Annotated in this window: 115 protein-coding genes, 14 pseudogenes, 1 riboswitch and 1 other annotated feature (2 of these 131 running past the window's edge); of the genes and pseudogenes, 92 read left to right on the forward strand and 37 right to left on the reverse strand. The window is 34.9% G+C overall.

Features of this window, described 5'->3' with window-relative positions; genetic code table 11:
* Positions 1-2,235: the 3' portion of a VaFE repeat-containing surface-anchored protein gene (locus ACFVQC_RS07770; RefSeq protein WP_377897966.1), read on the forward strand. Its footprint begins 1,047 nt before the window's first position; only the last 2,235 of its 3,282 coding nucleotides appear in the window; its start codon lies off the left edge, out of view; its stop codon occupies positions 2,233-2,235.
* Between the two features lie 586 nt (positions 2,236-2,821).
* Complete coding sequence (locus tag ACFVQC_RS07775; RefSeq protein ID WP_377897968.1) at positions 2,822-3,454, forward strand: hypothetical protein; 633 nt, start codon at positions 2,822-2,824, stop codon at positions 3,452-3,454.
* A gap of 176 nt (positions 3,455-3,630) precedes the next feature.
* On the opposite strand, the gene ACFVQC_RS07780 is transcribed toward ACFVQC_RS07775, so the two are convergent.
* Positions 3,631-3,885, reverse strand: a complete 255-nt coding sequence (locus ACFVQC_RS07780; protein ID WP_002146502.1) for a SunI/YnzG family protein — start codon at positions 3,883-3,885, stop codon at positions 3,631-3,633.
* Positions 3,886-4,129: 244 nt separating this feature from the next.
* Here ACFVQC_RS07780 and ACFVQC_RS07785 point away from each other — a divergent pair, with 244 nt between their 5' ends.
* Positions 4,130-4,873 (forward strand): M15 family metallopeptidase, encoded by a 744-nt coding sequence (locus tag ACFVQC_RS07785; protein WP_377897969.1) that lies wholly within the window; start codon positions 4,130-4,132, stop codon positions 4,871-4,873.
* Positions 4,874-6,272: 1,399 nt separating this feature from the next.
* Here the strand turns inward: ACFVQC_RS07785 and ACFVQC_RS07790 are convergent.
* Positions 6,273-6,569 carry a hypothetical protein gene (locus tag ACFVQC_RS07790; RefSeq protein ID WP_377897971.1) on the reverse strand — a complete coding sequence of 99 codons (297 nt, stop codon included), beginning with the start codon at positions 6,567-6,569 and terminating at the stop codon, positions 6,273-6,275.
* Between the two features lie 129 nt (positions 6,570-6,698).
* Here ACFVQC_RS07790 and ACFVQC_RS07795 point away from each other — a divergent pair, with 129 nt between their 5' ends.
* The 3 genes from ACFVQC_RS07795 to ACFVQC_RS07805 all read left to right on the forward strand — a co-directional run bounded on the left by ACFVQC_RS07795 (position 6,699) and on the right by ACFVQC_RS07805 (position 8,648).
* Positions 6,699-7,328, forward strand: coding sequence for a Holliday junction resolvase RecU (locus ACFVQC_RS07795; RefSeq protein WP_377897973.1), 630 nt, complete (start codon positions 6,699-6,701; stop codon positions 7,326-7,328).
* Positions 7,329-7,464: 136 nt separating this feature from the next.
* Positions 7,465-7,848: an ArpU family phage packaging/lysis transcriptional regulator gene (locus tag ACFVQC_RS07800; RefSeq protein ID WP_377897974.1), complete on the forward strand. Its 384-nt coding sequence runs from the start codon at positions 7,465-7,467 to the stop codon at positions 7,846-7,848.
* A gap of 149 nt (positions 7,849-7,997) precedes the next feature.
* Positions 7,998-8,648, forward strand: coding sequence for an RpiB/LacA/LacB family sugar-phosphate isomerase (locus tag ACFVQC_RS07805; RefSeq protein WP_044440141.1), 651 nt, complete (start codon positions 7,998-8,000; stop codon positions 8,646-8,648).
* Here the strand turns inward: ACFVQC_RS07805 and ACFVQC_RS07810 are convergent.
* Positions 8,636-8,845 (reverse strand): annotated as a pseudogene (locus tag ACFVQC_RS07810) (IS256 family transposase); the annotation flags it as partial. The gene ACFVQC_RS07805 and the pseudogene ACFVQC_RS07810 overlap by 13 nt on opposite strands.
* 34 nt (positions 8,846-8,879) lie before the next feature.
* On the opposite strand from ACFVQC_RS07810, the pseudogene ACFVQC_RS07815 reads away from it, so the two are divergent.
* The 5 genes and pseudogenes from ACFVQC_RS07815 to ACFVQC_RS07835 all read left to right on the forward strand — a co-directional run bounded on the left by ACFVQC_RS07815 (position 8,880) and on the right by ACFVQC_RS07835 (position 11,438).
* A pseudogene (locus ACFVQC_RS07815) lies at positions 8,880-9,159 on the forward strand (hypothetical protein).
* 353 nt (positions 9,160-9,512) lie between these two features.
* On the forward strand, positions 9,513-9,698 hold the full coding sequence (locus tag ACFVQC_RS07820) for a hypothetical protein (RefSeq protein ID WP_377897976.1): 186 nt from the start codon (positions 9,513-9,515) through the stop codon (positions 9,696-9,698).
* Between the two features lie 297 nt (positions 9,699-9,995).
* Entirely contained in the window at positions 9,996-10,124 is a 129-nt protein-coding gene (locus ACFVQC_RS07825) for a hypothetical protein (protein WP_274378583.1), read from the forward strand.
* 297 nt (positions 10,125-10,421) lie between these two features.
* Positions 10,422-11,006, forward strand: coding sequence for a recombinase family protein (locus ACFVQC_RS07830; protein WP_377897978.1), 585 nt, complete (start codon positions 10,422-10,424; stop codon positions 11,004-11,006).
* Between the two features lie 105 nt (positions 11,007-11,111).
* Positions 11,112-11,438 carry a hypothetical protein gene (locus tag ACFVQC_RS07835; protein ID WP_377897980.1) on the forward strand — a complete coding sequence of 109 codons (327 nt, stop codon included), beginning with the start codon at positions 11,112-11,114 and terminating at the stop codon, positions 11,436-11,438.
* A 68-nt stretch (positions 11,439-11,506) separates the two neighbouring features.
* Here ACFVQC_RS07835 and ACFVQC_RS07840 read toward each other — a convergent pair whose 3' ends face one another.
* Positions 11,507-11,713: a hypothetical protein gene (locus ACFVQC_RS07840; RefSeq protein ID WP_377897982.1), complete on the reverse strand. Its 207-nt coding sequence runs from the start codon at positions 11,711-11,713 to the stop codon at positions 11,507-11,509.
* A 215-nt stretch (positions 11,714-11,928) separates the two neighbouring features.
* On the opposite strand from ACFVQC_RS07840, the gene ACFVQC_RS07845 reads away from it, so the two are divergent.
* From ACFVQC_RS07845 to ACFVQC_RS07860, 4 genes and pseudogenes are all read left to right on the forward strand, one after another.
* Positions 11,929-12,195 (forward strand): hypothetical protein, encoded by a 267-nt coding sequence (locus tag ACFVQC_RS07845; RefSeq protein ID WP_377897983.1) that lies wholly within the window; start codon positions 11,929-11,931, stop codon positions 12,193-12,195.
* Positions 12,196-12,221: 26 nt separating this feature from the next.
* Positions 12,222-12,944, forward strand: a complete 723-nt coding sequence (gene sigI, locus ACFVQC_RS07850) for an RNA polymerase sigma factor SigI (RefSeq protein WP_002161054.1) — start codon at positions 12,222-12,224, stop codon at positions 12,942-12,944.
* Positions 12,937-14,166: pseudogene (locus tag ACFVQC_RS07855) on the forward strand (anti-sigma factor domain-containing protein); the annotation flags it as partial. The gene sigI and the pseudogene ACFVQC_RS07855, both read left to right, overlap by 8 nt.
* Before the next feature lie 296 nt (positions 14,167-14,462).
* Positions 14,463-14,738 (forward strand): ArsR/SmtB family transcription factor, encoded by a 276-nt coding sequence (locus tag ACFVQC_RS07860; RefSeq protein WP_002146515.1) that lies wholly within the window; start codon positions 14,463-14,465, stop codon positions 14,736-14,738.
* A 261-nt stretch (positions 14,739-14,999) separates the two neighbouring features.
* On the opposite strand, the gene ACFVQC_RS07865 is transcribed toward ACFVQC_RS07860, so the two are convergent.
* A complete protein-coding gene (locus ACFVQC_RS07865) occupies positions 15,000-15,323 on the reverse strand; it encodes a winged helix-turn-helix transcriptional regulator (protein ID WP_377897987.1) in 324 nt (107 codons plus the stop codon).
* Positions 15,324-15,447: 124 nt separating this feature from the next.
* Here ACFVQC_RS07865 and ACFVQC_RS07870 point away from each other — a divergent pair, with 124 nt between their 5' ends.
* The 6 genes and pseudogenes from ACFVQC_RS07870 (at position 15,448) to ACFVQC_RS07895 (ending at position 20,764) form a co-directional block, all read left to right on the forward strand.
* Positions 15,448-15,981: an NAD(P)H-dependent oxidoreductase gene (locus ACFVQC_RS07870; protein WP_377897989.1), complete on the forward strand. Its 534-nt coding sequence runs from the start codon at positions 15,448-15,450 to the stop codon at positions 15,979-15,981.
* Positions 15,982-16,116: 135 nt separating this feature from the next.
* On the forward strand, positions 16,117-17,619 hold the full coding sequence (locus ACFVQC_RS07875; RefSeq protein ID WP_377897991.1) for a class I adenylate-forming enzyme family protein: 1,503 nt from the start codon (positions 16,117-16,119) through the stop codon (positions 17,617-17,619).
* Positions 17,620-17,784: 165 nt separating this feature from the next.
* Positions 17,785-18,333: a GNAT family N-acetyltransferase gene (locus ACFVQC_RS07880; protein ID WP_377897993.1), complete on the forward strand. Its 549-nt coding sequence runs from the start codon at positions 17,785-17,787 to the stop codon at positions 18,331-18,333.
* Positions 18,334-18,516: 183 nt separating this feature from the next.
* Positions 18,517-19,088 (forward strand): annotated as a pseudogene (locus ACFVQC_RS07885) (GNAT family N-acetyltransferase).
* The gene (locus ACFVQC_RS07890; RefSeq protein ID WP_377897995.1) at positions 19,085-19,789 is read left to right on the forward strand and encodes an SDR family NAD(P)-dependent oxidoreductase; all 705 of its coding nucleotides are present in this window, start codon (positions 19,085-19,087) and stop codon (positions 19,787-19,789) included. Before ACFVQC_RS07885 ends, ACFVQC_RS07890 begins: the two are co-directional and overlap by 4 nt.
* Before the next feature lie 75 nt (positions 19,790-19,864).
* Positions 19,865-20,764, forward strand: coding sequence for a PhzF family phenazine biosynthesis isomerase (locus ACFVQC_RS07895; protein WP_377897997.1), 900 nt, complete (start codon positions 19,865-19,867; stop codon positions 20,762-20,764).
* A gap of 186 nt (positions 20,765-20,950) precedes the next feature.
* Here the strand turns inward: ACFVQC_RS07895 and ACFVQC_RS07900 are convergent, their stop codons facing one another.
* Positions 20,951-21,160, reverse strand: coding sequence for a hypothetical protein (locus tag ACFVQC_RS07900; protein WP_219919405.1), 210 nt, complete (start codon positions 21,158-21,160; stop codon positions 20,951-20,953).
* An 83-nt stretch (positions 21,161-21,243) separates the two neighbouring features.
* Between ACFVQC_RS07900 and ACFVQC_RS07905 the strand changes: the two genes are divergently transcribed.
* The 5 genes from ACFVQC_RS07905 (at position 21,244) to ACFVQC_RS07925 (ending at position 24,887) form a co-directional block, all read left to right on the forward strand.
* Positions 21,244-21,993, forward strand: a complete 750-nt coding sequence (locus tag ACFVQC_RS07905; RefSeq protein WP_377897999.1) for a Nif3-like dinuclear metal center hexameric protein — start codon at positions 21,244-21,246, stop codon at positions 21,991-21,993.
* A 5-nt stretch (positions 21,994-21,998) separates the two neighbouring features.
* Entirely contained in the window at positions 21,999-22,490 is a 492-nt protein-coding gene (locus tag ACFVQC_RS07910) for an NUDIX hydrolase (protein ID WP_377898000.1), read from the forward strand.
* Between the two features lie 92 nt (positions 22,491-22,582).
* On the forward strand, positions 22,583-23,449 hold the full coding sequence (locus tag ACFVQC_RS07915; RefSeq protein WP_377898002.1) for a phosphotransferase: 867 nt from the start codon (positions 22,583-22,585) through the stop codon (positions 23,447-23,449).
* 26 nt (positions 23,450-23,475) lie between these two features.
* Positions 23,476-24,033, forward strand: coding sequence for a DUF7010 family protein (locus ACFVQC_RS07920; protein ID WP_377898003.1), 558 nt, complete (start codon positions 23,476-23,478; stop codon positions 24,031-24,033).
* Positions 24,034-24,062: 29 nt separating this feature from the next.
* Positions 24,063-24,887: an MBL fold metallo-hydrolase gene (locus ACFVQC_RS07925; protein WP_377898005.1), complete on the forward strand. Its 825-nt coding sequence runs from the start codon at positions 24,063-24,065 to the stop codon at positions 24,885-24,887.
* Positions 24,888-24,947: 60 nt separating this feature from the next.
* Here the strand turns inward: ACFVQC_RS07925 and ACFVQC_RS07930 are convergent, their stop codons facing one another.
* Positions 24,948-25,364 (reverse strand): SRPBCC family protein, encoded by a 417-nt coding sequence (locus ACFVQC_RS07930; protein ID WP_377898007.1) that lies wholly within the window; start codon positions 25,362-25,364, stop codon positions 24,948-24,950.
* Positions 25,365-25,442: 78 nt separating this feature from the next.
* Entirely contained in the window at positions 25,443-26,453 is a 1,011-nt protein-coding gene (locus ACFVQC_RS07935; protein ID WP_377898009.1) for an aldo/keto reductase, read from the reverse strand.
* 445 nt (positions 26,454-26,898) lie between these two features.
* On the opposite strand from ACFVQC_RS07935, the pseudogene ACFVQC_RS07940 reads away from it, so the two are divergent.
* The 3 genes and pseudogenes from ACFVQC_RS07940 to ACFVQC_RS07950 all read left to right on the forward strand — a co-directional run.
* A pseudogene (locus tag ACFVQC_RS07940) lies at positions 26,899-27,012 on the forward strand (winged helix-turn-helix transcriptional regulator); the annotation flags it as partial.
* 307 nt (positions 27,013-27,319) lie between these two features.
* Positions 27,320-28,381: an oxidoreductase gene (locus ACFVQC_RS07945; RefSeq protein ID WP_377898011.1), complete on the forward strand. Its 1,062-nt coding sequence runs from the start codon at positions 27,320-27,322 to the stop codon at positions 28,379-28,381.
* Positions 28,382-28,412: 31 nt separating this feature from the next.
* Entirely contained in the window at positions 28,413-29,150 is a 738-nt protein-coding gene (locus ACFVQC_RS07950) for a GntR family transcriptional regulator (RefSeq protein ID WP_377898012.1), read from the forward strand.
* Positions 29,151-29,227: 77 nt separating this feature from the next.
* Here ACFVQC_RS07950 and ACFVQC_RS07955 read toward each other — a convergent pair whose 3' ends face one another.
* Entirely contained in the window at positions 29,228-29,572 is a 345-nt protein-coding gene (locus ACFVQC_RS07955; protein ID WP_000860824.1) for a winged helix-turn-helix transcriptional regulator, read from the reverse strand.
* Between the two features lie 641 nt (positions 29,573-30,213).
* Here ACFVQC_RS07955 and spxA point away from each other — a divergent pair.
* The 4 genes from spxA (at position 30,214) to ACFVQC_RS07975 (ending at position 31,885) form a co-directional block, all read left to right on the forward strand.
* Positions 30,214-30,609: a transcriptional regulator SpxA gene (gene spxA / locus ACFVQC_RS07960; protein ID WP_377891551.1), complete on the forward strand. Its 396-nt coding sequence runs from the start codon at positions 30,214-30,216 to the stop codon at positions 30,607-30,609.
* A gap of 47 nt (positions 30,610-30,656) precedes the next feature.
* On the forward strand, positions 30,657-30,791 hold the full coding sequence (locus ACFVQC_RS07965; protein ID WP_002146538.1) for a BA3454 family stress response protein: 135 nt from the start codon (positions 30,657-30,659) through the stop codon (positions 30,789-30,791).
* Between the two features lie 189 nt (positions 30,792-30,980).
* The gene (saiR, locus tag ACFVQC_RS07970) at positions 30,981-31,394 is read left to right on the forward strand and encodes an Rrf2-family transcriptional regulator SaiR (RefSeq protein WP_002146539.1); all 414 of its coding nucleotides are present in this window, start codon (positions 30,981-30,983) and stop codon (positions 31,392-31,394) included.
* Positions 31,395-31,552: 158 nt separating this feature from the next.
* Positions 31,553-31,885: an IDEAL domain-containing protein gene (locus tag ACFVQC_RS07975; protein ID WP_219919393.1), complete on the forward strand. Its 333-nt coding sequence runs from the start codon at positions 31,553-31,555 to the stop codon at positions 31,883-31,885.
* 122 nt (positions 31,886-32,007) lie between these two features.
* Here ACFVQC_RS07975 and ACFVQC_RS07980 read toward each other — a convergent pair.
* Positions 32,008-32,489 (reverse strand): annotated as a pseudogene (locus tag ACFVQC_RS07980) (VOC family protein).
* Positions 32,490-33,134: 645 nt separating this feature from the next.
* Here ACFVQC_RS07980 and ACFVQC_RS07985 point away from each other — a divergent pair.
* Complete coding sequence (locus ACFVQC_RS07985) at positions 33,135-33,650, forward strand: heme-degrading domain-containing protein (protein WP_377898015.1); 516 nt, start codon at positions 33,135-33,137, stop codon at positions 33,648-33,650.
* 774 nt (positions 33,651-34,424) lie between these two features.
* A complete protein-coding gene (locus tag ACFVQC_RS07990; protein WP_377898016.1) occupies positions 34,425-34,958 on the forward strand; it encodes a GNAT family N-acetyltransferase in 534 nt (177 codons plus the stop codon).
* A gap of 261 nt (positions 34,959-35,219) precedes the next feature.
* On the opposite strand, the gene ACFVQC_RS07995 is transcribed toward ACFVQC_RS07990, so the two are convergent.
* Positions 35,220-36,218 (reverse strand): zinc-dependent alcohol dehydrogenase family protein, encoded by a 999-nt coding sequence (locus tag ACFVQC_RS07995; RefSeq protein ID WP_377898018.1) that lies wholly within the window; start codon positions 36,216-36,218, stop codon positions 35,220-35,222.
* Between the two features lie 372 nt (positions 36,219-36,590).
* On the opposite strand from ACFVQC_RS07995, the pseudogene ACFVQC_RS08000 reads away from it, so the two are divergent.
* The 7 genes and pseudogenes from ACFVQC_RS08000 to ACFVQC_RS08030 form a co-directional block, all read left to right on the forward strand.
* A pseudogene (locus ACFVQC_RS08000) lies at positions 36,591-36,749 on the forward strand (glucose-6-phosphate dehydrogenase); the annotation flags it as partial.
* Positions 36,750-37,156: 407 nt separating this feature from the next.
* Complete coding sequence (zwf, locus tag ACFVQC_RS08005) at positions 37,157-38,641, forward strand: glucose-6-phosphate dehydrogenase (RefSeq protein WP_377898020.1); 1,485 nt, start codon at positions 37,157-37,159, stop codon at positions 38,639-38,641.
* Between the two features lie 39 nt (positions 38,642-38,680).
* Positions 38,681-40,675, forward strand: a complete 1,995-nt coding sequence (gene tkt, locus ACFVQC_RS08010; protein ID WP_377898022.1) for a transketolase — start codon at positions 38,681-38,683, stop codon at positions 40,673-40,675.
* Between the two features lie 104 nt (positions 40,676-40,779).
* Positions 40,780-41,673 (forward strand): phosphogluconate dehydrogenase (NAD(+)-dependent, decarboxylating), encoded by an 894-nt coding sequence (gnd, locus tag ACFVQC_RS08015; RefSeq protein WP_016129964.1) that lies wholly within the window; start codon positions 40,780-40,782, stop codon positions 41,671-41,673.
* A 204-nt stretch (positions 41,674-41,877) separates the two neighbouring features.
* A complete protein-coding gene (fsa, locus tag ACFVQC_RS08020; RefSeq protein ID WP_000667688.1) occupies positions 41,878-42,546 on the forward strand; it encodes a fructose-6-phosphate aldolase in 669 nt (222 codons plus the stop codon).
* Between the two features lie 341 nt (positions 42,547-42,887).
* Positions 42,888-44,411: a gluconokinase gene (gene gntK / locus ACFVQC_RS08025; protein WP_377891693.1), complete on the forward strand. Its 1,524-nt coding sequence runs from the start codon at positions 42,888-42,890 to the stop codon at positions 44,409-44,411.
* Positions 44,412-44,541: 130 nt separating this feature from the next.
* Positions 44,542-45,609: a lactonase family protein gene (locus ACFVQC_RS08030; protein ID WP_483861776.1), complete on the forward strand. Its 1,068-nt coding sequence runs from the start codon at positions 44,542-44,544 to the stop codon at positions 45,607-45,609.
* A 241-nt stretch (positions 45,610-45,850) separates the two neighbouring features.
* On the opposite strand, the gene ACFVQC_RS08035 is transcribed toward ACFVQC_RS08030, so the two are convergent.
* Complete coding sequence (locus ACFVQC_RS08035; RefSeq protein WP_219919389.1) at positions 45,851-46,396, reverse strand: hypothetical protein; 546 nt, start codon at positions 46,394-46,396, stop codon at positions 45,851-45,853.
* 126 nt (positions 46,397-46,522) lie between these two features.
* Here ACFVQC_RS08035 and ACFVQC_RS08040 point away from each other — a divergent pair.
* Positions 46,523-46,681: pseudogene (locus ACFVQC_RS08040) on the forward strand (NADP-dependent glyceraldehyde-3-phosphate dehydrogenase); the annotation flags it as partial.
* Positions 46,682-46,703: 22 nt separating this feature from the next.
* Here the strand turns inward: ACFVQC_RS08040 and ACFVQC_RS08045 are convergent.
* A complete protein-coding gene (locus ACFVQC_RS08045; RefSeq protein WP_088059429.1) occupies positions 46,704-46,880 on the reverse strand; it encodes a DUF1272 domain-containing protein in 177 nt (58 codons plus the stop codon).
* Positions 46,881-47,075: 195 nt separating this feature from the next.
* Between ACFVQC_RS08045 and ACFVQC_RS08050 the strand changes: the two genes are divergently transcribed.
* Positions 47,076-47,897 (forward strand): pentapeptide repeat-containing protein, encoded by an 822-nt coding sequence (locus tag ACFVQC_RS08050; RefSeq protein WP_377898025.1) that lies wholly within the window; start codon positions 47,076-47,078, stop codon positions 47,895-47,897.
* Between the two features lie 249 nt (positions 47,898-48,146).
* Positions 48,147-48,950 carry a hypothetical protein gene (locus ACFVQC_RS08055; RefSeq protein WP_377898026.1) on the forward strand — a complete coding sequence of 268 codons (804 nt, stop codon included), beginning with the start codon at positions 48,147-48,149 and terminating at the stop codon, positions 48,948-48,950.
* A gap of 225 nt (positions 48,951-49,175) precedes the next feature.
* Here ACFVQC_RS08055 and ACFVQC_RS08060 read toward each other — a convergent pair whose 3' ends face one another.
* The gene (locus ACFVQC_RS08060) at positions 49,176-50,060 is read right to left on the reverse strand and encodes a DMT family transporter (RefSeq protein ID WP_377898028.1); all 885 of its coding nucleotides are present in this window, start codon (positions 50,058-50,060) and stop codon (positions 49,176-49,178) included.
* A 329-nt stretch (positions 50,061-50,389) separates the two neighbouring features.
* Here ACFVQC_RS08060 and ACFVQC_RS08065 point away from each other — a divergent pair, with 329 nt between their 5' ends.
* The gene (locus tag ACFVQC_RS08065) at positions 50,390-51,175 is read left to right on the forward strand and encodes a glycosyltransferase family 2 protein (protein ID WP_377898149.1); all 786 of its coding nucleotides are present in this window, start codon (positions 50,390-50,392) and stop codon (positions 51,173-51,175) included.
* Here ACFVQC_RS08065 and ACFVQC_RS08070 read toward each other — a convergent pair.
* Genes ACFVQC_RS08070 through rfbF form a run of 4 tightly spaced genes read right to left on the reverse strand, consistent with a single transcriptional unit; the run spans position 51,144 to position 55,124 of the window.
* Positions 51,144-52,067: an NAD-dependent epimerase/dehydratase family protein gene (locus ACFVQC_RS08070; protein ID WP_377898030.1), complete on the reverse strand. Its 924-nt coding sequence runs from the start codon at positions 52,065-52,067 to the stop codon at positions 51,144-51,146. The genes ACFVQC_RS08065 and ACFVQC_RS08070 overlap by 32 nt on opposite strands.
* Entirely contained in the window at positions 52,064-53,287 is a 1,224-nt protein-coding gene (locus ACFVQC_RS08075; RefSeq protein ID WP_377898032.1) for a methyltransferase domain-containing protein, read from the reverse strand. Before ACFVQC_RS08075 ends, ACFVQC_RS08070 begins: the two co-directional genes overlap by 4 nt.
* 12 nt (positions 53,288-53,299) lie before the next feature.
* Positions 53,300-54,355, reverse strand: coding sequence for a CDP-glucose 4,6-dehydratase (gene rfbG, locus ACFVQC_RS08080; protein WP_377898034.1), 1,056 nt, complete (start codon positions 54,353-54,355; stop codon positions 53,300-53,302).
* Between the two features lies 1 nt (position 54,356).
* Positions 54,357-55,124, reverse strand: a complete 768-nt coding sequence (rfbF, locus tag ACFVQC_RS08085) for a glucose-1-phosphate cytidylyltransferase (RefSeq protein ID WP_377898036.1) — start codon at positions 55,122-55,124, stop codon at positions 54,357-54,359.
* A gap of 267 nt (positions 55,125-55,391) precedes the next feature.
* Between rfbF and ACFVQC_RS08090 the strand changes: the two genes are divergently transcribed.
* The 5 genes and pseudogenes from ACFVQC_RS08090 to ACFVQC_RS08110 all read left to right on the forward strand — a co-directional run.
* Positions 55,392-55,799, forward strand: a complete 408-nt coding sequence (locus ACFVQC_RS08090; protein WP_025149265.1) for a MerR family transcriptional regulator — start codon at positions 55,392-55,394, stop codon at positions 55,797-55,799.
* Positions 55,800-55,918: 119 nt separating this feature from the next.
* The gene (locus ACFVQC_RS08095; protein ID WP_377891578.1) at positions 55,919-57,241 is read left to right on the forward strand and encodes a hemolysin family protein; all 1,323 of its coding nucleotides are present in this window, start codon (positions 55,919-55,921) and stop codon (positions 57,239-57,241) included.
* 53 nt (positions 57,242-57,294) lie between these two features.
* Complete coding sequence (locus ACFVQC_RS08100; protein WP_219919377.1) at positions 57,295-57,708, forward strand: ATP synthase subunit I; 414 nt, start codon at positions 57,295-57,297, stop codon at positions 57,706-57,708.
* Positions 57,709-57,928: 220 nt separating this feature from the next.
* Entirely contained in the window at positions 57,929-58,480 is a 552-nt protein-coding gene (locus ACFVQC_RS08105) for a DUF2179 domain-containing protein (RefSeq protein ID WP_002146565.1), read from the forward strand.
* Between the two features lie 326 nt (positions 58,481-58,806).
* Positions 58,807-59,190 (forward strand): annotated as a pseudogene (locus tag ACFVQC_RS08110) (hypothetical protein); the annotation flags it as partial.
* 82 nt (positions 59,191-59,272) lie between these two features.
* Here ACFVQC_RS08110 and ACFVQC_RS08115 read toward each other — a convergent pair.
* The gene (locus ACFVQC_RS08115) at positions 59,273-60,469 is read right to left on the reverse strand and encodes an MDR family MFS transporter (protein WP_377898038.1); all 1,197 of its coding nucleotides are present in this window, start codon (positions 60,467-60,469) and stop codon (positions 59,273-59,275) included.
* A 112-nt stretch (positions 60,470-60,581) separates the two neighbouring features.
* On the opposite strand from ACFVQC_RS08115, the gene ACFVQC_RS08120 reads away from it, so the two are divergent.
* The 3 genes and pseudogenes from ACFVQC_RS08120 to tsaA all read left to right on the forward strand — a co-directional run bounded on the left by ACFVQC_RS08120 (position 60,582) and on the right by tsaA (position 62,366).
* Positions 60,582-61,124 (forward strand): CGNR zinc finger domain-containing protein, encoded by a 543-nt coding sequence (locus tag ACFVQC_RS08120; RefSeq protein WP_063217606.1) that lies wholly within the window; start codon positions 60,582-60,584, stop codon positions 61,122-61,124.
* Between the two features lie 43 nt (positions 61,125-61,167).
* A complete protein-coding gene (locus tag ACFVQC_RS08125; RefSeq protein ID WP_264538807.1) occupies positions 61,168-61,923 on the forward strand; it encodes a class I SAM-dependent methyltransferase in 756 nt (251 codons plus the stop codon).
* A gap of 27 nt (positions 61,924-61,950) precedes the next feature.
* A pseudogene (gene tsaA / locus ACFVQC_RS08130) lies at positions 61,951-62,366 on the forward strand (tRNA (N6-threonylcarbamoyladenosine(37)-N6)-methyltransferase TrmO).
* Positions 62,367-62,437: 71 nt separating this feature from the next.
* Here the strand turns inward: tsaA and ACFVQC_RS08135 are convergent.
* Positions 62,438-62,581 (reverse strand): hypothetical protein, encoded by a 144-nt coding sequence (locus tag ACFVQC_RS08135; RefSeq protein ID WP_000945246.1) that lies wholly within the window; start codon positions 62,579-62,581, stop codon positions 62,438-62,440.
* A gap of 97 nt (positions 62,582-62,678) precedes the next feature.
* Positions 62,679-62,821: riboswitch (cyclic di-AMP (ydaO/yuaA leader) on the reverse strand.
* Positions 62,822-62,864: 43 nt separating this feature from the next.
* Positions 62,865-63,425 (reverse strand): GNAT family N-acetyltransferase, encoded by a 561-nt coding sequence (locus tag ACFVQC_RS08140; protein WP_377891584.1) that lies wholly within the window; start codon positions 63,423-63,425, stop codon positions 62,865-62,867.
* Positions 63,426-63,552: 127 nt separating this feature from the next.
* Here ACFVQC_RS08140 and ACFVQC_RS08145 point away from each other — a divergent pair, with 127 nt between their 5' ends.
* Together ACFVQC_RS08145 and ACFVQC_RS08150 are read left to right on the forward strand one after the other, a co-directional pair.
* Positions 63,553-63,801: a GlsB/YeaQ/YmgE family stress response membrane protein gene (locus ACFVQC_RS08145; protein ID WP_000539737.1), complete on the forward strand. Its 249-nt coding sequence runs from the start codon at positions 63,553-63,555 to the stop codon at positions 63,799-63,801.
* 63 nt (positions 63,802-63,864) lie between these two features.
* A complete protein-coding gene (locus tag ACFVQC_RS08150) occupies positions 63,865-64,986 on the forward strand; it encodes an AI-2E family transporter (protein ID WP_219919373.1) in 1,122 nt (373 codons plus the stop codon).
* 27 nt (positions 64,987-65,013) lie between these two features.
* On the opposite strand, the gene ACFVQC_RS08155 is transcribed toward ACFVQC_RS08150, so the two are convergent.
* Complete coding sequence (locus tag ACFVQC_RS08155; RefSeq protein ID WP_002146571.1) at positions 65,014-66,171, reverse strand: 1-deoxy-D-xylulose-5-phosphate reductoisomerase; 1,158 nt, start codon at positions 66,169-66,171, stop codon at positions 65,014-65,016.
* Between the two features lie 137 nt (positions 66,172-66,308).
* Positions 66,309-66,516: a binding site (T-box leader), on the forward strand.
* Positions 66,517-66,569: 53 nt separating this feature from the next.
* Between ACFVQC_RS08155 and ACFVQC_RS08160 the strand changes: the two genes are divergently transcribed.
* From ACFVQC_RS08160 to ACFVQC_RS08185, 6 genes are all read left to right on the forward strand, one after another.
* Positions 66,570-67,568: a tryptophan--tRNA ligase gene (locus tag ACFVQC_RS08160; protein WP_377891588.1), complete on the forward strand. Its 999-nt coding sequence runs from the start codon at positions 66,570-66,572 to the stop codon at positions 67,566-67,568.
* A gap of 221 nt (positions 67,569-67,789) precedes the next feature.
* A complete protein-coding gene (locus tag ACFVQC_RS08165) occupies positions 67,790-68,353 on the forward strand; it encodes a maltose acetyltransferase domain-containing protein (RefSeq protein WP_377891590.1) in 564 nt (187 codons plus the stop codon).
* 69 nt (positions 68,354-68,422) lie between these two features.
* Positions 68,423-69,616 (forward strand): MFS transporter, encoded by a 1,194-nt coding sequence (locus ACFVQC_RS08170; RefSeq protein WP_377898040.1) that lies wholly within the window; start codon positions 68,423-68,425, stop codon positions 69,614-69,616.
* A 122-nt stretch (positions 69,617-69,738) separates the two neighbouring features.
* Positions 69,739-70,779: an ROK family transcriptional regulator gene (locus tag ACFVQC_RS08175; RefSeq protein WP_377898042.1), complete on the forward strand. Its 1,041-nt coding sequence runs from the start codon at positions 69,739-69,741 to the stop codon at positions 70,777-70,779.
* 61 nt (positions 70,780-70,840) lie between these two features.
* Positions 70,841-71,221 (forward strand): VOC family protein, encoded by a 381-nt coding sequence (locus ACFVQC_RS08180; RefSeq protein WP_377898044.1) that lies wholly within the window; start codon positions 70,841-70,843, stop codon positions 71,219-71,221.
* Between the two features lie 110 nt (positions 71,222-71,331).
* On the forward strand, positions 71,332-71,586 hold the full coding sequence (locus ACFVQC_RS08185) for a YbeF family protein (RefSeq protein WP_377898046.1): 255 nt from the start codon (positions 71,332-71,334) through the stop codon (positions 71,584-71,586).
* Between the two features lie 173 nt (positions 71,587-71,759).
* Here the strand turns inward: ACFVQC_RS08185 and ACFVQC_RS08190 are convergent, their stop codons facing one another.
* Positions 71,760-72,209, reverse strand: a complete 450-nt coding sequence (locus ACFVQC_RS08190) for an NUDIX hydrolase (RefSeq protein ID WP_377898048.1) — start codon at positions 72,207-72,209, stop codon at positions 71,760-71,762.
* 17 nt (positions 72,210-72,226) lie between these two features.
* A complete protein-coding gene (locus ACFVQC_RS08195; RefSeq protein ID WP_377898049.1) occupies positions 72,227-73,066 on the reverse strand; it encodes a DUF2785 domain-containing protein in 840 nt (279 codons plus the stop codon).
* Between the two features lie 123 nt (positions 73,067-73,189).
* On the opposite strand from ACFVQC_RS08195, the gene ACFVQC_RS08200 reads away from it, so the two are divergent.
* The 5 genes and pseudogenes from ACFVQC_RS08200 to ACFVQC_RS08220 all read left to right on the forward strand — a co-directional run bounded on the left by ACFVQC_RS08200 (position 73,190) and on the right by ACFVQC_RS08220 (position 77,709).
* Complete coding sequence (locus ACFVQC_RS08200) at positions 73,190-73,912, forward strand: GNAT family protein (protein ID WP_377891602.1); 723 nt, start codon at positions 73,190-73,192, stop codon at positions 73,910-73,912.
* Positions 73,913-73,963: 51 nt separating this feature from the next.
* Positions 73,964-74,802: pseudogene (locus tag ACFVQC_RS08205) on the forward strand (hypothetical protein).
* Between the two features lie 90 nt (positions 74,803-74,892).
* Complete coding sequence (locus tag ACFVQC_RS08210) at positions 74,893-75,915, forward strand: tyrosine-protein phosphatase (RefSeq protein ID WP_377891606.1); 1,023 nt, start codon at positions 74,893-74,895, stop codon at positions 75,913-75,915.
* A gap of 120 nt (positions 75,916-76,035) precedes the next feature.
* Positions 76,036-76,950, forward strand: coding sequence for a phosphotransferase family protein (locus ACFVQC_RS08215; protein ID WP_377891608.1), 915 nt, complete (start codon positions 76,036-76,038; stop codon positions 76,948-76,950).
* 48 nt (positions 76,951-76,998) lie between these two features.
* Entirely contained in the window at positions 76,999-77,709 is a 711-nt protein-coding gene (locus ACFVQC_RS08220; RefSeq protein WP_377898051.1) for a YjjG family noncanonical pyrimidine nucleotidase, read from the forward strand.
* Between the two features lie 492 nt (positions 77,710-78,201).
* Here ACFVQC_RS08220 and ACFVQC_RS08225 read toward each other — a convergent pair whose 3' ends face one another.
* Positions 78,202-78,699 carry a DinB family protein gene (locus ACFVQC_RS08225; RefSeq protein WP_377898053.1) on the reverse strand — a complete coding sequence of 166 codons (498 nt, stop codon included), beginning with the start codon at positions 78,697-78,699 and terminating at the stop codon, positions 78,202-78,204.
* A 189-nt stretch (positions 78,700-78,888) separates the two neighbouring features.
* Positions 78,889-78,987: pseudogene (locus ACFVQC_RS08230) on the reverse strand (SDR family NAD(P)-dependent oxidoreductase); the annotation flags it as partial.
* 256 nt (positions 78,988-79,243) lie between these two features.
* On the opposite strand from ACFVQC_RS08230, the gene ACFVQC_RS08235 reads away from it, so the two are divergent.
* Positions 79,244-80,209, forward strand: a complete 966-nt coding sequence (locus tag ACFVQC_RS08235; RefSeq protein WP_377898055.1) for a tubby C-terminal domain-like protein — start codon at positions 79,244-79,246, stop codon at positions 80,207-80,209.
* 120 nt (positions 80,210-80,329) lie between these two features.
* Here the strand turns inward: ACFVQC_RS08235 and ACFVQC_RS08240 are convergent, their stop codons facing one another.
* Together ACFVQC_RS08240 and ACFVQC_RS08245 are read right to left on the reverse strand one after the other, a co-directional pair.
* Entirely contained in the window at positions 80,330-80,530 is a 201-nt protein-coding gene (locus ACFVQC_RS08240) for a helix-turn-helix transcriptional regulator (protein WP_377898057.1), read from the reverse strand.
* Positions 80,518-80,877, reverse strand: a complete 360-nt coding sequence (locus ACFVQC_RS08245; RefSeq protein ID WP_377891617.1) for a DUF3796 domain-containing protein — start codon at positions 80,875-80,877, stop codon at positions 80,518-80,520. The genes ACFVQC_RS08240 and ACFVQC_RS08245 overlap by 13 nt, the downstream gene beginning before the upstream one ends.
* A gap of 180 nt (positions 80,878-81,057) precedes the next feature.
* Here ACFVQC_RS08245 and ACFVQC_RS08250 point away from each other — a divergent pair, with 180 nt between their 5' ends.
* From ACFVQC_RS08250 to ACFVQC_RS08280, 7 genes are all read left to right on the forward strand, one after another.
* On the forward strand, positions 81,058-81,252 hold the full coding sequence (locus ACFVQC_RS08250) for a hypothetical protein (RefSeq protein WP_002142517.1): 195 nt from the start codon (positions 81,058-81,060) through the stop codon (positions 81,250-81,252).
* Positions 81,253-81,339: 87 nt separating this feature from the next.
* Entirely contained in the window at positions 81,340-82,065 is a 726-nt protein-coding gene (locus ACFVQC_RS08255) for an ABC transporter ATP-binding protein (RefSeq protein WP_002146599.1), read from the forward strand.
* Positions 82,058-83,722, forward strand: a complete 1,665-nt coding sequence (locus ACFVQC_RS08260) for a putative ABC transporter permease subunit (protein ID WP_377898059.1) — start codon at positions 82,058-82,060, stop codon at positions 83,720-83,722. Before ACFVQC_RS08255 ends, ACFVQC_RS08260 begins: the two co-directional genes overlap by 8 nt.
* A 56-nt stretch (positions 83,723-83,778) precedes the next feature.
* Positions 83,779-84,537: an SDR family oxidoreductase gene (locus ACFVQC_RS08265; protein ID WP_377898061.1), complete on the forward strand. Its 759-nt coding sequence runs from the start codon at positions 83,779-83,781 to the stop codon at positions 84,535-84,537.
* Between the two features lie 490 nt (positions 84,538-85,027).
* Positions 85,028-85,729, forward strand: coding sequence for a hypothetical protein (locus ACFVQC_RS08270; protein WP_377898063.1), 702 nt, complete (start codon positions 85,028-85,030; stop codon positions 85,727-85,729).
* Positions 85,730-85,912: 183 nt separating this feature from the next.
* On the forward strand, positions 85,913-86,128 hold the full coding sequence (locus tag ACFVQC_RS08275) for a hypothetical protein (protein ID WP_227493876.1): 216 nt from the start codon (positions 85,913-85,915) through the stop codon (positions 86,126-86,128).
* Between the two features lie 45 nt (positions 86,129-86,173).
* A complete protein-coding gene (locus ACFVQC_RS08280) occupies positions 86,174-86,413 on the forward strand; it encodes a hypothetical protein (RefSeq protein WP_377898065.1) in 240 nt (79 codons plus the stop codon).
* Positions 86,414-86,430: 17 nt separating this feature from the next.
* Here the strand turns inward: ACFVQC_RS08280 and ACFVQC_RS08285 are convergent.
* A pseudogene (locus tag ACFVQC_RS08285) lies at positions 86,431-86,487 on the reverse strand (exosporium leader peptide-containing protein); the annotation flags it as partial.
* Between the two features lie 577 nt (positions 86,488-87,064).
* Here ACFVQC_RS08285 and ACFVQC_RS08290 point away from each other — a divergent pair.
* Complete coding sequence (locus tag ACFVQC_RS08290; protein WP_377891626.1) at positions 87,065-87,292, forward strand: DUF3947 family protein; 228 nt, start codon at positions 87,065-87,067, stop codon at positions 87,290-87,292.
* Between the two features lie 171 nt (positions 87,293-87,463).
* On the opposite strand, the pseudogene ACFVQC_RS08295 reads toward ACFVQC_RS08290, so the two are convergent.
* Both ACFVQC_RS08295 and ACFVQC_RS08300 read right to left on the reverse strand, forming a co-directional pair.
* Positions 87,464-87,649, reverse strand: a pseudogene (locus ACFVQC_RS08295) (winged helix-turn-helix transcriptional regulator); the annotation flags it as partial.
* A gap of 9 nt (positions 87,650-87,658) precedes the next feature.
* Entirely contained in the window at positions 87,659-89,332 is a 1,674-nt protein-coding gene (locus ACFVQC_RS08300; protein WP_377898067.1) for an alkaline phosphatase, read from the reverse strand.
* 270 nt (positions 89,333-89,602) lie between these two features.
* Between ACFVQC_RS08300 and ACFVQC_RS08305 the strand changes: the two genes are divergently transcribed.
* Entirely contained in the window at positions 89,603-90,655 is a 1,053-nt protein-coding gene (locus tag ACFVQC_RS08305) for a pyruvate kinase (protein ID WP_377898069.1), read from the forward strand.
* A 359-nt stretch (positions 90,656-91,014) separates the two neighbouring features.
* Positions 91,015-91,290 (forward strand): DUF1292 domain-containing protein, encoded by a 276-nt coding sequence (locus ACFVQC_RS08310; protein ID WP_002110889.1) that lies wholly within the window; start codon positions 91,015-91,017, stop codon positions 91,288-91,290.
* A gap of 214 nt (positions 91,291-91,504) precedes the next feature.
* On the opposite strand, the gene ACFVQC_RS08315 is transcribed toward ACFVQC_RS08310, so the two are convergent.
* From ACFVQC_RS08315 to ACFVQC_RS08330, 4 genes are all read right to left on the reverse strand, one after another.
* Entirely contained in the window at positions 91,505-91,975 is a 471-nt protein-coding gene (locus ACFVQC_RS08315) for an NUDIX hydrolase (protein ID WP_377898071.1), read from the reverse strand.
* 174 nt (positions 91,976-92,149) lie between these two features.
* Positions 92,150-92,527, reverse strand: coding sequence for a hypothetical protein (locus ACFVQC_RS08320; RefSeq protein ID WP_377898073.1), 378 nt, complete (start codon positions 92,525-92,527; stop codon positions 92,150-92,152).
* 334 nt (positions 92,528-92,861) lie between these two features.
* Positions 92,862-94,157, reverse strand: coding sequence for a histidine--tRNA ligase (locus ACFVQC_RS08325; protein WP_377898075.1), 1,296 nt, complete (start codon positions 94,155-94,157; stop codon positions 92,862-92,864).
* 277 nt (positions 94,158-94,434) lie between these two features.
* Positions 94,435-96,228 carry a response regulator gene (locus ACFVQC_RS08330; protein ID WP_377898077.1) on the reverse strand — a complete coding sequence of 598 codons (1,794 nt, stop codon included), beginning with the start codon at positions 96,226-96,228 and terminating at the stop codon, positions 94,435-94,437.
* Between the two features lie 269 nt (positions 96,229-96,497).
* Between ACFVQC_RS08330 and ACFVQC_RS08335 the strand changes: the two genes are divergently transcribed.
* From ACFVQC_RS08335 to ACFVQC_RS08360, 6 genes are all read left to right on the forward strand, one after another.
* Positions 96,498-98,660 (forward strand): serine hydrolase domain-containing protein, encoded by a 2,163-nt coding sequence (locus ACFVQC_RS08335; RefSeq protein WP_377898078.1) that lies wholly within the window; start codon positions 96,498-96,500, stop codon positions 98,658-98,660.
* A gap of 225 nt (positions 98,661-98,885) precedes the next feature.
* Positions 98,886-99,362, forward strand: coding sequence for a Cys-tRNA(Pro) deacylase (ybaK, locus tag ACFVQC_RS08340; RefSeq protein ID WP_377898080.1), 477 nt, complete (start codon positions 98,886-98,888; stop codon positions 99,360-99,362).
* 648 nt (positions 99,363-100,010) lie between these two features.
* Positions 100,011-100,193 carry a hypothetical protein gene (locus tag ACFVQC_RS08345; protein WP_377898082.1) on the forward strand — a complete coding sequence of 61 codons (183 nt, stop codon included), beginning with the start codon at positions 100,011-100,013 and terminating at the stop codon, positions 100,191-100,193.
* Positions 100,194-100,380: 187 nt separating this feature from the next.
* The gene (locus ACFVQC_RS08350) at positions 100,381-101,247 is read left to right on the forward strand and encodes a PhzF family phenazine biosynthesis protein (protein WP_377898084.1); all 867 of its coding nucleotides are present in this window, start codon (positions 100,381-100,383) and stop codon (positions 101,245-101,247) included.
* Positions 101,248-101,589: 342 nt separating this feature from the next.
* Positions 101,590-102,714, forward strand: coding sequence for a helix-turn-helix domain-containing protein (locus ACFVQC_RS08355; protein WP_377898085.1), 1,125 nt, complete (start codon positions 101,590-101,592; stop codon positions 102,712-102,714).
* Positions 102,715-102,730: 16 nt separating this feature from the next.
* Complete coding sequence (locus ACFVQC_RS08360) at positions 102,731-103,756, forward strand: alpha/beta hydrolase family protein (RefSeq protein WP_377898087.1); 1,026 nt, start codon at positions 102,731-102,733, stop codon at positions 103,754-103,756.
* Between the two features lie 152 nt (positions 103,757-103,908).
* On the opposite strand, the gene ACFVQC_RS08365 is transcribed toward ACFVQC_RS08360, so the two are convergent.
* Entirely contained in the window at positions 103,909-104,814 is a 906-nt protein-coding gene (locus ACFVQC_RS08365; RefSeq protein WP_377898089.1) for a DMT family transporter, read from the reverse strand.
* 109 nt (positions 104,815-104,923) lie between these two features.
* Here ACFVQC_RS08365 and pdxR point away from each other — a divergent pair, with 109 nt between their 5' ends.
* Together pdxR and ACFVQC_RS08375 are read left to right on the forward strand one after the other, a co-directional pair.
* A complete protein-coding gene (pdxR, locus tag ACFVQC_RS08370) occupies positions 104,924-106,315 on the forward strand; it encodes a MocR-like pyridoxine biosynthesis transcription factor PdxR (RefSeq protein WP_377898091.1) in 1,392 nt (463 codons plus the stop codon).
* 62 nt (positions 106,316-106,377) lie between these two features.
* The gene (locus ACFVQC_RS08375) at positions 106,378-106,836 is read left to right on the forward strand and encodes a DUF2262 domain-containing protein (RefSeq protein ID WP_377898093.1); all 459 of its coding nucleotides are present in this window, start codon (positions 106,378-106,380) and stop codon (positions 106,834-106,836) included.
* Between the two features lie 102 nt (positions 106,837-106,938).
* On the opposite strand, the gene ACFVQC_RS08380 is transcribed toward ACFVQC_RS08375, so the two are convergent.
* Positions 106,939-108,369, reverse strand: a complete 1,431-nt coding sequence (locus ACFVQC_RS08380; protein WP_377898095.1) for a YfcC family protein — start codon at positions 108,367-108,369, stop codon at positions 106,939-106,941.
* A gap of 252 nt (positions 108,370-108,621) precedes the next feature.
* On the opposite strand from ACFVQC_RS08380, the gene rraA reads away from it, so the two are divergent.
* From rraA to ACFVQC_RS08410, 6 genes are all read left to right on the forward strand, one after another.
* On the forward strand, positions 108,622-109,107 hold the full coding sequence (rraA, locus tag ACFVQC_RS08385; protein ID WP_377898097.1) for a ribonuclease E activity regulator RraA: 486 nt from the start codon (positions 108,622-108,624) through the stop codon (positions 109,105-109,107).
* Between the two features lie 506 nt (positions 109,108-109,613).
* Positions 109,614-111,398, forward strand: coding sequence for a DUF4430 domain-containing protein (locus ACFVQC_RS08390; RefSeq protein ID WP_377898099.1), 1,785 nt, complete (start codon positions 109,614-109,616; stop codon positions 111,396-111,398).
* Between the two features lie 56 nt (positions 111,399-111,454).
* Positions 111,455-112,279, forward strand: coding sequence for a DUF4430 domain-containing protein (locus tag ACFVQC_RS08395; protein WP_377898100.1), 825 nt, complete (start codon positions 111,455-111,457; stop codon positions 112,277-112,279).
* A gap of 28 nt (positions 112,280-112,307) precedes the next feature.
* Entirely contained in the window at positions 112,308-113,186 is an 879-nt protein-coding gene (locus ACFVQC_RS08400; RefSeq protein ID WP_377898102.1) for an energy-coupling factor transporter transmembrane component T, read from the forward strand.
* The gene (locus ACFVQC_RS08405) at positions 113,159-114,820 is read left to right on the forward strand and encodes an ABC transporter ATP-binding protein (protein ID WP_002146634.1); all 1,662 of its coding nucleotides are present in this window, start codon (positions 113,159-113,161) and stop codon (positions 114,818-114,820) included. Before ACFVQC_RS08400 ends, ACFVQC_RS08405 begins: the two co-directional genes overlap by 28 nt.
* Positions 114,793-115,343, forward strand: partial view of an ECF transporter S component gene (locus ACFVQC_RS08410; protein ID WP_016095839.1) — the 5' portion only. The gene runs 151 nt beyond the window's last position; 551 of the gene's 702 nt are visible here — the first part of the coding sequence; the start codon lies at positions 114,793-114,795; its stop codon lies off the right edge, out of view. Before ACFVQC_RS08405 ends, ACFVQC_RS08410 begins: the two co-directional genes overlap by 28 nt.

The following is a 115,343-nucleotide window of genomic DNA, read 5'->3' on the forward strand; positions in this document are numbered from 1 at the left end:
GGTGACAAACCACAAACTATTGAAGTTAAGACAGAAGAAACAGGAGCTGTCCAAGTAGTAAACAACAAAGTAAAAGGTAACATCGAAATTAAAAAGCTTAGTGATTCTGGAAAGGTTTTACCTAATGTTGAATTCACGGTCTTCACTGAAGATGGAAAAGAAGTGAAAAAAGTAGTAACAAAAGAAAATGGAATTGCAAACGTTGAAGGTCTTACGTATGGTAAATATTATTTCTTAGAGACAAAAACACCTAATGGATATATTGGAAATAAAACAAAGTATCCTTTTGAAATTAAAGAGCACAATAAAACACTTACTTTTACAGTGGAAAATACCGAAGTGAAAGGTAGTGTAAAATTACTAAAAGTAGATAATGAAGATATCAGCAATAATTTAGAAGGTGCAGTATTCGAGCTAAAAGATGCAAGTGGGAAAGTAATTGGAGAATATAAGACAGATAAAAATGGTGAAGTTAACGTCAAAGATTTAGCGTATGGTAAATATTCATTTGTAGAAAAGGCCTCTCCAAATGGTTATGTTCTTATTACAGAACCAATTGTGTTCGAAATAAAGGAACACGGAAAAATTATTGAGCTATTGGCAGTCAATCATCTTATTAAAGGTGATCTAGAAATTACAAAAGTTGATGTAGCTGATGGAAACAACAAACTTCCAAATGCAGAGTTTACAATTTATAATGAAGCAGGGAAAGAAGTAGTAAAAGGAAAAACAGACGATAAAGGTATCGCGAAGTTTGAAAAGTTACCATTTGGAAAATACACATATAAGGAAACTGTTGCACCAAAAGGTTATGTATTGAATGAAGAAACGTTCTCTTTTGAGATCAAAGAGAATGGTCAAATCATTAAACATATTGTCAAAGATGAAAAGATTCCATCAGTAAAAACAACAGCTACTGATAAAACCGATGGTACAAAAGAAATGCACACCTCTAAGTCTGTAACAATCCAAGATAAAGTGGAATACAAAGACCTACAAGTAGGTAAAGAGTACACTTTAAAAGGTAAATTAATGGATAAAGAGACTAATAAACCATTAGTTGTAAATGGTAAAGAAGTAACTGCTGAAACTAAGTTTACACCAAAAGAAGCAAACGGTTCTATTACACTAGATTTCACTTTTGATGCAACTGGTTTAGAAGAAAAAGAAGTAGTAGTATTCGAAGAGTTACTGAAAGACGGAAAAGTTATTACTACACATGCTGATATCAATGATAAAGGTCAAACAGTTAAGTTCGTTAAGCCATCAGTAAAAACAACTGCTACAAACAAAGCTGATGGTGGAAAAGAGATTCATTCAAAGGATTCTATCACTATTCAAGATAAAGTAGAGTATACTAACTTAGTTGTTGGTAAAGAGTACACTGTAAAAGGTAAATTAATGAACAAAGCTATTAACAAACCATTATTAATTGATGGTAAAGAAATAACAGCAGAGACTAAGTTCATTGCAAAAGAAAAGAATGGTTTTGTAACATTAGACTTTACTTTCGTTGGTGCTGAACAGCAAGGAAGAGAAGTAGTTGTGTTTGAAGACTTATTGCATGAAGGTCAAGTAATTGCAACTCACACTGACATTAACGATGTAGGTCAAACAGTTCGATTTGTAGAGCCTTCTATTAAAACGACAGCTACAAACAAAGCTGATGGTTCTAAAGAGTTAGATGCTTCTAAATCTGTAACAATCCAAGATAAAGTGGAATACAAAGACTTAATCGTGGGTAAAGAGTACGTTGTAAAAGGCAAACTAATGGATAAAGCAACAAAAAAACCATTATTAGTTGATGATAAAGAAGTAACAGTAGAATCTAAGTTTACTGCAAAAGAAAAAAATGGTTCTATCACATTAGATTTCACATTTAATGCTTCTGCATTACAAGGTAAAGAAGTAGTAGTATTTGAAGAACTGTATCAAGATAATATCTTAGTAGCTATTCACGCTGAATTTGAAGATAAGGGACAAACAGTGAAATTCAAAGAGGTAAAACCGGAACAACCTAAACCAGAACAGCCGAATCAAGATAAAAATACTCCAACATCAGAGCAACCTAAAGAGCAAGTAAAAGAGCAACCACAACCTAAGAAAGAAATTCAATCTAAAATTGGATGGTTACCGCAAACAGGCGCTGACCTTACAAGTTGGATCTCTATGGCTGCAGGTGCATTATTGTTAATTGTTGGTGGAGTGATTTTCCTAAAACGTAAAAATGCATAAAAATTAAAAAATAAGCACATCTGTTTTTTTACAAGATGTGCTTATTTTTTATGTTAATAATTTAGTCCTATTTACAGTATTTTAATCTATTTGCTTATTTTTGAGTTGTTGTAATAATTCCCTGTTTTCTTTTCCTTAGCTTCCAAAGTGTCAGCTTCTAAATTCACTGTGAGACAAAATCCCTTAGCTATTTCAAAAGGTCTCATAGAGAACTGGGGGATATAATGCTCTTTTTTTACAAACTGTGTTTTTTCTGCCGTGATAAAGCAACAAATCCTTTCCTGTTATCTCAATGAAGATAATTTTACCAAAAAAAGAAAGTATTAGCCTTTTAATTTTTGTTTGCATTTTTGTGTTCTAACGAGGATTACATTATAAATAGTAGGTCTTTTAATTACCTTATCAAGTTATTTTTTGTTAGTTAGAAACAGGCATAAGAAAATTACATAGATATATTGCGAAAATGTAGTATGCAGGATTGCATGAATAAAATGGTTGCAATTTCGACCACCTGTAACTATAATGGTTACATGTTGGTCGATACCAATCAAACAAATACAATCATCATGAATGGAGATGTTATAGAATGGGTATGAAAAAATTAATTTTAGCAGGTGCTTTAGGGTTCGCAGCATTATCAGGAACGAATCTACCAGGATTAGAAGCAACAAAAGCGAGTGCAGCTTCTATTGAAACGAATTTCTCGACATTAGAAGGACACGTTGTAGAAGTGGATCATGGTGTGATTGTTGTGAAATCTAAACAATACGAAGAACCTGTTAGTGTGTATATAGAAAATCTTTCAAATGTGAAAGTAGGAGACGAAGTAAAAGCGACTGGATCTATGATGCGTAATTTTACGGAATATATGGTTGCAACAGAAGTTGAAAATACTACAAACAAATTAGGTATGCATTTGAAAGAAAATGGCTCACCTGATTATGTGATTGGTGAAGTATCAGAAGTAGGTAAGATGGAAGACAGTGCTACTAAATATGTCGTTGTTGAGTATCCATCACTAAATGGGGAGAAAGACATTATTGACGTGTTCTTAACAAAGGGACAAGTATTTAAAACAGGTGAGAAAGTTAAAATTGATATGAAGTATGTAGGTTGGGGCGGCATTTCTATTAATTACAACACAGTTGATCATATCGAAAAAGTGCATGAGGTAAACAATAACACTCAAAATAATGATGATGTGTGGATTTGGTCTTAATAAGATTAGTAATATTAGAATCAAAACAGTAAGACGTACTTATGTTGTAAAAGCTATACTGAAGTGAGTATGGATTATAAAATTTATTTCGATTAAACAAAGGAGAGGAGTCTATTCTATGACTTCTCTCCTTTGCTTTATTCGAACTTTGTTTGAGTCTATTTATATGACCATATTTAAGCAAGAATAGCTTTTAAAATCGACACTTTGTTTGTAGTAAATAATACATAATTTTGTTTTACAGTTCTAATTAATATACGATCAGTTGTCCCATATGCTGTTCCGATACGGATTGCAGTTGGTTCTTCAACTCCCGCATAGGTAGCATCTTCGGTAACATCAAGCACATCACGTAACGGAATCGTAATCTTCGCCAATTGCCATGAAATAATTAACTCTTCTTTTGTTTTTTTTACATCAATACCTAGCATCATACCAAGACCTTTCTATAATAGAATGCTACACTTCTCATCTCATTATACAAATTTTTAGATTATTTTTCTACATGTATGAATAGAACTGATATTTTAAGGCTGTCAAAAGAACGGGAAGATATACTATCAATCTATTAAGAAGTACGTTATGAAGAAAAGTTCACAGGGAATTAAAATGGATTTGACATGGTTGAAGTATGATGAATGAGTAACAGTAGGAGTTGTAGGAAGGAAATGAATAATGAGACTTAAATTAGTAGGAACCTTAACTTGTATAGTAGTAGTGTTAGGTATCTTTATAGTTTACACGAATATATCTATTGGTAAAGAACCATATAAGACAAACCATGAAACTAGTGAAAACTCCATAAATAATGAAAAAAATAGAAAGAAAAATGGGAATTCAAGTAAGATAGCAAGTTCTTTTGCTAGTATACAGGCTGTAGTAAATAAGGAATATGGTTTACCCGAAAACTATAAGCCAGAGGATTTAATTGTACCAAATGTACCGTTCTCATTTAGTGGAACCGTAGAAAAGAGTCATCTTCGTAAAGAGGCAGCGGAAGCGTTAGAAAAATTATTTCTTTTAGCTAAGCAAGATGGTATCCAGTTGAATGCTGTTTCAGGATTTCGTTCCTATGAGTATCAAAAAGGCTTGTATGCCAGCAATGTTAAAAAGAATGGGCAAGAGCATACAGATCGTTTCTCCGCAAAGCCAGGGCATAGTGAACATCAAACAGGCTTAACAATGGATGTTTCATCTGAAAGCGCTAACAATGAACTAGAGCTATCCTTTGCGAATACGAAGGAAGGAAAATGGCTGAAAGAAAACGCGCATCGTGCAGGGTTTATCATTCGTTATCCTAAGGGGAAGGAAAGTATTACGGGTTATGCATATGAACCTTGGCATATTCGCTATGTAGGAGATATTGCTGAAAATATATATAAGGAAAAACTGACTTTAGAAGAATATATGAATCTGTGAAAATAGAATTGAAGAGTTAAACTGTATTCATTGTTTATGAATGCTACTTTTTCTATTAAAAAGCCTAATTTCTCAATGTTTTGTAGAGAAATTAGGTTTTTTTCATCACTTCATTAGAGTTTTTTAGGCTGCGTTCGTTGGTATACTTCACACAATATTATAAAGGAAATAGAACTTACTGAAGATAACATATGAATGTTTTATAAATGTATCAAAAAAGTGAACAAAATCGTTATTTTGCACAACAAGGTAGTCAGCGTAATGAAATAACTGCTTGTAAAAAAAGAAGCCCTACAGGAAATATTACAGGGCTTCACCAAGTTGAGTTATGTCGTATTCACAAGGGATTTTAACATGATATTTGTGTTGAATAAACTGGTAAATGTGTCCAAGTAATTTGGAGCTATTTTATAAAAAAAGAGAAGCGCTTAATCAGGACGCTCCTCTTAATGCCAATACACAATAACTATCCCATTATACTGTATAAGCGTAAAATATTTAACAATTACCTTCATGGTAAATATTTTATTTTGTCTTAGTACCTTTAAATCACGAAAAAAGGTTCCGCTGTTTCCAACAGAACCTTTCCTAAAATGGCAAAGAGTAACTCTTACCTTACTCTTTGTTTATATACTATAAGATTGTTAACGAAAATCCAGAACTCCTTATATTGAGAAATAAAGAAGAATCATTATAAAAAATTTTATCTTTTTTCATAAATAAAAGAGCAGCTAGCAAAAACTAACTGCTCAATACAAGGAGATACAGAGAAAACTAAATGGATTTTGGCATACAGCCTATCAACATTATGGACATAATATTGATTTTTATTCGAAGGAATTCATGTTTTACAAATCAGATTATGATAGTCGATATTCTCCATATTGACCAGAAAAGAACCAAGAATTCTAGTGAAATTCCAAGTGTTCTTTTCCTAGTTTTTTGAAATTCTTTTACTAAATAGCCAACAGCGCTAATTGCTAGAAGAATGAAAAGAATAAGTTCTAGTGTAACTGGCATTTGATCTACTCCTAATCCATTAATTAATTTAGTATATAACGATTATAAGATATTTTTTTGTGGTTAATGGTGAAAAATTAAACAAAACTATCTCTATATGTAAAAAGGCCCCGTTGTCTTCATCAGGACCTTCCTAAAATGGCAAAGAGTAACTCTTACCTTACTCTTTGTTCATATACTACAGGAGTGTTAATGAAAATCCAAGGCTCCTTATATTGAAAAATAAAGAAGAATCATTCTAAAGAATCTTATCTTTGTTATAAATATAAGAGCAGTTAGCAAAAACTAACTGCTCATCTCCAAGGGGGAACAAGGAGAAAAAACTAATGTCATCTATATTATTGACGGAATATTGAGTTTTACTCATAAAAAACTACGTTTAACTTAATGCATTACCCACAATCAAAGTTAGTGTTAAAAACACTGATAATAACAATGTTAGTAAGACTGTTGCTACACTCCTAAGCATCGCAATCCAATTATTCATATTAGAAAATCCTATAATGCCAGCAAAAAAAGTTCCTATTGTTAAAACTAGTAATATAAATAAAGGGTGAATGTGTAATGAATCCGTGAAAAATTTGAATAATTCAAGTGGAATTTCAAAATATAAACGGAATAGTCCAACGCAAATCAAAGAGCATATAAAGGACCATAGATTGAGGTTATGCTTCATAGCTTTCTCCTATGTTATCAAAATAGTTTTACTCAATTTTAATGGGAAATAAAAGAAAAAGATAGAGGTTATGAATTAGAATTAATTTTTTAACAAAATAATCCTTTTAATAGAAAGCGAGGAATAACAATGGGACTCGGAAACCGTGGGATGGCATTTGAAATGCTTATCAATCTAGCGAATGAAATGTATCAAAGAGGGGGAGTGGTGCTTATAAACAAACGTCCGACTCCTGTGAAGGTGTTAAAGAGTAAAGGTGGCCGTGTGCTAAATGGATTCTATGAAGCTAAGAGTACAGTAGACTATGACGGCGTGTATAAAGGACGGGCTATAGCATTTGAAGCGAAGTCTACAGAAAATTCTACACGATTTGATTTAAAGAACATTGCGCAGCACCAATTGGATTACCTGGAGAAAGCGGAGAATATGGGAGCGATTTGTTTCTTTCTTATTGAGTTCAGTAAGGACAAGTCAGTATTTGTTGTACCACTATCAGTCATCCAATCTTACGTAAGGATGTCACAGCAGCCAAAAGGCAAGAAGTCGATACCAAGGGCAGCTTTTAATATTTACGGGTACTTAGTAGAACAGACGGAACGAGCGCCAGTGGATTACTTACAATATGTCGATGAAGCAGTAGCTCCAGTTATGTTTGATGGCATGATTCAATTTGATCAGGACCATCAAAAGGTAGCAAATAACATTGAAGCAGTAAAAGAGAAGATGGCCAGCAAGAAACGTAAATTATTAAAGGCTTAATGGATAGCGAAACCATGCAGAGTGGATGGTGGGGGCTACTCTCTATGCACGTTTCCTTTATTCAACAAAGAGATAGTAAAATTTCACGCGCCTGATGTGAATATAAAAACCAAAATTCGAAATAGGGGGATTACAGATGGAGCAATTATCATTCTTTCCAGAAATAAATAACGAGGAATATAAGTTAATACAAAAAGCAGTAGTGAAGGTATTGCGAGATTACAAGGATCTATCAGTCCGTATGATGAACCAAAGCGAATGTGAAAGGGAAAGTATTCAGTTATTCCCAGAATTACGTGATACGAAGAAGATTAATGATTACAAATACTTACAGATTAGAAGAGCAATAGAACATTCATTGGATATAGAGCAAAGGGAGATAATCGAGCGGAAATATCTAAAGAGTGGTGTAATGAGTGATAAGGCGATAAAGGCTCAAATGATATTAGCTAATGATTGGTATTATTACCAGAAAAAGAATGCAATTATGGCAATTGCAACAGCCTTACGGATTATTTAAAACAACAAGGAGGGATTGTCAAGAAATCTGTGTAAGTTTTTGAAACGAACACATAGAATAGCAAATATTAAGGTAAGGTCGCTTCTGTCTTTTTTATCTTCTTTTGACTTTCGGTTTGTGTGATAATTAAATCGAAAGGTCGTGGAAGAATGAAGATAGCCGTGATACAAGCAAGTACCCAAATTAGCAAAAATGAACTGATTTTTGAAGAGACAAAAAGGGCTGTGGCGAGGCATGGATATGAAGTACTCAATTTTGGTGTTACAGTTGAAGAATCCGAGTTAAGCTATATCCAAGTGTCCTTAGCTGTTGGTCTACTTCTAAATTCAGGTGCAGTTGATTTTGTCGTCACTGGATGTAGTAGTGGTGTTGGTATGTCGATTGCCTGTAATACACTTCCGAATGTCATTAGCGGTTATCTGCCAACTCCAACAGATGCGTTCCTATTTGGTAGGATAAATAACGGAAACTGTGCATCACTGCCACTTGGATTGAACTTCGGTTGGGCGGGCGAATTAAATCTTCGCTTCACGCTTGAGAAACTATTTGAAGAACCGTTCAATACTGGGTATCCTGAAGAATCCGCCGAACGAAAGAAACGTGATGCAGAACTTTTTAAAGCAATCAAGAGTTTTTCACATCATGGCATCGTTGAGATTCTAAGTCAGCTAGATGGAGCCGTTATTAATCCTGTTCTTCAAAAGCAAGATTTAGTGGAATTCCTCTTGCGAAATGGCACCAACACAGATATATCAAATTATCTTATCGAACAAACGAAGCATTTAAATTACGGTAGGTAAATACTATATTTTTCAATACGTTTGGCGAATTTATCGTTAACCATAAGTTGATTCAACACCATTGACCAATTACGGATATGACCGTCATTCCATTTGTTTTGGAGTTCTTTTACACGTAAATACAGAACCTTGAGTAAGGCGTTTTCGTTCGGGAAAGCGCCTTTTTTCGTTACCTTACGGAAACTTGAATTGATGTTAGTATATTAACTAGTTAAAAATGGGGAAAGAAAAATGAAGATTATATTTGATGTGATTAAAGATGAAAATTTTGATTTTACTTTATTAGAAACAAAATTGCTGAAAACTTTTAAAGAAGTGGATAATGTAGCAATAGTTGAAAAGGTTGAAGATAAAATTTTTGAAAAAAGATGATGTACCAACCCATTTGGCGGAGATTACTATTAATGTTACAGGAAAGAATATCGGATATAGATCAGTTTCAGCTAGTATATTTATTGTTCTAGAAAGTCTATCAATGAAGCTATTTAATATTAATATTAGTATACATTAAGCATCCAATATGGATGCTTTTTTCTTTGTTATATAGAAATTATACATTAAACATATATTTATAAGCGCTGTTACGACACGCTAAGGAAAGTAATAACAAGATGAGGCCAATGAAACCGTATAAAAACCAAAAGAATCCTAAGATGGGGAATATTTTATGAAAATTAAGCATGGTAAACCTCCTTGGGTATATAGAGGATTATAATATATCGTTGGTCTATTTAGAAGAAAAAACATAAATTAGTACACATTAAACGTGAATTTGAACAAAATGGACATTTGGTTTAAATGAGTATATAAATAGGAAGAATCTAATTATTTGGTTCACATTTTAATCCAAGGGGTACAAATTCGATGCGACGTGAAAAGGATTTGTTGAAACAATGGAAGGCGGATTTGCAAGCTATTCAAGAAGAAAAAAGGCTGAAGAAGAAGGCTAAGAATAAGAAATATAGTATTCCTGGTAATACAGCTGACTTCATGAATGGAAAGAATACTTATCGTAAAGAGAATGGGGTATGGAAGCAAAGAAATAAATAATGTGAGGATAAATGAGTTTGATTAAGTGTATAGCAATTTTCGTAGGCGCTGCCGTGATCTGGGTGGCGTCTTGTTTGCTGTTAAGGAAAGATAAGGGGTAAAATAGATTTGAAACTTAAAGATTAGATAATAACATTATTACTTTAAAATGCAGAAAGTAGACTAGTAAACAAGCTGTTTTTGTTTTTTAGCATAGAATATGATGAATCCTAGAGTTAAGAGGAGGTAATTATATTTATGGGATGTAATTGTAATTTCAGACGTTCCCGAGATTGTGATAGATTTTGGGATGATTTAATGTTCTGCAGACGCAGAGATTGTGATGACCGTCGTTGTAGACGTGACCGTGACTGTGATTGTGATGAATGTCGTCGTAAACGTAATCATGATCGTGACTGTGATTGTGATAAGCGTCGAGAATGGTAAATTCCTATTGGAGGGTGCTTTGAAGAAAAGCACTCTTTTTTGGTACATGGATTTTCTGGTCTGATTTCTTGTTAAGGAAAGATAACAAAACAAACGAACACAACGAACGAAAATAGAGGATAAAACGTCCGATATGGGTCTACTTATTTAGAATTTCATCCGTTCACAATTTAGACATATTCAAAATACTTATTTTACAACTCTCTTCATGTCCGGTTTACATGTACGGAAAATAAATGATGTTATTAAGCTATAGTTAATTTATGGACACTTAAACGGACAAAGGGGAGAAATAGAATGATGCTTGGATATGCTCGTGTATCGACACAAGATCAGAACTTAGCAAGGCAACTCAAACAATTGAGTGATTATGGATGTGATTATGTGTTTGAAGAAAAAGTTAGCGGGGCTACAACAGACAGACCTGAGTTATTACGTATGTTAGACAATCTGCGTGAATGTGATGTATTTGTAGTAACTGAATTAGCACGTATTACCAGAAGTACACAAGACTTATTTAAACTTATAGAAACAATTAAAGAAAAAGGCGCTTCTATTAAGTCGTTAAAAGACAATTGGCTTGATACTACAAGCGATAATCCATACAGCACTTTCCTACTCACTGTAATGGCTGGTGTTAATCAGTTAGAACGTGACCTAATTCGAATGCGGCAACGAGAAGGTATTGAACTAGCTAAAGAGCGTGGTGTTTATAAAGGGCGCCCTAAGAAGTACGATGATGATAATCCTAATATGGAACATGCTTTAGATCTGCTTGCAAACCGAAAGGAAAACAAGTTTACAGTAAAGAAGATATGTGAAGTTACAGGTGTAAGCCGCACGGTTCTTTATGAGAGAGCAAAAGAAAAGGGAGCTATGTAGATTTTAAAGTAGCGAATACGCTGCTTTTTTATTTTATCAAATAAATTGTTCTTGAGTAGAAATGAAAATAGGGGTTTGCCTTAAACATTTATTATTAATAAGAATATGAGTATAGAAACAGGTCTAAATTTTGTAATAGTGGAGGGGATTGTTGTGGACATAACTCAAAGTGTGGTAAGAATAGTGGTTAATGGGAAAGACCTTCCGTTCACTTCAGTTCAAACCTCTGCATGGAATCATGGACCTGTAAATGATTTAATCGTTTCGACGAATCAGAGAGTGAATGAGCTTTATCAATTCATGTGGTCACAAGTACCAGTTACGATCTCGGTGTATTTTCTTCAAGGGGCGGACTTAATGAGATTCGCTAGGATCGCTGGAATTAATGAACGTGTAACGGGAGAATATATATATCATTTCATTTGGGGATAAGAAGAATTCAAAGTAGCTTAACAGCTGCTTTTTTATTTTGCATAGAAAAAGGAACCATAATAGGCTCCTTAATTTGATTCAGAAGTTGTGTAGTTTTTCTTGATGATATCTTTTATGTTGATAATTAAGGATATAAGGAATCCAGCAGCTAGGATACCGTTTACCCAGTAATATGTATTCCCGGATGTAAATTTATTATAAAAGGAATCGATATTATAATACACTAAGCCTGCTGAAATGACGGTAGAGATTATTAACGTACCAAAACTTTTCATGACGCTGCCTTCCGATTCTGAAATTTTATACTTTAATACAATTATACATTTAAATAAAAAGGTTTACAAAGGAATTACCATAAGGAGGAGTTATAACGAGTTTCTTCCAATTGATGGTTTTTATTTTTGAAAAAATAACTATTTTATAAAAAATATTTTTTTGACCCCCATAAAATTATTTATTCCTTCGAATATATATAAGTAGAAGAAAATAAATGAAAGAAAAAGCTAAAATTACCAAAAATATAGCGAAGAGTTATTCAAAGATTGCAGCTAAAATAGAAAAGAGCAAGTGGTATTGCAAAAGAAAACAAGAAAGCAGTACAAAATACAGACTTCACTTTAGTACAAGTGGAAAAAATAGTTATATAAAAAAGTCGGCCTCGAAAAATATGAGCAACAGAAATAAGACAAGCCAAAAGAAAAGTACTAAGAAAATGTGCTTGAATGGTCACTTATTTAGTGACCATTTTGCTATTTAAAGCAGAAGGAGGCAGGGAGATTACTAGTGTTGAGTTTAGTAATGAAAATCTTAAAAAAAACGAAAATAGAAGATATCGTATTTAACATACAAAACAACGGAGGAGATAAGGAAGCTTTTATCGTACAGTATCAGCCGTTTATTAGAAAATCAATCTCGTCTGTCTGCCGCAGGTATATTACAGAACAGGATGATGAATATAGCATTGGATTGTTTGCGTTTAACGAGGCAATTGAACAGTATTCATATAAAAAAGGAAAATCTTTTCTAGCGTTTGCTGATCTTCTTATAAAAAGAGATGTAATTGACTATATACGCAAAGAGTCTAAGCATAATCTTGTCTTTTTAAAAGAAGATAAGCAAGAGGGAATATTAGAAATGCAAGTATCGCTTACGGAGTATATGAAAGAGATGGAAAATAGTAACCGTAAGGAGGAAATTCTTCATTTTCAAAGTGTGCTAGCTGAGTTTAAAATCACATTTTCAGAGCTTGCTAAGGAATCTCCTAAGCATCGTGATACGCGTGAGCACTTAAGAGAAATTGTAAAGATTATTATAAAAGACGAGAAAATGATGGAAGAGCTGTTCAGAAAGAAAAAGTTACCGCTGAAACATATTGAACCACGTGTTAGGGTAAGTCGTAAAACGTTGGAGCGACATAGAAAATACATTATAGCAATGTGTATTATCTTTGCAAACAACTATACATATATTCTTGATTATATAAGAGGGGGGAAGCATGATGAATAAAGGAATTGTGATGGATATAAAAAAACATAGCGTAGTTGTTTTAACTCCAAATGGAGAATTTCTTTCGTTTAAAAGAAAAGCGCACTCTTACATGATTGGAGAGGAAATCTCGTTTAAAGAACAAGAGCAAAGAGCACCGCGTTTTTCAATCCCTTCTTTCTTAAAGCCTGCATCATTACTTGTTACTTGTTTTCTATGTGTGTTGCTGTTTTTCTACAACCAACCGGAAGAAAAAGTATTTGCTTATGTCTCAGTGGATATAAATCCAAGTTTAGAGGTGAGCGTAACAAAGGATCTTCGTGTTATAGATTTACGAGCTTGTAATGATGATGGAAGGCGTATTTTAAAAGAAATAAAGCGATGGGAAAATAAACACCTGCAAGACGTAATACGTACTATTATAAAACACAGTCAAGAGGATAAGTACTTAACGAATGATAAGCAAGTTATGCTAACAGCTGTTACAAAGGACAAGTCGCTAGAACCACAGTTGGAAAAGGCTATGCAAAAATTAAAGAAAGAGTATGAGACAAAATATGTTACAGTCGTATATCAAAGCAGTACGATGCAAATGCGGGAGAATGCTAATAAAGCAGGAGTTGGCACAGGTGTTTATATAAAGCAAGAGAATGAGAAGCAGAAATCGCTTACTCCACCTGCGCCGCCGTCTAATCAAGAGGAGCGCGATGAGGAGATACATTCGCAACCAAAGTCATCTCCTGAAGTATCATCGGATTCGTCTCCTGTAAAAGAAGAAAGATACGAGAAGCAGGAGCATATAGAACAAAAGCAATCCAAGGAACAGCAACCGAAGCAAATAAAAGGAAATAATGGACACCAACAAGAAAACAACGGTAGAGGATCTCAGCAAGGAAATAATGGAAATCAGCAAGAAAACAACGGTAGAGGATCTCAGCAAGGAAATAATGGAAATCAGCAAGAAAACAACGGTAGAGGATCTCAGCAAGGAAATAATGGACACCAACAAGAAAACAACGGTAGAGGATCTCAGCAAGGAAATAATGGACACCAACAAGAAAACAACGGTAGAGGATCTCAGCAAGGAAATAATGGAAATCAGCAAGAAAACAACGGTAGAGGGTCTCAGCAAGGAAATAATGGACATCAGCAAGAAAACAACGGTAGAGGGTCTCAGCAAGGAAATAATGGACACCAACAAGAAAACAACGGTAGAGGATCTCAGCAAGGGAATAATGGACACTAGCAAGAAAACAACGATGGGGGATAAAAACAAGGAAATAAAGGTAATTCAAACGAAAATAACGGACCTAAAAATGAGGACAAAGACATTCCTACCACATAACATCAAGGGAATGAAAAGAAGAATCCATAGAATATTGAAGATGGGAATTCGTTTCATGTTAATAAATCTCTCTAGTTTCAAACTAAAGAAATTCTTATTATTTAAATTTTTTAAATGACGGACACAAAATCGTATATCCTTTCGAATTATATATATGGATATCATTAATATTTATATAAAAGGGGAGAAAAAATATGAAAAAAACAAAAGAAATGTATGAAGAAATCGCTGAAGTATTAAAGGTATTGGCACATCCTGTCCGTTTATCCTTAGTAAAAATAATGCTTGCAAAAGGCCCTACTAATGTAACAACAATGTATGGGGATTTACAAATGCCCCAAAGTACAATTAGTCAACATTTATCCAAACTAAAGGCTGCTAAAATCGTAACTGGTACTCGAAAAGGATTAGAAATTTATTATGAGGTAACGGACAATCGTACAAAAGCGATATTAGCAAGTTTAGTTTAAATGCTGACTTTCTAGACTTCAAAATTAAGAAGAGGATAGGAAAGTAATTCTGTGGCTATAATTTTTTAGAAATTTACATAAGAGCTATATTTATAAGAATATGTAATTTTCCTTCGCTACAGCTAATTCCTTTGAGAAATAAGCTTTTTTTCATTTTAGGGGTATTTTTTGTTAGCTTAATAATGATATGACGATACCCCTATTATAAAATTTCAGAAGAATTCTTGACATAGAAGATGTAACAAAGTTGATAGGGTTCTTTTAGTCATTTAATCTTTTTATTTGATGGTCTTTTCCCCATTCAAATAGTTCATCCATAATTTGCATTAAAGATTTTCCATGTGCGCTTATTGTGTACTCAACCTTTGGTGGTACTTCTTGATATACAGTACGATGGATAATTCCATTAGCTTCAAGTTGCCGAAGTTGTTGTGTGAGAACTTTTTGTGTAATGCTTGGAATTTCTCGTTTTATTTCATTTGTTCGCATTTTTCCATCCGCCAAAACACATAAAATATGAACTTTCCATTTTCCGCCGATTACTTCGAGTGTTGTTGCAATTGGGCAATCATCATTTTGATTCATATAACACCTCCAAAGGTACTTTAAGGTTCCTATAGCACTTTAAAGTACGTACTTTTCAATTATATGTGACTCATTCATACTAATACTAAAGCGTTTGAATTATTTATAAGGGGGAAGAAAATATATGAAAACACTTGTAATTGTAGCACATCCTGATATTGAAAAGTCTCGAATTAATAAAAGATGGGTAGAAGAACTTGAGAATTATTCAGATGAAATTACGGTGCATGAATTATATAAAGCGGCACCGAATTGGGAGTTTAATGTTGAAGAGGAACAAAAGCTGTTAGTAGAACATGACCGATATATATTTCAATTTCCGCTCTACTGGTATAGCTCACCACCATTATTAAAAAAATGGTTCGATGATGTATTAACATATGGATTTGCTTACGGATCTAAAGGGGATAAAGTGAAGGGAAAAGAGTTTGGTGTAGCTATTTCTATAGGTGGATTAGAAAAAGACTATGAAAATAGCCGGATCACAATGGCTGAGTTAACGAAACCTTTTCAAGCAACATGCTTATACACGGGAATGGAGTTTATTCCTTCCTTCTATTTATATGGTGCAGAATATGAAATCAGTGATGAAGAGATTGAAAAAAGTGCACCTGAATATGTGAAATATGTTATGAATAAGGAGTATTCTAATATATAAGGAAAAATAGCCATTTACTTGTTAAGTAGATGGCTATTTTTTCATGTGTTTTATATTCACTAAGTGTAATCTTTAGTAAATTAATAGTTAATCTGGTAAAATAAAAACCCTAACATATATAAAGGGGAGTTTTACTTGAGAACGATGCGACAATTATTACAAAAGAGAGCAATGCAATCACCAAATTTGGAAGCGCTTGTCGGGGGAGAGAAAAGGTATTCGTTTCAACAATATAATGAACGAGTAAACCAGCTTGCACATTATTTGTTACATAACGGTGTGCAAAGAGGGGATCGCATAGGAATACTATGCAAAAATAACCATCCGTTTCCAAGTATTATGATGGCAAGTTTGAAAATTGGAGCGGTATTTATTCCGCTAAATCATCAGCTTACAGCTTATGAATTAGAAACGATTGTAAAAGAAGCAAAGTTAAAAGTATTAGTTATTGATGAAGAATTTAGTGAAGTGTTATTAAAGGTTGATGCTGTTAAAGAAATTCCTTATGTAATTAAAACGACAGAAGAAGGCTTTGGTTCATTTGAATTAAAATTGCAAGAACAGCCAATTACAGAGCCGAACGTAGAAGTTCATGAAGATGATGATGCGATTTACTTATTTACTTCAGGAACGACTGGACAGGCAAAAGCATGCGTAATTGGTCATAAAAACTTACATCATTATTTTACTGAGATTGCGGGGCAAAGAGAAATTCCAGCAGGTGAACGCTTTTTATCAGTGCATCCATTGTTTCATATGAGTGGAGTGCTTTCTATTTTAAATTGCATTTATCATGGCATAACGATGATTTTCTTATCTGATTCAAATCCTGCTCTTATTTGGGATAAGATTGAAGAAGAGAAAATTACTACGATGCTTGCGTTTCCAGCGGTGTATAGTTATATGCTTGATGAACTAAATAAAAAAGAGCGTAACATTTCGACCTTTAAAGTAGCGCAAAGTGGTGGTACAAAAGTTCCAGAAACGCTCATTCAAAAATATATGGAAAAAGGAATATATATGGTGCAAGGGTATGGTAGTACAGAAGGTTGGGTAGTAACTTCATGGCATCCAAATATGGGAAAAGAAAAAATGTCTTCTGTAGGGAAAACACTTAAGCATGTAGAGTTGAAAATTGTCCATCCAGAAACAGGGGATGAACTAACAACAAATAAAATTGGAGAGATTCATGTAAGAAGTCCATACATGTTTAAAGGATATTGGAATAATGAAAAGGCGACAAAGAAGGTAGTAAAAGATAATTGGTTTAACATGGGCGATGCAGGTATGATAGATGACGATGGATTCCTACATATTATGGGAAGATATAAAGACGTTATCATACGCGGTGGTGACAACGTATATCCAGATCAAGTAGAAGATGTCATTCATGAAATATATGGTGTTCTAGAAGTTGCAGTAGTTGGAATTCCAGATGACTTTTGGGGTGAGGTTCCAAGAGCTTATCTTGTGAAGGACATTCAAACGTCTTTAACAGAAGAAGAGATTATTCAGCATTGTAAAGAAAAACTAGCAAGCTATAAAATACCAGAAGTTGTATTTATGGACGAATTACCGAAAAACGCTTTAGGGAAAGTGTTGAAGAGGGAATTAAGAGAAGATGTACTTGTAAAATAAAAAGCTATTAGATGATGAGGAATCCAGTTATGTATAAAGCATAACTGGATTTTTTGTTTATGGTTCTGTTATTTGATATTGTTAATATTTTAAACTTTTTGTGTTTTTTGGTGTAATATTGAAAATAAAGGGAGCTAATTAATTTCAGTACAAGGGGGAGAAAATATGGCTATAAAATTAGAAACTGAGCATTTACGTATAGAACTTTTTACCAATGATGATGTGTTTAGAATTAAAGAATTGGCTAATGACAAGGAATTAGCCAATATTCTTGGGCTTCCACACCCATATAAATTGGAGTTCGCGCAAGATTGGGTTGATATGCAACCAGAACTTATAAGGCAAGGAATTGAATATCCTTTAGGAGTTGTTTCTAAAGAATCAAGAGAAATTGTAGGTACAATTACACTAAGAATTGACAAAGGCAACAATAGAGGTGAGCTTGGTTATTGGATTGGTAAGAATTATTGGGGCAAGGGTTTTGCAACCGAGGCTGTAAACAGAATGATTCATTTTGGCTTTATCGAATTAGGTCTAAATAAAATTTGGGCATCTGCTATTTCTAGAAATAGATCATCGATTAAGGTGTTAGAGAAGTCGGGTTTACGTAAAGAAGGCACATTGAGACAGAATAGACTTTTATTAAATACATATGAAGATGTTGATGTTTATGGAATATTAAAGACAGAATACAACGTTTTAAATTACAGATAAGATTGGTAGTGTAGTGGCAAAAAGGAAACCCTTCAGAACAAGGTTTCCTTTTTGTATTTCTCAAAAATCAACATTGTAGTTTAACAGACCCTTGTTTATCAAAAACATAATAATTTACTAGATTTTGTATTTTGTGTAAGATAATAAAGAATATTCAATTAACAATTAAAGGAAGAGATATAAATGAAGCTGCCACTATTACAAGTAGAGACAGAGAGACTTATTATTCGTCCATTTCAAAAAGAGGATTATGAAAGTTGGTTAGATGGATTCAATAAGAGGTTACCATCTCAATATAAATACGATGATGGCTATCATGATATGTCGTCTTCAACAAAAGAATGGTTCACGGAATGGATAAGAGGATTTGATGAGGCGGCAAGACGGCAAGACGGGATGAAATGTACGTTCTAGGTATTTTTCAGAAAGAAGATGGCGCCAATATTGGAAAGCTAGAGCTTATAAAAATTTTACGTATGGACTATCAATGGGCAATGATGGGCTACTCTATTCATAATCAATATTGGAAAAATGGATACGGAGTAGAAAGTGTAATAGCTGCGCTGCCGTTATTTTTTAATGGCCTTCAATTTCATAGAATTGAATTACATATACATATCGATAATGAGCCATCCGTTCGTCTTGCGGAAAGAGCTGGTTTTTCATTTGAATGTACGAGAGAGGCATTTTCTATGGGGAATGGTAAGTGGGCAGATTTTCTTATTTATTATAAAAATAAGGAGATGGATATATGAGGGTACTTATTACAGGTGGAAATCGTGGATTAGGGTTACAGCTAGTGAAAGTGTTTCATGAAAATGGACATATTGTTTATCCGCTAGTTAGAAGTGAGGTTGCGGTAACGCAATTGAAGAAAATGTTTAGTTCTAGATGTTTTCCTATATTAGCAGATTTGACAGATGATGAGAGTACTGAGTGTATTAAGAAGCAAGTTGAGGAGTATACAGAGTATATTGATCTAGTTATTAATAACGCTGGAATTACTGGAAAGGAAACTGAAGTTTTATGTACAAATTCAGAAGAGTTAATGGAACTATTTAACCTTCATTGTTTAGGTGTTATTCGAGCAATAAAAGGTACGTATTCAGCTTTAACTAAATCAAATCAGCCGAGAATTATAAACGTATCATCTCGTTTAGGCTCTTTACATAAAATGGCCGAAAAAGAATTTCCACAAGGGCAGTTCTCATATTCATACCGGATCGCAAAAGCTGCACAAAATATGTTAACGCTCTGTTTACAACAAGAGTTTGCGGATAAAGGAATTCGTGTAACCGCAATTCACCCTGGAAAATTAAAGACTGACATTGGTGCTTTTGATGCGAATATGACTCCTACTGAAGGAGCTCAAAATATATATGATTGGGTAATGGATTCAAATGAGGATGTTTCGGGTAAGTTTATTGAGCCGGGTTTAGGGGAGTTGGAGTGGTAATGTACGATCTTACAACCATTCAAAATATATTTGGACCTTCAAAAAAATTTTAAAAGAGGATTAGGGGATATGAGAATGAAAAAAGTAAACGTAGTCCATTATGATGCATTTAGTAATAAACCGAACATGGGAAATCCAGCAGGCATTGTATTAGAAGCAGATGGATTAGGGGAAGAGGAAATGCAACTCATTGCTGAAAAGGTTGGATTTAACGAAACAGCTTTTGTTCTTTCTTCAGAAGTAGCAGATATAAGAATTCGCTATTTTACACCTGGTCATGAAAATGATTTATGTGGTCATGCGACAGTAGGGTCAATATATGCACTTCATGAAAGAGGAATATTGGGAGGGAAACATAAGTTAACGATTGAAACGAAGGCGGGAGTTTTACCAATACATATAGGTGCGAATGAAAATGGGGAAACTTTTATTAAAATGAGACAAGCAATACCTAAGTTTCAAAGTTTTGCAGGTTCCAAAGAGGCATTAGCTCACAGTATTGGTCTTGAAGTGAATGATTTAGATGGAAATTTACCGATTGTATATGGAAGTACTGGTATTTGGACTTTAATTGTACCTATTAAAAAAATTGATGCATGTGAAAGAATGAAACCTAATAATAATGAATTTCCATCGGTGCTAAAAGAAATGCCAAAGGTTGCGATCCATCCACTTTGCTTGGAAACATATGATGCAGAAGCAAAAATGCACGGTCGTCATTTCTCATCACCTTATTCTGGAACAATAGAAGATCCAGTGACAGGAACTGCTTCAGGTGTAATGGGAGCGTATTATGCGACGTATTTGGAGAAAGATTTTGACCATGAACTGGAGTTAATCGTTGAGCAAGGACAGGAAATAAATAAAGATGGTCGTGTAACGGTTTATGTAACGAAAGATGTAGAAAATGAGAAGTTACAAATACATATTGCGGGAACAGCGGTATATGTGAAAGAGTTTGAAATTTCAATATAAAAGAATAAAGCCCAGCATATAGCTAGGACTTCTCTTTATCCCGCTATTTGCCGGGAAGTAAGACCCACACCTCAAAATTCAGCGCAAGCAAAGAAGTTAGGTGTGGGATCAACTGCCCGTAAAAGCCCGATTGGTGAAGGCTAATAATCAGTGGGGGATGAACCCCCCACTGATTAAAGTTTCTCTTTATCTGTTCAACACTTCAATATACGAAGCATCCCCAGTTGTTCTTATAGTAGAGCGGAAATTGTTGTGTTCTAACGTTTCAGCAACTTGTTTTAATTGCTGTGCATCATCGTGATGAATGAGTAAACTATCTGCACCACTTTCTTCTATATGAATATGTTCGACGGTCCCAATTGCATCATGTATAGCTTTTAAAAATTCAGGTTTCATATTGTCCTCCTATATGTATGTAACGTTATTTTTAGTATTTCCTTATTTTTGAAATATAAAAGTGGATGAAAGGAGAAATGAAAATGAATATAACGCAGTTTAAAGAACATATTACATCACTTTTTGAAGAGCATCTTAATAAATACGGTGATGACGAGTATGGCTTCACTCATATTAGTAAAGAGGAATTTCACAAAATAGGATACACGACAAATTTGACGCTAGAAACAATTGAAGAAGCATATCGAAATGGGGTTGATATGATACTTACACATCATGCACCGTGGAGTTTTTTATTCGGTATGGAAGAGGCTTGTATTGAGAAATTAAAAGAATATGAAATGAATCATTTTTGGATTCATTTGCCGTTAGATTTTGTAAAGTTTGGCACGTGTACGTCGTTATTTAACGAAATTGGGATACATACAATACTGGAATATTCCACGTATGAGGAAGAAGAGCTACCGGGAATAGGAGAATATAAAGAAGTGATTCCCTTTTCAAACTTAGTTGGAAAACTTGAAGAGAGAATGGAAGAGGAAGTGAAGAGTTGGAAAAATCATGATAAGCCAGTAAAACGGATTGCGATATTAACAGGTGCAGGAAACAATACAAACCTTATTGAGCGTGCACTAGAAAAAGGTTGTGATACGTACATAACAGGAGAAAAAACATTATATACAGTGCAACATGCGAAATTTAAAGGCATTAACTTAATTGTAGGTAGTCACACATTTACAGAAGTGTTTGGTGTAGAAAGTTTGGCTCGTAAGTTAAAAGAAAGAGATAATTCAATAGAAATTACTAGATTAAATGAAGATCATTTGGAGTGAGGGAAATGGTAACTATATATGCAAATTATGGGGAATCAAAAGTGAAGTTAACGTGGAAAAAAGATTGTATATTGCCAGAATACGAAAGAATCACGAGTATTCACGGTTTTTGTTTTCATAATAATAAGGTTTTACTGATAGACCATGAGCAGCGTGGTTGGGACTTTCCTGGTGGGCATATAGAAGAAGGGGAACTACCAGAAGAATGTTTTAAAAGAGAAGCGTGGGAAGAAGGTTATGTAAAAGGGGAATGTACTTTATTTGGATATATTATCGTTGACCATAGTGATAATCCAGATTGGAATGAAAATAGTCCGTATCCAAAAGTAGGATATCAGCCGTTCTACCGGATGGGGATTAATGAAGTACATAAGTTTGACGGTGAGTATGAATCTGATAAAAGGATGTTTGTTAGAGTAGAAGAAATCGCATCGCAATATCATAAATGGAATGAATTATATGATGAAATCTTGAAAGAGGCAGTCTTAATAAATTAAAAATTAATTTCTGTTATATTAAGATATTGGAAGGAATTCTCTTGAAATTGTCAAATAATAGTAAAGTTGTCTTTTAAATTAAGGGTGGAGAAATGGACATTTCAATAATCGCTGAACAACTAGTTAATGAGAAGGTTATTTCACATTATCCGAAAAGCATGAAAGTGTTGAACGGAGGAACGACAAGTACAGTATATTTGTTGGACGCGAAATACATTGTAAAGCTGAATGAATCAGAAGTGATACGTGAAGAAGCTGATTTTCTTTCTTTTTATGAAGGGAATACTTTATTTTCAAAGCTTTTGTATAAGGAACCTTTAAATAGATATATTGTGTATTCCTTTCTCGATGGGGCTACTTCGTGCGAACTTGGGTATAAGAGGAGCACACTTTGTACAATTGTTAAAGAAGTAATTAATACGTATGAAATAGTTCCAGAGGTAGATGGATGGGGATGGAAAGATAGTCCGGTTCAATCTTGGACAGAGTTTTTATTAACAAATGTAATGGAAGCTCGTGAAAATTTGAAGCAGTGCATAAGTGATGAAGAACATCAGCTTGTTCTTACACTTGTAAATAGTCCACAAAGAGGTACTGGAATGGATAGGCCGTTTTTATTACATGGTGATCTTGGATTCCATAATTTTATATTTCAAAAGAATAAGTTAACCGGTGTGATAGATCCTTTACCAGTCTTAGGAGATCCTATATACGATTTAATTTACGCGTTCTGTTCAACACCAGAAGATTTAACGAAAGAAACTATTCAGTATGTGATGAAACAATGTGCATTTCGTAAAAGGGACCGAGATTTATATGAAGAAATAGTAATAGGTTTATATTTACGTATTGATACATGCTTAAGACACCACCCAAAAGATTTAGAAGATTACTTAGTAGCTTGGCGTTATTGGATGAATGAGATTATGTTCGATAACGAAAATAAGACGACATTATAGCACTTATATTTGGGGGAGATATAGAAATGAACATTTCAGAAGCAAAAAGAGATTTAGCACAAAAAACGAAGAAGGGATTTCCTGTTATAATAGCTGGTCTTTTATTTTGGATTGTAGCGAGCATAACTGGTGTTCTTCTTTTAGAAAAGCAAGTTGTGTGGGTATATTTAATTGGTATGGGCTGTGTGTTTCCTTTCGGCTTAATGATAGCTACTATATTAAAAATTGACATGTTTGCGAAAGGAAATCCGCTAGGGACTTTAGCTGGAGTAATTGGTGGGATAAATGTATTGAATATTCCGTTTGTATTACTTGCATATTTTCAATTTCCGGAGTGGTTACCTTTTGTAGTAGCGATGTTAATAGGTGTTCATTTTTTACCATATGTATGGATTTATGAAAGTAAAAGTTATGGTTTTTTATCAGTAGGAACTGTATTAGTAACGTCAGTATGTGGGATTCTTTTTGCAGAAAAAGGATTTATTGTAATTCCTATGGCGGTTACATTTGTCTACTTTGTTACTCTTATAAGCTTATCAATTGAAAATAAAAAAGCAGAAAACTATCAACAAATATCAGCTTAATAAAAAATTAAAGGAAGAGGAGAATAACTATGAATAATTTCGTTTGTACAACGTGTGGCGTTCAGTATGCAGCGAGTGTGGAAGAACCGGTAAGTTGTCTTATTTGTGATGAGGAGAGACAATATATTAATCCGAAAGGGCAGTCTTGGACGAGTTTAGAAAACTTGCAAACGAGTGATACATATAAAAATGAAATTATAGAAGAAGAAAATGGGCTTTATAGTATTACAACAAAACCAGAATTTGCGATCGGTCAAACGGCATTTGTAGTCAAAACAGAGTCATATCGTTTACTATGGGACTGTATTACTTATTTAGATGAAACGACAATTACGAAAATAAAAGAGCTTGGCGGATTAGATGCAATTGCATTATCTCACCCGCATTATTATTCGACGCAAGTAGAATGGGCAGAGACATTCGATGTACCAATTTATATACATGAAGATGATAAAGAGTGGGTGATGCGCCCGAGTAGTCGTATTATTTATTGGTCTGGTGAGTCTTTACAATTAGCAGATGGAGTAACAGTGCATCGTCTCGGAGGACATTTTAGTGGCGGTTCTGTATTACACTGGGAAGAAGGGAATGATGGAAAAGGTATTTTATTAACAGGTGATATCATTCAAGTTGTAGCGGATCAACAATGGGTGAGTTTCATGTACAGCTATCCAAACTTAATTCCATTACCAGCGAGAAAAGTGGAGGAAATGGCGAATCGAGTGAAGCCGTTACAGTTTAATCGTTTATATAATGCTTTTCACCGAGTAGTAAAAGAAAATGCAAATGAGGCAGTTGAACGTTCTGCGGAAAGATATATGAAAGCGATAGAAGGAAAGTTGTTTCATACGTAAAAAGGGATTTTATAAGCGGCAAAGCACTGGGTGCTTTGCTTTTCATTGTTTTTTAGTAGATCAATCTAGAAATGCTTGTTGCAATGCTTTCAGTCCATCGCTGTAGATGCCATGAAACAGATTAATTGCCTCTTCATCACTAACCCCTACAGGAGTGAAAGTACCAGACCACTCTACTAACGATGTGTTACTTTCAGTACCTTCTTTAATCTGGATTGTAGATAGATAATTAGTGACTGGGAATGGTGCATTCATTATTGAATACGTGTAGTAGCGTTCCTTATCATTGAATACTTCTAAGCGCTCTATAATCGTATCACCATCTGGATTAGCTAGATGACGTACGCGTCCACCTTCAGTTACTTTGCTGCTAGGTATATAAGGTAACCAGTCTGGAAGGGAGTTAAAACCTCCGATTAATTGCCATACTTGTTCAGGTGAAGCAAAAACTGTCATAGATGTAGTAGTATGTGCCATATTTATTACACTCCTTTTTATCTTGCTATTTGCAGGGAAATAATCAGTGGGGGATGGCCCCCTGATTAAAGTTTCACTTTATTTCACGTTGATTGGTAGTGGTGCATTAGGTGCTACTAGTTTTTGTTCGCGCATTTCTTCCCAGAATGCTGCTGGAATTACTGTGTTTAATGCAGTTTGGTCTTCTACAATTCGTTCAGGTTTACTTGCACCAGGAACAACGGCAGCAACTGCTGGGTTAGCTAGTGGAAATTGTAATGCAGCAGCCTTGATGCTGATTTCGTAACAATCTGCAAGAGCTTTGATTTTCTCAACTTTTGCAATAATTTCTGGTGATGCCTTTTGATATTCGAAGTGAGCACCTCCAGCAAGAATGCCTGAGCTATATGGGCCACCAACAACAATATCCATATTATGCTTTACAGCTGCAGGCATTGCTCGTTGCAAGGCACGCTCGTGGTCTAATAGTGAATAACGACCAGCTAACAAGGAGATATTTGGCTTCGCTTCTTCCAAATCAAGCATAAGTTCAATTGATTCTACTTTGTTTACTCCAAGTCCCCAACCTTTAATGACTCCTTCTTCACGTAAACGTGTTAGCGCACGGAATGCTCCTGTACGAGCCGTTTCAAATTGTGAAATCCACTCGTCGCCATAAAAGTCTTGTGCTAAATCATGAATGAAAACAAAGTCTAGACGATCTGTTTTTAAACGTTTCAAACTTTGCTCGATAGAACGAAGTGTTGCATCTGCGCTATAGTCATTGATCATTTTATTTTTACGACCAAATTTGAAAAGTCCGCCTTTTTCACCTAAATCACGTGCAGATGGATCTTCCAGTTCATCCGAAATAGTTCGACCTACTTTCGTACTTAAAAAGTAATCATCACGATTTCTTTTCGAAAGTGCTTCACCAAGACGAATCTCCGCTAATCCAGATCCATAAAGTGGAGCTGTATCAAAGTAACGAACGCCATTCTCCCAAGCAGCATCCACTGTAGCGATTGCTTCTTCTTCTGGGATATTACGGTACATATTTCCTAGTGGTGCTGTACCAAAACCAATTTTTTCTTTTAGTAAATTACTCATTAAAGATATCCTCCTAAAATGTATTTGAAAATTAATTAATCATTGTGAATGGATGTGAAAATCAATACATGTCATTTCATCGTCTGACAAAATGCATTATAAAAGTATTGAAACAGTTAAAAAGTAAGCACTTTAAAGTACGATGGGTATCTAAAAGGTAACAAAGGTAATTTCTACTACTGAATTACTTACTCAACTCTTACAAATGCTATTATGAAATGTATTTTACATAATGAAAAGTACGTACTTTAAAGTGATATAGATACTAAAAAGTAATACAGGTACTTTTGAGTGCCGTACTACTCATGTACTGTTTACGTATGCTATTATGAAACATGTTTAACACAATAAAAAGTACGTACTTTAAGGTGCTATAGATACTTAAAAGTAATATTTAAATGTTTTAGCTTAATTGCCTTATGAAATTATTAAAGGAGATCTTTAGATGAAGACATACAATATTCCTGTGGAGGCAACTTTAGAGGTTATCGGTGGGAAGTGGAAAGTAGTTATTCTTTGTCATTTAAAGAAAGACAAAAAGAGAACGTGCGAATTAAAATAATTAATGCTTGGTATTACACAAAAATAGTAAAAAGTCGGGATGAAAATCGAAATGATTTCTATCCCGGCTTTTTAATTTAATATTTTAGGTGTTTTCAGCATGCTGAAAATGTAAATTGCTTTTGCGATTTCTATAACTATAAGAGCTATGGAGAATAAAACTGAAAGAGTATGTAAAGAAATGAGCATGGCAAAAGGTATATTTATTTAATATATAACTTAAAAAACAAAACTATATACTTTTCGTAACGAAAATATATAATAAATATAGAAACGAAAATTTATGAGCAAGGAAGTTGAAGAACATGACATTGACAATGGGCCTTATTGGATTTGGAAAATCAGCTAACCGTTATCACCTACCTTATGTGAAAATACGTGAAAATATAAAAGTAAAAACGATTTTTGCCCGCAATATTAATGAAGAATTAGCAGCTCCATATCAGAAAAAAGGTGTTTACTTCACCACTGATTTGGACGAATTATTGAATGACAAAGAAATTCAAGTAGTGACGATCTGCACGCCAGCGCATACGCATTACGAATTGGCGAAAAAAGTTATACTTGCTGGGAAATCGGTTATCGTTGAAAAACCATTTTGCGATACAGTAGAACATGCTAAGGAATTATTATCTTTAGGACGAGAAAAAGGTGTAGTAGTTATGCCGTATCAAAACCGTCGTTTTGATGGTGATTTCTTAGCTGTGAAGCAAGTTGTTGAACAAGGATTCCTTGGTGATATTGTTGAGGTTGAATCGCACATTGATTACTTCCGTCCAGGCTCAATCACTCACGAAGGTCCAAAAGAAGAAGGTTCATTCTACAGTTTAGGTATTCATACGATGGACCGCATGATTTCACTATTCGGCCGTCTGGATATAGTGACATACGATATTCGTAATAATGAAGTGGAAGGTGCGGTGGATAACTATTTCGATGTTGGTCTACATTACGGAAATCAGCTGAAAATTAAACTGAAAACCAACCATGTTGTAGCGAAAGATTATCCACGCTTTATCGTTCATGGAACAAACGGATCATTTATTAAATACGGTGAAGATCAGCAGGAAAATGATCTGAAAGCGGGTGTTATGCCTGAGAGTGCGGGCTTTGGTGAAGATTCCCCGATGTACTATGGCGTTGCTAAATATCGCAACGCAAACGGTGACTGGATTGAAAAACAAATTAAAACGCCGCTTGGTGATTACGGTCGTTTCTATGATGCGGCTTATGAAACAATCGTAAATGGTGCACCAAAACTTGTGAAAGACGAAGAAGCGGTAACGAATATTGAAATCTTGGAAAATGGATTTGCTGCACCCTCACCTTCAGTTTACAAACTTGAAGCTTTAAATTTGAATGAATAGAAGGTAGTTAAGCATAAAAGGAGGTAGGGAAGTGGCAAGTGGATCAACTCAAGTAAAATACCTCGGCATTTATCAAAAAATTAAACAGCAAATTTTAGACGCTGAATATAAAATCAACGAAAAAATTCCGAGTAGCCCTATCCTTGCTGAAGAATTTGGCGTTTCAGTTCTTACTATTAAAAAGGCGTTGGACTTGTTAGTAAGAGACGGCTACATTATTCGCCGGCGCGGAAGTGGAACAGTGGTTCAAGATTGGCGTCAGCAGGAAAAGGCACGAATGATTCAAAACTTAACAGGTACGAAAGCAGTTTACGGCAGTGAGGTAGAAAGTAAAATTATCGAGTTTACAATTGTAGGTGCCGATGAAATAGTTGCTGAAAAATTGAGGATTTCCGTCGGTGATTTTGTCTATAAAATCATTCGCCTCCGTATCATTCACAGTATTCCGACGATTATGGAGCATACATGGATGCCAATTTCGGTCATCCCAGGTGTTGAAGCTTCAGTTTTAGAGGAGTCGATATACTCGCACATTCAAAATAAACTTGGGCTAGAAGTGGGAACATCCGTTGTCAGGGTCAAGGGAATTCGCCCAGATGATAGGGAAAAGCAATTTATGAACTTAACCAATCATGACTTTCTAATGCGGGTCGAACAAGTAGCCTACTTGACTGATGGACGAACCTTCGAATATTCTTACGCCGATCATCTGCCAGAAACCTTTGAATTTGAAACAGTCATTACCGCAAAAAATTATAAAGAGACATAAAAAAACGGTTGAGGCAAGTATTGTCTCGACCGTTTTTTATGTCTTCGATAGAATTTACACATATTGAGGAACAGCTATTATTCATCAGCTGTAATAAGCATAGAAGTGTTCCCATTCTTTTCGAGATGACCTTCTCCCCAAGCGCAAAGTGAATCTAGTATGGCTCCTAAAGACGAACCGTAATCAGTTAAAGAATACTCTACTTTCGGTGGTACTTGGTCATATACTTTTCTTTGGATTACATCGTCTTCTTCTAGTTCACGTAATTGCTGTGTTAGCATTTTTTGTGTAATACCAGGCATTAAACGTTTTAATTCGCTCGTTCTTTTTGTTCCTTTCTTTAAATGACAAAGGATAACAACTTTCCACTTTCCACCAATAACTTCTAAAGTCGCTTCTACAGGAATATTGTATGTCTTCATTAAAAAACCTCCTTTGATGAATTTAGATTTCAGTTTTGAGGCTACATACGTTTTCGTACTAAAATATTTCTTTTTAGTGCCTATAAAACTTTAAAGTGCGTACTATTTATTGTGCTAAATATATTTCATAATAACCGATGTAAGAGGGAAGTAAGTAGAACTGCACTAGAAAATTCATATGTTACTTTTTAGTACCTATAATACTTTAAAGTGCGTACTTTTTATTATGCTAAATATATTCCATAATTGCACATGTAAGCGAGAAATGAATAACATGTACTTTAAAATGCATTTAGAATTGGTTAGCGTAACACTATGGGAGCATTCACACAAAAGAAAACGATTTGTTACGTTAATAGAATTAATCCAAGACTTAACAGTTGATTAATAGAACTGTTAAGTTTAAAATTACAGTATGGTTTTTAGAAGTGAGTTGTCATCATTTGTAAAATGTAGATACATTCATTTTATTAAAGTATCATTTTAAAAGGAAACGGATAGTTAAGATAAATTAAACATTGCCGAATAAATAACATTACGTGAATTTGATTCTAAACTGTAATTTTTTTTAATACACTTTTATAACCCATATTTGAAATAAGTGTACAATTGATAAAAAGCAATAAAGGAGTGTGTAAAATATGGTGATTCTATATACAACAGCAAGCTGTGGTTCATGCCGAAAAGCAAAAGCGTGGCTTGAGGAGCATCAAATTGATTATATTGAAAAAAACATCGTATCAAATTCTATGACGGCTGATGAACTTAAATCGATTCTTCGTTTAACTGAAGAAGGGGCTACTGAAATTATTTCAACTAGATCCAAAACTTTTCAGGAATTAAATATAAATATCGAGGCGCTTTCGCTTAATGAATTTTATAAATTAATAATTGAGTATCCTCAAATGTTGCGCCGCCCAATTATGCTGGATGAGAAAAGATTACAGATTGGTTTTAATGAGGAAGAAATTCGTAAATTTTTACCACGTAGCGTTCGAACATTTTTGAACATCGAATTGCAAAAGTTGGCTAATTAATAAGTAATATTTCTTAAGGGAAATTTTTTGAAAGGAGGAAGTAGAAGATGATTGAAGTATGCGTTACAGTTAATTATAAAAATAGAAATTATCAAACAAATGTTATTGTGAGCAAAGATACGATCTGGACAAAAATTGAACAATTGGCAGAAGAACAAGTCAAGAAACAGTGGAATCTTTAAATTTATTTTACGCTTAAAGAGCTAAATGAAGTAATGGAACATAGATAAGCTCCGATAGAATACAAAGAAATTTATTTCTTCATGGTAAGAATTATTTATATATTTTAACGTTTGACAAACTTATCTGTAATATTTATGGTTACAGTATGTTGAAAAGTGATTAGTAATTTATATCGTAGGAGGAAGACTATGAACAGTGACTTTACCTTGGCCATTCACAGTTTAACTTATTTAGCTCTACAGCCAGACCGGATGTCAACAAGTAATGCTATTTCAGAAAGTGCTGGTGTTCACCCAGTACGCATCCGCAAAGTGCTAAGTTTGTTAAAAAAACATAAGTTTATACAATCAAAAGAGGGGATTGGTGGAGGATTTATTTTTGCTCGAGATTTAAGTGAAGTTAGTCTCTGGAATATTTATCAAATAACCTCAGAAGGTGCTTTGCAACCTAAATGTCCAGAATCGAATGACCAGTGTATTGTAGGTTCGAATATGCGAAAAGTCCTTTTTACTATTTTCTTAGGTGCTGAAGAACATCTAGGTGAATATTTAAAGAACTATACAATGAAAGAAGTTGTTGATCTTATTAATCAAGAAAGATGAGCGGTTTGATTGTTATATAGCCGTGAGGTTCTTAACGTTTAAATGTAATAAAAAACAGTACAGTTTGGTTTTTATATCTTGTTTGCCGTCACTAAAAAATGAGAAGTTATTCTATTTTATTAATACTAAAATCATTTGTAAGAAGGTGAAAAAGTATGATGTCAAATAATAATCCTGTTTTAGAAGTAGGAGATTGGGTTCGAGGGATATCAAGGGAGGGTGAATTAATAACTGGTTATATTGAATCATTTGATACCCTAGGAGAATTAGTGAAGGTAATGGTTATTAGATGTGACAACGAAGACACAATAAGCAAAACAATTTCAATTTTAAGTAAGCACGTTAAAAAACTTCCTGAATCAAAGGCAATAAACAAGGAGCAAATCCTTTTTCTGATAGATCTGGCATTAGTAACCGGAGATGAAGAATGGTTTATCGGGCTTTCTTCAAAATTAAACGCCATAAAAGAGCTAGTTAATTTTCCCGACTAGCGACAAAAAAGCCACCTTTCACATAAGGTGGCTTTTTCGGTACTCACATGAGCAAAACTTAGTATCTTTTCACAAGTTCATTGTAGCGCTGTAAAAAATATAAACACCTTAATATATTTTAACTAGTCACGTTTAAATAGACCTTTTGGAGCGATAAGCTCTAAATTAGTACCATCTGGATTACGGAAGTAGGCAACTCCTGTACCAAATCCAAATTTCAAGCCATCTTCTTCTTGAAAGACAATTGGCGCGCCATCTGGTTGTACCCCAATTGCTTTTAGACGTTCTACAGCGGCATCAATATCTTCTACTTCAAAACAAAGATGCATTGTACTAATTTGATCATTTGAGTAACATGCTTTATCTGATTTAGGGACAATATATTCTAAAGTATCGATATTCAAATTTTCTAAGTGAAGGTTGGCATATTTAATACGAGTATCTTCAAGTCCTTGGGTCTGCGCTATTCTCTTTCCGCCAATTTCATCGATGTTCGATACTTTTTTACCTGTTAATGCTTCATGAAAAATGATAGATTTTTCTAAATTACTTACAGTAATTCCACGTGATTTACTTGCGAGAAGCCTGCTGTTTTTTCACTCATCTTTGTTGCCTCCTGTTTTTTAGGTGGTGTAATTGTGAAACTTATAAAAATGGACCTTAAATGATAACATGATAAACAAGTTTTCTTTGAAAATTTATTCTTTCCATCAATGTTTTACTGTAATTAAAATGAGCCTTTAATAGAAGCTCTATTCTAGGTCTTTTGTAACAAGGCAGGAAAGAGTGTGTGCGTGAAATCGTAACTTATGTAAATGTATCGTGGAAGAGTGTCTTTATTATGAATAAAGACACGGGAAATATAAGAGTGTTTTTCGAACAGAAAAGAATTGAATACCGACTAGGTTCTTTTTGTTTCACTTGATAAAAAACTCCATAGATGAATTTGGATTGCGGTCATTGAGTGAAAAAGTTTAATATTTAAAATATTATTGTTTAGTACATACATTTTTAAAGTGTTAAATATATTTCATAATAGTCTCTGTAAGAGGGGGATAAGTAGGAAAGTACTTTAAAGTACCTATAGCACTTTAAAGTATGTACTTTTTATTGTGTTGAATTTAATTCATAATAACACCTGTAATAAGAAAACGAGCTTTATGATATTAGTTACTAACGATGTTACAGCAGTTTATTTAGATTCAGAATAATTGAAAGGTTGTACTATAGAACCTAATAATTCCTAAAAATGCCGGTGCGGCATAAAACAGTTATGGAGGTTAAGGATATGAGTACTTCAAATATGAGTGAAATAAGTAAACAAATTTTAATAGAGGAGGAAACTCTTCAATTTTCCTCTTTTACAAATGAAGATGCCTTGCAATTAGGTTTATTTATCGTCGAAACAGCAAAGCGAGAGGGAAAATTGATTGCTGTTGATATAACAAAAAATGGTGTGCAATTATTTCATTTCAAGATGACAGGGACAACTGAGGAAAATACGAAATGGATTGAGCGTAAAAAACGGGTCGTTTCCCTGCATAATCATAGCTCGTATTATATGCAGATACAAAGTGAAATAACTGGAATCTCATATAATGAAAAATATCTTTTAGATGCTTCAGAATACGCTGCGTTTGGGGGATGCTTTCCTATCCAAATAAAAAACGTAGGGGTTATTGGGATGATAACAGTCTCAGGATTACCACCAGAAGTAGATCATGAATTGGTTATAAGAGCAGTTAAAAACCATTTAAACCAGTAGTTGTAGTTAGTGAATAGATAATAAATTTTAGGGGGCAATACAGTTTGGAGGTACTAATGCAGGATTTCAGCTTGTAGCGGGATCACCTGGTGCAGCTTTACAAACGCTTCCTTATGTAACAGCTGGGTCTGGTAGTGTTGTTGGTTTTTCTGCTTCTATTAACGTAGTTAATTTATCCCCGGGCACATACTTATTACAAGTATATGATAATGTATTTAATAACGCAGTTGCACTGCTAGTTGGTCAAATCGTATCTACAATTACCTTTACTGTTACATCCAGTATTACTGGAACGATAGTATTTTCAATTAAACCTACTAATATTGGACCACAGCCTGTAAACGTATTTAACCCAAGTCCAGTAGTTGCACCTGCAACAGTTACATGGACTAGTACGATACCTGGTAATCCAGTTGCGATAACAGAATGCTATATCACTCTTTATTGTGCAAACGATTACGAAAAGTGCTGTATCTATATCTACAGCAATCTAGTGACAATTAATACTTTTCATGCACTTGATAAAAAGTATTCCTAAAAGGACATTTAGAATATGAGAAGGAGCCTGAATGGTATAGGGGCTCCTTTTTTCGTGCAAACAGGAATTGCAAGTATTTCGCATGACTTGTTGTTATGTATAAAACGTTTATTATTTGTTCTAGGCATATCATAGCGTTATAAGGTTCATGTAATATCGAAGTTAGATTCATGCATTTTAAATAATATATAAAAGAACAATTTGCTGGGGATATATGATGAAAGGAGAGAGTAAAGGTGAGGTTAGAGAGTGAGAGGATTTATTTAAGAACTCTTTGTGAGTTAGATGCACCCATTATATTAGAAAGCACAATGGATGAAGAAATACGTTATATGACTGGAACGAAGTCTAATTTTTCATTGGAGCAAATTCAGACACATATAGATAAGGTGAATAACGATTCAAGTCGCTATGATTTCGCTATTTGTTTAAAAGGAACTGATGAAATGATCGGAGAGTTATCAATTCTGGATATCGATGAGGGGAATCAAAGAGCAGGATTTAGAATATCGATGGCTTCTGTTGCATTCACAGGAAAAGGGTACGGGACTGAAGCAATCAAGATTGTTCTAAGTTTTGTTTTTGAACAACTCAAATTAAAACGTTTACAGTTAGAAGTATTTAGTCATAATTTACGTGGAATGAGAGCGTATGAAAAGGTTGGGTTTGTAAAAGAAGGAACCTTACGCCAATCCTTATATTATAATGATGCGTACTCGGATGAAATTATTATGGCAATCCTTAAAAGTGATTATAAAAATATGCAATAGTTTTTTGTGAATAAATGTAATTTTGGAGTGTTTTGGGTGTTCTTAGCAGGGAAAAGAGCGTTTATTAAACTGTCTACTAAGAAAATAAAATATGTGAAATGGATGGGCTCTTATCAATTTTGTATATTTTATTAGTAAATCGGTCCGTTCTGGAGATAGTGTGCTACTATCATTTTCCCAGAATGGACGGATTTTTTCATATATTCTTATAAATGCCGACTTTCCAGCACTAAGTAAGCATTGTTTTTTATCGAGTCATAGTTACCAAACGTTTTTCAATACTATTTTTCCTATTGCTTTATTCGATTCCAAATATTCATGTGCTTGAGCAATTTCCTCAAACGTAAAAGTTTTAGAATCTAGCAATGGGCGAAGTTTTTCTTCTTCTACTATTTGCGTTATTTTAGTTAAGATTTCTCCGCAATCATTACGCTTATCTGTATGTAATAGTTTTAAAGCCATAAAAGTAACGTGCAGAGAGAGTCCTTTTGTGTGTAAAGGAGAGAGGTCATGGGTTGAACGAGCTGCAATGGTTACGACAGTACCATTGACCGCAGCAGCTTCAAAAGAATTGTCGAGATTCTTGCCACCTACCGTATCAAATATAACTTCAAATCCGTTGCCATTCGTATGTTTTTGAACATATTTTTGAACAGGTTCTTCTTTATAATTAATAGTTATGTCCGCTCCTAGTCGATGAGCTATTTCAATTTTGTTCTGCTGAGAAGCTGTTGTAAAAACTTTAGCACCTGCCCATTTAGCTAGTTGAATGGCTACGTGTCCTACGCCACCAGTAGCTCCGTGAATGAGGATGTTTTGTCCTGATTTAATGTTTGCACGATCAAATAAAGATTCCCAAGCCGTAATTGCAACTAATGGCAGAGCAGCTGCTTCTTCCATTGTTAAATTTTTAGGTTTGTGAGCAATCAATCGTGCATCAGCAAGCATAAATTCTGCAAGTGCACCACGAGTAGTTCCTTTGAAACCTCCGGCACACCCGTATACTTCATCGCCAAGTTCGAATTTCGAAACACCTTCGCCGACTTCTATAACAATACCAGCTACATCTCCGTGTAATATAGCTGGGAACTCAGGAACGACTGATGAAACGGCACCACTACGCATTTTCGTATCGATTGGATTTACACTTGTTGCTTTTACATGGATTAGAACATGACCTGGTAAAAGTTTCGGTTTTGAAACTTCCTCTAATTGAAATACAGATGAATCCCCAAAAGAATGGATAATTTGTGCCTTCATTGTTTATGACCTCCTGTTCGTGGTTATAGCATAGCAAAGTATAAAAAATAAGTATAATATTATGAATTTGGCTAGTGAGAATTTCATATATTCTTGTATTGTATTAAAGGGCATTTGTGTTCTCTTTAGGTGATTAATGAAAAGTATTCGATCTATAATCTAATTGAACATACTGCCTATTATTATTCTCATTGCTTTTAGCTAGGGGAAGAAGGTTAATTTTTCGTAGCACCTGATTGTGCCTGTACTTAAATCTGTTTTCTTTGCAATATCTTATATTGTGAATATACCGTTCATTTATAATTACTATCCTTTCACCCCAAGTTAATCATTTTTTTGAGGAGTTTATATAAAGAAGAGGAGATTGCGTGAAATGTTAAGGAGAGTGGATTGTGGGCTACAAAAGAGTTGAATCGTCTTATTATGGAGAAGCCGTTTAGTCATAATTTCAAATCCACTTGCGAGTTAAATGCGAAGTTAAGTAAACCTTTTGACGAAGCTGATATTTATTGTATTGATCATTATCTTTGAAATTTAATGGATATATCCTTAACAGGAATACACAAAAATCGAAAAATATTACGAAATAAAAAGTCTTTAGTTCGAGACATTTTTCTTGACGATAATAATTTATGTAGTTAATATGCTAGATGTAAGGTTATTTAATAACTAAAAGTAATTAAATATATATTATTAAGTATAGTTCGATAAATAAGCAAGTTGTGGTAGAAATGCTTTGAATTGCCACTATTAATATTGGGGACAATTAGAAAGCGAAAGGTATAAAAGAATTGAAATTTGATAACTCTTTGTTTTTTATAAAAAGAAAAGAGTTAGAAGATAAGAAGAAGCGAGAATGAATCAACAAGAGTATGAGCTTCTGTACAATTCAGTTTTAATATAGTGACAATGATTATACACCATGAGGGGGACTGAAATTGGGATCAATGACCTTTGTTTTATTTGGAGCGACAGGGGACTTAGCGAAACGAAAAATTTACCCCGCACTATATAACTTATATAGAGATCAAAAGCTTCCAAAGCAAATATCCGTTATCGGGCTTGGAAGACGTCAAGTATCTCATGAAGATTTTCAAAAAAGAATAAAAGAATCAATAGAGACGTTTTCTCGTCAGAGGGAAGAAGGTACTCCAGAACTCGAAGGTTTTTTAGATAATTTTCGCTATTGCTCATTAGATGTGAGTAAGCCGGAAGACTATGAGAGATTATTACAAGTCGTTCGTGAAAGGGAAGAAGAACTACATATAAAAGGTAATAGAATGTTCTATCTTTCAGTTGCACCTGAATTTTTCGAGACAATCGCTTTAAATATTAAGGAAAGCGGACTTGATAAAACGGATGGATGGAAACGCCTAATGATTGAAAAACCATTTGGGCACGACCTTACATCTGCTCGTGAGCTTAATGATAAGCTTAGTCGAACGTTTGAAGAAGACGAGATATACCGTATTGATCATTATTTAGGTAAACCGATGATTCAAAACCTTGAAGCACTAGAATTTGCAAATCCTGTTCTCCAATCGATTTGGAACAAAGAACATATAGCAAATGTACAAATAACAGCTAGTGAAACGGTTGGGGTTGAAGAAAGAGCCGGATATTATGATCACGCAGGAACCATTCGTGATATGGTTCAAAATCATATGTTACAAATATTAATGATGACTGCTATGAATCTGCCGGAAAAGATTAACGCGTGTGAAATTCGAGAGGAAAAACGAAAGGTAATGGAGACGCTTCGTAAAGTGAAAAAAGAAGACGTTCAAAGCCATATCATTCGCGGTCAATACTCTTTGGGAGAGATAAAGGGACAACAAGTTATAGCGTATAAAGAGGAGCCAGGAGTAAATCCTTCTTCTAACATAGACACATTTGTTGCTGCACGCTTATGGATCGATAATCCGTTTTGGACTGGCGTTCCATTTTATATACGAACAGGCAAAAGAATGAAAGAAAAGTCTACTCGTATTGTAATTGAATTTAAAAATACGTTAAAACAGCAATATCAAGATAATAATCCAAATGCAGAACCTAACTTATTAATAATTGAAATTAGCCCAGGTGAGAATGTTTCATTACAGTTAAATAGTAAAAATCCATTGAAAAATGGAGAGATTGAACCAATTCGTATTAACTTTACTTGCGAGCAAGCGGATGTGGGAGTACCTGAAGCGTATGAAAGACTTATCCATGATGCTGTGAGTGGAGACGCTACATTCTTTGCACATTGGAGAGAAGTTGAATTGTCATGGGAATGGGTACAACCAATTCTCGAAGCATTCGAGGAAAACTTATTGCCACTTCATGAATATGAGTCTGGTTCATATGGTCCAGATGCGGCTAATGCACTGTTACAAGAAAGTGAATTTAAATGGTGGTTAGATCAAAAAACGGAAAAATAAGTACATTCTTTAATGAAGGTATTTAGGGGGGGAATTACTATGGCACAAAACATAAATCAATTAGCAGTGAATACACTTCGTACGTTATCGATTGATGCTATTAATGCGGCAAATTCAGGTCATCCAGGTCTTCCAATGGGAGCAGCACCGATGGCTTATGCATTATGGGCGAACCATTTAAATTACAATCCTAGTCACCCAGAATGGTTTAACCGTGATCGTTTCGTTTTATCGGCGGGACATGGATCTAGTCTATTATATAGCCTACTTCATTTAGCTGGATATGACGTTTCAATTGATGACTTGAAAAGTTTCAGAAAGTTAAATAGTAAAACACCAGGACATCCTGAATTTGGTCATACTCCTGGAGTTGAAGCGACTACAGGACCGTTAGGACAAGGGATTGCCAATGCTGTCGGAATGGCAATGGCAGAAGCTCATTTAGCAGCGAAGTTTAATAAGGATGGTCACTCTATTATAGATCACAATACGTACGCTTTAGTTGGAGATGGTGATTTAATGGAGGGTGTCTCTTATGAAGCGATGTCAATGGCAGGACATATGAAACTTGGTAAGTTAATTGTACTGTATGATTCAAATGAAATTTCACTTGATGGTGAATTAGGCATTGCTTTCTCTGAAGATATTCAGAAAAGGGCAGAATCTGTACATTGGCAATATGTAAGAGTTGAAGATGGAACCGATGTCGATGCTATTACAAAAGCCATTCAATTAGCGAAAGAAAATATGGATCAACCTACTCTTATAGAAATTAGAACAATTATAGGTTATGGAAGTCCAAAAGTTGCTGGAACAAATAAAGCGCATGGTAACCCGCTTGGAGTAGAAGAGGCGACAGCGACAAAACAAGTGTATGGTTGGCATTATGAGGAAGATTTCTTTGTACCTGAAGAAGTGAAAGCTCATTTTAATGAACTGAAACAAAAAGGTATTGAAAAAGATAACGACTGGAATGAGCAGTTTAACTTATACAGAGAAGTGAACCCTGCACTAGCGGATGAATTAGAAAAAGCGATTACAGGTGAGGTTTTAATCGAAGCGAATGATATTCTATCCTTTGATACTGAAAAAACAATTTCAACTCGTGTTGCAAGTGGGGAAGCTATTAATTATTATGTGAAATCGATTCCTTCTATTTTCGGTGGAAGTGCGGATCTTTCGCATTCTACTATGACAGATATGAAAGGTGAAGCAGTGTACGCAGTAGAATCGTTTGCTGGCCGAAATATATACTTCGGTGTACGTGAACATGCAATGGGAGCGGCAGCGAATGGGCTGGCACTTCATGGAGGAGTAAAACCTTTCGTGAGTACATTCTTTGTATTTAATGATTATCTTCGTCCATCAATTCGACTTGCTGCATTGCAAAAGTTACCTGTTACTTATGTATTTACACATGATTCGATTGCTGTAGGAGAAGATGGTCCAACTCATGAACCAATTGAACAATTGGCAGCTCTTCGGGCAATTCCTGGTCTAACAGTTATCCGCCCATCAGATGCAAATGAAACAGCGAGTGCTTGGGCCTATGCTTTACAGCAAACGGATGGCCCAGTCGTTTTAGTACTTAGCCGTCAAAATTTACCGGTGTTTGATGAAACGAAAGCGAATATAGAGAATCTTTCTAAAGGAGCTTATGTATTAACACAAACAAATGAAAATCCGGATGTGATTTTAATTGCGACAGGTTCTGAAGTATCATTGGCTGTTAGTGCGAAAGCAAAATTAGAAGAAGAACATGTTTCTGTTCGTATCGTTGCAATGCCGAGCTGGGAGTTATTTGATCGTCAATCGCAAGAATATAAAGAATCGGTTCTTCCGTCTTCTGTAACAAAACGAGTATCTCTTGAGATGGGTGTATCTCTCGGTTGGGAGCGTTATGTAGGCCAAGAAGGAAAAGTATTATCAATTGAAACATTTGGAGCTTCAGGAACTGGAGCTGAAGTCATGAATCTATTTGGATTTACGGCAGAAAATGTTGTTCACATTACACAAAATGTATTGAATTCTTAAGCTATGACTGTGAATACCTTTCTAGATTTATCGATACTGAAAGGTATTCAAAATCGTAGTGATATGGATTTTTAATAAAAGATAATCTGAGGAGGAATTATATTATGCAAGTAGGATTAATTGGTTTAGGTAAAATGGGATTAAACTTAGGGAAAAATTTAATTGATCATAAACATGAAGTAGCAGCATTTGATTTAAATACGAGCGCAGTAGAAGAAATGAAAGAGTATGGGGCTACAGGTACATCTAGTTTAAGTGAACTTGTTCAGTCATTAGAATCACCAAGAATTCTTTGGGTTATGGTTCCGCATGCTGTTGTTGATTCTGTTATTGATGAGGTTACACCATTGCTTTCAAAAGGAGATATTTTAATTGAAGCGGGTAATTCACATTATAAAGAGTCTATTCGCCGATATGAGCAATTAAAGAAAGATGGCATTCACTTTATGGATGCAGGAACTTCTGGCGGAATGGAAGGCGCTCGTAATGGTGCTTGTTACATGATCGGAGGAGATCAAGAAGCTTGGGAAATCGTTGAACCTATCTTCCGCGATACAGCTGTAGAAAATGGATTCTTATATGCTGGAAAAGCTGGTAGTGGTCACTTCTTAAAAATGGTTCACAATGGAATTGAATACGGTATGATGGCTGCTATTGGTGAAGGGTTTGAGATTCTAGAGAAAAGTGAATTTGATTACGATTATGAAAAGGTATCAAGAGTATGGAACAACGGTTCAGTAATTCGCTCTTGGTTAATGGAATTAACTGAAAATGCATTTTCTAAAGATGCAAAACTTGATGAAATTAAGGGCGTTATGCATTCTTCTGGTGAAGGGAAATGGACAGTAGAAACAGCATTAGACCTTCAAACAGCAACGCCTGTTATCGCAATGTCTCTATTAATGCGCTACCGCTCATTAGACAATGATACATTTACAGGGAAAGTTGTAGCAGCTCTGCGCAATGAATTTGGCGGACATGCAGTAGAAAAGAAGTAAAGTGAAACTTTAATCAGTGGGGGTTCTTTATCCACCACTGATTATTAGCCTTCACTAATCGGGCTTTTACGGAAAGCCCGACCCCAAATCTAACTTCTTTGCTTCGCTGAATTTTGAGGTGGGGGTCTTACTGCCCGGCAAATAGCGGGATAGGCATCCTAAACATGTAACTCATCAACGTTTAAAAACTGGAGGGAATTAATCATGAAGTTTTTTATTGATACTGCAAATCTTGAGGACATAAAAAAAGCATATAAACTTGGAGTTTTAGCTGGTGTTACAACGAATCCTTCTTTAGTAGCAAAAGAGGGCGTTAAGTTTGAAGACCGTATCGCAGAAATTTGTCAGGCAGTACCTAAAGTTGAGTCTGTTTCGGCAGAAGTAACGCCAGATGCTGTTACAGCTGAAGAAATGATTGCTCAAGCAGAAGAATTAATTAAAATTAACGGTGGCGATAAAAACGTCACGATAAAACTTCCGATGACGTTAGCAGGATTAGAAGCTTGTCGCTATCTTACTGAAAAAGGTGTGAAAACGAACGTTACACTTATTTTCACTGTGAACCAAGCTCTTTTAGCGGCCCGAGCAGGTGCAACGTACGTTTCTCCATTTTTAGGACGTTTAGATGATATTTCTGAAGATGGTGTACTATTAGTTGCTAAAATTGCTGAATTATTCGATATTCATCAATTAGATACACAAATTATTGCGGCTTCTGTCAGACACCCAGATCATGTAACTCGTGTAGCGATGGCAGGTGCTCACATTGCAACAATTCCTTATAAAGTAATTGAACAACTTGCTATGCACCCATTAACAGACCAAGGTATTGAAAAGTTTGCTGCGGATTGGGCAAAAGCGCCTAAATTATAATGAAGTGAAGTTTTCAATTGCTTTTTCACGAGAGGGCCACTCTCTATGTAACTTCATCCTTTAAAATTAATCTAGAGTTTGGCATCTTATTACGTGAAAACGGCAATATAATAAAGAAACGATTCATTTTCAAAATAGCACAATAGATAGGAAAAGGCCCCCCTTATGAGAGTAAAGTTTGTTAAAACGTAATTCTCATAAGGGCGAGTCTTTTTTCGTATAAATTATGGTGCTCTCAAGTATGTATATGTAAATATCCTTCTCACTTAAGGAAGAACTTTGTGGGTGCTCTTTTGTTATAGGAATATTTTGAAAGGGGTTACATAGTGAACTCGAAATATATGATTGGTGTAGATATTGGGACAACTAGTACAAAATCAGTTTTGTTTTCGATTGATGGGTCTGTTATTGCAAGCCACGGGATTGAATATCCTTTATATTCTCCAGCACCAGAAATAGCAGAACAAGATCCAGAAGAGATTTTTCAAGCAGTGATACATACGATTAAAGAAGCTATACAATCAAGTGATGTACAACCGATTGATATTCTTTGTGTTTCCTTTAGTTCGGCAATGCATAGCGTCATCGCTGTAGACGAAGAGGGGACTCCATTAACGAGATGTATCACTTGGGCAGATAATAGAAGCGCAAGCTGGGCGGAGAAAATAAAGAATGATATGAATGGTCATGAAATTTATTTGCGTACTGGCACACCAATTCATCCGATGTCACCACTTTCGAAATTAGTTTGGCTACAGAATGAGCAGGCAGAATTATTTGCAAAAAGTTATAAATTCATTTCGATCAAAGAATATGTTTTTTATAAGTTATATAAGGAATATGTAATTGATTATTCAATAGCATCGGCAACAGGAATGTTTAATTTGAAATCTTTAAAATGGGATGAAGAGGCTCTACATGTTGCAGGAATTACAGATGAAAAGCTTTCTAAGCTTGTTCCAACAACGCACAGCTTAATAGGATTAGATGAAGAACTTGCAAAAGAGATGAATGTACTTGTTTCTACGCCTTTTGTAGTAGGGGCGAGTGATGGAGTACTATCCAATTTAGGTGTAAATGCAATAGATCCTGGGGTTGTTGCGGTTACAATCGGTACAAGTGGTGCGATACGTGCTGTAACAAATCGTCCTGTAACAGATCCAAAAGGTAGAATTTTTTGTTATGCCCTAACTGAAGACCATTGGGTAATCGGTGGACCTGTTAATAACGGTGGCATGATTTTCAGATGGGCTCGTGACCAATTAGGCACTTCAGAGATTGAACTTGCAAAGCGCTTAGGAAAAGATCCATATGAAGTGCTTACTGAAATAGCAGGAAAAGTGAATCCGGGGTCCGATGGTTTATTATTTCATCCGTATTTAGCAGGGGAAAGAGCTCCTTTATGGAATGCAAATGCGCGAGGATCTTTCTTTGGACTTGGATTGCATCATAAGAAAGAACATCTTATCCGTGCTGTTTTAGAAGGGGTAATTTATAACTTATATACCGTTCTTCTCGCTTTAAAAGAGCTAATTGGCGAACCGAAAAAAATTCAAGCGACAGGTGGTTTTGCAAGGTCGGAACTTTGGAGACAGATGATGGCGGATATTTTTCATCAAGATGTATATGTTCCTGAAAGTTTCGAAAGCTCTTGCTTAGGAGCTGCTATCCTTGGTTTATATAGCTTAGGTGAAGTAAATACATTAGACGTAGTTGCTGAAATGGTAGGTGCAAATTTCTATCATGAGCCAAATATGGAAAGTGTGAAAAAATATAAAGATTTAACGCCGATTTATATTCGTTTGTCCCGTCATTTAGAAGAAGAATATGAAAGTATAGCAGCTTATCAAAAAAAATGGGTTTAAAGGCTATTTAGCAAGAAAATATGGTAACGTATAAAGAGGTACTCCGATTTTTTAGGATATTCTTTCAATATAAATAGTTTAAGGCTACTTAGTAAGAAGTATGATGAACAAAAACTATAGGGAGAGGGTTATGAAAATGAAGGATAACAAAGAGTTTATTGGATATGTTGGAACTTACACGAAAGAAAATAGTGAAGGAATATATAAGTTTACTTTAAACACAGAAGCGAAAAGAATTAGTAATGTAACACTTGCGGCCAAGCTGGATAACCCTACATATGTAACGATTAACCGAAATAATGAATATCTCTATTCCGTTGTTAAGGAAGGCGAATCTGGCGGTGTAGCTGCTTATTCCATTGATAGTCATACTGGAGAACTAAAAGCGAAAAATAGACAAGTAGTAGAAGGTGCTTCGCCTTGTCATATTAGTGTTGATAGTGGAAACCATACAGTAGTTACAGCGAATTACCATAAAGGAACGATTGAGTCTTTCGTAGTAAATGAAAAAAATGGAACTGTAAATCCTGCCTCATCTATTATGGCGCATGAAGGTTCAGGTCCGAATAAAGAAAGACAAGAAAAACCACATGCGCATTATGCGGGATATACTCCTGATGAAAAATATGTGGTCGGTGTTGATTTAGGAATTGATAAGTTAATTACGTATGAAATAAAAGATAGTACATTAATAGAAGTAAATAGCTTGTCTGGGAAACCAGGAAGTGGTCCAAGACATATTACTTTTCATCCAAATGGAAAATACGCTTATGTAATGACGGAGCTTAGTTCAGAGGTTATTGTGTTAACATATAATGCAGAAGAAGGGTCCTTTACAGAATTACAGTATATTTCTACCGTTCCAGAAGAGTTTGGTGAAAATAGTCAAGGAAGTGCGATTCATATTTCTTCTGACGGCCGTTTTGTATATGCAGGTAATCGCGGCCATAATAGTATCGCTGTCTTCAGTGTGGATCAAAATTCAGGTCAGCTTACATTTGTTGAACATACATCTACAGAAGGAAATTGGCCGAGAGACTTTGTATTAGATCCTACTGAAAAGTTTCTTGTTGCTACAAATGAAAAGTCACATAATCTTGTGCTATTTTCAAGAAATGAATCTACAGGAAAGTTAACACTTTTACAATCTGATGTTGTTGTGCCAGAGCCTGTTTGTGTTAAGTTTTTGAATGTTTAACTTGAGTTGTTTATTCATGTTCTTCGTATGGAAGAATTAGGATGCGGTCACTTATAACACCCTTTTCAAAAAAATAAGGTGAGGAATGCCTTTTCTTAGTGTACATAATAAATCGTTATGTGGTATATATGGAAACCGCAGGTATATTTGCAAAAAATAAAAGCACCCATTTTAGGGTGCTTTTACAACTTATAGACTATTCATCATGTCTCCAATTACTGTTATTTTTAAAAGTGTAATATCAGGATAATTTAATCAAATTAATTGATGCTGCAAGTTTTCGACCATCACAAGTGTCTATAACTTCATCTAATACATTTCTCAATTGAACAGTAGCATTAGCTGGGATGAACACAATAGCACCACCAGAAACAGTGGCACAAACATTGCGATCAGCTTCGTTATCAGTAACGCCAAATCGCGTTTGATTATTGGGAACTTCCACCCCGTTTATGAATATCCCCAAATCCCTGTCACCGCCAGGAACACCGGGATCATAATTCACACTTACATAATATTCAATATAATATGCCCCAGCTTGAACAACGTGGATAGTCACTCCATCAGGATCTAGATTTAATCCACCAGCTGTCTGCCCAGTAGCATTCCAAGGCATAGGCTGGTTGCTGACTAATGTGACAAAGTTAGTCTGATAAAAATTACCGAAAGCCGGTGAAAATACACTTGGTGGTCCCTCGATAACAACCTTCTGTACGCATGTTTTGCATTCTTTATGACATCTACAGTTACAGTGTCTATGTCCGCACTTCTTACAACGTTCAGACAAAAAAACATCTCCCATCTTATCAATTAGCTATTAGTATGAGCTATTAGTAATATATTAAGCTTTTTACAAATACGAAACGGATGCTTGTCCTAGGAGATTTGAATTATTTATAAAAAGCATCATATAATCGACACTGTTTCTGTTCAAACTAACGGACGTACAGAGAGCGGTCCTGACCACTTCCCATGCATTGGTGTAAAAGGTTCAGGTATGGGCATACAAGGTATTCACAAGAGCCTTGAGTCTATGACACGTGAAAAAGTAACTGTATTAAACTTAGTTTAATATTATAAGAAGAAGTGCTTTTTTATTGTTTCTTTTTCGGTCTACGTACTAACTCGCCGCCGCAGTTTGGACAAACGTTTTGTCTTTCTTCTGTACATGGTGCACAAAATGTACATTCATACACGCAAATGTATGCTTCAGAATCTTGCTCGAGAGATTGATCGCAAATTTGACAGTTTGTTTTCATTGCTAGTGCCATAGTAAGTCTCCTTTTAATTTGAATATTTATAATTTAATTATAATTCATTAGGTAGAAACTGTCTTTATCAATTGAAAGGGAATCAAATGATAAAGTTATGATTTGAAATGAAAGATGCTCTTTTATTTTAAAATTGATTATTTAGTGCAGTTGGAATATTATGAAATAGTCAAAAGACAACAGGGGGTATATATTTTGACTCATTATAACGATCATTTAAAAGCAAACTGCGAAGAATGCTTCGGTCTATGTTGCGTGGCGTTACCGTTCGCAGCATCGGTAGATTTTGCGGTGAATAAAGATGGTGGGAAGCCATGTTCTAACTTACAATCAGATTTTAAATGTAGTATACATAAAAATCTTAGAGGAAAAGGTTATAAAGGTTGTACAGTATTTGAATGTTTCGGCGCTGGACAGAAGATTTCGCAAGTTACATTTAACGGGATTGATTGGCGGAAAGATGCTAAGCATGCGAGAAAAATGTATGAAGCTTTTCCAGTTATGCATCAGCTTCATGAAATACTGTGGTATTTGAATGAAGCAATTCTTTTAAAGGCGACACAATCGATTCATAAAGAACTAAGTAAAGCGATTGAAGAGACGGAGCGCCTATCAAATTTAAATGCGGACGAGTTAATGAAAGTAAATATTCCATTACACCGTGCGGAAGTAAATGTGTTACTTTTAGAAACGAGTGAGCTAGTTTGGAAGGAAATGAATGCTGCGCGAAAGAAACGGATTATTCACCGCGGAGCAGATCTTATGGGAGCAAATCTGAAAAAGAAAAATTTACAAGGGGCGAATTTAAGAGGAGCGTACTTAATTGCGGCTAATTTAAATGGCGCAGACTTACGTGGAGCAGATCTCATCGGAGCAGATTTGCGAGATGCAGATATTCGTGGGGCCGATTTTACAAATAGTATTTTTCTGACGCAAGTTCAAGTTAATGCGGCGAGAGGGGACAAACATACGAAATTACCGAAATTATTGTCCCGTCCATCGCATTGGAGTGCGTAAAATGATTAGAATGAAAATGTTTTTTTGGGATTTTTCTGAATGGTTAATAGGCGGATTTTAGTAATATAAAGAAAATGTATGATGTTTTCTGGTTATGTGTCAGCTTAACATAGTGGATGTAATCTTGAGTAACTAAAAGAAATCCCGATATACACCAATTTTTAAAATTATATATTATAATATATAATGAAGGGTGTGAAATCATATATACATCCTTTAATATATAGTATTTAAAGGTGAGATGTAGAGATGCCATTGATTAAAGAGAAGTATGAATTAAAGTATCGAGATAATTTTGGAAAGGAACAAAAGGTAAAATTAGTGTCTAAGGATTTTCTAAATGCTGAGATAGAAGCATTGAAAATTTTAGAGGATAATCAAAAGAACGTAGTATTTAATAAAAAAAGGAATATTAAGTTAATCAAGTATAAAGGTAAACAGAGTTACATTTATGACTCAGTTTGGAAGAAATTTAGTCCGCTTTCTAATGCTACTTCTGCTGGAGGCTATATAGAAGGTTTTTCTAAACATTATTCTAAGAAGGCTAGGAAGAAAGCAGAGGAATATATTGAAAATAGTTCGAAAAAACAGTATAAAGGTTTAAAAATATATACAATAGTTTATTGGGCATTGTCACTATTGATAGTTGCAGATATGTTTTCTGGTTTTTTCATGAGTTGGGAGAATAAAAAAGAAATCTTAGATTATTTTGGGATAGGGAAAATTAGTATTAGTATTACTTTACAATCACTTTTTTTATTTATGCTTATAATCTCTGCAATCTTCCAACCTATAGCATATGAGAATTTTAGAGAAAATTCTCATAAATGGTCCGATGTAAAAAAACGGTTATATTTATATGAAATCCCTTCACTAGTTAGTACGGTATCAACTGCACTATCTTTAATATTTATTAAAGATAGTGTAATAATTTTTGGAGACCTTACTCTTTTCACTATTATTTTGCTACTTATTTTAAAGATTTTTATTACAATTGAATACGAAAGGAATGCTTTTTATCAGCAAATAAAAGATCAATTTCATAATAAATAACATAAGGTATGATGCTGATATTTTTAGTTAAATGGCACGTAAGAAAAAATGAAACTTAAAGACAAGGTATAAAAGAGATCATTTAGATAAAATACTGAAGTATACATAAAATTAAAAAAAGTTTAGTTCGTTAAAAAACACGAATCTGGTACAATACCAGATTCGTGTTTTTTAGTTTTTTTGTTATGGTGTTTAAAGTTCTTTTTATTTGTTTCTAATAATATGTTATTTCTTTTCAAAAGTAGTAATGAAAACACTACATATAATAAGAATACCACCAATAAAAAAGTTACTATTTAATGTCTCATTTAATACGAGCCAACCGAGCAACGATCCAACGATAGGTTGGAAGAAGAAAAATAACGAGCCGATGCTAGCGTCCATTAATTCTAATCCTTTATTCCAAAGGAAAAAGGCACCTGCCGTTGAGACGATTCCTAAATAAAGTACGCCTAATACTACATACATGTTCATATGTTCAATCGGGTTTGATTGAAATTCCCATATCATAAAAGGTGTAATGAAAAAGAGTGAAAAGAATATGGCGTACGTTGTAATCACTAAAGATGAAAATCGAGCTGAAGCAATCTTCACATAAATAGATAGTAAAGCCCACGTAATAGCGGCCCCGACTAATATGATTGTACCGATAAAATAGGAGCCAATTTCAATGTCCCATCCAATTACGATAATGACACCGATTGTCGCTATGATAGTAGATAGCAGTCTGCGAGCAGTTAGTTTTTCTTTTAAAATAATCGCTGCAAATATAACCATAAATGCAGGAGTGGCTGATGTTACTAACGAGCCTGTATGAGCGTCCGATAATTTTGTTCCGATAAATTGACAAGTGATCGAAATGAAATATCCGATAAATCCAATCCAGGCGAATAGGAGCCAATCTTTTTTGCGAATGGTTACTTTTTTCTTTTGCTTTTTCTCAGCTATTTTCAAAATGGAATATAAAACAACGAGAGCGATAATAAAGCGTATCCAAACGAGTGTCAATGGTGGGATAAAGTCGAGTACATATTTGCTAACAACATACATACCGCCCCATATACTTGCTGCTAGTGATAAACATATAGCTCCTAAAATTGTTTGTTTCATATATAAAGTACCTCCGTCTATTTTTAGGGTATTATGAGTTCCCTAAGACGAGGCATAGTGTGTTATATGAATGCCCGCCTTAGTTTATAGACGGCCTACAGGTTGATCGTTTTCGAATGAATTGTTGTAGTACATACGTGCATTCCTCCTTCATATTTTATAATGATATTATAACTTAATTTTCAGTTTATTGTGATGTTTCTTTAGAAAATGGAAATGGTGGTTGTCTAAGAAAGCATAGTATATGGTAGAAAAACATATTTTTAAAATAAAAGAAACCAATCACATAACTGATAAGTATAGTAAGAGTAGGATGAAAAAATAGATTAATAGAGAAAGAGGAGGAGATTGTTATAACTACAACCGTTATTTCTCATTTTTATAACGAAGAGTATTTATTGCCGTGGTGGCTTATGCATCATACGAAACTGTTTGATCATGGCATTTTAATTAATAAAGGTTCAACAGATCGTTCGGTTGAAATTTGTAAAAAATATGCACCGCATTGGGAAGTGCGAGATTCTGCATATCCGGAATTTGATGCATTAGCGACAGATCATGAAGTAATGATGATAGAGCAAGAAGTACAAGGGTGGAAAATGATTTTAAATACGACTGAGTTTCTTTGTGTGCAAGATAAAAATCAGTTTTGGAAATCACTAAATGAATTGGGAGGGAAGATGTATTGGCTAGAAGGGCTTATTATGGTTGATGATCTTAACTATAATTATCCGGACCTTAATTTTGGAATACCTTTAATGAAACAGCGATTTCACGGTTATTTACCAGAAGATTGGGCGTTATGGAGAAGAGGTAGATTTATTCATAATCATGAACACGGAAGTTATACGGTCGGAAGACATTTATCCGCGCATGAATCTATGATCTATCCGCCTCTTGCTTGTATTGCATGGTTTGGATTTAGTCCGTGGAACGATGCGATGAGAAAGCGCAAATTACAAATTGGTCCGACTCTTTCTGAAGCTAGTAAGCATGGTGGGATGGGGACACATCATATTATTACACCTGAAAAATTAGAAGAATGGTATAAGGATTTGGCGAGAGGAACGAAGGATTTACGTTTTAGTGGTGCGTATCGTTATGCTTTTTTATAAATGATTCCCACCATAAAATTGTTTCTTCGATTCCTGTATTTAGATCGTATGTTGGTTTCCAGTTTACTTCAGTTTTTAAACGTTCTACATTAACGCCGACGAATAAAGGTTCATCTTTAGAAAAAGGGATTGCACCTAGTTTAATTAAATGTTCTTTTCCTATCTTTTTAGCAATGATAGAAACTAATTCTTTAATTTGTACAGATTGACCAGAAGCGATATTGATTGTGCCTGTAACGTCGCGTTCTAATACTGTTACGAGAGCATCAGCGACGTCACTCACATGGAGGAAATCTCTTGATTGTTTTCCATGTGTACATAGTGCGTCCTCATTATTTAATAAGGACGTGATAATGTTAGAAACGAGTCGGTTACCTTGTTCGTGAGGGCCATACATATGAAAAATGCGGCCCCAACACATGCTGAGGCCTGTTTGCTCAGCGTATGATTGTAGCCAGGAGTGTAGAGCGTTTTTACATAATGAATACGGGGTTTTATAGGAAAGAAGCAGTGAATCTTCAAATAGTACGCCGTTAAACCATTCATATTCTGCACCAGTACCGGAAACAACGACTCGCTTTCCACCGCATGTTGTGAAGTGTTGAATCAATGAGATACTGGATGTAAGCCAATAGTAATTATGAATAGATACATAACACGCTGGCGGCACTGCTTCCCAAGCTAAATGAATGAGATGACTAGGTTTGATGTCGTAAATGAGTTTTTTTACTTCTTCATCGCAAAGTAAGTTTATTTTATGCCAATGGCAAGAAAGGTGAGAAGGCTTATTTGTATTGTAAGTGGCGTGCACTTCATAGCCCTTTTGTATAAGAGAATGTACAACATATTTACCAATCCATCCACTACCGCCTGTTACAAGGATTTTTTTCATGGCTCGATCACCTCAACTTCTGGAATCGTTACTAAAAATTTGCCGCCCCATTCACGAATGAAAGAGCATTCTTTCATAATTTCATCTTTCAAATTCCAAGGAAGTATGAGAATGTAATCTGGTTTTGTACGCTTAATTTCTTCTGGAGATTGTATTGGAATGCGGGTGCCTGGTAGAAGGAGATTTTGTTTGTGAGGGTTTTTATCTACTGTATAAGCTAGAAATTCTTTGCCTATCCCGCAATAATTTAAAAGGGTGTTTCCTTTAGCTGGAGCACCGTAACCGATAATTTGTTTGTTTAAAGCTTTTGCTTCGATAAAAAACTTTAAAATATTTATTTTCAATTGTTCGATGTGTTTAGAGAAAAGGAGATAGCAATCTAATGTATCTAGCCCGTGATCTACTTCTTTTTGGATTAAGTTTGTAACATTGGAATGGATAGTGGATGAGGCACTATAATGGTTTATAAAAATACGCAAGGAACCACCGTGTGTTGAAAGTTCTTCTACATCGACAATTTGTAAATGATGATGAGCTAAAACTTTTTGAAGGCATATAAGTGAAAAATAGGAGAAGTGCTCATGATAGATTGTGTCAAACTGTTTAAAGGATATGAGGTTTAATAAGTGCGGGAATTCAATTGTTATCGTGCCATCTTGCTTTAATAACGTTTTTAAACCGGCGACAAAATCATGCAAGTTTGGAACGTGTGCTAATACGTTATTTGCGACGATTAAATCTGCTTGCGGTAACTTTTTTGCTAAGTCATTGCTGAAAAAATTAACTTGAGTAGGAATTCCTTTTTGGATAGCGATTTCTGCTACATTCTTTGCTGGTTCAATTCCTAACGTTTCGATATGTTCTTTTTGAAAGTATTGTAATAAGTACCCGTCGTTACTCGCGATTTCAATCACTTTCGAATGGTTTGTTAAGTTAAAACGCTTCATAGCCATTTCTACATATTGCTTAGCGTGTAGTAGCCAGCTTGATGAGTAAGAACTGAAGTATAAATAGTCATGAAAAATATTGTGCGGAGATTCAAATTCATCTAATTGTACAAGTAAACAAGAGTTACAAACAAATGTGTGCAGCGGATAAAATGGTTCCATTTTATATGAGTGTTCAGGAGCTACAAATGAGTTAGCGAGAGGGGAAACTCCTAAATCTAAAAAAGTATTTGTTAGTAATGAGTGGCAAAAACGGCATTTTTTTTGTTCCATTTTATAGCCCCCTTATAAATTTTTGAATGCATCGATTTGTTGTCGCGTGAAAGATTCCATATTTTCACGAGATGCATATTTTTTGTACCAATCAACAGTCCAAGCGATAGAATGATCTGTTGATAATTTAGGAGTCCAACCGAGTTTATTTACTGCTTTTGTACTATCAAGTGTTAAAATAGGTGATTCATAAGGAGTGTTTGTATGAGGAGAAAGGATTGTTAGTGGTTGATTCCATAATTTCATTATAGATTGAATGACATCATGAACGGTTCTGTTAGGTTCATTTATCGGGCCGAAATTCCACGCTGCTGCATATTCGGCGTCTTTCCCAAGCTTCTCAGCTAAAAGAATATAGCCGTGTAAAGGATCTAATACGTGTTGCCACGGACGAATAGCGTTTTTGTTTCTAATAGTTAATGTATCATTTTGTAAATACGCTCGAATAATATCTGGAAATAATCGGTCTTCTGCCCAATCGCCACCACCGATGACGTTACCTGCTCTTACTGAGGCAAGTTTCTGAGTATGAGTGCGGAAGAATGATTTTTGATAGGATGTTGCAACTAGTTCAGCGCAAGCTTTACTAGCACTATAAGGATCGAAACCTCCTAGCCGGTCAGTTTCCACAAATGCCCGATTACCGCTCCCATCATTTTCATAACATTTATCACTTGTAACATTAATGATACCACGTATACTTTCTATATGTTTTGCGGCTTCTAATACGTGAACAGTACCTAAAACATTCGTTTTAAATGTTTCGATAGGATTTTTATATGAAGTGGTGACGATTGACTGGGCTGCTAAATGAAATAGTATGTCTGGGTTATGTTGTTTTAGGGCAAGGAATAAAGAATCGTAATCTGTAATATCGCCCTTAATTGTCATGCACTCTTTTGCTACGTTACTTTGTTCAAAAAGGTTAGGGGTGGATGGAGGCTGAGAAGAGTAGCCGATTACTTCTGCACCTAATGAAGTTAAAAAAAGGGTGAGCCACGAACCTTTAAAGCCGGTATGTCCCGTAATAAATACTTTTTTCTTATTCCAAAAAGATGATGAAGTCATATTACCAAACCTTCCACGGAGCTTTATTATTTTCCCATAGCTCGACTAATTTATTTTTATCGCGCAATGTATCCATTGGATGCCAAAAACCAGTATGCTGAAAGGCTGCTAATTCATTCTTATTTACTAACTGCACTAAAGTTTCTGTTTCAAAAACAGATTTATCCCCGCTAATATAATTGAAAATATTAGGATTTAAAACAAAAAAACCACCATTCACCCAACCACCATCACCTAGTGGCTTCTCTTGAAAGGATGTGACAGACTGTTTATCTAAGACGAGAGAACCGAATCTCCCAGGAGGTTGTACGGCTGTAACAGTAGCTAATTTCCCGTGATTTTTATGAAACGCAATAAGATCTTTTATATTTACATTGCTTAATCCGTCACCATAAGTGAGGCAAAAAGGTTCGTCTCCGACGTAATTTTGTATTTTTTTAACCCGTCCCCCCGTTTCAGTATTTAGACCGGTGTCAATTAGTGTAACTTTCCACGGTTCAATACGATGAGAATGGCTAGTAATTGTATTATCGCTTAAATGTATTGTGAAATCTGACATGTGTAAGTTGTAATTTAAAAAGAACTCTTTAATTGCATACCCTTTATAGCCTAAGCAAATAATAAACTCAGTAATGCCGTAATGACTATACAAACTCATAATGTGCCATAGAATAGGCTTTGTTCCAATTTCAATCATAGGTTTTGGTTTTAAATGCGTTTCTTCCCCAATCCGAGTCCCGTATCCACCAGCAAGAATAACAGCTTTCATTTTTTCCTCCTAAGTATAAAAGATTTTGATATCGATGTTGTTATGATATGTACTTAAAATTAGAAAGGAACGGGAAATTCTATGGTTATATTTCGTTAATTTTAATCTAAGTATTTCACTATATAATTAAATTAATAGATTAGATAATAAAAGATGAGACGATAAATTTTGTATAAATTATGAATAAGAAACCGTCACGTTTGACTGTACAGTTTATGTATTGTATGATGGTAGTAATATAAACAAGGGGGGAAGATCGTTGGGAAGGTGTATCGAATCGGACAGTTGGCTCTCATGGCTCACGTGTCGAAACGAACGATTGATTATTATACGAATCTAGGTATCTTAAAAGCGGAGCGATCTCAATCTAATTATCGCTATTACGACGAAACAGCATTTGAGACGTTACAATTTATTGAAAAGTGCAAAGAAATGCATATGCCGCTTTGTGAGATTAAAGAGAAAATCGAGGAGAAGAAGAAGCTGCTCGGTATCAATGAACACGTTTCGAAACAAGTGAATGAAGTGACAGACCATATTCATAGATTAGAAGCAGAGCTAACGGAGTTAAAGCCTCTTTTAGATGAATTGACTGATTCACAACGTGAAAAAATATCGAAATCTTTATCAGGTCAAACGACAGCTTTAATACAAACACTTGCTCTATTATTATAGAATAAGTGAAATCCGACCTCTTTAATTTTTGTATCGGGCTATGTTTTCTAACGAACAAATAAGAAAACATTATAGTATACAGGAGGTGGACACCTTAGTTTTTTAACTAAGGGGATTCATTGGAAATATTTAATTTAGTCATGGTTGCGATTTTAATCGCATTTACTGGATTTTTCGTAGCAGCAGAGTTTGCGATTGTAAAAGTACGTTCAAGTCGTATTGATCAGCTTGTTGCGGAAGGGAAACGCGGTGCTTTAGCAGCGAAAAAGGTAACAACAAATTTAGATGAATATTTATCTGCTTGTCAATTAGGTATTACAGTTACAGCGATGGGACTTGGTTGGTTAGGTGAACCGACGATAGAAAAGTTATTACATCCGTTATTTGAGAAATGGAACATAAATCCTTCTATCTCATCAGTATTAACGTTTGGCCTTGCTTTTATGCTAATGACGTATTTACACGTTGTCGTAGGGGAATTAGCTCCGAAAACGATGGCAATTCAAAAGGCTGAACAAGTAACGTTGTTATTGGCAGCTCCGTTAATGATGTTCTATAAAATCATGTATCCATTTATTTGGGTATTGAACGGTTCAGCTCGTGTTATAACTGGCTTATTCGGTTTAAAACCAGCTTCTGAACATGAAGTAGCTCATACAGAAGAAGAGTTACGTCTTATTCTTTCAGAGAGCTACGAAAGTGGAGAAATTAATCAAGCTGAATACAAGTATGTAAATAATATCTTTGAATTTGATAATCGCATTGCGAAAGAAATCATGGTACCGCGTACAGAAATCGTTGGTTTCTATCTTGAAGATTCAGTAGAAGAACACATGAAAGTAATCCAAAATGAACGATACACACGTTATCCGATTTTTGGAGAAGATAAAGATGATATTATCGGTATGGTCAATGTAAAAGATTTCTTTATTCGATATATGAACAACGATCAAGAAGATTTATCATCGATTCGCACGTATATGCGTCCGATTATTGAAGTGATGGAAACAACTCCAATTCATGATTTATTACTGCAAATGCAGAAGAAGCGAATTCCAATGGCTGTTTTATATGATGAGTACGGAGGAACAGCTGGAATTGTAACGCTTGAAGATATATTGGAGGAAATCGTCGGCGAAATTCGTGATGAATATGATGAAGATGAAGCACCACCAATTCAGCATGTGAACGAGTATCATAAAATTGTTGATGGGAAAGTGCTTATCACAGAAGTGAAAGATTTGTTTGGATTACACATTGAAGAAGACGATGTGGATACAATCGGTGGATGGATTATGATGCAAAATCATGAAATCGAAGAAGGACAATGCGTTGAAGCAGAAGGCTATGAATTTAAAGTGTTAGAAAAAGATGCTTATCAAATTAAACGTGTTGAAATTCAAAAAATGGAACAAGAACAAGAGAAAGCAGCAACTGTGTAAGTTGCTGCTTTTCTTCTAGCACATAATAAAATGTGAAATTAGGAGCGGATATTTTGATTCAAGTAGCCTTACGTGTATATCGAGTACAATTGTATACGATCTTTAGTGGTTTACTACTAATGTGGGCGGTTACTCCGTTTGGAAAACAAGTGACAGGATTCGGTATTGGATTAGCTGTAAGTGCATACTGTCTTTGGTTATTAGCTCGCAGAGTTGAGAAATTAGGAAGAAGTATTGTGATGAAAGAAAAGGCTCCTGGATTAGGAGTTTTAAACCGATTTGCGGCCGCAATATTAGGGGCTATCATTATGTTTGAAATTGAGCATGAAATGGAAATGTGGGCATTTGGTACTGGAATATTAGGTGGACACTTTTTAATGATTGCGAATTTAGCCTATGCAAATATGCAGCTAGTAAAAGAAGAAGAGAAACAAAGAGAACATGCTTCGAAAAACATAGAGTTATGAGGAAAGGGACCTAATCAGGTTCCTTTTTCGCGTTTAAAAATAAATGAGATAATACGAGTGATTTACTGGTATTTATCGGATTTACGCCAAACATAATACGCTTATTTTTGAGGCATTTCAATAGTATGAAAAAAATTAAAAAAAAATTTAAAAACCCATCGATTTCTAAAGCTTATGTATGTTATCATGACAAAAGAATTTACGAAAGAGGTGGATACCAATGTTACAAGCGTTACTTATTTTTGTGCTTCAAATTATTTATGTTCCAGTTTTAACAATCCGTACGATTTTGCTTGTAAAGAATCAAACAAGATCCGCTGCTGGTGTAGGATTGTTAGAAGGTGCTATTTACATTGTCAGTTTAGGGATTGTGTTTCAAGATTTATCAAATTGGATGAACATTGTCGCCTACGTCATTGGCTTTAGTGCGGGACTATTATTAGGCGGTTATATAGAGAATAAATTAGCAATTGGATATATTACGTATCAAGTTAGTTTACTAGACCGTTGTAATGAATTAGTAGATGAATTACGTCACTGTGGATTTGGCGTTACAGTATTTGAAGGTGAAGGAATTAATTCTATACGTTATCGCTTAGATATCGTTGCTAAGCGCTCTAGAGAGAAAGAACTTTTAGAAATTATTAATGAAATTGCACCAAAAGCATTTATGTCTTCTTATGAAATTCGTTCGTTTAAAGGCGGATACTTAACGAAAGCGATGAAGAAGAGAGCGCTGTTGAAGAAGAAGAAAGATGAACATGCATCATAACCGGTTTTGTTGACGGTGGGGAGATATTAAAAACAGATTAATTTGGGATACCAATTCACATATGAATTGGTATCCCTCTTTTGTTGTTATAGCAGAACTTTAATGGATTTACTGTACCAATTATAAATAAGGAAACATATTGGAGACAGCGCTTAATTTTATGTGGTGTTGTAAAAGCCTATGCTAAATTCATTACGAATTGGATATTCAAATTTATGATTAAATGTAGACAGGAGAAAGAACTTATTTTTTATGGAAATTACAATTTTTACATTTTAAAATTATAATATGGAATAGTTGAATTCATTTATTTCGGAGGTAGTTACTTGAACATTAACGAGAAGGCAATTGAATGGTTCGAAAAGGGATTCAAAGAATACTGGAAAAGTCCCAGTTGGATTGGCAGATTTGTTTATGCTCTATATAAAGCTAGTAATTTCTCCCGTATAAATGAAGTTATACGGGAATCTATTGAACAGAAGACAGCAGAAATAGAAGATGTTCAGAATGAAGAAGTAGAAGAAAACTGGACAGAAAATGATAAGAAAGAGTTAATTGAAGAATATATAGAAGAGAACAATTATTATAAAAAAATGATAGAACGTATCGAATCTGGATATGTTCCAGGGTTATACTCTGAAATTGATCATATAGGGGCTTGTTATTTATTTGGTTGTAAAAGACATAATCACCTTGAATATGAAAAATAAAAAGATTCGACTGTCAAACATGATGGTCGAATGTTTTTATTATAGGTCGCTTGTCTAAAGGTACCATCTCAATTGTAATATGTTAAAGATGTTTCGTATCATTAGATAGGAATATATCCCCTTTAGAGACCCCTTTTTTAATATTTAAAATATGTAGTGAAATAAAGCCAATAAGTCCTATTCCGCCGAAAATAAGCCATGGTGTATACATTCTGTTTAAGTTTGATGTAAACCATGTACCGGTATAATTACCAATGATAAAACCAATTGCGAGTGATAATTGATAAAATCCGAAGTAAGTAGCAGTGTACGATTCGTTACTGTAATTCGCAATAGTGATATCAGCGTTAGGTAATACAAGTGTTTCGCCAATTGTAAATAATATTACACAAATAAATAACCAATATGGATGTTGGAATAAAGGAATGAGTAAAAAGGAAATACCCATTAATAAAACACCGTATTTAATAATCGAAAGGGTGTTGTATTTGTGAAATAGTTTTCGGAATAATACCATAAATATGACGCCTGTTATTGCATTTATCGTAATAACTAGTGTAGCAAGTTGATTGCTATTACTAATGTTTTTCATATGAAGTGGAAGTGCGACAGTAAGCTGAGTAAACATAATATAGAAGAAAATCATGATAAATGAAAACAGAAGGAAAGATTTGTTTTGTAAAATTGCCTGTATTCCTAATGTAATAGACGTGTTTTCAGTAGAAACTTGGAAGTGGTTTTTAAGTAAGTAAAAGATTAAAGCGAATATCAGCATAAGAAATCCTGTTAGAGAGAAAGCATAAATCGGATCGAGTAAGAGTAAAAAACCTCCTGCGATTGGTCCGATTATTGCACCGCAATTAAAACTAAGGTTTAAATATGTAAATAAATTTTTTCTCATATGAGCTGGTTGTGAGCCAAATATAGCGCGAGCAGCAGGTTCGTAAAATGCAGTTCCAAAGCCAATAAGTGCGGAAGAAATAGAAATTGTATAGAAATCAGAGTATATTCCTAAAGCAATAAACCCAATTCCTCTTAAAAATAATCCAGCTATCATCATAATGATATAGCCTATTTTGTCCGCGATTAATCCTGAGAATAAAGGGATAACTCTTGATGTGATTGTCATAACCGTCAAAACTGTTCCGACTTGCATGGCTGAAAAGTGGAGAAAATTTAATAGATAAATAGCTAAAAATGCAAATACCGCAAAATAACCAAAAGACATAAAAAATGAAGAAATAAGCATGAAACGTATCGGTATTGAGAAATTTTTCATAGAACTCCTCCTAATTTTGTAACCAGTAAAATTAATTGATGGTTAACTATTTTATATTATAATTATACATAAAGTCAGAAAAAAGTAAATTTTAAGAAGAAGGTGAATGGAATTGAATCAGAATGCACCACATGAATTAGAATATATTCGGGAATTTTTAAATACATGGAAAATACCAAACGATACGAGAGAGCCAATTGATTTGCTACAAACAGAAGGTGATATAAAGCAATTTATGAAAAAATATTTTCATGAAGAGTTTTCATTTCATACAATAGATGAATTAAAAAGTTTTCGAGAAGACATTCGGTTAACAATTGAAGGCGAAGGATCGTTGCAAAAATGGTTAGAAAAATACCCATTTCATGTACATATAAAGGGAGATATGAAAAGTGTTACATATGAACCGGTGCAAGAAGAGAATGTGTATACAAAAGTATTGAGTATTGTTTTAATGGCGATTCAAGAAAAGTCGTGGGGAAGGTTAAAAGCCTGTCCAGATTGTCGCTGGGTATTTTATGATCATTCGCGTAATGGAAGTAAAAGATGGTGCGGTATGTATGCTGGGGAAGAAGGCGGAAGAGCGTGCGGTACAATTGCAAAAGTGAAAAATTACCGAGCGAAGAGAAAAGGAAGATCGGGTTATAACGTGTAATTATTATTGGGAGTGGAAAATAGAATAGAGGGGGATGCAAAGCATGGAACAAACAAAAATGTTACAAGTGAATAAAAAGTGCTGGGACGTAGTAGCACCTCATTTTTTTCAAGTAGATTGTTTGCCTAAATACGGACCGTATACAGCATCAGAAGAGGAAATTCATTTATTCGACTCCATTGAGAATAAAAGTATTCTTGATATCGGATGTGGTAGTGGACATTCTTTGCGATATATGGCGGAGTGCGGTGCGAAAGAGTTATGGGGACTCGATCTTTCAGAGACGCAAATTGAAACAGCAAATGAAACGTTAAAGTATTGGAATCCAAAGTTAATACGCGGGGCAATGGAAGAAGAAGTAAATATACCGACAGAGCATTTTGATATAGTGTATTCCATCTATGCATTAGGATGGACGTCTAATTTAAGAAAAACATTGGAACTGATTTATTCGTATTTAAAGCCAGGTGGAAGTTTTATTTTTAGCTGGGAGCATCCGGTATATTCAAACTTACAGTATGGTACAGAAGAAATTGTTTTAAAGTCTTCGTATCATGAAGAAACTCCTATTATGTTTGAAACATTTAAAGGGGAAGAAGTACAAGCGACATTATATAAGAGAAAAATGAGTACATACATAAATGAGTTAAATAGAGCCGGATTTACAATTGAGAGAATAGAAGAACCTGAACCATCTAGCGTATTTGATGGAGAAATAGCAGAGCCTTCTACGAAGTATTATTCTTTATATAAAGCTAGGATGGTGCCGACGACGTTCATTATTAAGGTAAGGAAGTAAATAATGCTGCATAAAGAAGGGGAAAAAATGAGTCATATTAATATGGTGAAAATTGGTGAAGTATTATTTCTAACATTAATATATATCCAGAGTATATTGGAGGATTAGCTGGCCTTGAGGATTACTATCATGCAATTGTTATTTTTTATATGAATGATTTCCAGGAAGAAAATAACGAGTCGTGGGCTAGAAAGCCAAGGGGACTAAGTGATTTAGATGAAAAAGGATGTTTTGCGCAACGGACAAAGTATCGTCCAAACCCTATTGGAATTACTACTGTTGAAATATTGTCCATTGAAAATAATGTTATGACTGTGCAAGGATTAGATGCTAATGATCAAACGGCTATTTTAGATATAAAACCATATATTGCTGCTTTTGATGCAAGGGAAAATGTTAGTGTTCCAGATTGGATGAATAAATTGATGCAAGATTATTTTTAATGCTAATACAAAAAGATTTGCAGTTCATAATTGCAAATCTTTTTGTGTTAAATATTGTATGCATGGTTTATTTATCTCTTCGGTTGAAAAATATGCTGAAAAAAGTATTTGTGATGTAAGTTATCTACAACTTTATTTGCTTGATATGTGCGATGTTGTTCGAGTCGAAGTCTTTGCTCCATCATTTTTATTGCGTGATCAGATAAACGTAACATAATACATCTCTCCTTTTCTATAAATATAGGTTTTTAATTGGTATCGTTCCCATATTTATAACTAAGGAGGTATACTGTGTAACATAGGCAAAAAGCACCTTCCTCTCCCATTACGCTTACGAGGTTAGCTGTCGGACTCGGGAAGTGAGAGTTTCCCTACTTAAATAAGATTCGCCCCAAGTAGCATGGCTACAAAAATGGTTCCCCCGCTCCAAAATTTGGACTCAGCAAAAGGTTTTATAAAGTAAAAGATAACATAAATAAATTAATGAGTCAAACTATTTTATGTTTTCTGTCTTTTTAGTTGTGTAAGAATCATACGATCGGTAATTGTTATATCGGTTACTTCAATGAAGCCGTGTTTTTTATATAATGCAATAGCAGGGGTATTTGCTTTACCTGTTTGTACAATGTATGCCATTGAAGAAGGGAACATGTTAAATATATAAAGTAGGAGTTTCGTTGCGATTCCTTTTTTAAAAAAATCAGGCGATACAACTAGTCGGTGAATATCAATTAGCTTTGCTTCTTGTATAAAAGAAATAAAGCCGACAAGTTTATCTTCAGAAAAATATCCATAGAATGTTTCAACGCAACTTTGAATATCGTTTACAGTATCATATAAACGGGGTATTGCAGTACTGTTTAAATAATCTGCTTCAACTTTATAAGCTGGAATTTGAATCTGAAAAATGGATGCTGCTACCTCAAAAGAACTGGAATGTAACTTATGAATCATAGATAATGAAGCCTCCTTTGAATATGATATATTAATATAATTGATTGATGGGTAAGTTTGACAATATTTTTCTTTTTTGCATATAATATATGTATCTCCATACATAAAATGTTCTTGCGTTTATTTTTATAGCAGAATATGGTTAGTGTAAATGAATTAGTAATCTTATATTATAGTTTTGTTACTCTTGTATTTGATCATACAAAACTATAATAGAAATGGAGGACTAAAAATGGGATGGATTATCACATTAATAGTTGGTGCTATTATAGGTGCAATTGCTAGTTCTATAACGGGTAAAAATTTCCCAGGTGGTATGTTCGGAAATATTATCGCAGGTTTATTAGGTGCTTCGTTAGGTAGTAGATTATTTGGATCTTTTGGGCCATCATTTGGTGGAATTCATGTCGTGCCAGCATTATTAGGAGCAATCGTATTAATTCTTATTGTATCATTTGTAGTGAAAGCTGCAAGGAAATAAAGATATAGATAATGATGAAAAGCCCTGAGGAAGGGCTTTTCATCATTCAAAGAGGTGGTTTCATTGGAGAAAGTAAATATAAGAAAAAGAGACAAGTTAAAAAAGTTTTTTAGAGAACAAAATTATTTAGCAGTGTTACTTGGATTTGCATTATTGTTCATTAACATATTATTGCTAACAAAAATTTCTTTCGTTTTTACCCCGTTTATCGTCTTTTTAAAAACAATCTTCTTCCCGGTATTATTAGCCGGAGTGCTATTTTATATCTTGCACCCATTCGTTTCACTTTTAGAAAAGAAAGGTGTTTCAAGAATCGTATCGATAGCCTCGATATATTTAATAGTACTAGGATTATTTGTGTTTTTAGTTGTAACGGTTATCCCTATTATTAAAGATCAAATTGATGCATTAATAGATAACTTACCGTATTTCGGTCATGAAATCGAACGAGCAGCACGTAGATTTGGGGAAAGTAATTTACTCGGTAAAATTCAGGAGAATTTAAATATTGATGTAGCGAATATAGTAAAAGACTACACAGTTGATTTTACAAAGTCATTATCATCAGTAACTGGAAATGTAACTGGATTTTTAAGTACACTTACAGAAGTTGTTTTAACATTTGTCATGGTTCCGTTTATATTGTTCTATCTATTAAAAGATGGTGAACAATTACCGAATCACTTTTTGAAGTTTATTTCAGAGCAAAGACAACCGGCAGCAATGAGAATACTAGATGATATGCATTATGCTATTAGTTCGTATATAAGAGGGCAAATTATCGTTAGCTTGTTTATCGGTATCATGCTATTAATTGGTTACCTTATTATTGGTATTAAATATGCGGTATTACTTGCTATTTTAGCGATGATTGTAAATATCGTTCCGTACGTAGGTCCAGTTATCGCAATAACTCCAGCGTTAATTATCGCATTTATTGACTCGCCAGGAATGGTTTTAAAGGTAATTATCGTTATGATGGTTGTGCAATTAGCAGAAGGTAAGTTTATCTCCCCGCAAGTAATGGGGAAAAAGCTAGATATCCATCCGATTACAATTATATTTATCATTTTAACTGCTGGAAACTTATTCGGTATTATGGGGATAGTTTTAGCAATTCCAGGGTATGCGATATTAAAAGTGTTAGTTACACATAGTTATAGATTTGTAAAATTGAATACGTAAAAAAGAGCTAAAACAGAGAAACCTGTTTTAGCTCTTTTTTATTAATAATTGATTTGCGTATTGGCGTGCCCATTGATCAGCTTCTAATATAGCATCGAGTGAAGGGTCGTTTACGTTATGATGAGCTTCAACTGTATTGTAAATTGTTTTTTCGATATCGAAAAATGTAATTTCATTTTTAAGAAATAGTGCATTTGCAATTTCGTTCGCTGCATTTAATACAGCTGGAGTTGTACCGCCAATTTTTCCACATTCAAATGCATATTGTAGACAGGGGAACTTCTCTAAATTTGGTTTTTCAAAATGCAAACTACCAATTTCTAATAAATTTAATTTTTCATAGGATGAAGGTAGTCGAGTAGGGTAGTGAAACGCATATTGAATCGGCATTCTCATATCAGGGGCACCGAGCTGTGCCATGACTGATCCATCAATAAACTCTACTAAAGAGTGAATGATACTTTCTTTATGAATCATAACATCAATTTTTTCATAAGGAATATCGAATAGCCACTTAGCTTCCATCACTTCAAACCCTTTATTCATTAACGTGGCAGAATCTATCGTTAGTTTTGCGCCCATTAACCAGTTTGGGTGTTTTAATGCATCCTTCGCTTGTAATGTTTTCATTTCTTCACGTGTTTTATCACGAAAAGCGCCGCCAGAAGCTGTAACAATTAATTTTTCGATTTCCTTATTATTTTCCCCATTTAAACATTGGAAAATAGCTGAATGTTCACTATCGACTGGAATTAGGCGGCATCCGTTTTGTTTCGCTAGTTCGGTTACGATATGTCCAGCTGAAACTAAAGTTTCTTTGTTAGCGATGGCGATATCTTTCTTCGCCTTTAATGCTTCAATTGTTGGGAGTAAACCTGAAACACCGACAACTGAACTTAATACAAGATTTGTATCAGGATGGGTAGATACTTCAATTAAACCATCAGTTCCATATGTAATTTTTGTATTTGTTGAAATACGAGAACGTAATGTGTCCGCTAATTCTTTTGTCGCTACGCTTACAATACGAGGCTGAAACGACTCGATTTGTTTTTCGAGAAGATCGATATTATAATTTGCGGTTAAACCGACGATTTTAAAATGTTCAGGATGAGCTGAAACGACATCTAATGCAGATGTACCAATGGATCCTGTTGAACCTAAAATGGATATATATTTTACCATGAAAAAACCTCCAAAGTTGTTACGATTATTTCTGCAAACCTATATATTATTAGACAATTAAGGTGGGAATTCCTGCTATATAAAACAGAAAATTAGGGTTTAATTGGAAAGGGAATGTGATAAACTGTAAAAAATAACTAAAAGCAATGAAAGAGAAGAGTACATATTCAAACCTTTTCAGAGAGCTGATATGTGGTGGGAATCAGTAAGAGATGAATATGGAATGGGCTCTGGAGCTTCTTACTGAAATGAGTAGGTAAAGACGGTTACTTCACGTTAAGAAGCTGAAGTGAGCTATAATGATAGCTAATAAAGGTGGTACCGCGGGAGTCTCTCGTCCTTTTTTAAGGATGAGGGGCTCTTTTTGTTTTTTTTATTTTGAGAAAGGAGGAGTTAGTATGAGTGAAAAAATAATGTTAACAGGAATTAAGCCGACAGGTTATCCGCATTTAGGAAATTATATTGGTGCAATTAAACCTGCATTGCAAATGTCAAAAAATAATGAAGGAAAAGCATTGTACTTTATAGCTGATTATCATGCGTTAAATGCTGTTCATGATCCAGAGAAGTTTAGTAGTTATACGAAAGAGGTAGCGGCTACTTGGTTATCACTTGGACTTGGAGAAGATGTTATTTTCTATCGACAAACAGAAGTGCCGGAAATTTTAGAGTTAGCTTGGATATTAGCTTGCTTAACCCCGAAAGGACTTATGAACCGTGCCCATGCGTATAAAGCGAAGGTGGAGCAAAATAAAGAAGCAGGATTAGAAATCGATGCAGGAGTTAATATGGGATTATATACGTACCCGATTTTAATGGCAGCTGATATTTTATTATTTCAAGCGACTCATGTACCGGTAGGAAAAGATCAAATCCAGCATATTGAAATCGCTCGTGATATTGCGACGTATTTTAATCATACATTTGGCACGACATTTACACTTCCTGAGTATGTAGTGCAAGAAGAAGGGGCAATTTTACCGGGACTTGATGGAAGAAAGATGAGTAAAAGTTACGGAAATGTTATCCCATTATTTGCAGAGCAAGAAAAACTAAGAAAGTTAATATTTAAAATAAAAACAGATTCCTCACTTCCGAATGAACCGAAAGAACTAGAAACGTTATTTACAATATATAAAGAATTTGCGACAGAGGACGAAAATCAGGCGTTACGCGAAAAGTATGAGACTGGAATCGGATGGGGCGATGTGAAAAAAGAGTTATTCCGCGTTGTAGATCGTGAGCTAGCTGGACCTCGGGAAAAATACGCAACGTATATGAATGAACCCTATTTACTATATGAAGCATTAGAAAAAGGTGCTGAGAGGGCGCGGGCTATTGCGAAGATAAATTTAGCGGAAATTAAAAAACGGATTGGATTTGAGAGGGAACGTTAAGCGTTCCCTTGTTTTTTTCTGTATGAACCTTAAATATTTATTCGTTATATCTGTATGTGAAGTGAGGAGGCACATTTTCTTTCTAAACTTATTAGTTGCATATATTAAAAAATATGCTAATATAGGGATACTTATTAAACTACTTTAATAAGTATCATTAAAGTCACTTATTAAACATGTTTAATAAGTGTAATTCATTCGATAACAAAGGAGAGGATTGTATGAAAACTGAGAAAGAAAAGATGTTGGCGGGAGAAATGTATATGCCGGATGACGAAGAATTAGTAGCTGATAGAATTGAGGCAAAACGTTTAACACGCCTTTATAACGAGGCTATGGAGACTGGTGATGAGCACCGCTTTACCTTATTAGAGCAGCTTTTAGGTTCTTCAGCTGACGGGAAATCACACATTAACTCTGATTTTCGTTGTGATTACGGCTACAATATCCACATTGGAAAGAGCTTTTTCGCAAATTTTAATTGTGTTATTTTGGACGTTTGTGAAGTGCGAATCGGTGATAACTGTATGCTTGCACCTGGTGTCCACATTTATACTGCTACTCATCCGTTACATCCGGTGGAACGGAACTCTGGCAAAGAATATGGGAAGTCTGTAAAGATAGGCAACAATGTTTGGGTTGGCGGAGGAGCTATTATTAACCCTGGTATTTCAATTGGAGATAATGTTGTAATAGCCTCTGGGGCAGTTGTGACAAAAGATGTACCTAATAATGTAGTTATTGGTGGTAACCCAGCCAAAGTTATTAAAACGATAGACGAATAGAAATCGTTTTTCATCAGTGCATAAATAAATTAGTGTCATATCGTATAGACAATTTGAAAGGTGTTTCATATGGAGAAATATAGTGCGGACAATCATACAAAGCCATTACTTGCTTCCCGAAACGCTCTTTTTCTCTTATTTGCTTTGCCAGGTGTCGCGTTTGCTACATGGATTTCAAGAACAGCAGCGGCGCGAGATATTTTAGGAGTGTCAAATGCAGAAATGGGCTGGATTTTGTTCGGACTATCAGTCGGTTCAATAATTGGTTTGCTGAGTGCAAGTCGCTTCATTGACTGTAAGGGAGCTAGAGACGTTATTATAGGCAGTATGTTTTTTATGATTGTTGGATTGCTTTGTTTAGGTATTAATATTTATTTTGTTTCTAGTATGGGGGCTTTTAGTAGCTTACTAGTATTTGGGGTAGGATATGGATTAGCAGAAGTCGCATTAAATGTAGAAGGTTCTTCCATTGAGCGGAAATTAGGAACAATACTTCTACCGAAATTTCACGGTTTTTTTAGCGTAGGAACTTTAGTAGGCGCGCTTAGTGGTTCTGTCGCGGCTTCGCTTCACATCCCAATTCTGTATCAGTTTCTTGTAATTTCGATCGTATTTGTATTACTTGTATGTATGTTGTATCGTTTTCTTCCGCATGGAACAGGAAAGAAGGAGAAAGCGCGGAACAATAAGCGAGCGAAGCGTACTTCCTTACGTATGGAAAAAAAGGTGCTTTTAATTGGTCTTTTCGTGCTTGGAATGGCGTTTGCAGAAGGAAGTGCAAATGATTGGCTACCTATCGTGATGGTAGACGGACATCAGCAAAGTGTAGTATCAGGTTCTATTATGTACACTATTTTTGTATTGGCAATGATGTTAGCTCGTATGTGTAGCAGTTATTTCCTTGATCGATTCGGTCGTGTCGTTGTCATACGTGCTACTATTATGATGGCGATTATTGGAATTTCAATTGTCATATTTGGGAGTAACTCGTATTTTCTAGCAGTTGGTATCGTGCTATGGGGGATTGGTGCGTCGTTAGGTTTCCCAATTGGGCTTTCTGCTGCTGGAGATGACAGTGAAAATGCGACTTCTAATGTTGCTGCAGTTTCTATAATCGGTTTTACAGCCTTTTTAGTCGGACCACCATTTTTGGGGATACTTGGAGAAGCATTCGGAATACGCAATGCTTTGTTAGCTGTTTTATTATTTGTTCTCTTGTCTGGAATTGTATCATCTGTTACGAGAGAGAATACATCGAGTTAAATAAAGAGTGCTTCTAGTAGAATTATATCATCTTTATTGCTTTAGAAAATGATGTATGATATATTGTCAACGCAACTTATTAAAAGTGTTTAATAAGTATGTTGATTAAGGTGGTGAGCGATTTGAGTGAACAATTTGTTACTCAAAAATCGATTAAAGAGACGATTCTTCGCGGCATTCGTACAGCTCTTCTAGAGCGAGGTAGTGCAACGAAAGTTGAACTTAGTAATACATTAGAAATCAGTTTTCCAACGATAAGTAAATTTATGGAAAAAATGCAACAAGATGGTGAAGTCACTTTAGCCGGTTTAGATGATTCAAGTGGCGGAAGAAGAGCGAAACGATATGCATATAATCCGGAATATATGTTAGGTTTAGCGATATTTTTAGAAAAAAATGAGACAAACTATACAATTTTCAACTGTTTAGGGGAAGTAAAAGAACAAGGAAGTACTTCAAGTGTATTAATGGATACGGGCTTAAATTTATTAACAGAACATATAGAAAGTCTAATAGCTACGTTTCCAAAAATAAGTTCTATATCAATTGGTGTACCTGGTGCGGTCGATAATGGGCGTATTTTCTACATTCCTGGATATGAAAAGTTCCAAAATTTTAATTTAAAAAGTCATTTGGAGGATCTGTTCTCTATACCGGTAGTAATAGAAAATGACATGAATGCTGCAGTGCTTGGCTATCATAAAAACACGGGAAATAATGACAATTCATCTCTTGTATATTTGTATTCAGGTCAAAACGGTCCAGGTGCCGGGATTATGATAAATGGAGATGTCGTACGCGGAAGTACATTTTTCTCAGGAGAGATATCTTTCGTTCCGCAGTATGATAATAAAAATTTCTTACAAGCTTTGAGAAGTGGAGATGAAGTGAGAGATTCTAATAATCCAGAGAAATATAATATAGATGCTATTACACGTTTAATCTCTGCATGTATAGCTATTATTAATCCTCATGCGTTTATTTTCTGTAACGATGAAGTGAATCAATTTGTAATAGATCAAATTGTAAAAAGTTGTCCGAAGTACATTCCAGCGGAACATATTCCAAAAATAACAGTGAGCGATTGGAAAGAAGATTATTTATATGGATTAAAAAGTCTTGGACTTGATCTCATGATTACTAGAACAAACAAAGAAAATTAAGTGTACTTGCAATTAAACATCAAATTGTTGATTGTATAACATAAAAGAAAAGGTGTCGATTATGAAAATTGAACATGTAGCAATTTGGGTTAATGATTTAGAAGTTATGCGTGATTTCTATAAACAGTACTTCAATGGTGAAGAAAATAGCTTATATCACAATCCGAAAAAGCAGTTTGAATCTTATTTCATAACTTTTGAAGGTGGTGCGCGTCTAGAACTTATGAGACAGGTAGGGATAGACGATGCAATAAAAAAACAAACAGTAGGATATGCGCATATGGCTTTTTCTGTAGGTAGCAAAGAAAAAGTGAACCAATTAACGGATAGGTTAAGAGAAGCAGGATACCCTCTGTTAAACGGCCCACGCACTACTGGAGATGGTTATTATGAAAGTGTAGTAAGTGATCCTGAAGGAAATCAGATTGAGATAACAATCTGACATTATATTTGTAAGAATGTGTTAATAACGGGCTAAAAGATATAAACCTTTGTTGTTCCCCAAAATGTTTACGAGAAACTTAGTATCTCTTCAGAAAGGGGGACAAAAACGTGAGGGAATTCATATTTATTTTATGTATTTATCCATTACTTACTTGTATGCTTTCAATAGCCGGGACATATAAAGTGAGTACATTTTATGTGATGCCAATTGTAACATTTGTTATTTTTCTTATATTAAATGTTACAGTGTATGATCCAGCATTTTTCTTTTGGGTGGGCATGTATACAATTTTTTCATTCGTTATTTCTTATATAACTATTTTATTTGTAAAGGGATATAAAGATGTAGAAAAAGAGCGCTAATATCAATTAGTTATTAAGAGATGTAATGTAATAAAGTAGTTATTTTGGGGGCAATAGGGATTTACGGTGAACGATAATAACCTCATTTCGCGTTATTATGACGGGAAATGAGGTTGTTTTATTTCTATTTAAAATAAAAATAAGCATTCTATCTTAACTATATGTAACGTTTTTTAATTGGAGTGCTGAAACTCCTTGATAATCCTCTCAATAACAGGAGGAAGATTACTAGGTAGTTCATCAAGTGAAAAGAAGCGCAGTTCTTTCGATTCCGTTTGATCGCATACAAGTTCACCGTGGAATTCTCGGCAAATATAAACAACGAGTACACCGTGTACTTGATCGCCGTTTGGATAGATTTGAAAAAAATCTGGTCCTGAGTATGTCCGGAGCAGTTCTGGATTTTTAATGATAAGCCCAGTTTCTTCAAATACTTCTCGTTTTAAAGCATCTTCTAACGTCTCGTTATATTCTAAGGCGCCACCAATAATACCCCAGCGTTTAAAGTCTGTCCGGAGCTGCAGTAATACTTCATTTTTCTCATTTAATATAATGGCGTGTGAGCCTATTAATATAAGTGGGTGATTTCCTACTAGATTTCTTACGTCTTCAATATAACCCATAATTTTTCTCCTTGTATTTAATAATAGTTTGGAAGTTCTTTTAACATTTTTTCTGTTTTACGTGCTGTATAGGCTAAGTTATGATCATCTTTTGTTCTAAAAAATAATGTGCGTAAAAAGGTTTTAATGTTGGCACATAAAATACAATACTCATTAAGAGAAAGGCGTTTCCTAATTTGAGGAAGCCTTTTTATTTTTTTATGAATAATTGAAATTAACTCATCTTGCGAGAAGTCATGATACAGCATGGATATTAATGGCGTAACAATACGCTCATCTTCGTTATTATGAAAAATATCAGATGGAATGAAGATTTTATTTAATAAACAATGAATGAGCTCTTCATACCATTCAAAAGTCGTATAGGCATTATGAACAATCTCAGTAAAGGCATCAGATACGTGGGCAATACAATGAGCCCATCCTTTATTTTCAATATAGCCTCGAAAGTCCATTTCTAAGTTTGTATATGTAATGAGTTTATTTTTTATCTCCTCGATATCCTCCTCTGTAAAAAAGTAGTGCGAGTTAGCAAATTGGAGTATTAACGCAATTAACGAAACAGTGTAAGAACGTGTGAAAACCCCATCAGTATGTGGGGAGTAAATGTCACAATATAAATATTCATCACTTAAACAAGTTTGCAACAGTAATTTCAGCTGATCGTCCATAAGGAATTCATGATGAATGAAATGTGCAAAACATTTATATATAAGTTGGTAACGAACGTAACTATCAGCCGTTCCGATAAACTGAAGCATGTTCAAAGTTAACTCATTTATATCTATATGTTGCATTTGCGAATAATCATTTTGTTGTATAAGCTCTAACTGTTGTTGCAGTGCTGTAATATCCAATGGAGAACCTCCTCCGCACTTTAAAGATGCGATCTTTTCTAGTATTCTATATATTCAAGGACAATCCTGCTCATGCAAGGAGAACCATTAGAAATTCGAGTATGACATAGATGAGGGAAGAATATGACGACAATAGAACAGTTAGAAAAACATTTTAAAATAAGAAGAAGTGCTTCTTCTATAACAATAAAAGAAAATAACGCAGAGATTTTTACAGAAGAGCAATTAGAAGAGATGATGCAATATTGCGTTGCTGAGGCAGAAAATGAAGGATTAGAAAAACTACATTTTGAGGTTTCTTCAAAAAGCCCAAATTATAATGTGTATAAGAAATGCTTCGAAACGTATTCATTTGAATATATTACTGAAAACATGATTGTATTTAAAGATATATACGAAGTAGAAGATATAGAAAGTGATATTGATTTTAAATTAATTGAAGAAGTAGGAGAAGACATTTTTTATTCACTGTGGAATGAAGTGACGGGAGAACAAGTCGATTATAATCAATTTGTACATATGATGGAACAAGAAATTGGTGGGCAATGGAAAGAGCATTGTTTAACAGCGGTTGCAAGTGAAGTGCCAATAGGAATTGTAATCCCGCATATTGAGAGAGGTACGTTAGAAGAAGGGAAACTGATGTATTTCGCAGTCACTCCAAATATGCGAAATAAAGGGTATGAAGCAGCATTATTTACAGGGGCGATGTTTGTCTTAAAAGAAATAGGTGCATCTTATTATATTGGCGAGACAAATATACAAAATGAGTGGATGAAGGATGTTTTTGGGAAGAACGGATGTCAGCTTCTCAGTTCTACTGAGCGATATGTGAGAAAGTTTTAGAAGGATGAATAATGTACTCTCTCGAACTCATTTAGCGGGAGGGGAGTATATATGTTAAAGCAAACAATACATTCTTTCACTTTACTGTATCCAGAGGTATTGTTAGAAGGATGGGAAATTGAAAAAGTTTCAGAATGTTATGAAGGTGAAAAGTGGGAAACTTTTTGGTTTCAGATCGTTACGCCATCTGGAATGTTTCGGGTAAAAGAGTTTTTCCTCGATATAATGGAGCCGGCATTTCCTGATAGTTGTATTTCTCAGGCAAAAGGAGATTGTTTTCAATATAAAGGGCTTGTGTATTGGAAAGGTATAAATTATAAGGGGAAAGAAAGTTATGTTACATCTAAATGGAAAACACAAATTGAAATTTCTATTGATCGTGGATATGTAAAACAAGATGAAATAGAAAGACTCTTATTCGGGTTACAGCCGGTAAATAAGGAGTTTGCGACAACGATATTACATACACCATTTCACTTATTAAGCTTTCAAGCGAAAATAGGTGGAATTGGTGAGATAGGAAGATGTCGAGAGTGGAATTTTCCAGATGACGTAACATATTCGAAATTGCTAGTTCATGAAAAGTTAAGCTGGAAGCTCGAATCGATCGGATTAGGAAATGATGAAACGCAGTATGTAACTGGGACGAATATAATAAACTATATGCACTTTGGGCTTGTAAGCATAAAAACAAAGCGTACTATCCTGTTTCTTCATGGACAACGAATTATGGCGTGAAACAGATTATAAACGGGTTAGAGTTTTATTCGCATAGAGATCGGGGAACAGTTGTATATGAGGATTTAGGCAATGAACAAATCGCATATGTATTTCGAGGGAATCCATGTACAAACTTTGAACAAGTAAAAGAACTTTTTGCATGTTTGTAAGATAAAAGGGAAAATCGGAACGACAAAGTAAGCTTTCCTATAATACAATAGAGAAGGATTAGACTATACGAAGAAAGCGTTGGTGAAAGTATGAAGCAGCAAAGAAATTGGCTACAAGCAACTGTAGAACGAAATGAAGATAATATGTTACATATAGAGTGGGAAAATAATATAGAAGAAGTGAAAATTTATTGGAGTAATTCACCAGATCATATTGAAGAAAATGGTGAATTACTTGTAACGGTAAATGGAGAATCATCATGTATAATTGAAAACCCGAGTGAGAATGAGCGTCCCTATTTTAGGTTAGTAGGAAATAATGGACAAGCAGTTACAGTCGCGGAGCGCAGATTACCATTACAAGGTGCGTTTAACTTCCGTGATATGGGAGGGTATGAAACGACAGAGGGCCGTAAAGTAAAATGGGGCAAATTGTACCGCTCTGAAGAATTAGCAGGACTAACAGAGTGGGATATCGAGTATTTACAGAAGTCGGGCTTAAAGTTAATTTGTGACTACCGTACAGACTTTGAAGTAAAGCATAAGCCGAACCCAAGTGTTAGAGGTGCTCGTCAAGTGTGCTTACCAGTTATGCAAGATTTGGCGAAAGACTTAAATATAAATGAGTTTTTCCAAGTTGGTGACCTTTCTGTGTTAGGAAAACCAGGGGAATACCTTGTGAAAATGAATCAAGATTTTGTAAGTGGTAATGAGGCGTTCGTGAGCTTTTTAAAACTCGCGCAAAATCCGGAAAACTTACCGTTAGTAAACCATTGTACAGCTGGAAAAGACCGTACTGGATTTGGCTCAGCGTTATTATTACTTTTACTAGGTGTACCAGAAAAAACAGTAATGGAAGACTACTTACTAAGTAACGGTTTCCGTGAAAAGTTAAACGAAAAAATGATGGCCTTTTTAGGTGCAAAATTACAAAACGATGAAAGTAGAGCAATATTAGGTGCAATGTTTGAAGCGCGCGCTGAGTATTTACAAGCTGCAATGAATGAAATCCAAAAGCAATATGGATCAGTTGAAGCATATGCTGAAAAAGCTCTTGGCTTTACGAAAGAGTCGTTAGAGGAAATGAAAGTGTTATTGCTAGAAGATAAATAACGAGGAGGGAGGCTGATTTGGATTAGCCTCCTTTTATTATTGTTGCTATAATTTTGTTTATGAGGATGCTGTGCACCCTGGGGGAAATGGGTGCAAAGAACATACGAATCGGGGGATAGAATGATTCATACACGTTTAAAGGCAGAAGAGTTAAGGGGAAAGCTAACAACAATATTAAGTCAAGAATATAAGGAATTAGCTGTTCAGGATTTAAAGGTGATTGGAACGGGAGTGCAAAATATCGTATTTCGCGGAGATTCAGAAAAAGGGCCATTAGCATTTCGAGTGCCGTGGGAAAGAGAAGTAGAAAATATAAATGAAGATGTATTTAATAGTCGGATTTCGTTGCTAAAGGAAGCAGAGCTTTCTAAGTATTGTCATTCAAAAAGTATTCCAGTACCAAGTATACACGGATTGCATCTTTCTACCGAACTTGATTTTTTAATATCGGATTATGTGGCTACGGATCATATGCCAATTTCTGCATACGAAATAGGGGAGTTAGTCAGCAAGCTTCATAGTATGCCAATTGAAGGTTTACATTACGAGCAGAATATTAAAGAGCCAATTAGTAAGTATATAGCGGAACGTATTGTGAAACGAGTAGAAGGTTTTAATACAATTACGAATTGTGGTATTAAACTTCCAGATGCACAAACAATTGAACATATTCTTAGTACAGCTAATCATGTAAAGTGTTTATTACATATGGACATTCGACCAGCCAATTTAATTGGGTATAATGGAGAAGTTAAAGCAATAGTTGATTGGGATAACGCTTTAATTGGTCATCCATTATTGGAGCTTATGAGAATAGCTGAAACAAATGAGGTTAGTTGGGATGAATTTAAAGATGGATATAAGAATGATAGTATCTTTAATGCTACCCCTCATATTGTTAATTTATTTTATAGACTAGATACAGCGGTCATGCTAGCAAACTTATTTATAGCACATTTGAAAATAAAGGATAAAGGTGTATTCTATAAAGAGCGAGTCAAAGCACTTTATAATGAAATATATAAAAGCTTATAATTAAGCTATGAAAATGAAGTTTTGAAAATAGGAATTGAGGAGAACATCATGAAATACAAAGTTATATTATTCGACGTAGACGATACATTATTAGATTTCCCTGAAACGGAAAGAAACGCATTGCATAGCACGTTTGTACAATTTGGTATGCCTACAGGGTATAATGATTATCTTGCAAGTTATAAAGAGATTAGTAATGGATTGTGGAGAGATTTAGAGAATAAAATGATTACGTTAAGTGAATTAGCGGTAGATCGATTTAGACAATTATTTGTCCTTCATAATCTAGAAGTAGATGCGCAGCAATTTAGTGATGTATACCTTGAAAACTTAGGGAAAGAAGTACATCTTATAGAAGGTGCAGTGCAATTATGTGAGAATCTTCAAGATTGCAAGTTAGGTATCATTACGAACGGATATACAAAAGTGCAACAATCAAGAATCGGAAATTCACCTTTATGTAACTTCTTTGATCATATTATTATTTCTGAAGAGGTTGGCCACCAAAAACCAGCGGGTGAGATTTTTGATTATGCGTTTGAAAAGTTTGGGATTACAGATAAATCAAGTGTACTAATGGTTGGAGATTCGCTAACTTCTGATATGAAAGGCGGAGAAGATTACGGTATTGATACGTGTTGGTATAATCCAAGTTTGAAAGAGAATGCGACGAGTGTTAAGCCGACTTATGAAGTGGAGAGTCTGCTACAAATTTTAGAAATTGTGGAAGTGGCGGAAGAAAAGGTAGCTACATTTTAATAGCGTTAAGATTTTTCGATTAGTTGATATTTTAAGTTACGGTAGATATATTTGAAAAATCGTTCATATACTAAGGTATGGAACAAAAAAAGATGGAACCAAGTCAAAATGATTTTACTGAAAGAAAAAAGAAATAAAATTAGAACCATTTAAACAAGCTGGAATCGAAATTGAGGATTAATGTGGAGAAGGTTTTGGAAAACAGAAATAGTACTAAATAATATTTTAAGCTGTTTGTAATTGGTCATTACAAACAGCTTAAAAAGAAAAAATGATTGTCTCTTAGGATCCGAGCAATCGTTTTTTTATTTTTTTCGGAGATGAAATTTGTATTTTTGTACCCTATCTCCATCAAGTTAAAAAAATGTTTGTTCCCCAATAATGAAAAAAATGAACTTAATTCTCATAAATAACTGTAAAGTGGTAAAAATTTCGTTTTGGGGGTAATCCAAAATCTTAAGTAATGGGCATGGGGTGGAACCCTTTCCTTGTTTAGACCGGATATCCGCCTGTTGGCGGTGGCCAAGCACTAAATAATCTGCGAATCAGCACAATTTCTCCTAAATGGTAGGAGTTATGAGATGCAATATTGCGTAGAACGCCACCAGGGGTTTCACCAGGCCATTCCTCCAATGTTTTGTCCAATTGAACAGTTTGGGCAATCGTGCATGCCTGTTCAATCCCTTGAAGAAAATACTGAATAATTTGTTGCCACTCTTCCTCACTGCCAGGCCATTCTTCTTCAGGCCAGCTCTCTTTTACATGGGCAGGCAATGCTGGCTTCTTCCCCTGAGCGGATAATAAGAGAAAATCTTGCCAGTAGGTCATGTGTTTTACTAATTGATAAATAGAATAAGGCAGCTCCTCTCTGCGTTTTCCTGCAAGCGCCACGTCTATATCCGACAAAGCATTCTTGATGGGAAGATGTCCTCTTTCTCCTCTTAACGATTTTACTAGTGCCTGGCTAAATGCTTTATTTGATTGCTTCATAATAATTGACTCCCATCCTGTTTTATTTTCTAATTTGCTGATTTTATGGTTCCGTCTCTTTTATATGCACTAAATATATTATAGAAGCTTTACGACTATTAAGAGAAAGTAAAATAAGGAAAAAATTACAAGAATCATTGACTTCTTAACGTACAGGAAATCGTTGATTTTTATTTGACTAATACCTTAATGTACAATTGTAGTAACAGATAAATCAAAGGTTCGAATGACAACATCCAGGTCTGCGTTAATGTCAGCCACTTTTGATTTTAGCTTTTCCGATCCCTCCTGAATTTTATCCAATTGATTTTATTGTGAATGAACTATGAGTTGATTATAATGGTTAGAGTGAACTCTAAGTCAAGAAAAAATAATAAAAGGATAGTTATTCTATTATGAGGGAGTTCGCGAAGAAAAAATAGCGCTACCATACTAAGGTCATTTACGTGTTATAATGCATGAATTAAATGTACGTATATACATAGTTTCTCAGAGTGATGCGATGTCAGGTATGAGCTGTGTAACAACTAGAGGTGAGTAAAGGATGTTAACGTTTTCATTTGAGTTAGACAAGGATATTCCACAGAAGGATGAGCCACGGTATGTTGCTTATGCAAATGGCTTTATCGAAGGAGATTTAACGATTTGTGTGGGTGACAGAGTATTTTTTCAAAAGTCATGCATGAAGGTCGCAGAGCTGGGCATTTATTTAGGACAGTGGATGGAACAAGTTCAACACGGGCAGAACGCACATATGAATTATGAAACGACTGACCAGGAAGAGTTAATTCTTAGCTTCTTCTATGAAGAGGACGACAATCAGTGGAGAATTTCTTCCGGTTGGCAACAATTTGAACTTCAAGAGCGTATATCTACGACTACATTAGTAGAGAGTGTTCAACGCTATTTGTATGAGCTAAATAAGGAACTGCGCGCGATAGAATATCCTGTGACGTTTGATCAGTACTTAAGAGGAGAGCGAATGATGCAGCTTTCTTACAAACGACTGTGTGATAGTAAAGCAGATACGATGACGATAGAGGTTTACAATGGAAGCAAACAAGTAGGCGTAGTACGGGGCTATTATAAAAATACGTTGATGAAAGTGCTAGACTTCATTCCGAAAGTTGGTAGCAATATCAATTATGAAATAAAGGATAGTAAGGACAATATTCGCGTCATTACAAAGGATGTAAGTAGGCGGCGCCAAAGAAGGATTTTAGTAACGTACATCGATAATAATGATGCAGAGCATGAAATAATTGTATGTGACGGAAAGTTATTGGATGCAAATTTCGTATTTACCTTTACGTATAAGACAGAAGAATATGTTGTTCACAAAAATTCACTTGGGATTGGAAAGTTATTACGAAAGGGCTATGTAATCGCAGATTGGAATATTCGTCTTGAGGAAGATATGTATTACATCGAGATGAATGTATATGATGAGGATTATATACAGGATCAATACTTACTGTTAGGCGTATTTCATGCGGTTTTGTATGGGTGATAAACTATAATCAGCGGGGGGGGGGGGCATACCCGACGGATTATCAGCCCAACTCCCACAAATAGCGGAATAAATGAGAAATACCGGCATTCTTCATGGAAAGAATGCCGGTATTTTTTATTAATCCTCAAAAATAAAAACCTCATCAATCGTACTATGCAGTGCTCTCGTTATATCGTGAGCAAGCTGTAAGGAAGGATTATACTTTCCTTTTTCAAGGTGGCTAATCGTTTCACGACGTACACCAACCTTTTTCGCTAAATCTTCCTGCGTCATATGCAATTTGGCGCGGTATTCTTTTATCTTCGTTACGAACGCCATGGTGCATCTTCCATCTCATCCACTGGTTTATCGTAAAAGAAGATAGAGAATCCGAATGTAAGGATGAGTGTGCTGAAAATAATGGCGATATCAAGTTCTTGTAAAACTGGATTAGGAAATAGCATTTCAATAAACATAATGATAGTTGTTGTTAGTAATGTAACGATAAAGGCATTGCGGCATGATTTATTGACGATTTGTTCAAAAAGCTCATCGTGATGAACTTTTCTATATGTCGTGAAAAAGGAGAAGAAACAGAACATAGTAAACAATCCTTTTTCGTAAAAAAATCCGAGAAACCCAAAGAAACCGAGAAATCCTAAATATTTAATCCAAGTTGTTTTCACGATAGATTCTCCTTTCAATGTTAGAAATAAATCACTATATGTTATAAATATATTACATATGGAAATTCATAGTAATAATAGTTTTACGATTTATTTCATAATAATAGTAAAAAAGGTTAAAAATTCTGTAAAATAAAAAGGGAAATATCGTAAAATATTTGTAAGGAGGGGGAGGAAGAAATGTTAACTGGGATAATGATCGTTATATTACTTGTAGTGATTACTGTAATTGGAACGGTGTTAATTGGGCGAAATGGTGATGCGAATTATAGTAAAGCGACAAAAGGAAATATTAAACGACTTACGATGATTTATATTATATTAGCCGTTGTTTTAATCGTTGGATTAGGAGTTTATATTTATTTTAAAGGTTAAAAAACTGAAAAATGTAAAAATCTTAAAATATAAGTATGCTATAATGTTAATATAGTTAATTGGTAATTAAGGAAAGGATTGGATGTAATGATTGAAATTGTGAATGTGTCAAAAAGTTATAATGGATCTAACTACGCAGTAAAAGATTTAAGTTTATCTGTACCTAGCGGAGAAATCTTTGGGTTTTTAGGACCGAATGGTGCAGGTAAATCAACGACAATTAAGATGATTACTGGTATTCACGGGGTGGACAAAGGGACCATTACAATCAATGGTAAAGATATTATGAAAAATCCGATGGAAGCGAAGAAAACATTTGGCTATGTTCCAGATAGCCCGGATATGTTTTTACGATTAAAAGGGATTGAATATTTAAACTTTATGGCTGATATGTATGAAGTACCGAAGGAAGTAAGACAAGAACGAATAGAGTCTTTAGCGAAGAAGTTTGATCTTTATAATGCTTTATCTGATCAAATTCAAAGTTATTCACACGGTATGAGGCAAAAGATTGTTATTATTGGTGTGCTTATACATGAGCCAGATGTATGGATTTTAGATGAACCATTAACAGGGCTGGATCCGAAATCTGCATATATTTTAAAAGAAATGATGAGAGAACATGCGGATAAAGGAAAGATTGTATTTTTCTCTACACACGTATTAGAAGTGGCGGAAAAAATATGTGACCGTGTCGCTATTATTAATAAGGGGAATTTGCAGTTTAAAGGGAATTTAAATGAAATGAGAGATCATTTTAAATCCAATGAATCACTTGAAAAAATGTTCTTGGAGATGACGGGCAATGAGTAAAATATGGACGTTAACGAAGGTATTATTGAAATTAAATTATGCAGATTTCATAGCAGATAAAAAGAAACGATGGGCATATTTATTTTCATTTGCAGCCATTTTATTTGTAGGTTTTTTAATCTTCGGTTCGATGACCCATGGAATATATGAAGGAATGATACACCTCGGACAAAATCCAGGAATTGTTATTGCGATGGGATTAGCGATTGCTAGTATATGGGTATTTTTGATGAGTATTATGAACATTTTAACTGTGTTTTACTATAGTAATGATGTTGAAATGTTACTACCTTTACCGTTAAAACCAGCGCAAATTATTTCGGCAAAGTTCTTTACAGTGTTAATTACACAATACGTAATGAGCTCGTTTATTTTATTGCCTATCTTTATTACTTACGGTTTAAAGAGTGGTGCTTTCATTACATATTACATTTACATGATTGTCATTTACTTATTCTTCCCGATCATTCCGCTAGTTTTAGCTTCGTTAATTATGACAATTATTATGAGGTATACGAATATAGCGAAAAATAAAGATCGAGGGAATATATTCATTGGAATTGTAAGCATACTATTTATCGTCGGAATCAATGTATTTATGCAATGGAGAAATAAAAGTGCAGTATCTGGAGCTGGAGATTCAGTTGTGAATTATCTTGCAAATAATGAATCCTCACTTTTCATACAAATGACAAATTATTTTCCAACTACATATTTTGGAGCGATGGGATTAGTAGAAAATGCATCGTGGAAAGGCTTATTATACGTTCTTATTTACGTTCTTATTTCTATCGCGTTCTTCGGGCTGTTTTATTACATTGCAGGGCGTACATATTTGAAAGGGGTTATTGGACTTTCAACGAGCACAGCAAAGAAAGAGGTAATTTCAGCAGAAGGTTTACAGAAATCAACGATACAAAGTTCTCATTTAAAAGCATATGTGAAAAAAGAATTTAAAACGTTATTCCGCACGCCACAATTTTTCTTAAACTGTATTGTGCAAACTTTCGTTATGCCAATTATGCTGTTCTTTGTTTTATTTGTACAAGATGGAAATTTAAAATGGATTACGGAATATATTGATAATCCAGAATCAGCAGGTTTCGCAATTGGTGTTGGCCTTTGTGCATCCTTATTTTTAATGGGGAGTAACGTTATTGCGACAACGTCATTTTCGCGAGATGGAAGCTCTTGGTTTGTGAATCGTTATTTACCAGTAAAGGCTTCGGATATCTTTTTTGCGAAAGCAATAACTGCTTGGTTAATTAATGTGGTCATTTTAGCAGTATTCGGTATTACAATGGCAGTTGTAGCAGGTATTTCGCCAGTCTTCATGATACTTTGGTTCTTACTAAGTGCGAACGGGTTATTGTTAATTAATTTAATCGGTACGCGCTGGGATGCACAAACTGCAGATATACATTGGGATACAGAACAAAAATTATTTAAAAGTCGATACACAACTTTGTGGAATTTTTTAGCTAATATTTTAATAGCTTTAGTTATTGTAGCGGGAGTAAGTGTATTATACTTTGTCCTTCAGGTAGGACTTTGGATTATGTTTATCGTTTTATTTGTAATGTTTACGATTGTAAATTATATCTTTATTAAAATTTTAAAATTAGGCGCTGAGCGTATATTGTCAAATATTCAATAAGAAGATATATCCTCTGTATTCGTGCAGAGGATATATCTATAGATGGAGGAGAAAAGGTGAAGAAAATAGCAATTGTAACAGGGGCAACTCGTCTGAATGGAATTGGTGCAGCTGTATGCAAGGTGCTTGCTCAAAAGGGGATAGACGTCTTTTTCACGTACTGGCCTCGGTATGATAAAGCAATGCCGTTGGGAATGAATGATCGAGAACCCTTTTTGTTGAAAAAGGAAATTGAAAGTTACGGCGTTCGATGTGAAATGGCAGAAATCAACTTATCGCAGTCTTATTCATCTAATCGTGTATTGTATATGGCATCAGAATGTTTAGGTGAGCCATCTATTCTTATTAATAATGCGGCGTATTCTACTCATACGAAAATTGAAGAGTTAGATGTAGAGCAGTTAGATAAACATTATACGGTCAATGTTCGTGCTCCTATGCTATTAAGTTCATTATTTATGAAACATTTTTCACTTAAAACGAGTGGAAGTATTATCAATCTTACTTCTGGGCAGTCACTAGCGCCAATGCCAGATGAACTGGCATACGCAGCAACAAAGGGAGCAATAGAAGCATTTACAAAGTCAGTTGCACCAGTAGCTATGGAGAAGGGGATTACAGTCAATGCTGTTGATCCAGGACCAACCAATACAGGATGGATTACAGAGGAATTACAGCATCATTTAGTATGGAAATTCCCGCAAGGTAGAGTTGGAGAACCGGTGGATGCTGCACGTTTAATTGCTTTTTTAGTAAGTGAAGAGGCGAAGTGGATTACTGGGCAAGTCATTCATTCGAACGGTGGTTTTTCATAAAAGTATTATGTTAACAAGTGTTGAGAAACAAAAAAAATAGTAATTATTTTATTTTTTTGTATAAATAAAATGTCAAGAAAGATAAAAAAATGATAGGAGAGTATGTTGTCATTTGTAGATTGAAAATCTTCATGTGACAACATACTCTTTTTCTTTTGCTACAGAAGAGAAAAATGAAGTAGAAGAAACTCGAATATTAAAATAAATTTATCGTTTTTTGTACGTATTATTATGAAGATTACTGTCGGAAAGATGGTACTTCGTATGAAAAGGGATTTTTTAAGGGGAAATCGAATCGTAAAGGGGAGGATAAAGTGAAACTTTAATCAGTGAGGGGCTGTTTATCCTCCACTGATTATTAGCCTTCACCAATCGGGCGTTTACGGGCAGTTGATCTCGCACTTAACTTCCTTGCACCATCCGACTTCTGAGGTGGGAGTCTTACTGCCCGTTAATGCGGGATAAATTATATAAACATAGGGGGATTTATATGAAAATGAAAAAGGTCGCTATCGCATCAGTAGCAATTAGTACAATGCTTACAATGGCAGCTTGTAGTACCTCCACAGATAAAGATGCAGCGAAGAAGGATCAGGCAACTGCACAAAATGAAGAGCAATCAAAAACGACAAGTGCAGATGAAGCGTCAAAAACAACGAAAGATACTGAAAAAGACACAAATACTTCTTCGAATGAAAAAACAGATAAGGATGCAAAAAATACGAAAGAATCAACAGGAACAGAAAGTAACGGCAAAACAACAAAAGAAAAAGAAACGACAGGAAAAACGAATGATCAAACTACTAGTGGCAAAGCAACAGATCAATCAACTAGCGGAAAAACGACAGACCAAACGACAAATGGAAAGACAACGAAAGATCCGAAGAAAAACGTCGCTGTGAAAGCAAATGTAAAAGAAGTCGTTACATTAATTGAAAGCTTAGACAAGCAATTAGCTGCAAATCCTAAATTAGAAACAGTAAATAAACTTGGAAAACAAATTAATGAGAAGTGGGATGTAATTGAAAAAGATATAGAAGCATCACATCCAACTGAATACAAAACAATTGAACAAAGTTTGTATCCATTAATTATAAGAGCGGAAAAAGAAAAGATAGATGTTAATAAAATGAAGTCATTAACGACGAAAACGAAAAAAGATTTAAATCAGTTATTGACGAAGCTTTCATAGTTTCAAACAAGCCTACTCGTATGAGTAGGCCTTCTTAGTTTGTTTAGATAGAATATGGGGTTCACCATATTCTATCTAAATCTTTTTAGTTACTGTTCATTTTCGGTGGGTGTTAAGAAATAAAGACTTCATTTGAAAGGAACATCCCAATGATAAAAATAAAACCATTACGGACAATTAACAATGGTAATTGTGACGCTAGCCATTGTTCCAGGAGAATCAAGAAGTGAAGCGGTAACGATTACTGTTCCAGGTCCATTTGCGGCTAGAAATACAGCGGTAAAGTTACCTGAAGCATTGGTGATGGTAGCAAGAGGAACCATGAAAGCAAGAGAAGGGTTACTAAATGAAAAGCTGACTACTACTCCTGCAGCAGGACTACCGTTTACTAATACTTGACCTGAAAAAAATAAAGTATTATTTCCTTGGGTGGATACACACGCTGTGGTTGCGTTAGAAGTTAAGGTAATAGATGCAGGTCCAGCAGGAAGATTAAATCCAGTAGGCCCAGTATTGCCGGTAGGACCAGTATTACCGGTAGGCCCAGTATTACCGGTAGGCCCAGTATTGCCGGTAGGTCCAGTATTACCGGTAGGCCCGGTGTTGCCAGTAGGTCCAGTATTGCCGGTAGGCCCGGTGTTACCAGTAGCACCAGTGTTCCCGGTAGGACCTGTAGGAAATTGAAAGGGTTGAACAGGTGGAAGGGTAGGCCCAATTAAACCTGGATTTAGCGCAGCAGAAAAGAAAAACTCGTCCATTATATTTCACCTCTGAAAAGTTCGTATTACTAATAGTAAATGCAAAAGTAGAACAAAGTGAAATGGACAAGCGAGTATATTTATTAAATTTAACTAAATAGTTATTTTAATTAAAAAAGCAGTTAGTTTTTGCTAGCTGCTTCACTCCCTGGAGAGTTCTCGTTATGTAATTTAGATGAAGATATTAGCTATTAAAAATATAGCTCCTATCAAAATTAGAGATTCAAATAAAATCAAAAATTGGTTTTTCTTTGGCTTTTGAAATTCCTTTATTAAGCCAAATACTGCACTTATACCGAAAACAATATATAGACAGATTATTATGGTTTCTAACATTTTAAACACTCCTAATATATAGATATTTTCATTATACATCAAAATTAAAATTTATGTAAGATTTTAACAAAAATCTTATTTGAGGGTCATTTAAAAGGGATTAGGGATATAAAAAGGCTGTAGAGGATAAGCCAACTACAGCCTGAATATGAAAAGTTTCATAAATTATCCACTTTAATTCAATATTCATAGTATGAAAGATGGAATACAAAAATATTTACAGAGGTGAGGTGAATAAAGAATGCTTTGTAATTATTTTTACACTGAAACGCAAATGCGTCCTTTAGGAGGGCATGGGCCTGCGCAAAGTACTATTCAAGCTGTTCATCAGGCTATACAAGCACAGCAACAAGCATTACAAGCACAACAAATGCAACAAAGTTATTACCCACCACAATCGTATTATTCATTACACTCTTATTATCCACCACAGGCGTATTACCCAGCACAATCATATTACCCGATGTAGATTACACAAGGATGGTATTCATTTTTGATCGTTACCATATGAAACTGTATATGTTTTATAGCGGAAAATGACAAAACAGAAATAGCTCTTTGATGTAGGCTGCAAAAACATAAATTTCATATTTAAAAAAAGAAAAAAGATTGCCTGTATCCTAAGAGGCAATCTTTTTTGAGTTGCCCATTCCATCATTAAAAGGATCATTGGACGAAGTGATTCGCCAAGTTCAGTTAACGAATATTCTACTTTAGGAGGTACTTCACGGTATACCTCTCGATGTACGATACCATCTGCTTCAAGTTCTCTAAGTTGAAGTGTTAACATTCTTTGAGTGATATTAGGTTTTAATCTTTTTAATTCTTTTTTAATTTAGTGAGAGTGTTTTAAGAACAGTTGAATTGCTTTTTCAGGTACATAGAATTTCCTATTGCTTTCTACAACGATGCTTCCTAATTCATGATCTTTCCCACTGATATAGATAATATTTTTATTAACAAACAATTTGGCCTCTGTATTATTGCGTTTTACTACAAGCACTGGGTTTCGTGCATCTTTTTTGTCAATCGTTACAGTTGCACCAATTTGTTTAAAGGCTGTTTCAGCATCTAAGAATAATTTCTTAGTTATTTCTCCTAATTGAAAGCCCATTGCTTTGGCCATTGTCTTCGCAATGTCTGTATTTTGGACTAAACCGTATGGCTTTTGAGGACCGTAAGAGTATAAGAATACATCTTCACCCGTATGACCACCAGTTGTAAAACCGATGTTCGCACGGTTGGCCAATAATTTAGTAAGGATTGGACCTACATCAGCTTTCTTTTGTGCAACTTTTAACTTTATTCTTTCATCATCAGTTAGGTTGTCTAAACCGTAAAGAGCAGCTACTTCTTTTATATTAGATAAATCATCTTTTAGTTTACTTGTAGCACCTTCAAGTGTCATTTTCGCCTTTTTCAGTGGGTCAATGTAAGCTGATACTGGTGTAGTATCATATCCTTTTGTTGTATTGCTGTTACCAATGGAAATACCGCTATTACCATGATCCGCTAATGCAATGACCATAGTGTTATCATCTTTCTTCGCAAACTCTAACGCTTCTGTAACCGCATCATCAAACGCTAATACATCGCTAATCATCCCGATTGGGTCATTTGCATGTGCTGCCCAATCTGCCTTACTGCCTTCTACGAATAAGAAGAAACCATCTTTATCTTTTGATAATGTTTGAATTGCTTTGCTCGTCATCTGGGAAAGAGTTGGCTGCTCAGGATGATTTGCTTCACGATCCATATCGAAGGCAAGGGCAGTATTAGAGAAAGAACCCCAGATTTTCTTTGATTTGGAGTTTAGTAACGCATCTTTTGTTTCGACAAAGTCGTACCCTTTGTCTTGAATCACTTTTACTAAATCTTCGTTGTCTTTACGAATTCCATTGCCTGTCGTAGGCTGAAGTGCTGCCTTTCCACCACCCAATACAACTTCTATATTTTGATAAACTTGCTGTTCACCAAGCACTTCAAAATTCTTGCGGTTAGCATGGTGGGCAGAGAAACTAGCCGGAGTAGCATGCTGAATTTCTGATGTAGCAATGATTCCTGTTGCGCGGCCTGAATGTTTTGCACCTTCTAAGACGTTGGCAACTGGACGAAACTTGCATTCTTCTTTAATTGGCTCTAACCCAGGCGAATTCACAATAGAAGGTAATACGCCCACATAGCCTGAATTTGATTTATTTCCTGTCGCTAAAGCTGTGGCTGCCGGTGCAGAATCCGTAATAGCTGATTCTGCTGAATACGTACGAACACCTCCGGATACAATTTGATCTAGTGCAAGAGGTGAACCTTTATACCACCGGGCTAATGTTGTAGCAGAAGAGCTTGTCCCATCTATAACCATGAAAATTACATTTTTAGGTGGCTTTACTGCTTTTTTTACTGCAGCTTTTACCGCGTTATCGTTCATCATGCTTCCTGCTGCTAATGAACCTAGTGCTACCGTTCCCGCTAATGTTAGTCCCATTATTTTTTTACGAAGAGTAGTCATTGTGGTTCCTCCATAGGTTGTTTTTCGATATCCCAATCTAACGTTCATATGTAAACAAGATTTATTATTAGTAGTACCCTATTGCCACGAAACTAACAATAACTATGGAGTCAAAATGCTTTACACGAAAAGTTAAATTTAAGCTACTTTTTCAGCAAAATCTTCTTCTCATATAGAACATCTTTGTATCCTTAAGTTATAAGGTCTTTCCTATAAAAAGAATCTTCTCTTTATTTTATGGGAAACATTAAAAAAAGGATGGTGGGGAAAATGACAATTGATCGAGTTTGTACAATTGGGCCAGCAAGTAATAATGAAGAAACATTAGCGCAGTTAATAAACAATGGTATGAAAATTGTACGGTTGAATTTATCACATGGCACGCATGAAAGTCATAAAGAAATCATTCGTTTAGTAAAATCGTTAGACGATTCTATTAAAATTCTAGGGGATGTACAAGGTCCTAAAATAAGATTGGGTGAAATGAAAGAGGAACAAATTACACTTGAAGTAGGGGAGTTATTTATTTTACATACTCATCCAGTTGAAGGGAATAAAGAAGAAGCAAGTGTTGATTATGTAGGGATTGCGAACGACGTGAAAGTTGGAAGTAGGATTCTTATTAATGATGGAGAAGTTGAGTTAATTGTTGAAAAGGTAAGTACGGACAAAATAGAAACAAGGATAAAAACAGGTGGAAATATTGCCTCTCATAAAGGGGTAAATTTACCAGGTGCAATTGTTAGTTTACCAGCTATTACAGAGAAAGATAAAAAAGATATTCAGTTTCTTTTAGAAGAGAATGTTGATTTTATTGCGTGTTCCTTTGTGCGAAAACCTAGTCATATAAAAGAAATACGGGATTTTATACAAGAGCATAAAGAAATTTCCCCGAGTTTAATTGCAAAAATAGAAACGATGGAAGCAACCGAGAATTTTCAAGACATATGCCAAGAAGCGGATGGCATTATGATCGCAAGGGGAGATTTAGGTGTGGAATTGCCGTATCAATTTATTCCACTGTTACAAAAAATGATGATTCGTGAGTGCAATCGAACGAATACATATGTAATTACAGCGACACAAATGCTTCAATCTATGGTAAATCACTCTATTCCTACAAGAGCTGAGGTAACTGATGTATTTCAGGCTGTACTCGACGGGACGAATGCTGTTATGCTTTCTGCTGAAAGTGCGTCAGGGGAGCATCCAATCGAAAGTGTGAAAACGTTACGTCTCGTTTCGGAATTCGCTGAGCATGTGAAAAAAGATGGGCCTTTTGCGATGAAAGATGTACTGGAATTGCTGCATAAGTCTCTATAGTTTATATAGAAGGATGTATCTCTCATCCTAAAAACGTACGGAAACATGAGGTGCCATTTTAGTATTTACTGACAGATTGAAAGGTGGCATGCCTGCTGCCTATATGAAAGAATCATTATGGAACATGGAGGTTTTTCGAAAATCGAAAGAAGGATTTTAAATTAGTTAATCCAGTTATCCAATTAAAAATATGTTCATTCCTATTCATAAATGATATCCTTATAGTTGAATACTTTTGCTGAATCAGCAAGAATTTGTTGTTCTTTCTGTATGAATTCAACTTTTTTATGGAAAGATATGTTAGTAAGTGTGCAATTTGAACGTTTTATTTTTTAGAGTATGATAGGAGGAGAATGAATATGGAAGCAATTGAAGTAGGCGAAGTTTTTAGTCTTAGCGATGAGAATAATGAAGAACAGGAAGTTGAAGTGCTTGGAGCGATGGATGTCGAAGGAGCAGAATACATTGCGGTTGCCTTTGTAGAAGACATTCAAACAGAAACAGAGGAAGACATTGATATCTTCTTTTTAAAAGTAGAAGAAGATAATGAATTCTCATACATAGAGAATGATGAGGTATTTGAAAAAGTATCTGCGGCGTTTGAGAAGATTATGGACGAGCAAGAACAAGAATAATAATAAAAATAGTTAGACAAAAGAGGGAGATGCATATCTGCCCTCTTTTTTTGTATATGGTTGAAAAATCTTTCTCTAATTTCTGTTTTTCAATCCACTATGAATCATAAACTTCTTTTGTGTTTGTGGAAGCTGCATCTAATAGAAGGGGTTCTACCACATGCCCATCAACTTAACCAAGTAATTTACATGGATAATTAATTTGAAAGTGTTTTTATCTAAATACACCTTTTCTTTTGGAAAGCCAATCTTCTAAGGCATCCTCGTGTTGTTTTGTGAATAATTTCGGTATTTGGTCTATTGGGAAGTATTTTAAATCTAAAGTTTCAATACCATCTACAGTAAGTTCCCCGTCAATTGGCTTGCATTGAAAACAATGAGTGATAATCTGAGCTTTATCTCCGTTCGGAAACTCACCAGAATATTTAGAGTAGACACCTATAAGATGTTCAACCTCAACATTTAATCCTGTCTCCTCAAGTATTTCTCGTTTAGCGGTTTCTTCAAGAGATTCTCCAAGTTCCATAGTACCACCTGGAAGACCCCACTCATTTCTATCTCCCCGTTTTTGTAAAAGAATTTCATTTCGTTCGTTATAAACAATACCTCCAGCAAAATTAAGAAATATTAAATCGTGCCCTACTTTTTCCCGAATATAACGAATGTAGTCCTTATTTGTAGTCATAAATTCCCTCCTATTTATATATAAAATACAAATTAATTATATATAAAAATAGAAGGAAATGGTAATAAAAATGATAGTATTCCTTATTCAACTAACCTGCCATGTAGTTGAATAAGGAACAGTGTATATCCTATACATGTTAGGTTGACATAACGCATCATTAGCGGAAGTTAATTATATTTTTCTACGTACTAAATAAAAAGCTAAGGACCCCATAATAACAGGTGCAACGAAATAAAAAAAATGTGAAAAAGAAAAATTAAAAGTAAAAAGGAATAGTGTAAGTGTATAGATAACTGATAGTCCTATAAATACAGGAATTCCAAATTGCAACTTTCTACATCGTTTGATTTTCCTATATAAGATTTCCCCAATTAGACAAGCTATAAGAGCTGGTATACTACCATAAATGACGATAGTTTTAATGAATCCAAATAAAACGTTCGGGTGAATAAAGCTAGGATTAAAAATATATGACATCAAGAACCATCCAAAAATAAAAGCAAACAGACTTGCAGCATAACTAATTACAAATTTTATCAACGTAATCATCCTCACAATTTCCTAATATACTCTTCATTGTATGACATAGCGTCCTATTATTGATAGCAAGAAAAAAGCGGATCCCTACTCTAAAAAGGCATCCACTCATTCATTATTTGCTTCTATACTTGTTTTGTTTTCTTTGCTCTTGCAAACTTCCAAAAAGCTACAAGTAGTATGAGGAGCGGTATTGTCTGAATGAAGAAAAATCCTTTCCAAATATAGTGGGTGAATGGATATGTTTTTGTGATTCACATCCAAGTGTCGCGATAATATTATTATGTAAACCGATTAGTTTTTTACTTATTCACTAAAAAAACCACCCAAATGAGGGTGGCACTTATTATATATAGTTATTAAATGTGTTATTTTCCAAGGAAGAAAGGGGAATCCTCAATTCAGTACCTTCTTTCATATTCCGCAGTACAACTGTTTCTGTACATAGTTCCTCTTCGCCAATTATAAGCACATACGGGATATTTTCTTTATTTGCATAGTTTAGGGCACGTTTCAATTTACGTCCGGCTAGTTCAAGTTCGACTTTTAAGGAAGTAGTAGAGCGCAATTGCTGGGCAATTTGTAAGCATTGTAATTCTGTCCCAAGTGGGATGATAAATAAATCCGTTGTAGATGATATTGTTTCTTTTTGTGATAGCGCTGTATAAATGACGTCTAAACCGAATGAAATACCGACTGTTGGATAGCTCATATTATCACCACGGAAGGCTCCAATAATATTATCGTAACGACCACCGCTACCGATGCTAGATGTAATCATGCCATCTTTTAGAAAGATTTCATACACAGTGCCTGTATACATTGTGAGTCCTCTTGCTAAAAATGGATTGAATATCGTATTTTCATTTATTCCGAGAGCGAGTAAGTATTGCTGCAATTGTTGTAATTCGTTTACTCCCTCGGTAACGAGTGTATTATTAAATGCTTCTTCAAATTCAGTAAGCTTAAACTCCATACAAGATAAAACGGTACTACATACTGACCCTACTGTTTGTACAGCGATTCCGCGCCCTAATAAATCTTTCTTTACACCATCAATCCCGATCTTTTCGATTTTATCCAATGATAAAATTACGTCACTCGTTAATTCGGTAGGGATGTTAATAGACTGGAGAATACCGTTTAATAATTTTTGATTATTATATTGAATCGTTACTTCTAAGTTTAACGTTCGGAATAGTTCAAATGCCATACTCATGAGTTCAGCTTCTGCCAGGACAGACTCTACACCGACTATATCAACATCACATTGAATGAACTCACGGAATCTTCCTTGTTTAATCGGACCATCTCGAAATACTTTACCAATTTCATAACGTTTAAAAGGGAGGCGGATGTTCGGATTCATCGCGACAACTTTTGCGAAGGGAATTGTTAAATCGTAACGTAAGGCAAGAGCGCGTTTTCCTTGATCTTGAAGTGTATATATTTCTTTTGAAATTTCATCACCACCACCGTATTTGTATGACATAAGATCATACATATTTAACGTTGGTGTTTCTAACGGTTTACATCCATAACGTTCAAACGTATCTTCACATGCTCGTTTAATTTTATTTCGCAATGCTTGCTCCTCGGGTAAATAGTCTTTTGTTCCTTTTACATTTTTCATTTCCACCATAATCACTCCTCTTTTAAATTAAAAAAAGCTATGCAGGTATAAAAATACCCACATAGCTTTATGAACGCTTCGTGGGTCAACAGGAAAAGCCCTGTACCCACGAAGAAAAATTTTTCTTCGGATACACGGCGTTACGTATGATGATGAAGTTGGAAAGAAGTATTGAAAGTACACATATGAAATCTCTCCTTAATAAGTTTTTTTCAAAGTATAACAGATGATTTTTGAAATATCGATATTTTCAGTTTTAAAGGGAAGCCTATTAATTCCACAGTAGCTACAAGATATCTTCTGTTCGTGCCATTTTTACCGCCTCTTCACGATTGCTGACACCTAGCTTTGAATAGAGATTTGAACAGTAATTACGGATCGTTCCTTCAGATAAAAATAGCTTAGCAGCAATAGATTTATAGCGTAATCCTTTTGATAGATGCTCTAAAATTTCCATTTCGCGTTTTGTAAGTCCGTACGGGTAAGTTTGTTTAGTCGATCCGATTTTTTCTAATTGCTCACGTTGAAGTTTCATTTCCTCGAAAACTCGTGTAGCAACCGATTGATCGATCCAAGTCCCACCATTATAAATAAGCTTCAAGGCTTCCTTCATTTCTTGTGGATGAATAGACTTCAACATGTAACCTTCAGCTCCATGCTCTAGTGCAGTTGCTGCTTGTAAGGAATCTTCAAATGTTGTCATAAGAACAATTTTCATATTAGGCCAACGTCGCTTCATTTCTAGTAAAGCTTCAATACCATTCATTTCTGGCATTTGAATGTCCATTAGTACAATGCCAGGCTGTAATTGTTCACATAGTTTTAAAGCTTCAGCTCCATCGTGTGCTTTACCAACAACAGTAAAATCAGTGTGATGCTCTAAAATTTGCTCTAAACTATTTGTAATAAGTTCCTGATCATCAACGACCAATAAGCGAATTATGTTATGTACAAACTCTGTTTGTAATGGAATATTACAAACGATGAATGTTCCTTGCTCAGTACTAGAATGAACAGATAATGTACCGTGAAATTGTTCAAGTCGTTCTTTCATTCCACTGAGGCCAAAGCCAAATTGAATTTCTTCCATTCCAATACCGTTATCTTCAATTTGCAATCGAAGTTGTTGTCCGTCGAAATGCAGTTGAACGGATATGGTGCTCGCTTTACCGTGCCGAACAGCGTTTGTTAACGACTCCTGAAGACAACGATATAGGCAAAAATTCACTTTTTGCATCACAAGAGTTTCATTGCCGATCGTACGAAATGTAACGGTTGTACCTGTAGATTTTATAAATTCTTCTGTTAATTGTTGCAGTGATTCACTTAATGAATTACTAAGTGGATTATGAGATAGCTCGTGTAGATGCTTTCGAATGTCATCTAGACTATGCTGAGCAATGCTGATAAGTGAATCAATTCTTTCAAACTGTGAATTCGGTACTGATGATTTTAGTGATGTGACGCCAGCGATGAGAGAAGTAAGTGTATGACCAATTGTGTCATGTAGCTCATGTGACAATCGATTACGCTCTTCTATGAGAGTAAGCTCTTCAATCCTTTTAATATGTTGTTCTAATAGTAGTTTTTGCTCTTCAATAATTCGAGATTGTTTATGATACTGAATTAATATATTAAAAGAAACGCCAATGGCAAAACCGATACTACAACTAACAATCATTTCGTATGGCGACCGCCCGGCAATCAAGGCGTTCAATAATGGGAATACAAATCCACAAAAAATACCGCTCCATATATAATTATTTTGATTACTACATAGGCCAATAGTGATTACGAGTAAAATGAAAGGCCAAAGTAAATTTGGGGCTACGGATGCTAAATAAAGATAAAAACAACCTGCGGTGATAATATCGAATGCAGGGTACCATTCTGTTTTCTTATATCGAATAATTAATGGTACAAGGTAAACGACAAAAGCGAGAGCAAGTACGATTATACTTGACGTATGAATGAATGATGGAAACATAAAATTAGTACCGATGATAATGAATAGCCAAAACGTTCGTACCAATATAAATATCCAATCATACCAAAACCATTTTTTGGTGAATGAGAACATAAATTATGCACCTACTTATATTTTAAGATTAATTATCTAATGATTCAGATTCATCATGTAACATATCTTTTAAATCGTCAATAGAAAGACAGACAACAAAGCATGTCATATGAAGCAGTTGACAGTTTATCACATGTTTTATGTGACAGAGGTGCACATAGTGTCACGAGTAAATTAAAGCATTTTGTCACTATGTTATTTAACAATATTGAAGTTAAGGTGAGGGAGTGAGGCAACAGAAAAATTCAAAATAATAGGAGCGATGTATAATGAAGTCATTTTTCTTAAAAAAAGGAACGGTCCTTACTTTAACAGGGACTATATTGGTTGGAGCGTTAGCGATACCTTCTCATGGAAACATACATGCGGTAAACAAAAAGATATCAACTGAGCAAGTTGTCGATAAAGCTGCCGATACAAAAAATATTCCAGGAGTCATTGTTACTGTGAAAAATGGAGAAGCTAGTTGGTCATATGCTTCTGGTGAAGCAAATATTGAGAGGAATCATAAGGTAGATGCTGACTCTGCTTTCAGGATCGGGAGCACAACGAAGACGTTTGTAGCTACAGTTGCATTGCAGCTTGCTGGAGAGAAGAAACTAAGTCTAGATGATACGGTTGAGAAATGGTTGCCGGGACTTATAAAAGGGAAAGGCTATGATGGTAACAAAATTACGATTCGTCAATTATTAAATCATACAAGCGGAATTGCAGATTACTTGACTCCAGATCTTAAAGCGAAATTAATAGAGAATCCAAGTAAGAATTATAGACCGGAACAATTAATTTCCCGTGCCTTAGAATTAGAACCGGTAAAAGGCTGGTCATACTCGAATACGAATATGGTTATTGTAGGATTGATTATTCAGAAGATAACAGGGGAATCATATACCGAGCAGATAAAAAAACGAATTATTGAACCTCTTAGTTTAAAAGAAACAGTCCTTCCTGGAAGTTCGATGGATATTCCGAAAAAAAATGCCCGTGGCTACTTGAATACGGGAGATAAATTAGTAGATATTACTTTGTTTAATCCATCAGTTGCTAATGCTAGTGGTGAAATGATTTCGACAGGAGAAAATATGACAACGTTCTTCCGTGCCTTATTAAGTGGTAAACTACTGACACCGGAGATACAGAAGGAAATGGTGACTAACACAGTTGATACCCCATTAGGAAAGTATGGGCTTGGCATTCACGCAACAAAATTGCCAGACGGTACTGAAGTATGGGGACATGGTGGTGGTATTCCTGGTTTTACTAACTTTGCTGGTGGAACGGAAGATGGTCAACATGTTATCTCGATAAATATTAATGTATTAGGAGCAGAAAAACAGATTAACAATATATTAGCTTCAGAATTTGCTGAAAAATCAAAAAAGGAACCTACGGATAAGGAAAAGAAAAGTAATCATAGAGAAGAAGTTAAATACGTAATGGATCGAGTAGTAACGAATAAAAAAATCCCAAGTGTTATAGCTGGCGGATTAAAGGATGGAAAGCGGTGGTCTTATGCTACAGGGACGGCAAGTTATGAAATACCACGCCCAGTGGAACCGAATTTTTCATTTCGTATCGGAAGTATCACTAAGACATTCACAGCTTCTGTTGTACTGCAATTGGCTGAAGAGAAACAATTAAATCTTGATGATTCAGTCGAAAAATGGTTACCAGGAGTCGTACAGGGTAACGGATATGATGGAAATAAAATTACAATTCGTCAGTTGTTGAATCATACAAGTGGAATTGCAACCAATATAGATAAGGATATGCGAGATTTTACACTGCCCCAAAACCCATTTCGTTACTATAGTACCGATGAACTTATCAGTTTAGCACTTGCGAAGCCGCCTGTATTTGCACCAGGGGAGGGCTGGGACTATTCGAACACAAATACTGTTATAGCTGGGAAGATTATTCAAAAGGTAACAGGAGATACGTATGCGGAGCAAATTAGAAAAAGATTCATTGAGCCACTGGGGTTAAAAGAGACATTCGTAATGGAAGCAAGTCCGCACATACCAGGTGAACATGCTACAGGATACAATATGGATAGATCGGGTCGTTTATATGATTTGACAGAAATAAATCAGTCATGGGCGAATGCAGCTGGAGATATGGTTTCAACAGTGAAAGATTTGACTACCTTCTTCAGTGCACTGTTGGGTGGAAAGCTTCTAAATCAAGAGCTAATGGATCAGATGTTTAAAACAGTAGATTCACCTATAGGTAAGGTTGGACTAGGAATATATGAAGAAAAAACACCGGACGGACAATCATATTGGGGGCATGCTGGTGGGACTTATGGATTTGAAACGAGGGTCGGTGGACCTATTGGAGGAGAGCATATTTTAGTAACTGCTATCAATGCAGTAGGTCCGGAGGTTATTGAGGGGAGGGATAAAATATTTAATAAGGAGTTTGGACGTTAAATGTAAAACCGACATCAAGCCTTTTATTTGAAGGTGAGAGTCGGTTTTCTTTTTGCTCTCTTAGTACCTTTAAGTTGAGGATGTTTAGAGTCAAAGCCTAATAATTAAAGTTTTACTTTAAATTGAACAATATGTGAAGTTTTGTAGGAGAATTTGAAAAAGGTGTATAATAAAAGGAAAATTAATGATGTGAAATAAATTTCTATGTATTAAAAGGAGAGCCTAATGAAAAAAGATAAAACTAATGCGATGCGAATATTAGATAAAGAAAAAATTGAATATTCCATGATGTCATACGATCCAAACGACGGGAAAATTGATGGAGTATCAGTAGCGGAGAAAATTGGACGAGAAGTGAGAGAAGTATATAAAACACTTGTCGCTCAAGGGAATAGTAAAGATTATCATGTGTTCATTATCCCGGTAGATGAGGAACTAAATTTAAAAGCAGCCGCAAAAGCGGTAAGTGAAAAGAAGATTGAAATGATTCCTGTTAAAGATATTACAAAAGTGTCAGGGTATATTCGCGGCGGTTGTTCACCAGTAGGGATGAAGAAGTTATTTTCTACATGTATTGATGAGAGCGCCCAATCACTTGAAACAATCATTGTAAGCGGCGGGAAAATTGGTGCACAAATTGAGCTTAAAGTGGATGATTTAGCGAAAGTGACGAGAGCGCAGTTTGGTGAAGTAACGAAGTAAATATACATAGGGAAAGAAGTTCTAGTTTTATTAAATTCAGATAATAATTTATAGGATAGTTAGTCCATTATGAGGGCGGATTATCCTTTTTTATTTACATAATGAATGAAATAAAAAGAGATTGAATTTTTAGTTTAATCAGTATAATATGGATGTGTAATTTTAATCATTTGTTTGGCTCTAGGAGGAGTACAATGCCTCGTTGCAAGGACTTTAAATAAACAAGCAGAGTTACTTTTAAAGATAGACAAAGGACGGGAGAGTGTTTTAATGAGGGTTCAAGAAATACCCATAAGAAAGCACATATTGGGGGATGCCAGTTTTTTGGCTAATCCAGTAACAAACAAGAGCCCTAAAACCGTGCCAGGATAGGAATGTATAAAAAAATGTATAGATTCATAGAACTAAAAAAGAAGGTTCCCTTGTGAGTGCAGGGTTCTCCTTTTTCCTTGCTACCGATAATGAGACGTTACGTTAACTGATCATCTATACAATATGCAACTAAAATCAAACAACATATCATCTCTCTCAAATGGTAAAATAGGGAAAAAGGATATTCTAAATAATACCTTTAGAAACCACTATTTATCACATAGAAGTTACCGAAAAAAAGAGATGAAAAAGAAAAAAAGTAAAGGGGGGGCATAAGTGAAATATATTAATGGATTGTACATATCACTTATATTGATGATGTTCATTAATTTACTTAATATTACAATGTTTGATAATAAATACTCAGGGATAACAATGTATATCTCTTCCGTTATATTCACAATTGGAAGCGCATTTTTCATAAATGCAAAACGGCTTAAAAGTAGTGAGAAAAAATAAAACCTCTTGCAACTCAAAATCACTTAAGTCCTCCAGTTAAACAATCTGAAGGACTTTTAATAATTTTCTAAATACATTGAGTCCCGATAATAGGACGTTATGTTAATTAGGGATGTATGGAATGTACATGTCACTTTTTATATCTACAACATGATATACTGGGAAAAAAGGGAAAGAAGTGATTGGATTGAAGATTAAAACATATATGTTAAACGCCTTCACTAAAAATACAAAAGGTGGGAATCCAGCTGGGGTTGTTTTAGACACAAAGGATCTTACAACAAAAGATATGCAAGCTATTGCAAACAAACTAAATTTCTCCGAAACTGCCTTTGTACTTCTTTCTGTAAATTCAGATTACGAAATTAAATATTTCACACCAAATGAAGAAGTTGCCATATGTGGACATGCTACAATTGCCACTTTTTCCTTATTAGCCCAAATGAAAGAAAAAAATTCAAAAGTGTATACAATAAAGACTAAAGCGGGGATGCTTAACGTAAAAATTGACGAAAATAAAATGATATCTTTACAACAAAATCTCCCTGATTTCCTTACAACACTTCCTTGTAAAGAAATTATTGAATCTTTAAATCTAGATGAAGAACAACTAATACCTGATATGCCTATTCAAATCGTATCTACAGGTTTACACGATATTATTATACCTGTCAGAAAACTTTCAGACCTGTTAAAGATTATTCCTGATATGAAGAGGATTGCTGAAATAAGTAAGAAATATAATGTAATTGGTTATCATGTATTTACACTGGAAACACTATATAATTCTACAGCTCATTGCAGAAACTTTGCACCTTTGTTTAATGTTCCAGAAGAAAGTGCCACTGGTACATCAAATGCAGCACTAGCATGTTATTTAATAAAACAAAATAAAAATTTTAAAAAACATAATACCTTCACTTTTGAGCAAGGATATGTAATGGATCAGCCTTCAGAGATTATTGTAAATGTATCAACTGATTTTAATAATATTACAGATGTTCACGTAGGAGGCTTTACTTCTAATTTTCAAGAAAAATATATTATTATTTAAGAAAAATAACTTCCACTTTCGAAAATTATGTAAATAAGCTGTTCACTGGATTCTCATAGAAAACTGTGGTGAGATGAAATTTTTGATTTTGAAGCACTTCAAAATCTTAGCTAGATGGCTATGTATCGGTACCTCACAAATCAAAGGCAGGAACATATCAAATATGTTCCTGCCTTTGATTTTATTAAGTTTAACATCTATGACCTAAATATAATAAAATTTGGAGCTTCTTTTTATGTTAGAGAGATGTTTCCTAACAGTTGATTTTGTTAACGAAAGTCGACTCTAAATCCATATTTTATGTGGAATAAAGAACATATAATAAAAGTATGAGGTGATACAGTGAGAGAGATTCATATTCATAAAATCATTGCGGATAAGAGAAAAGAAAAGGGAATTACACAGGAAGAGTTAGCGGTGTATATCGGTATTACGAAAGCATCTGTTTCCAAATGGGAGACGGGACAGAGTTATCCGGATATTACATTTTTACCACTGTTAGCATCGTACTTTAACATAAGTATAGATGAATTAATCTGTTATACACCGCAAATGGGACAGGAAGATATTAAAAATTTATATCATAGACTAGCGGAAGCTTTTAGTGAAGAACCGTTTGATGAAGTAATGATAGAGTGCAGAGAAATAATTAAAAAATATTATTCTTGTTTTCCATTATTACTTCAAATGGGACTACTTTTTATTAACCACCATATGTTAACAGAGGATACGGATAAAAGAACTGAAATTTTAGAAGAGGCGATGTATCTCTTTAGCAGGGTGCAGGGAGAAAGTGAAGATGTTTCTCTTGTGAAAGAGGCAGTATCGTTTCAAGCAACTTGCTATCTTATACTCAATAGACCAAATGAGGTGCTTCAATTACTTGGCGAAACGATACGTCCTAACTTTCCAGAGGAAGATCTAATCGCGCAGGCGTATCAAATGCTTGGAAATACTGAGAAGGCGAATGAAATGATGCAAATTAGTATGTATCAACATTTAATACAACTCGTTGCAACAATACCGAATTATGTAGTAGTAAATGCCTCAAACGCTGAAAAGGTAGAGGTAATTTTAAATAAAGCTTTTATGTTAATAGACATGTATGAAATAGAAAAACTACATCCTAATATGACTTTAAAAGTATACTATGCTGCTGCACAAGTATATTGTATGCAAGAAAATTTTGAAGGTTCATTAGAAATGCTACGGAAATATGCAGCAGTTTGTGCGGATAGCTTCACAGTAAATAGTCTGCATTTACACGGCGATTCATATTTTGATGCGATTGATGGATGGTTTGCAGAATTTCCACTCGGTGCTAAAACGGTTAGAAATGAAGAGATTATAAAGCGAAGCATGCTACAAGGTATTGCAGAGAACCCGATTTTCGCATCGATGAAAGACTTACTAGAGTATAAAAATATGATAGCGAGTTTGAAGTTTAAATTGGATATAAAAGAATAGAGGGAGGATAAATATAATGACTTTTGATGAATATGAAGTAGTGATAAATAGTGAATTTACTTTGCGCGGTACGATTACAAAGCCAAAAGCTGACGGGAAGTATGCTGCTGTTGTAATTATCGCTGGATCTGGAGAAGTTGATCGTGATGGAACGATAGTGCCACTGAATATGAAAGGGAATATGTATAAAGACTTGGCACATCTGATTACAAATCTCGGAGTAGTTACATTACGTTTTGATAAACGTGGTGTTGGAGCAAGTAGGGGTGAATTTATGAAAGCTGGGATGTGGGATTTAGTATCCGATATAGAAGCTGTTATTACGTATTTGAAAGAGCAACCATTTGTTGATCCGGAAAATATCATTTTAGCTGGTCATAGTGAAGGTTGTATGTTAGCGACTGTAGTAAACGCAAGAACACCAGTTAATGGGCTCATACTTCTTACAGGAGCTGCGGAATCGTTAGAAGAAGCTACTAAAAGACAAAGAGAGATTATTTATAAAGAGTTAAAAGAGCAAAAAGGAATAAAAGGAAAGTTAATGCGTCTTCTCAATATTGAGAAACGGGGAGAAAAGCAGGCGCAAAAAGCAACAGAGAAAATGATAAACTCCAAAAAAGATATTGTTAAAATTGGTTTTAAGCCAATGAATGCAAAATGGCTTAGAGAGCATTTTCAGCATGACATTTATAAAGATTTAATGAAAGTAAAATGTCCAGTACTAGCAATTGCTGGTGATAAAGACTTTCAGACAAATCCTGAAAAAGCGAAGCGAATTGGTAATTATGTTAAGGGTGATTTTGAAGTATATGTAATAAAAAATATGGATCATACGTTAAAATATTTTGAAGGTGATTTTAAAGCGTTAGAATTTAAAAAGATTTATGCGGAAGGTGCAGATAAGCCGCTTCATCCGAAGTTGGAAGAAATTATTGTGAATTGGATGGATGCGCGTTTTATCTCGCAATATGCGGGAGATAAGACTCTTACATCAAAATTAGACACACATAAGGAAGTTGAAGGGGAAAGTAACTACCTGTAAAAGTCTGATTAGTGTGGGTTAATAATTAGTGGGGATACCCCACTAATTATTAAATTTGTATTTAGAAACGTCCGCAAAACGATAGTTTAAATATTTTACAGTTATTTATTAGAATATAGCTCGATTTTTAAGTGTAAAATACTTATTTCTTCTTAATTAACCCTTTTTAGAGGTAATTTCGTAACTTGCTTTCGAGTTCTAAGTCCTAATGCGATAGCAGCGCCAATACAGCTGAAAAAACAACCAGCAAACAAATAAAATGATGGATCCGAATCACCAATTAAAACGGAAGCTATTCCTCCAATTAGAGGGAAAAGTGCCACCATATATCCGCTTCGAGCTCCTCCAATTTTTTCTACAAGTTTCAAATAGAATAACCAAGCTACAAATGAAGCAAACAGAGTTAAATAGAGCAACATAAATAAATATGAAAACGATGTGGGGAATGTAAATTCTTGTCCTTGAAATAATACAATTACTCCCATCAATATACTACCGACTGTAAATCCAATAGCATTTGCATAGATAGGGTTCACCTTGTGACTTGCATTTCGTGCCGAGCTGGCATCACCTATTGCTGTAAGAATCGTACCTAAGATTGCGACCATAATTCCTTTTATATCATTGAAACCTTGAAAATTATTTAAATTCGGATAGATGAGAATGCATACTCCTAATACACCTAAAATTCCTCCAAAAAAAACGCGTGAATGTAACTTTTCTTTTAAAAAAATTCGAAGAGCGATTGGGGTCAAAATCACCTTTAATGAAAAAATTAACGTTACAATTGCCGCAGAACTTAAAATTGTAGCGTAATAAAGGCATAAATAGCTTAATGCAAAGTTACATACACCAAAAATCACTATAAATGGAATATCTTTTTTTGTTGGCATCCCTCTTGGTCGAAGGAACCAAATAAGAATCAAAAATAAAAAAGCTGTCATAACCAAACGATAAGTTAAGGATAGTTCTAGGCTTACAGGAGTTCCTTGAATTTTTACTGCAATAAAGTTGAGTCCCCATACAATCAAACAAAATATGTACATAAATATTGTCATAAACTTTCTCCTAGATTAAATTTTGTATGAATTCATTATTTATTTATACTGTCATTTCTAAAAGGTACAGTTTACAATAAATACAAATGACAGATGAGGTATTACATAAGTGAAGGAACTAATATTTAATATAAATCGAAAAAGTAAAAATCCTATGTATCAACAAGTTTATCAATATATACGCGCTCAAATTTTATCTGGTAAATTAGAAAAGGGTAAAAAGTTGCCTTCAATTAGACAACTTGCTATCCAATTAGAGGTCAGCAGAAACACAACTCAGGTAGCCTATGAACAACTACAATCGGAAGGATATATTCGAAGTGAGCACAAAAAAGGTTTTTTTGTAGAGGCTATTATATCGGATGAAACACTTAATTATGAAACTATTAGAGAACAACATCATGAAACAAATCATACTGCCATGAAAACTATTGATTTTAAGATTGGAACAGTGGATCAAGAAAACTTCCCTTTGAAAAAATGGAGAATGATTACAAACAAAATCATTAAAGACTCTAGTATGTTTTCATACGGAGAAAAACAAGGCGACATTAAATTAAGGAAGGCACTAGCGGATTACTTATTTCAATCAAGAGGAGTTAATACTTCTGCAGAACAAATTATTATTGGTAGTAGCACACAGTATTTGTTATTACTTTTGTCACTGTTGCTAAAGCAAGACTATCGGTATCTGGCGGTAGAAGACCCTGGATATAATGTGGCAAGGGAACTATTTGTTCTTCAATCATTTATTATTGATCCAATCCCAGTAAAAGAACGAGGCATTGAAGTCGATTGCCTATTAAAATCGCCTTCTAGAATTTTATATGTCACTCCTACTCATCATTTTCCATATGGAGTGACCATCCCAGTCAGTGAAAGATTAAAATTAATTGAATGGGCAAAAAGGGTGGGGGGATATATTATTGAGGACGATTATGATAGTGAATTTCGATATATTCATCAACCTATACCGTCTCTTCAAAGTTTAGATTCTAATGATAGGGTGATTTATTTAGGAACTTTTTCAAAAGCACTACTACCCTCTATCCGTGTCAGTTATATGATTTTGCCTAGGAGATTAATAAATGAATATAAAAAGATACTTCCTTTACTTGAACAAACATCCTCATCTATTCACCAGCGAACATTGGCGACCTTTATTGATGAAGGATATTGGTACTCGCATTTAAGGAAGATGAAAGCTTTGTATAAACGTAAAATGAATCTATTGAATAGGGAATTATCAAAACATTTTAAGGAGTATGCCAAAATAAAAGGTGGTAGCTCCGGGATTTTTGTTGTTATTGAAGTGAAAACAGAAATGAGTGAAAAAATGCTAATTAAAAGGGCATATGAACATGGAATTATAGTTTATCCTTGTTCAAAATATTTTTCAAAATACATACCACAATATCCGCATATTAAACTTGTATTGGGTGATTTGTGTGAAAAAAAGATAATAGAAGGAGTTTCTCAATTAGCAAAAATTTGGCTGTAATTTTGATATAACTACTTTAAATATAACAGTATTTCTTTCACATATAGAAAGGAAATGAGATCATGGAAAAATCAATAAAAAGTGAATTGATTGGAATGTTTATCTTTAATGAAACTTTTCATACATATGAACAAAACGAAGGAAAAGTACATTGGGAATTGGATATTAGAAATGAACGTGTACATGTACATGAAATGATGAAAAGAGCAGAAAAGCTTTATATATGTTTAGAAGAATTTGATAAAAAAGCTAAGGTCGCTATAGCGGAAGAATTAATAGAGTATAAAAATGATTTTTGGCCTGAATATGATGAGAATGATGAACATTTAGATTGGGATGCTGTAGATGCAGGAGAATATGATATGACGAAAGAAACATTTGAGCAGTCTATTACTCTTATGGACATTGTAATTAGAGAAAATGATATATATTGCGAATATAATGATGGAGATTTATTTGGTGGACATAGAATCCATGCTTCTTTTGACAATGAGTACAATCTATTAGAGGCCGGGATTTAGTTTTGAGAGATGAAAGTGAAAAGGATTGATTACAATAATCAATCCTTTTTTCATTATTAATATAAGATAACGGTGAAATAATAGGTAGAGAGTTGCATAGTTTTAATACGGTCCCCACTCAATATTTACGCCAACAATAAGAAAAATAAGTCCGATGATAAACCAAATGAATGCAAGTGGAGCCATAAATCGAATCCATTTTCCATAAGAAATGCCACTCGCTGCGAGAACGCCCATTAAAACACCGGAAGTTGGGTTGAGGCAGTTCACAACACCTTCGCCAAGCATAACAGCCTGTACTGTAACTTGACGTGTAATGTGCATGAAATCAGCTAATGGAGCTAATATCGGAATGAAAATAACAGATTCACCTGTACCTGATGAAATGAGGAAATGTAATGCAGCACTACTTACATACATGCCGATAACACCAAATACAGGGCTTTGTCCTTCGAGAGACTGTGCTAGTTGGTTAACGATTGTGTCCAGCAATTTTCCTTGTTCTAAAATGACTGAAATACAACGAGCCATTCCAACGATTAACGCACCGTATATAAGTTTTTGGCAACCTACTAGAAAAGTAGAGGCGATATCGTTTGCTTTCATGCCACCTATGATTCCTGCTGCAATTGCTATGAAAATAAAAGTAGCGGTCATTTCTGCATCCGTCCAATGTAGCCGAAAAGCTCCTATTAAAAATACAATTAATGATAAAGCTGAAACGAGTAAAATTAATTTATGGCGCATTGTCCAAGGAACTTCTGTTTTCTGCGTTTCTTCCCTACTTGAAAGAGCATTACTTGGAAACCAGTTGTCGCCGAGAATGCTTCCTTTCTTCGATTTCTTTAAGCGTTTTACATACCAATTAATATAAAGAATTGTAGCAAGTAAAAAAGATATATAGATTGCTATACGTAAACCAATCCCGGAAAACATCGGAAGTTCAGCGATTTTCTGTGAAATACCTAAAGGTGAGGGAGATAGTATAGTAGCATTAAAACCAGCATAAGTGCCTAAATAAATAATTGCTACGCCGACAATAGCGTCCCATTTTAATGTGCGTGCAACGATGATCCCGATGGGGATGAAACCGATAACTGAGTTAACGATAATGCCGGTCGTTCCAAGAATGGAAAAGAGTGCTGCGACAATGCAAATGAAAAGTAATTGCTGATTACGAAATTTGTTAATAACATGATAGATTAAGCCATCAAGAGCGCCTGTTTTTTCGAGAATAGCTATTGCGCCACCAGTGAATAAAATTAAAAAGATAATTGGGGCAGCAAGTGTCATTCCTTTTTCAATAGCAGTAAAAAAGGAAACAAACCCTACAGGAGATTGCGGAACAGAATGATAGCTTCCAGGTATTGTCGTGGTAATGGCGCCTTTTGTAGCTCTTTTGAATTCTCCAGCAGGAACAAAATAAGTTGCAATTGCACAAAGTAAAGCGATAAAAAATAATAAAACGTACGCATCAGGCATTTTAAACTTTGATTGACTAGGCTGTTTTTTCGTTTCAGTTTGTAGTTGCATGAAATCCCTCCTTCTTTCACTTGATTAAGTTTTCAATATTCTGAATTTACATTACGTGAGATAGATTATAATAAAGCTTTTTACTTAAATCAATAGTTTCAAGTGGTAAGCTTTATTTTCCTTCATTTGTATATGAAGTTCAACGCACATACAAATTATTGCAACATTAGACAGGGAAACGAAAAAAATCCAAGAATATGTAAAAGAAAAAGAAAAAGAAAAAGAAAAAGGAAAAGGAAAAGAGGGAAAGAGATGTGGAAAACTACGGATCTATGTGATGAATTTGAACAGGAATTACAAATATGTCGCCAGTCTTTTCAATCTTATGGGAAGAAAGAACAATTCTATGGGAAAATTGCAACGGTAAAAGTGAAGGATGATAATGTACTAGTAAAAGAAGGGCTACAAACATTGCCAGAAGGAACAGTATTAGTTGTTGATGGCGGAGCTTCTAAAAATTGTGCGTTACTCGGTGATAATTTGGCAGCTATTGCGGAAGAAAGAAACTTAGCAGGAATTATTGTAAATGGGTATGTTCGTGATTCTAGTGAATTAAAAAATATTAATATTGGTATTGTAGCGTTAGGGACAATGCCAAATAGAAGTATAAAAGAAGGAAAAGGAGAAAGAAATATTCCGGTGCAATTTGGTGAAGTTGAATGGAAACCGAATGAATATGTTTATGTAGATGAAGATGGAATTATTGTTAGTGATAAAAGCTTACATAGTGAGGGATGACTTCTATTAATGGAAGGCTATTAAGCTATTATTCTTAGAAAATAAATCCGATAAAGCATGGACAAAATTCTTTGTCAATAGTAAAATAATACAGAATTTAAAAATTACAGAATGTATAGGTTTATCGATTTACGATAAAGTGAAACTTTAATCAGTGGGGATTTTGTTCATCCCCACTGATTATTAGCCTTCACCAATCGGGCATTTACGGGCAGTTGATCCCCACCTAACTTCTTTGCTTTCGCTGAATTTGAGGTGGGGGTCTTACTGCTCGGCGAATAGCGGGATAACTTGAAAAGGGAGTAAATTTTGCCTAGAAAAGTGAATGTTATCACAATGGTGCGTTCATAAACGAAATTATTTTTCCTATACAAATATAGCCGCGAATAATGCGGGTAGGAGGTGTTGTACATTTTTGTTCGACACTTACAAAAAGAGAGTGTCAACCGCATACCCTTAAAGGGTCTTTTTTTGTGTGAATGTTAGTAAAGGGAGGGAATTTTGGGATGGCAATGTTAAAGAAATGGCTGCTTACATCATTAATGGCAGTGGCACTTGTATTTGTTTCTTTTGCGAATACAGTACATATTACGTTTGCTGAAGGAAAGACAGCGAAACTTGCAATTATTGGTGAATCACAAAAAGGAATTATGTTATGTCCGAAAGAAGTTTCCATTGAAGATGGAGAAACAGCTTTTAGTTTGCTACAAAAAGTTATGGGTGACAAAGTAACATCTGAAAGTATGTCATTTGGAACGTATATAAAGGGCATCGATGGATTAATGGCCGGAGCAACGAGCGGTTGGTTGTATGATGTAAATGATAAATCTGCAGAAGTTGGGGCGGATAGTTATAAATTAGAGTCTGGGGATGTTGTTGCATTTCGTTACGTTGCAGACTGGAGCAATATGAGTCAACAAACGTTGCAACAAACGTTAGATAAATTTGGCACTTGTAAAACTGTAGAAGAGCCAAAACCAGAGGAACCGAAAACAGAAAAGCCAGATGGTAAGCCAGAAGAACCGAAAACAGAAAAGCCAGATGGTAAGCCAGAAGAACCGAAAACAGAAAAGCCAGATGGTAAACCAGAGGAACCGAAAACAGAAAAACCAGATGGTAAACCAGAAGATAAAGTAACTGAACAACCAAAGCAAGAGAAAGTCGAAATTCCAGCAGCACAATTAAACGAAGCGATTTCTAAAACGTCAGAAAAGATGTTACAAGATGGAATTGGTAGTGATTGGGTTGCGATTGGACTTGCTCGTTCAGGTGTAAATGTTCCGCTTGAAACGAAAATAAACTATGTTAAGCCAGTAGCTGAAAAGGTTAAGAAGCGTTTAAATCGTTTTTCAGCAACAGATTTAGCTAGAACGATTATTATGATGAATGCAATGAATGTTGATCCTACAAAGGTAGAGGGACAAAATTTAGTACAAAATTTATTTGAATCAGATAAAGTGAATTCCGTTACAGGATACGCATTTACATTACTTGCATTAGATACAAAGAAATATGAGGTTCCGGCCGAAGCAAAATGGAATCGAGCTGCTTTAGTACAAGCACTTTTACAAGCGCAGCATACAGACGGTGGCTGGACATATGATAGTTCAAGTAGTAAAGAAAGTGCTAGTAACGTTGATGTAACAAGTATGGTATTAGCAGCATTAGCTCCTTATCAAGATCAAGCAGATGTAAAGCCAGCTATTCAAAAAGCTGTTGATTATTTATACAAGCAGCAGCTAGGTAATGGTGGTTTTGCCGCTGATGGACAAGAGAATTCTAATAGTACTGCACAAGCAATTATTGGACTATCGCTAGTTAAAGATGTAGATCACGATCGTCTTAATAAAGCAGTACAAAATTTAATGTCATACCAGCTTCCAAATGGTGAGTTCAAATGGTTACCAAGTGATCAAAAAGGTAGCGGAATGGCTACAGAGCAAGCATTTTTAGCGTTACTTCAGTTTAAAGATCTTGGGAAATCGATTTATGATTGGTCAAATGTAGTAGAGAATGAAATTGATACGAAACCAATTGTAGAGCCAGAGACAACTGTAGAAGAAAAAGAAGTTGTAGAACAACCGAAACAACAAGAAGAGTTACAAAAACAACCAAAAGATGAAAATCTAAAAGTTGTTGTAGATAACGAACGAGTTAATAAAGAAACAAACAAGAATAAGAATCAATTACCACAAACAGGAGCATCTTCTCATAGTGCAGCAACAGAAGTAGGTATGGGTGTATTATGTATCGCTTCTGCATATGTATTATGGAGACGTAAAGCAGCTTAACAAAAATTAGGAGCAATCATTTGCTCCTAATTTTATTATGAAGGGTGAGGGACAGCATGAGTAAGATGAAATGGTTCATTTCTTTAGTTCTTTCATTGGGATTATTAGCCGGATGTGAAGAAACGGCTGTAAAACCTGAGAAGAAGGCAGAACCGAAGCAAGAAGAGCAAAAAGAAGTAGCGAAACAGGAAGAACAAAAAGAAGTAGCGAAACCGGAAGAGAAGCAAGCTGAACCGGAACAGAAACAACAAGAAGAGCAGAAAGATAAACAAGAACAAAAAGTAGAAGAGAAACCGAAAGAAGAAAAAGCGCAGGAACAACCTGAAGTAAAGAAAGAAGAGAAACCAAAGGAACAGCCTGCTGCAAATAAACAACCGGAACAACAAAAAGTACAAGAAGAGAAACCCCAGCAGCAGAAAGCGCCAGAAGTAAAAGAAGAAGCAAAGGTTGTTAATCAGCCAAAAGAAACACCAAAGCAGGAGCAAAAAGAAGATCCAAATAAAGGAAAACAGGTAACTGTTCCGGTTCCACCAACACCGGTACCAGATCCAGTACCGCCAGTGCCAGATCCGGTAATACCAAAACCAAAACAAGTTACTATCTCCGTAAAAGGTCATGAAGGATACTTATTAGGTGCGAAAAAGGTTGATGTACAAGAAGGCGACACAGTTTACAGTGTGCTCACGGGCACAGGATTAGATGTTGATGCGAGTGGATCTAAAGGTGATGTTTACGTAAAAGGTATTGAAAACTTATATGAAAAAGACGTAAATGATAATAGTGGATGGAAATATCGTGTGAACGGTGCATTTCCGAACCGTAGCGCAGGTGTAGTTACAGTTAAGCCTGGAGATAAAATCGAGTGGGTGTATGTATACTAAATTAGGAAAGGATATTTGGTAAAGGACTATGAAAATAAGCTTTTCTTCTTTACATCCTTTTGTTAATTTTTTCTATTATATTGGGGTGATGATACTATGTATGATGTGTCTTCATCCTCTTTTTTTAATTGGAGCGATTATACTAATAGTAATCTTAAATATAGTACAAGGAAATGGCGAGAAAATAAGAAACATGCTGCCAAGTACTATCGTATTCTTTCTAATGGTAATTTTATTTAATTCTTTATTAACGCATAGAGGGGCGACTACGTTATTTTGGTTAGGAGATAGCCGGATTAAGCTTGAGGCCTGTATGTATGGACTTGTTATGGGGTTATTATTAGTTGCGATTATGTTTACGTTTGCTTCTTATAACGATATTATTTCGAGTCATAAATTTTTATATTTATTTTCAAGAATTTCACCGAAAGTTGCATTGTTAACGATGATTACAGTACGATTCGTTCCTTTATTTATACGACGCTTAAAGAAAATTACACTCGTCCAAAAAACGAAAGGTGTACAATTAGATTCAGGTTCACTCATTGAACGTATAAAAAATGGAATGCAATTACTGCAAGTGTTATTAGTTTGTTCGTTAGAAGATGCACTACAAACAGCAGATTCTATGCAGGCTCGTGGATTTGGTGTAACGAAGCGTACGACTTATACTCGATATAGAATGGAAAGACGCGATTGGTACACGTTAAGTTATTTAAGTATCCTATTTATAGCCTCATTCATATTTAGTTATTATGGCGGAGGGAAATTGATTATTTATCCGAAAGTGGAATCAATACTGTTCCAGCAATACGATGGAATGATGTTTTTCCTATTTATGATGTTTATTAGTTTACCGATTGTAATGGAAGGAAGGGAATGGATATGGTGGCGCATGCAGAAATAAAGAATTTATCATTTATATATGCTGATGAAAATGAATACGCGTTACAGCATATTTTTCTTTCTGTTCAAAAAGGAGAATTTATAGTACTTGCTGGTGGTTCTGGTTCTGGGAAGACAACTTTATTGAAACATTTTAAAAAGGAGTTACTTCCAATTGGCACGCGTTCTGGGCATACATATTATGATGGAGCTTTATTAGAAGATGTACCAGATTTATTATCTGCACAAGAAATTGGTATGGTATTTCAAAATCCAGAAAATCAGCTCGTAATGGATACAGTTATTCAAGAATTAGCATTCTCTTTAGAAAATATCGGGCTACCATCACATATTATTCAAAAAAGAATAGCGGAACTCATTAGCTTTTTAGGATTTCAAGATTTGTTACATCAATCTGTTCATACTTTATCTGGTGGTCAAAAACAACTAGTAAATTTAGCAGCAGTATTAGTCATGCAGCCGAAGCTACTATTACTGGATGAGCCGACAGCGCAGCTAGATCCGATTGCTGCAAAAGAGTTTTTAGGATTGTTAAAACGTATTAATGAAGAACTTGGAATTACGATAGTTTTAAGTGAACATCGTTTAGATGAAGTCATACCGCTCGCAACACGGGTTGTTTGTATGGATAACGGCAGAATCATTTATGATGGTACGTCTAAAAGTGTGATAGCGAACATGTGGGAAGTAGAGAAGTTTCGTCCATTTATTCCACAAATTCCAAGATTGTTTTTAGAGTGGAATGTGAAAGAGATTCCATTTACAGTGCGAGAAGCGCAAATGAAAATGAATGATTTTTCAGCGATATCATATAGGAATGGGCAAGTAGAACAATGTGAGAGGCAAGAAGTAATTTTAAGTGCAGAACATATATCTTTTCAATATGAAAAAAATAGTCCACTTATTTTACGAGATTTAACAGTGAACATCGAAAAAGGAAAATGGACAGCTTTAGTTGGGAAAAATGGAACTGGGAAGTCTACACTGTTAACGATTTTAGCAGGATTGCAAAAAGCTAGAAGAGGTAAGGTAAAGTGGAATGGAAAAGTGATACATAAAATTGATTCGAAAGAACGATTTAAAAGTATAGGGTATGTATCGCAACATCCGTACTATCATTTTACATTTGATACAGTATGGGAAGAGGTTTATGAGCGTGCGCGTGAATTATATGGTGAAGAGGGAAAAGTAATAGCAGAAGAAATGTTGAAAAAGTTCTGGTTAGATTCACTTAAAGAGCGCCATCCGCATGATTGTAGCGGCGGAGAGCAACAATTACTTGCATTATGTACAACGTTATTATCAAAGCCAACTTTATTATTACTGGATGAGCCGACAAAGGGACTAGATCCATGGAAAAAGGAAAGAGTAGGAGAGCTATTTAAACAGTTGCAAAAAGAAGGTACAACAATTGTAATGGCAACGCACGATATTGAGTTTGCAGCGAAATACGTTGATCAATGTATGATGTTATTTGACGGGAAAGTCATTATGAATGATGCACCGAAAGAGTTCTTTAGTGGTAACTTCTTTTATACAACATCTATTAATAGATTCATCCGTAGAGAGTTGCCATTTGCATTAACGTGGGAGGATGTGTACGAAGCGTGTCCAAACGATATGTTGCATTTATAATATTTATTTTTGCTGTTGTAATATGTACACTACTCTTTACGACTCTTATTATGGACGGGTATTACATGGTAAGTAGTTTGTTTTTATTAGCTGCCATTATGCTACCTTTCTACGTCCGTTTTGAAAGGAAGGCGTTTGTTTCACGTGAAATTGTTATCGTTGCTGTGTTAGCGGCGATTGCAGCAGTTAGCCGGGTACCATTTTCGATATTACCGAGTGTACAACCGACTTCCTTTGTCATTATCGTTTCTGCAATTGTTTTTGGAAGTGAAACTGGCTTTATGATTGGGGCAACGGCGGCCATTGTATCTAATATTTTTTTAGGACAAGGTCCGTGGACGCCGTGGCAAATGTTCTCCTGGGGCATGATCGGATTTATAGCTGGACTATTACGTAATACATTTTTAATGAAAAAACTGTGGGGAAGACTGTTGTACGGATTCGTCGTTGGATTTTTATTTGGCTGGATTATGAATTTCTGGGGTCTCCTTGGTTTTATACAGGAAGCAACGTGGGAAACAGT

Origin of the sequence: Bacillus sp. NPDC057893 (genome assembly GCF_042796455.1) — a bacterium.
In the GTDB taxonomy this organism is placed as follows: Bacteria; Bacillota; Bacilli; order Bacillales; family Bacillaceae_G; genus Bacillus_A.

Bases quoted from the DNA above. Each gene is read 5' to 3' on its own strand.
- ACFVQC_RS07775 (WP_377897968.1), top strand. From the start codon at position 2,822: ATGGGTATGAAAAAATTAATTTTAGCAGGTGCTTTAGGGTTCGCAGCA.
- ACFVQC_RS07780 (WP_002146502.1), bottom strand. From the start codon at position 3,885: ATGCTAGGTATTGATGTAAAAAAAACAAAAGAAGAGTTAATTATTTCA.
- ACFVQC_RS07785 (WP_377897969.1), top strand. From the start codon at position 4,130: ATGAGACTTAAATTAGTAGGAACCTTAACTTGTATAGTAGTAGTGTTA.
- ACFVQC_RS07790 (WP_377897971.1), bottom strand. From the start codon at position 6,569: ATGAAGCATAACCTCAATCTATGGTCCTTTATATGCTCTTTGATTTGC.
- ACFVQC_RS07795 (WP_377897973.1), top strand. From the start codon at position 6,699: ATGGGACTCGGAAACCGTGGGATGGCATTTGAAATGCTTATCAATCTA.
- ACFVQC_RS07800 (WP_377897974.1), top strand. From the start codon at position 7,465: ATGGAGCAATTATCATTCTTTCCAGAAATAAATAACGAGGAATATAAG.
- ACFVQC_RS07805 (WP_044440141.1), top strand. From the start codon at position 7,998: ATGAAGATAGCCGTGATACAAGCAAGTACCCAAATTAGCAAAAATGAA.
- ACFVQC_RS07820 (WP_377897976.1), top strand. From the start codon at position 9,513: ATGCGACGTGAAAAGGATTTGTTGAAACAATGGAAGGCGGATTTGCAA.
- ACFVQC_RS07825 (WP_274378583.1), top strand. From the start codon at position 9,996: ATGTTCTGCAGACGCAGAGATTGTGATGACCGTCGTTGTAGACGTGAC.
- ACFVQC_RS07830 (WP_377897978.1), top strand. From the start codon at position 10,422: ATGATGCTTGGATATGCTCGTGTATCGACACAAGATCAGAACTTAGCA.
- ACFVQC_RS07835 (WP_377897980.1), top strand. From the start codon at position 11,112: ATGAGTATAGAAACAGGTCTAAATTTTGTAATAGTGGAGGGGATTGTT.
- ACFVQC_RS07840 (WP_377897982.1), bottom strand. From the start codon at position 11,713: ATGAAAAGTTTTGGTACGTTAATAATCTCTACCGTCATTTCAGCAGGC.
- ACFVQC_RS07845 (WP_377897983.1), top strand. From the start codon at position 11,929: ATGAAAGAAAAAGCTAAAATTACCAAAAATATAGCGAAGAGTTATTCA.
- ACFVQC_RS07860 (WP_002146515.1), top strand. From the start codon at position 14,463: ATGAAAAAAACAAAAGAAATGTATGAAGAAATCGCTGAAGTATTAAAG.
- ACFVQC_RS07865 (WP_377897987.1), bottom strand. From the start codon at position 15,323: ATGAATCAAAATGATGATTGCCCAATTGCAACAACACTCGAAGTAATC.
- ACFVQC_RS07870 (WP_377897989.1), top strand. From the start codon at position 15,448: ATGAAAACACTTGTAATTGTAGCACATCCTGATATTGAAAAGTCTCGA.
- ACFVQC_RS07880 (WP_377897993.1), top strand. From the start codon at position 17,785: ATGGCTATAAAATTAGAAACTGAGCATTTACGTATAGAACTTTTTACC.
- ACFVQC_RS07890 (WP_377897995.1), top strand. From the start codon at position 19,085: ATGAGGGTACTTATTACAGGTGGAAATCGTGGATTAGGGTTACAGCTA.
- ACFVQC_RS07895 (WP_377897997.1), top strand. From the start codon at position 19,865: ATGAAAAAAGTAAACGTAGTCCATTATGATGCATTTAGTAATAAACCG.
- ACFVQC_RS07900 (WP_219919405.1), bottom strand. From the start codon at position 21,160: ATGAAACCTGAATTTTTAAAAGCTATACATGATGCAATTGGGACCGTC.
- ACFVQC_RS07905 (WP_377897999.1), top strand. From the start codon at position 21,244: ATGAATATAACGCAGTTTAAAGAACATATTACATCACTTTTTGAAGAG.
- ACFVQC_RS07910 (WP_377898000.1), top strand. From the start codon at position 21,999: ATGGTAACTATATATGCAAATTATGGGGAATCAAAAGTGAAGTTAACG.
- ACFVQC_RS07915 (WP_377898002.1), top strand. From the start codon at position 22,583: ATGGACATTTCAATAATCGCTGAACAACTAGTTAATGAGAAGGTTATT.
- ACFVQC_RS07920 (WP_377898003.1), top strand. From the start codon at position 23,476: ATGAACATTTCAGAAGCAAAAAGAGATTTAGCACAAAAAACGAAGAAG.
- ACFVQC_RS07925 (WP_377898005.1), top strand. From the start codon at position 24,063: ATGAATAATTTCGTTTGTACAACGTGTGGCGTTCAGTATGCAGCGAGT.
- ACFVQC_RS07930 (WP_377898007.1), bottom strand. From the start codon at position 25,364: ATGGCACATACTACTACATCTATGACAGTTTTTGCTTCACCTGAACAA.
- ACFVQC_RS07935 (WP_377898009.1), bottom strand. From the start codon at position 26,453: ATGAGTAATTTACTAAAAGAAAAAATTGGTTTTGGTACAGCACCACTA.
- ACFVQC_RS07945 (WP_377898011.1), top strand. From the start codon at position 27,320: ATGACATTGACAATGGGCCTTATTGGATTTGGAAAATCAGCTAACCGT.
- ACFVQC_RS07955 (WP_000860824.1), bottom strand. From the start codon at position 29,572: ATGAAGACATACAATATTCCTGTAGAAGCGACTTTAGAAGTTATTGGT.
- spxA (WP_377891551.1), top strand. From the start codon at position 30,214: ATGGTGATTCTATATACAACAGCAAGCTGTGGTTCATGCCGAAAAGCA.
- ACFVQC_RS07965 (WP_002146538.1), top strand. From the start codon at position 30,657: ATGATTGAAGTATGCGTTACAGTTAATTATAAAAATAGAAATTATCAA.
- saiR (WP_002146539.1), top strand. From the start codon at position 30,981: ATGAACAGTGACTTTACCTTGGCCATTCACAGTTTAACTTATTTAGCT.
- ACFVQC_RS07975 (WP_219919393.1), top strand. From the start codon at position 31,553: ATGTCAAATAATAATCCTGTTTTAGAAGTAGGAGATTGGGTTCGAGGG.
- ACFVQC_RS07985 (WP_377898015.1), top strand. From the start codon at position 33,135: ATGCCGGTGCGGCATAAAACAGTTATGGAGGTTAAGGATATGAGTACT.
- ACFVQC_RS07995 (WP_377898018.1), bottom strand. From the start codon at position 36,218: ATGAAGGCACAAATTATCCATTCTTTTGGGGATTCATCTGTATTTCAA.
- tkt (WP_377898022.1), top strand. From the start codon at position 38,681: ATGGCACAAAACATAAATCAATTAGCAGTGAATACACTTCGTACGTTA.
- gnd (WP_016129964.1), top strand. From the start codon at position 40,780: ATGCAAGTAGGATTAATTGGTTTAGGTAAAATGGGATTAAACTTAGGG.
- fsa (WP_000667688.1), top strand. From the start codon at position 41,878: ATGAAGTTTTTTATTGATACTGCAAATCTTGAGGACATAAAAAAAGCA.
- gntK (WP_377891693.1), top strand. From the start codon at position 42,888: ATGATTGGTGTAGATATTGGGACAACTAGTACAAAATCAGTTTTGTTT.
- ACFVQC_RS08030 (WP_483861776.1), top strand. From the start codon at position 44,542: ATGAAAATGAAGGATAACAAAGAGTTTATTGGATATGTTGGAACTTAC.
- ACFVQC_RS08045 (WP_088059429.1), bottom strand. From the start codon at position 46,880: ATGGCACTAGCAATGAAAACAAACTGTCAAATTTGCGATCAATCTCTC.
- ACFVQC_RS08055 (WP_377898026.1), top strand. From the start codon at position 48,147: ATGCCATTGATTAAAGAGAAGTATGAATTAAAGTATCGAGATAATTTT.
- ACFVQC_RS08060 (WP_377898028.1), bottom strand. From the start codon at position 50,060: ATGAAACAAACAATTTTAGGAGCTATATGTTTATCACTAGCAGCAAGT.
- ACFVQC_RS08070 (WP_377898030.1), bottom strand. From the start codon at position 52,067: ATGAAAAAAATCCTTGTAACAGGCGGTAGTGGATGGATTGGTAAATAT.
- ACFVQC_RS08075 (WP_377898032.1), bottom strand. From the start codon at position 53,287: ATGGAACAAAAAAAATGCCGTTTTTGCCACTCATTACTAACAAATACT.
- rfbG (WP_377898034.1), bottom strand. From the start codon at position 54,355: ATGACTTCATCATCTTTTTGGAATAAGAAAAAAGTATTTATTACGGGA.
- rfbF (WP_377898036.1), bottom strand. From the start codon at position 55,124: ATGAAAGCTGTTATTCTTGCTGGTGGATACGGGACTCGGATTGGGGAA.
- ACFVQC_RS08105 (WP_002146565.1), top strand. From the start codon at position 57,929: ATGTTACAAGCGTTACTTATTTTTGTGCTTCAAATTATTTATGTTCCA.
- ACFVQC_RS08115 (WP_377898038.1), bottom strand. From the start codon at position 60,469: ATGAAAAATTTCTCAATACCGATACGTTTCATGCTTATTTCTTCATTT.
- ACFVQC_RS08125 (WP_264538807.1), top strand. From the start codon at position 61,168: ATGGAACAAACAAAAATGTTACAAGTGAATAAAAAGTGCTGGGACGTA.
- ACFVQC_RS08135 (WP_000945246.1), bottom strand. From the start codon at position 62,581: ATGTTACGTTTATCTGATCACGCAATAAAAATGATGGAGCAAAGACTT.
- ACFVQC_RS08140 (WP_377891584.1), bottom strand. From the start codon at position 63,425: ATGTATGGAGATACATATATTATATGCAAAAAAGAAAAATATTGTCAA.
- ACFVQC_RS08145 (WP_000539737.1), top strand. From the start codon at position 63,553: ATGGGATGGATTATCACATTAATAGTTGGTGCTATTATAGGTGCAATT.
- ACFVQC_RS08155 (WP_002146571.1), bottom strand. From the start codon at position 66,171: ATGGTAAAATATATATCCATTTTAGGTTCAACAGGATCCATTGGTACA.
- ACFVQC_RS08160 (WP_377891588.1), top strand. From the start codon at position 66,570: ATGAGTGAAAAAATAATGTTAACAGGAATTAAGCCGACAGGTTATCCG.
- ACFVQC_RS08165 (WP_377891590.1), top strand. From the start codon at position 67,790: ATGAAAACTGAGAAAGAAAAGATGTTGGCGGGAGAAATGTATATGCCG.
- ACFVQC_RS08170 (WP_377898040.1), top strand. From the start codon at position 68,423: ATGGAGAAATATAGTGCGGACAATCATACAAAGCCATTACTTGCTTCC.
- ACFVQC_RS08180 (WP_377898044.1), top strand. From the start codon at position 70,841: ATGAAAATTGAACATGTAGCAATTTGGGTTAATGATTTAGAAGTTATG.
- ACFVQC_RS08190 (WP_377898048.1), bottom strand. From the start codon at position 72,209: ATGGGTTATATTGAAGACGTAAGAAATCTAGTAGGAAATCACCCACTT.
- ACFVQC_RS08200 (WP_377891602.1), top strand. From the start codon at position 73,190: ATGACGACAATAGAACAGTTAGAAAAACATTTTAAAATAAGAAGAAGT.
- ACFVQC_RS08210 (WP_377891606.1), top strand. From the start codon at position 74,893: ATGAAGCAGCAAAGAAATTGGCTACAAGCAACTGTAGAACGAAATGAA.
- ACFVQC_RS08215 (WP_377891608.1), top strand. From the start codon at position 76,036: ATGATTCATACACGTTTAAAGGCAGAAGAGTTAAGGGGAAAGCTAACA.
- ACFVQC_RS08220 (WP_377898051.1), top strand. From the start codon at position 76,999: ATGAAATACAAAGTTATATTATTCGACGTAGACGATACATTATTAGAT.
- ACFVQC_RS08225 (WP_377898053.1), bottom strand. From the start codon at position 78,699: ATGAAGCAATCAAATAAAGCATTTAGCCAGGCACTAGTAAAATCGTTA.
- ACFVQC_RS08235 (WP_377898055.1), top strand. From the start codon at position 79,244: ATGTTAACGTTTTCATTTGAGTTAGACAAGGATATTCCACAGAAGGAT.
- ACFVQC_RS08240 (WP_377898057.1), bottom strand. From the start codon at position 80,530: ATGGCGTTCGTAACGAAGATAAAAGAATACCGCGCCAAATTGCATATG.
- ACFVQC_RS08250 (WP_002142517.1), top strand. From the start codon at position 81,058: ATGTTAACTGGGATAATGATCGTTATATTACTTGTAGTGATTACTGTA.
- ACFVQC_RS08255 (WP_002146599.1), top strand. From the start codon at position 81,340: ATGATTGAAATTGTGAATGTGTCAAAAAGTTATAATGGATCTAACTAC.
- ACFVQC_RS08260 (WP_377898059.1), top strand. From the start codon at position 82,058: ATGAGTAAAATATGGACGTTAACGAAGGTATTATTGAAATTAAATTAT.
- ACFVQC_RS08270 (WP_377898063.1), top strand. From the start codon at position 85,028: ATGAAAATGAAAAAGGTCGCTATCGCATCAGTAGCAATTAGTACAATG.
- ACFVQC_RS08275 (WP_227493876.1), top strand. From the start codon at position 85,913: ATGGTAATTGTGACGCTAGCCATTGTTCCAGGAGAATCAAGAAGTGAA.
- ACFVQC_RS08290 (WP_377891626.1), top strand. From the start codon at position 87,065: ATGCTTTGTAATTATTTTTACACTGAAACGCAAATGCGTCCTTTAGGA.
- ACFVQC_RS08300 (WP_377898067.1), bottom strand. From the start codon at position 89,332: ATGACTACTCTTCGTAAAAAAATAATGGGACTAACATTAGCGGGAACG.
- ACFVQC_RS08305 (WP_377898069.1), top strand. From the start codon at position 89,603: ATGACAATTGATCGAGTTTGTACAATTGGGCCAGCAAGTAATAATGAA.
- ACFVQC_RS08310 (WP_002110889.1), top strand. From the start codon at position 91,015: ATGGAAGCAATTGAAGTAGGCGAAGTTTTTAGTCTTAGCGATGAGAAT.
- ACFVQC_RS08315 (WP_377898071.1), bottom strand. From the start codon at position 91,975: ATGACTACAAATAAGGACTACATTCGTTATATTCGGGAAAAAGTAGGG.
- ACFVQC_RS08320 (WP_377898073.1), bottom strand. From the start codon at position 92,527: ATGATTACGTTGATAAAATTTGTAATTAGTTATGCTGCAAGTCTGTTT.
- ACFVQC_RS08325 (WP_377898075.1), bottom strand. From the start codon at position 94,157: ATGGTGGAAATGAAAAATGTAAAAGGAACAAAAGACTATTTACCCGAG.
- ACFVQC_RS08330 (WP_377898077.1), bottom strand. From the start codon at position 96,228: ATGTTCTCATTCACCAAAAAATGGTTTTGGTATGATTGGATATTTATA.
- ACFVQC_RS08335 (WP_377898078.1), top strand. From the start codon at position 96,498: ATGAAGTCATTTTTCTTAAAAAAAGGAACGGTCCTTACTTTAACAGGG.
- ybaK (WP_377898080.1), top strand. From the start codon at position 98,886: ATGAAAAAAGATAAAACTAATGCGATGCGAATATTAGATAAAGAAAAA.
- ACFVQC_RS08360 (WP_377898087.1), top strand. From the start codon at position 102,731: ATGACTTTTGATGAATATGAAGTAGTGATAAATAGTGAATTTACTTTG.
- ACFVQC_RS08365 (WP_377898089.1), bottom strand. From the start codon at position 104,814: ATGACAATATTTATGTACATATTTTGTTTGATTGTATGGGGACTCAAC.
- ACFVQC_RS08375 (WP_377898093.1), top strand. From the start codon at position 106,378: ATGGAAAAATCAATAAAAAGTGAATTGATTGGAATGTTTATCTTTAAT.
- ACFVQC_RS08380 (WP_377898095.1), bottom strand. From the start codon at position 108,369: ATGCAACTACAAACTGAAACGAAAAAACAGCCTAGTCAATCAAAGTTT.
- rraA (WP_377898097.1), top strand. From the start codon at position 108,622: ATGTGGAAAACTACGGATCTATGTGATGAATTTGAACAGGAATTACAA.
- ACFVQC_RS08390 (WP_377898099.1), top strand. From the start codon at position 109,614: ATGGCAATGTTAAAGAAATGGCTGCTTACATCATTAATGGCAGTGGCA.
- ACFVQC_RS08395 (WP_377898100.1), top strand. From the start codon at position 111,455: ATGAGTAAGATGAAATGGTTCATTTCTTTAGTTCTTTCATTGGGATTA.
- ACFVQC_RS08400 (WP_377898102.1), top strand. From the start codon at position 112,308: ATGAAAATAAGCTTTTCTTCTTTACATCCTTTTGTTAATTTTTTCTAT.
- ACFVQC_RS08405 (WP_002146634.1), top strand. From the start codon at position 113,159: ATGGATATGGTGGCGCATGCAGAAATAAAGAATTTATCATTTATATAT.